The sequence below is a fragment of the Mesorhizobium sp. WSM4809 genome, assembly GCF_055811655.1.
Genome location: NZ_JBVVQW010000003.1, coordinates 532,880 through 640,792 on the forward strand (window position 1 = coordinate 532,880; position 107,913 = coordinate 640,792).

Genomic DNA, 107,913 nt, shown 5'->3' on the forward strand with positions numbered 1-107,913 from the left:
CGATTTCCGAGCCGGATGAGACGTTTACGCTCAACCTGAGCAACCCGGTCAATGTCACCATCGCCGATGGTCAGGGGCTTGGCACGATCCTCAACGACGATGCCGCTCTGCCAACGGCACCGAACTTGACGGCCACTGTTTTGGCAGGTGCGACTGTCACTGTGCCATTGACTCCCGGCGCGACCGGGGGGCCGTTCTCGGCGGCAACTATCGTGTCCAGTCTTCCCGTGGAGGGCGGTGTCTCAACCATCGTTGGCGCGCCCAATTACGCTCTGCAGTTTGACGCAACACCTGTGTTCGAAGGGGTCGTAGTCGTTAACTACACGCTAACGGGGCCGGGTGGCGTATCCGACCCCGCAACCGTGACGATTACCGTGCAGGCGCGGCCCGATCCATCGACCGATCCAGATGTGCGCGGATTGTTAACGGCGCAGGCGCAGGCTGCGCAGCAGTTCGCCCAGAGCCAGATGGACAACATCAACCGGCGCATGGCGGCTCTGCACGACGAGAGCTGCCGCCAGTTTCTTGCCAACACTGTTCAGCTTTCCGGTCCTGACGCTGATGGCGGCACCGAGAGACTGTCAACGCCGCAACTCAACGAACTTTGTGATGACGGCGCGCAGAAGCTCGGCCTGTCGATGTGGACGAGTGGCTCGGTCGATGTTGGCAGTACTGACCGTGCAGGCGAGGCTGGGCGTGACTCGATCGCTTACAATCTCACGGCAGGTGTCGACTACCGTTTCAGCCAGCGTTTCGTTGGCGGCATTTCTTTGGGCTACAGTACCGACAGCAGTGACATAGGTACAAACGGCACGACTAGCGACGGCGAAGCGATAAGCGCGGCTATCTACGGAAGTTTTATGGCAACACCGAGTTTCTTTGTCGATGCGTTGATCGGCTATGGCTCATTCGACTTCAACTCAAGGCGTTTTGATACGAGCTCAGGTGCGTTTGGGAGCGGCGACCGAGATGGTGACCAGTTTTACGCATCGCTTACCGCGGGGTATGACACGCAGCTGAGAGCGTGGAAGCTGACGCCGTTTGCTAGGTTGTCGGGCTCGTCGTCGATCTTGAACGGCTTTTCGGAAACAGGGGCCGGCGAATACTCGCTTGCGTATGGCAGGCAGCAGGTTGACAGCTTTGGTGGCTCGCTGGGCTTTGCGGCGTCTACCGATTTAGCACTTGAAGTCGGCACACTGACCCCGCGTCTAAGGCTTGAATATATGCACGAGTTTGAGGGCGACAGCTCCGTTGATATCCGTTACGCAGATCTTCCGGAAGGCTTGATTTATAATGTTCAAACACAAGCTTTTGCGCAGAACCAGGTCACGCTAGGGTTGGGTGCAGATCTTCACTTGAATAACGGCATGCGGTTGGGGCTGGACTACACCGGCAACTTCGGCTTCGAGGACAGCCGTAGGCACGGCGTGAGAGCCAGTGTCGGCGGGCAGTTCTAGCCGATAGTGTATTGAGGTTTGCGCGGACTTTCACAGGCTACACTTGCGCGGCCGAGTAGAATCTAATTGTCCCACGAGTTTCTACTACCACCCTGATAGTCGTTGCTTCTTAGACCGTGGCAATTAACACTATTGCCGCCCGGCTCACGCCGATCCAACGTGCGTGGATCGGGCGCCTTTTGCGCGCATCGCCGGACTGGTGCCGCATCGCGACCTCGGATTTTAGAGAGACCTCATTGCAAAGGCCGCCTCTGGGAGATCGAGCCTCAGTTCGGAATGACCGGAAAGAGGGCGCAAAGCAGTCATCGCCTGAGACGGTCGGAGCATTTTGTCGGGCCATCGGTCGCTGCCAACTCTACGCTGGGGTGCTCCCGGCGGCTCGGCAGTAACCAGCGTGGTGGCGCGCCGACAGTATCCGCCGTGTTCGCTCCGCCTTCGGAGGGCCCTGCTGGTTGATCCTGCCCGGAGCATCAGACTAAATGATCGCACTTCCCTCCGGCCTTTTTCTAGCCGGCAGCCGCGATGGTTCTACCTTGGTCAGAACCCGCTTTCAGTCTTGCGCGAAGTCGCGGCGCTATCTCGACCGGGACATTGGTCAACTGGCGAGCAATGCGCGTCGAGCCAGCGTTCGTGAAGATTGGAAAGTCCATCGTCTATCCCGTGGCCGACCTAAACCAATGGGCAAATCAGCAAACCGTTAAGTGTCGCGCGACAAATCGACTCAACGGGAAGGAACATGAGCAATCGTGAACCTCGCGAATAGAGTTCCCTACGCATCCCAGAAGGGCGACCCCACACCCTCACGAGCCGATATCGAAATGACGAAGGAGATCATCAAGGCGGGCAAGCGGCTGGGCATCGCGGTGCATGACCACATCATCGTCGGGCTGAAGGGATATGCCAGCATGAAGGGCCTGTTGCTGATCTGACGGGCCGGGGGCATGCCAAGACCGTCCGATCAAGCCCGGGCGATCGAATGAAGTGCAGGAAATTCGCTTGCACAATCTTTTACCAAAAAATTTGAAAATTGTTCAATCTTGGAAAGAGGGCCCAAGGTCCGCTCTATCTCTGGATTAAACTTCCAATCGAGAGGAGTGCTCTCTTGATTTTTAGAAGACAATTCCGGTGAGGCATCGCATTTTCGCTGCTACCGTTTTGAAACGCTTCAATTGGAACTCCGCCATTGCAACGCAAGCGCCCGACCATAGCGGATGTCGCACGAACCGCCGGTGTCTCCATCGGCACGGTGTCGAACTTCATCAATGGAACGGCAAGCCTGAAGGAAGGCACGCGCGACCGCATCGAGAAGGCGGTTGCCGCGCTGATGTATCGGCCGAGCTCCTTTGCGCGCTCACTGCCGGGCCGCGCACCACGCAGGCCAAAGAACCTAGATCACCTGCCAAGACTTCTGGTCGCAGGTAGGGTGAGTGTCGACTTCCTGTGCCGCGTCGACGTGCTGCCGCATCGCGACGACCGGATCACCGCCAGCCACATCGACAAGGCGCTGGGTGGCCCCGCGGCCAATCTCGCGGTTGCCGCCGCCGGCATCGGAGCACCCTACGCGCTGGACGTTGAACTGGCGACAGCAGTTGGCCAGGATCCAGAGAGCGATTGGGCGCTCGGCGCGCTTTCGAAACTGGGTGTCCACGCCTTGCCGATCCGCAACACGCCCAACAACCGCCTCTCCCAGGCGATCGTGATCATCGAGCGCAATGGCAGCCGGACGATCATCAGCGAACCGTTCGAGCTTGGCGAGGTCGACCTGACAGCCAATCTGGATATCCAGCCCGAGCAACGTCCGGCCTGCCTTCATATCGAAGGCTTCCACTACGAGACGATGACCGCGTCCATCGCTCGCTTTCATCAGGCGGGCTGGAAGGCGCGCCCTCGAACTCTCGGCCACCGCCATCATCCTGGTCCACAATCACCCGTCAGGCGACCCCACACCCTCACGAGCCGATATAGAAATGACGAAGGAGATCATCGAGGCGGGCAAGCGGCTGGGTATTGGCGTGCACGACCATGTCATCATCGGGCGCAAGGGCTATTCGAGCATGAAGGGCCTGCTGCTGATCTAGGAACGGCCCTTCTCGAAGGTCGCTGTAGCAAAAAGGCGGTATTTTTCCCGTCAAGATAGTCGGCTCTGGAATTTCGATCGCAAAAAGAGCTATGATGAACTTGGCATTCGCCGGGACAGCTTCGATCGCCCTTTGAATGCCGGGAGGACGGGACATGGCCGTAGCGCTTGTACTCGTTTTGATCGTTGTGGGCTCGGTGCTGTTTCACCTGCTGAGTCCATGGTGGTGGACGCCTATTGCCTCGAACTGGGGCTATATCGACAACACCATCAGCATCACCTTCTGGATCACCGGTGTCGTCTTCGCCGCCGTGGTTCTGTTCATGGCCTATTGCGTCTTCCGCTTCCGTCATCGGGAAGGGAATCGGGCTGCCTACGAACCGGAAAACAAGCGCCTCGAATCGTGGCTGACGATCGTCACCGCGGTCGGGGTTACGGCGTTGCTGGTTCCCGGCCTGTTCGTCTGGAGCCAGTTCGTCAACGTTCCCAGCGACGCAACCGTGGTCGAAGTCGTCGGCCAGCAGTGGCAGTGGAGTTTTCGTCTGCCTGGCAAGGACGGCAAGCTTGGCAGATCCGACACCCGCGAGGTCACCGCGGACAATCCGCTGGGCGTGATCGCCGGCGATCCCAACGGTCAGGACGATGTCGTGGTCGAAGCGGCTGATTTGCATTTGCCGGTCGGCAAGCCGGTCAAGATGCTGCTCCGCTCGATCGACGTGCTGCATGATTTCTACGTGCCGGAGTTCCGCGCCAAGATGGACATGATCCCGGGCTCGGTCACCTATTTCTGGTTCACGCCGACCAAGACAGGAACCTTCCAGGTGCTGTGCGCCGAGCTTTGCGGCCAAGGCCACCCTCTGATGAATGGCATCGTCATAGTCGACACCGAGCAGGACTATGTGGCCTGGCTCGACCAGCAGCAGACATTCGCGCAATTGTCGGCGCCCCAGCAGACGGGCTCGGCGCAACAGGCGCCGGGCAAGGCAACGGCATCAGCTTTAAAAGTTGCGGCAAAACTCGAAACTGTCGGGTCCCGCTGAAAAGGGCACGGAGGAACTCCTCCTATGGTCGATATCACGCCTGCAGATGCGGTCCCGGCCGCCGAAGTCCCGGAAATGGAACTCTACCATCCGCACAGCTGGTGGACGAAGTATATCTTCTCGCAGGACGCCAAGGTCATCGCCATCCAGTATTCGGCGACGGCGACGGCAATCGGCATGGTGGCGCTGGTGCTGTCCTGGCTGATGCGGCTGCAGCTCGGTTTCCCCGGCACGTTCGACTTCATCACCCCGGAAGCCTATTACCAGTTCATCACCATGCACGGGATGATCATGGTGGTCTACCTGCTCACGGCGCTCTTCCTGGGCGGCTTCGGCAACTACCTGATCCCGCTGATGGTCGGAGCTCGCGACATGGTTTTCCCCTATGTCAACATGCTGAGCTACTGGATCTATCTGCTTGCCGTGGTGGTTCTGGTGTCGAGCTTCTTTGCGCCCGGCGGACCGACGGGTGCCGGCTGGACGCTTTATCCGCCGCAAGCCATCATGACCGGTACGCCAGGCGGCCAGGACTGGGGTATCATCCTGATGCTTGTCTCACTGATCCTGTTCATCATCGGCTTCACCATGGGCGGCCTGAACTATGTCGTGACGGTGCTGCAGGCCCGCACGCGGGGCATGACGCTGATGCGCCTGCCATTGACGGTCTGGGGCATCTTCACCGCCACCGTCATGGCGCTGCTCGCCTTCCCGGCGCTGTTCGTCGCCTGCGTGATGATGTTGTTTGACCGTGCGCTCGGCACCTCCTTCTTCATGCCGGCGATCGTCGAGATGGGCGAACAACTGCAGCATGGCGGCGGCAGCCCGATCCTGTTCCAGCATCTGTTCTGGTTCTTCGGTCACCCCGAGGTCTACATCGTGGCACTGCCGGCCTTCGGCATCGTCTCCGACCTGATCAGCACCCATGCGCGCAAGAACATCTTCGGCTACCGGATGATGGTCTGGGCGATCGTCGGCATCGGCGCGCTGAGCTTCGTGGTCTGGGCTCACCACATGTATGTCAGCGGCATGCACCCCTATTTCGGCTTCTTCTTCGCCACCACGACATTGATCATCGCCGTGCCGACCGCCATCAAGGTCTACAATTGGGTGCTGACGCTGTGGCGCGGCGACATCCATCTCACCATACCGATGCTCTTTGCCCTGGCCTTCATCGTCACCTTCGTCAACGGCGGCTTGACCGGCCTGTTTCTTGGCAACGTCGTCGTCGACGTTCCATTGTCGGACACGATGTTCGTGGTTGCGCATTTCCATATGGTCATGGGCGTCGCTCCAATCCTCGTGATTTTCGGCGCAATCTACCACTGGTACCCCAAGGTAACCGGTCGGATGCTGAATGAGACGCTCGGCCAGTTCCACTTCTGGGTCACGTTCCTCGGCGCCTATCTGATCTTCTTCCCCATGCACTATCTTGGCCTAGTGGGCCTGCCACGGCGCTATGCCGAACTGACCGACATGACGATCATGACGGAATCGGCCCACCACCTGAACTCCTTCATCAGCATCATGGCGTTCATCGTCGGCTTTGCCCAGATCGTGTTCCTGTTCAACCTGATCTGGAGCATCCGTCACGGCCGTGAGGCCGGCGGCAATCCCTGGCGCGCCACGACGCTCGAATGGCAGACGTCCGAAACCCCGCCGGCCCACGGCAATTTCGGCAAGGATCTGCCGATCGTCTATCGCTGGGCCTATGACTACAGCGTGCCGGGCGCCAAGGAGGATTTCATTCCGCAGAACGTGCCAGGCTCCTTCGGCACCTACAAGGAGCCGGCATGAGCGTCATCCTGGTCTTCCTGCTGGTGGTCGTCGCCTTTGTCGGATGGTGGCTTTCCCATCAGCGGCTGATGTCGAAGCCATGGCTCGAGCAAGGCATGGCCGAGGATTTTGTCGCCCTCGACCGCTCGGCGCTGCCGACGGCTAAGATCGGCCTCGGTGTCTTCCTCGCCGTTGTAGGCTGCCTGTTCGCGCTGTTCACCAGCGCCTACTTCATGCGCATGGCGCTGTCGGACTGGCAGCCGCTGCCGCTGCCGCGCCTGCTCTGGCTCAACACCGGCGTGCTGGTGCTCAGCAGCGTCGCGCTGCAATGCGCCTCGGCCGCCGCGCGCAAGCGGCAGAGCGATATGGTCAGACTCGGCCTCGCCACAGCCGGGCTCACGGCGCTTGCCTTCCTGGTCGGGCAGTTGGTGGCATGGCGGCAGTTGGCCGAAGACGGCTATCTGCTGAGCTCCAATCCGGCCAACAGCTTCTTCTACCTAATCACCGGCATGCATGGCCTGCACATACTCGGCGGGCTGGTCGGTCTCGGCAGAACGACTGCCGGCGCCTGGAATGGAGCGCGGCCGGAACGGCTTCGCCTCGGCGTCGAGCTGTGCGCCATGTACTGGCATTTCCTGCTTTTCGTCTGGCTCGCCATATTCGCCCTGCTTGCCGGCTGGGGCGCTACGTTCATAGACATTTGCCGACAATTGCTGACCTAAGGGATCAAGCGGATGTCCGAGACGACAATGACGCATATCAGCCAAACGACGCCCCGGCCAGCGGGTTGGCAAGGCATTGCCGCCGACTGGTCCTCGGATCAGCGGGCGTTCAAGAACGTGTCCTGGGGGAAGGCCATGATGTGGATCTTCCTGCTCAGCGACACCTTCATCTTCGGCTGTTTCCTGCTCTCCTACATGACCGCGCGTATTTCGACGCGCGTGCCGTGGCCCAACCCGAGCGAGGTCTTTGCGCTGCACATAGGCGGCTCGAATGTTCCGCTAATCCTGATCGCCATCATGACCTTCGTGCTGATCTCGAGCAGCGGCACGATGGCCATGGCGGTCAATTTCGGCTATCGCCGCGACCGCCGGAAGACGGCAATTCTGATGCTTCTGACCGCGGCACTCGGCGCGACCTTTGTCGGCATGCAAGCCTTCGAATGGACCAAGCTGATCACTGAGGGGGTGCGGCCCTGGGGCAACCCCTGGGGCGCCGCACAATTCGGTTCGTCTTTCTTCATGATCACCGGTTTCCACGGCACCCATGTGACGATCGGGGTAATCTTCCTGCTCATCGTGGCGCGCAAGGTCTGGCGCGGAGACTACGACACCGGACGGCGCGGCTTCTTCACCAGCCGCAGGGGTCACTACGAGAGCGTCGAGATCATGGGGCTCTACTGGCACTTCGTCGACCTGGTCTGGGTGTTCATTTTCGCTTTCTTCTATCTTTGGTGAGAGGCAGATATGGCTGAAGCAACCGCAAACGGCCTCGGACAACACGGACTTGGCGCTGGTCACGCCCATGAAGCTCGGACGGCTGCCCCCCATGCCGAGGTCCATCAGGAACACCCGATCAAACTCTATCTGGTGGTCTGGGCATGGCTGTTCATCCTAAGCGCCTGTTCCTACATGGTCGATTATTTTGGCCTCCACGGCTATCTCAGATGGTCGCTGATCCTGATCTTCATGATGCTCAAGGCGGGCCTGATCGTCGCCTTCTTCATGCACATGGCTTGGGAGCGGCTGGCGCTGACCTATGCGATCATCCTGCCGCCGATACTGGTGCTTGTGTTCGTGGCAATGATGGTCTTCGAAGCGGATTACACGCTTTTCACCCGGTTGGTGTTTTTCGGAGACGGGCCCTGAATCAAGAGCTGGGTGAGATCCATCTGCCCCGACTTCAGTTGTGCGACGATGCTGCTTGCCGTTCGGTTGCCTTGAAACAACGGGCGGCTGGTCCATTTTCCAGATATCGGAAGCGACATCGGCAGAATGACTTCTCTCGTTCTACGCGCGTCGCGAAGTCTGGCAAGGGAGGCCAAGATGACGATCGCAAACAGATTAAGGGATTTCATCGACGGCAAGGGAATTTCCTACGACACCGTCGCCCATCATCGCACTTCAACAAGCCGGCAGTCGGCAATATCCGCGCATGTGCCCGGCAGCATCCTGGCGAAATCCGTGGTCGTTCACCACGAGCTTGGCTATACGCTGGCCGTCGTTCCGAGCACCCACAGGATCGAACTTGGCAGGTTGCAAGATGTCATGGACAAGCGTCTCGGACTCGCCTCCGAAGACGAGGTGGTTTCGCTCTTCGATGATTGCGACACCGGCGCCATTCCGCCGATCGGCGCTGCCTATGATGTACGCGGTGATTGTCAAAGAAAGCCTCGCCGATGCCGCCGACGTCTACTTCGAAGGCGGCGACCATAGAACGCTGGTGCATGTCAGTGGCGCGGATTTCCGTAACCTGATCATGTGCGCACACCAGGCTCGCTTCAGTCACCCGGCTTACTGACAGTTTCGATCAGAACCGCCCCCTCGCCTGTGCGGCGAGGAGACTTTGCTCAAACCGCCGGCCTTGCGGGCGGCTCCACGACCTTGCGGTAGACATGCCAGGTGGCGTGACCGAGGATCGGCAACACGACAGCCAGCCCGACGAACACCGGCAGCGAGCCGATAATCAGGGCGACGGCGACGATCAGGCCCCACACGGCCATGGTGATCGGGTTCGCCAGCACCACACGCACCGAGGTGTGGATGGCTTCGTAGGCGCCGACGTCCCGGTCGAGCAACAATGGGAAGGCGACGACCGTTGTGCACAACACCACCACAGCGAAGACCAAGCCTATGGCGTGCCCCAGGATAATCAGCGTCCAGCCACGTCCGGTGGCAAATATTTCATTGATGAAGCCGGATATCGATTCAGGCGGAGCCGGGCCGAAAAGGTATTGGTAGAACATCTGCGCGGTCAAAAGCCAGGTGATGAAGATTGCAAACAGCATGATGCCGACCGCGGCAATGGCCGGCAGCGCCGGAGAATTCCTGACCTCGAAAGCATGCCTCCAGGAGGAGTCCACGCCGGCTTCCCGTCTGCGGCTGATTTCATAGAGGCCTATCGCCGCGAATGGGCCAATCAAGGCGAAACCGGAGACCAGCGGAAACAGCAACGGCAACGCATTGGCGCCCGAAGTCCAGGCGGCGAGCACGACACCCACGAGCGGATAGATCAGACAGAGAAAAACGATATGTGACGGTTTGACCATGAAATCGTCGACGCCCCGCCTGAGCGCGTCGAAAAGGTCGGAAACACCGATTTTTCGAATTTTGGTATGTTCCAGCGTCTCGCTGGCGCCTGCTATCACATGAAAGCTAGCCATGACCATTCCTCCAGACCAGGTCCGGTAAGGTCGCGGCTTCGCGGTGCTGCCGTTTGCGTGGCCACGCAAAACCGCGACCTGCACCGCAATCAACATACTCTCTTGCCAGAGACTTGTCGCCCTTTGTCAGAAGGGTCCCGGCGGTTCGGCTAGCTCTGGTGGTCTTTTTTCGATATTCTCGGGTTCAAAGGTGAAGGTCATGGATGGAAGGACGCTTCTCATACTCGGCCTCGGCGTGGTCGCCCTGCTGATCCTGGGATTCTGTGCGATTCCTTCGTGATGTTCGAGCCGATTCTGGTCCGCAACGCCTTCAATTCGGCAGTACAGACTGGCTGCCTCATCCGACCAGTATTCCGTTAACAGCGGTCTTGCCGTCAACTCCAGTTGACGTGGACGCTCGCATCGCGATCGTATCGGCAAGCAGTATGGCAAAGATCGCGAAAAGATAGAAAATCGAGAAGGCAAACAGCGCCTTTGCAGGCTTCATCTCCTCTTCGGGAGCGATCAGGACCTTCCAGGCGTGCCAGATGAAACCCGCGCCCAATGCAGTCGAAACAATTCCATAGAACCCACTCGCGAATCCGAACGCCCAGGGCAGCACGCCGATTGGCGCCAGGAGCAGCGAATAGGCGAATATCTGTTTTCTGGTCGAGGCCAAGCCAACCACGTTCGGCATCATCGGGATACCCGCAGCGGCGTAGTCGCCGACCTTGAACAGCGCGAGTGCCCAGAAATGCGGCGGCGTCCACAGAAAGATGATCAGAAACAGGATGAAGCTTTCAACGCCGATCGCGCCAGTGGCGGCCGCCCAGCCGATGACAGGAGGAAGGGCACCCGCCGCGCCGCCGATGACGATGTTCTGCGGCGTCGAGCGCTTCAGCCACATCGTATAGATGACAATGTAGAAGAAGATGGTGAAGGCCAGCAGCGATGCGGCAAGCCAGCCCACCAGCACGCCGAGCGTGATGACCGAAAGTGCGGAAAGCACCAGGCCGAAGCCGAGGGCTTCACCCGGCGTGACGCGGCCTGACGGAACCGGCCGCTTTGATGTGCGCGACATCAGCGCGTCGATGTCGGCGTCGTACCACATGTTGAGAGCCCCGGCCGCTCCTGCTCCGATCGCAATCGCACCGATTGCAATCACGGCGATGACCGGATTCATCGCACCGGGCGCCGCCATCAGGCCAACGAACGCAGTGAATACAGCAAGCGCCATGACCCGCGGCTTTAAAAGCGCGAAGAAATCACCCGCAGTCGCTTCCGAGAGGCGGATGTCGGTATCCTTGAGGCGGTTTTCCCTAGTCGACATCTCTGATGGAAGCACCTGGGCCATGATCCGAACTAAAGGCGCGAGCGAAAACTGAAAACCGGTCTTTGCTTACGCTGCCCTGGTTCGGATAAGATCACAGTAAAACAAGAGGTTAAACGCAGGACGGAGGTGTCAGGTCACTTGGAGAACGTTTTCAGATAGGCAATGACGTTGGCCACGTCCGCATCGTTCTTGAGGCCGGCAAACGCCATCTTGGACCCTTTTACCATGGCCTTGGGATCGTGAAGATAGGTCGTCAGTGTTGATTCATCCCATTTGAGGCCGGATTTGCCGGCCGCAATCATGGCATCGGAATATTTGAAATCTGGATGCGTCCCCGCGGTGCGGCCGATGACGCCGTGCAGCGATGGACCGATCTTGTTCTTGTCCTCCTCCACGATGTGGCAGGCCTTGCATTTGGCGAAGACCTTCTCGCCAGCAGCAGCATCCTGAGCCTGCGATGGACCGGCGACGAAGGTTGCAACAGAGATGACGGCGAAAAACGCGACTAAGCGCATGACTTTCCTCCCTGATCGTCAAATGTGCCCGAGACGATCCGCGCGTGCCGATCACACCAGCAATAGGCCTTGCACGGCGGAACAGATTATCCGCTTCTCCCCCCAAATGGAATTACGGCACCTATATACCACAGAGTCTGGCCGGCGGGTAGAAGAGGTCGACCGTACAAGGTTTAGGTGGCCTACAGTGGCTCAAGGTACATCCGTGTTGCAGCTGCCGGCTACCTGATTGACCGCTTCTCCGAACCCGGCGAGGTCGAAATCGGCCTCGCCGCGCCCCGCCAGCAGCCCGAACCGCCACGAAAGCTGGAGCCGGTTCGCGGCGACAAGGCGCCTGATGCCGTCGGCTCCATCGCGCACCAGCATCCGGCCGCGCGGCCCGACCGACCAGCTTTCATCGAACTTGCTCTCCTGATCGACCGTGATCGACATGGTGATCTTGCGGCTGGCCGAAACAGCGTCGTTCAGTTGCAGCCATTCAGTCCAATGCGGCTCGCCGTTTGCCCGGCAGGCAATCGTCAGGATCGGGCTGTAGCTCAAGGCACCGCCGCCGGTGATCAGCTTGTTGGTGGCATAGAGCGAGGCCGTGACGAGGCCGTCTTCACTCGTGCCGAAGCGCCAGTTGTCAGACACCGTGCCGGCCTGGGCAATGCCGCAGGCCGAGACAAGGACCAGCGCGATTGCCGAAGCGTGTCCCAATTCGACGAACAGTCTCAACACGCCCTCCAACAACCAAGCGGCTTGCAATAGAAGCGCAGATAATGATCAAAGCTTGGTCGCCACAGGCCGCCGCTCGCGAAGCATGGCGGCTGTTGCAGTTTGGCAACGAAAAAGGCCGCCTCGAGGGCGGCCTTCCTGTTTCAGCGGAGCGCTGGTGTTATTCGGCGGCCTTCTTCTTCGGCGCGGCCTTCTTCTTGGGCTCTTCCGCGTCGTCGGCCTTCTTGGCGTCGGCCTTCTTGGCGGCGGCTTTCTTCGCCGGCTTCGCCTTGACGGAGGTCTCGTCCTCTTCGTCGTCGGCCATCAGCTCTTCCTTGCTGACCTTGACGTCGGTGACCGAAATCTGACCGAGCAGATGGTCGACCACTTTTTCCTCGAACATCGGCGCCCGCAGCGTGTTCAACGCTTCCGGGTTGTTGCGGTAGAACTCGAAGACTTCCTGCTGCTGGTTGCCCGGATAGCGGCGCACCTGCTCGAACAGGCCGCGCTGCAGCTCTTCGTCCGATACGGTCACGCCGGCCTTCTCGCCGATTTCAGCCAACACAAGGCCGAGGCGCACGCGGCGCTCGGCAAGCCGCAGATACTCGGCACGCGCCTCTTCTTCCGTCGTCTCTTCGTCGGCGAAGGTGCGTCCGGCTGCTTCCAGGTCACGATTGACCTGCGCCCAGATGTTGTTGAACTCGGCGTCGACGAGCTTCGACGGCGCCTCGAACGAATAAGCCGCGTCGAGCTGGTCGAGCAGCTGGCGCTTGACCTTCTGGCGCGTCATGGCGCCGAACTGGTTCTCGATCTGGCCGCGTACGACGTCGCGCAAGCGCTCCAGCGACTCCAGGCCGAGGTTCTTGGCGGTCTCGTCGTTGATTTCCAGCGCGCCGGGCTGGGACACTTCCTTGACGGTGACGTCGAAGGTCGCTTCCTTGCCGGCAAGATGCGCGGCCTGGTAGTTCTCCGGGAAAGTCACGGTGACCTGCTTTTCGTCACCGGCCTTGGCGCCGACCAGCTGATCCTCGAAGCCGGGGATGAATTCCTTCGAACCCAACACCAGCGGCTGATCGGTGCCCGCGCCGCCATTGAAGGCTTCGCCGTCGATCTTGCCGACATAGTCGATGGTGACGCGGTCGCCATTGGCGGCCTTGCCGGTCTTCGGCTCGTAGCTGCGCGCCGATTCGGCAACACGCTGGACCTGCTCGTCGATCTCGGCATCAGGCACGTCGAACACCTGGCGTGTCACCTTGATGTCGGAAAAGTCCTTGATCTCGATTGCCGGGATGATCTCGTAGTTGAGGCGGAATTCGAAGTCGGCGCCGCCGGCCAGGATCTTCTCGGCTTCCTTCTCGTCCTCGGTCATGATGACTTCGGGCTGCATGGCAGCCTTTTCACCACGCCCGGTAATGATCGAACGGGTCGAATCGTTGAGGATTTCGTTGACCACTTCGGCCATGAACGACTTGCCGTAGACCTTGCGCAGGTGTTGCACCGGCACCTTGCCCGGGCGGAAGCCGTTGATGCGGACCTTGTTGCGGGCATCCGAAAGCCGCGCCATCAGCTTGGCTTCCATGTCACCGGCCGGCACGGTGATCTTGATCTCTCGCTTGAGACCGGAGTTGAGCGTTTCGGTGACCTGCATCGTAAAACCTTTGTTTTCACCAATGAGACTGCCACGGCCTCTGCCGTTCACAGCCTGCCGGTATATTCTTGCCGGGAATGGCTTTTGGTACGGAACCTGGCGATTTGACCGAAAACCCGGCTCAAACTCTCCCAAACTGCGTTCCAAAATGTGAATAAGTTCTTGTTTTTCCTACTTCTTATCACATTCTGCAGAAGCGGATCGTCGCGTCCCGTCACATTTGACACGCCTTTTGTCACAGGCGAGGCCAATTTTCAACAGTCTTCGCATCCCGGCGAATAACCAGCATTTGGACCTGACCACATCTTGTCCCTGACCTCTACATCTTGTCTCCGACATTGACAGAATGATGGCCACATGGGATTGCCGGTCCATGCGGATGTGGCGGAACTGGTAGACGCCCTGGATTTAGGTTCCAGTGCCGAAAGGCGTGGGGGTTCGAGTCCCTTCATCCGCACCACCCTTCGCTCTTCGAGCTTCGGGTGGCGGGCCACCCGAATAGATGAAGGAGTGTCCTCCCGAAGCCTTGGCTAAGGAGGACCGGCGCCGTTCAGGCGGCGATCGGGTTGAGCTTCAGATGCTGGATCAGGATAATGGTCTTCGCGTCGATGATGCGGCCGTCGGCGATGCCGGCCAGTGCCTCGTCGAGCGGCATTTCCAGAACCTCGATGTCCTCGCCCTCTTCTTGCGCGCCGCCGCCGGCCGAGATGCGGTCGGCGGGTGAATAGCGGGCGATGAAGAACCAGAGACGTTCCGTGACGCTGCCGGGGCTCATATAGGGCGAAAACAGCCGCTCGACGTTCTGCAGCCGGTAGCCGAGTTCTTCCTCCGCCTCCTTGCGGATGCAGGTTTCGGGATCGTTTTCGTCCAACAGGCCGGCACAGGCCTCGATCAGCGGCTCGCGGTGGCCGGTGACGTAGGCGGGATAGCGGAACTGACGCACCAGAAGCACGGTCGAACGCAAGGGGTCGTAAGGCAGGATCACCGCGCCATCGCCGCGATCATAGGTCTGGCGGATTTGCGTCTCCCACTGACCGTCGCGCCGGCGGTAGTCGAGAACGGTCTTCTTCAGGACGGCCCAGTCGTCGGAGAGGATTTCCTCCGAACGGACGCGAATACGATCTTCCATCGTGGTCTCCATGCAAAAGCGCGTCGCGCTTTATGCACCTGTTTTATGCATGTCGCTCTCCCAAACCGGGCCACTTTTGGGCGCCATGCATTGCCGAGGCGTATCCGCGAACCGGCATTTCGGCAATCCCGTCAGTGATTGGTCCAGAACCCCTTTCACCGCCTCGTGTCTGGCGCAGGCGCCATCGGTCGCCTAAATAGCTGCGAACCCTCCCGGAGTTTCTCATGACAGCGTCGCTTTTCCAGTCGATCACCCTCGACGGCCTCACTTTCCCCAACCGTATCGCCGTCGCGCCGATGTGCCAGTATTCCGCCGACGACGGCTCGGCCAGTGACTGGCATCTCCATCACTGGATGAACCTCGCAATGTCCGGCGCCGGCATGGTCACAGTCGAGATGACCGATGTCGAGCGGCGCGGGCGTATCACCCATGGCTGCCTCGGCCTTTATTCCGAAAACAATGAGGCCGCAGCCCGCCGCGCACTGGACGCCGCCCGACGCGTCGCCGCACCCGGCACGAAATTCGGCTCCCAGCTCGCCCATGCCGGCCGCAAGGCTTCGAACCGCAAGCCGTGGGAAGGCGGCGGGCCACTGCAGCCAAACGAGGATCCCTGGCAGACCGTCTCCGCCTCGGCCATACCCTACGACACCGGTTGGAACGTGCCACACGCACTGGAGGACGAGGAGATCCTGCAACTGATCGAGCGCTTCGCCGAAGCCGCAAGGCGGGCCGAACGCGCCGGCTTCGATTTCATCGAACTGCACGCCGCGCATGGCTACCTGGTCTTCCAGTTCCTGTCGCCCTTGTCCAACCAGCGCACGGACCGCTGGGGCGGCTCGCTGGAAAACCGCATGCGTCTTGTCGTCGAGATCGCCAAGGCGGTGCGCAAGGCTACGCCAAAGCTGATGCTCGGCGCGCGGCTGTCGGTGATGGATTGGGTGGATGGCGGCTTCGACGTAGCGGACGCGATCGAAGTGGCCAAGGCGCTCAAGGACGAGGGCGTTGCCTATCTCTGCTGCTCGAGCGGCGGCAATTCGCCGTTGCAGAAATTGCCCACCGGCCCTGGCTATCAGGTGCATCTGGCGGAAGCGGTGCGCAAGGGTGCTGATATTCCGACCCGCGCCGTCGGCCTGATCGACGACCCCAGGCAAGCCGAAGCGATCCTCACCGAGGGCCGCGCCGACATGGTGGCGCTGGCGCGGGCCTTCCTGGCTGATCCGCGCTGGGGATGGCGTGCGGCGGCGACATTCAGCGAAACGATCCACCCGGCGCCGCAGCTTGCCCGTTCGGTGACCACGATGCAGCATTGGATGAAGGCGGTGGGCTGAACGGTCCGCGCTCCCGACACGCGCGCCCCTCCTGTCTCCAGACAGCTTGACGGTGCTTCGCTGCTATTCCGTCCGCAAGCAGTTGGCGTGGAGTGGGCGTGGCTGGGCTTGGGAGGAAACCTGTTCAGGGCATTCTTGCCGGTTGCAGCGCTGACCGCAGGTTAGAGCCTTCAAACAGCCTCTGAGACGTTTGGGCGCAGGCTGGCGGCCATGGTTGCAACCAAATTGGCTGCTTTGCGTTGCGGCCATGATGGACAACAAACCTTTTGAAGTGCCGGTCGTCCTCGAACTTGGCCACGTCGGCAAATATCGCCACATCCGCAGCGCCCAGGAGGCAGCGGAGTGCCTGATGACGGTGTGGCCGCTCAATCGCGGCCCGCGCCATCGTGATGCCCTCGACACTTGCCTCAAAGTGCTGGAAGGTTATCGTTCGACAGCAGATGCGCGCCGGGCGCTGATTGAAGCCGCCAAGGAATCGGAAGTGCTGGTGCCCGACGACAGACTGCCCGACGACCGGCTGCATTGAGCAGACGGACCTTTCAACCGGAGGTTTTCCATGGCGAAGCTGACTTACAAGATCGTCGAACATGACGGCGGCTGGGCCTACAAGGTCGGAGCGACCTTTTCCGAGACGTTTCCCACGCATCAGGACGCATTGCGTGCGGCCGAAATCGCCTCGGCCGAGCAGCAGGTCGCCGGAGCGACCGACGGCATCCAGTATGAGGACGCCGAAGGCAAATGGCACGACGAACTGGCCGACGGCCGCGACCGGCCGCAGACAGAAGTCTCAGAGTAATTTATGCGGCTGATGTCGAGCGGCCAGGCAGGACGCCAGCCGCAGCCGTCCAAAGAGAGGACGGGCTAGCGGCCAGCTACGGGCCTTTCGGACTAGCTCTTGAAGATGGCCTTCCAGAAAATCGGGTATCCGCTTTTCGGAAATCGCGTTCTGGCTATTTGCCGCAATACTGATCGTTGACGTTTTGCCCAGCGTTAGCGTCCGGGCCTGGCGTGTTGTGGGCACATGGGCCTATTGCGCCGGTGTTGCCTTGGGTGTTCAACCCGGAGCCGTCACGGATGCTTCCCGTGGTATAGGGGTCGACAGTTGTCTGGTCGTTGTTGCCGAACAGCCACCAATCACGATTGTTGGAATACCTGTCGTCCAGTGACTGCGCCATCGCCGATGTTGCGAGACCGATCGTCAGAACAGATGCTGCGAGAATTTTTGTAACCATTGAATCACTCCGTATCTTAGCCGCTTTGGTGGGACACTCACAAAACCCGGTAGTCAGCCGAATGGTTCCTTGAATTGTCGTGAGGCTCAGGTGAGGCCCTGACCAGCAAAGCCCGGCCGGCGATGCGCTCGATGAACGCGGCGGTTCGCTCCGGGACGACGAATTGCTGCATGTGCCCTATTCCCTCGAACGGTTCGAACCTAGATCCTTGACGTCATCGGCTCGCCTTGGCGGCGCGAAGATGACATTGCGGCCACCGTCGCGCCGCGCTATCTCAGACCACTCGCCTTCCCAGGCCACACGCCTTGCCGGAGCCTTCCATGCCTGAAATCGTGACCGCTGCCATGCTCGTCATTGGCGATGAGATTCTGTCCGGCCGAACCAAGGACAAGAACATCGGCCATCTCGCCGACATCATGACGGCGATCGGCATCGACCTGAAGGAAGTGCGTGTCGTCCCTGACGAGGAAGACGAGATCATCGCCGCGGTGAATGCCGTGCGCAGCCGTTACACCTATGTGTTCACCACCGGCGGCATCGGTCCGACGCATGACGACATCACGGCCGATTCCATATCCAAGGCTTTTGGCGTGCCTTGCGAATACGATGCCCGGGCCTATGAGATGCTGGAAGCAAGCTATGCCGCGCGTGGCATCGAATATACGCAGGCCCGCAAGCGCATGGCGCGGATGCCGCGCGGCGCCGATCTCATTGACAATCCGGTGTCGGTCGCACCTGGCTTCCGCATCGGCAACGTCCACGTCATGGCCGGCGTGCCATCGATTTTCCAGGCCATGCTCGACAATGTCGTGCCGACGCTGAAGGCCGGCACGAAGATGCTTTCGGCGACCGTGCCCTGCCCGTTCGGCGAAGGCCTCATCGGCGGGCCGTTGGGTGATATCCAGAAAGCGCATCCCGATACGATCATCGGCTCCTACCCGAAATATGGCGACGGCAAGTTCTGGACCGAGCTGGTCGTGCGTGCCCGCAACCAGGAGGCGCTGGACGCCGCCCGCGCCGACGTCGAGGCGATGGTCGCCGGCTTCGCCAGCAATCCCGGCTGATCTGGTCCAGACCGGAACAAAGCACGACGCTGCAACGTTTCCCCGGCACGAGTTCACCAGCTCGTAAATCGAGGGATTGTCATGCGATTCAAAACCATCGTCGCCATTCTGCAGAACGAGCAGGACGCCGAGCGCGTGCTCGACTGCGCCATTCCGCTCGCCACCCGGTTCCAGAGCCATCTGGTCGGCATCCACGCCGAAACGCTTCCCGTGCCCTACACCTCTGCCACAGGCTTTCCCGACACCGAATTCCTGCAGGTTTCGGCAGATATGAACCGGGAACGGGCCGAGAAATTAAAGGCGCTGTTTCTCAGACATATCGAGGATTCCGGTCTTTCCTTCGAGTGGCGAAGCCTGGAGAGCTTTTCGGGTGACAGCGCGCTGACCGGGATTTCGAGCGTGCGGGCCGCCGACCTGATCATAGCGGCGCAGCGCGAAACGGGCGGCGATTCCAGCGCGGACGTGGACACGCTGGTCTACGATGCCGGCCGGCCGGTGCTGGTGGTGCCGCACGAGGGTCCGCTGATCACCACCTTCAAACGCGTCTTGCTCGCCTGGAACGGCAGCAAGGAAGCGGCGCGCGCCGCCTTCGACGCGCTGCCCTTCATCATCGAAGCCGAGAAGACTGACATATTGGTTATCGACCCTCCTGAAACGCTCGACGACAGCCCGGAGGCCGCCGGCGCCGAAATCGCGTCGGCGCTGTCGCGCCACGGCGCCACCGTCAGCGTCTCGGTGCAGCAGTCGGGCGGCAATTCGGTCGATGACATCATCCAGACCAGAATCGCGGAAACCGGCGCCGATCTGCTGGTGCTCGGCGCCTACAGCCACTCATGGCTGCGTCAGCTTCTGTTCGGCGGCGTGACGCGCAGCGTGCTGCGCACTGCGTCGGTGGCAGCCTTCCTGTCGCGGTAGGTCCACAGCGATCGCTGGGCCTTGCCTTTGCCAAGGCCCCTTGCTCTTGCCAAGATGGGGGCTTTCCAGCTAATTCCGCGCGCATTCCCCTGTTTTCCTGCGCGCGATCCCCGCGTGCTGTGGAGTGCGCGACATGTCCCTTCCCGAAAAAGCCTTTCCGGTCTCCTGGGACCAATTCCATCGCGACGCCCGGGCGCTCGCCTGGCGGCTTGCCGGCGCCAACAAGGGACAATGGAAAGCGATCGTCTGCATTACGCGAGGCGGGCTGGTCCCCGCGGCGATCATCTCGCGTGAACTCGGCATCCGCGTCATCGAGACGGTCTGCGTCGCCTCCTATCACGACTATACCAGCCAGGGGCAGTTGCAGGTCCTCAAGGAGATCACCCCTGCCCTGCTCGCCGAAGACGGCGCCGGCGTGCTGATCATCGACGACCTGACCGACACCGGCAAGACGGCCGGCATCGTGCGCGCGATGATGCCCAAGGCGCATTTCGCCACCGTCTATGCCAAGCCGAAAGGCCGGCCGCTGGTCGATACTTTCGTCACCGAAGTCAGCCAGGACACCTGGATCTATTTCCCGTGGGACATGGGCTTCACCTACCAGAAGCCGATCGCCGACGACCACGCCGGCTGATTCGCAACTACCTGCCTGTTACAGACCAGCAGCTTGCACCCGCGCCTGATTGCTTTCGCAAACAGGTCCGGCAGGGCCGGATATTTAGCGAAATCGACGTCTATTGGCGGAAATCGGCCAGGCGAATGAAATTTTTTACTTTTATTGCCGACAATTAGCCGTAAGATTCGTGAGACGGCAAACGATTCCGGAGGCTGGGGCTAGCTTCTTCGATGTTGACGAGGCCAACGACACACAATCATCTGGCCGAAAGGGTCCGACGGCTCTTCGGCACGGCGCCGTGCCGTCTGCAGGTTGCCGCCCTGCCCTGGCGCGACACGGGCGACGGCGTCGAAATCATGCTGATCACCAGCCGCGATACTGGCCGCTGGGTTTTGCCCAAGGGCTGGCCAGAGGCCAGGGAGCCGCTCTGCGAGGCCGCGGCGCGCGAAGCCGGCGAGGAGGCCGGGCTGCGCGGCCGTGTCTCTCATCTTGAAGCCGGCCGTTACTTCTACGCCAAGGTCCTGGCTTCCGGCGAAGAAGTGCCGTGCGAGGTCCTGGTGTTTCCACTGCATGTCGACAAAGTCGCGGACCGCTGGAAGGAAAAACACTCACGCACCCGCAAATGGGTCCGTGCGAGCGAAGCGGTGCGCATGGTCAACGAACCCGACCTTTGCCAGATCATCGCCTATTTCTGCGCCGACCCGCACAGCTTCTCCTGACGGGCGGCCACACCGCTCTCTTTGCAAAACGGGACTGGCTTGCAAAGGCTAGACACGCGTTGCCGCGCTTCGACATGAATGCTTTGCTAAGGAATCAAGGGTAGGATTCGGCAGCTCTGGTATTTTTGATCGATGGCGAATCCCGCAAATCCAATTCCAAACGAGTCCGACGACCCACAGCGCGAGCATCGTCCGCGCGTGCTCAAGGGCGGGTCGATCATCACCGGAATTTCGAATTCGGAAGTCGGCTGCACGCTTCGCAATCAACACGAAGGCGGCGCCGAACTGAAGGTACCGCTGGAAGCCCGGGTCCCAGATCGATTCCTTCTCTATGTGCCGCTCGACGGCATTGCCTATCGGTGCGAGGTCCGCTGGCGTCGCAACGACCGTATCGGGGTGCAGTTCACCGGCACCGAGCCAAAGCCCCGGCTGCATTACGGCTGACGCCCGGGCAAGCTTGCGCGCGGAAAATCGTGATCCGCGCCTGCATTCTATCCCCGTTATCCACATATGTGACACACAAGATGTTGGGGTCACAAAAGCTACGCAAACGAATCCTTGACGGCGCAAAACGAGTCGCCTTTTATAGGCCATGCGCTCCTGTTGAGAGTGCGACCGGAAAGTTCTGAGCCCGGTCTTTTTTCCCGGATTATGTGCGTTTTTGCTCGCATTTCCGCCTGTTTACGAGGCCGGCGGAAGCGTTGGGATTGTGGGGCGGTTGGGGACGATAGGGACAATTGTCGGGCTTGAATAAATTGTCTGTTAATACTATATTTAGTGTTTGCAGGTAGGTTCGACGCTAGATAGTGTGAATTTCCCTCGATCGAGGGAATCGGAAAAAATCAGTTTTGAGGGACCCGTGGGTTCGTCGGCGCGTTGGACAGGTACTTCGCAAGGAGTTTGACCAGCAGGGCCGGCGGAGACCGCGAAATGGAGAGCCGGCCGTTTTCGAACGCCCGGCAGACGGCGGACATGCGCGTTTCGCATCGGGGGCAGAAATCCCTAGGGAAAAGCGCTATATATAGACAAAAGGGACCGGACCAATGCGCATCGAGCGTCGTTTCACCAAGCCAGGACAATCTGCCTATGCGGAAATCGAATTCCGCAAGGCGCTTTCGGAGATCAAGAATCCGGATGGTTCGGTGGTGTTCCGCTTGGACAATATCGACGTGCCGGCGCAGTTCTCCCAAGTTGCAGCCGATATCCTTGCGCAGAAATATTTCCGCAAGGCCGGTGTGCCGGCGCGCCTGAAGAAGATCGAAGAGAACGACGTCCCCTCCTTCCTGTGGCGCTCCGTAGCCGATGAGGCGGAACTGGCGAAGCTGCCGGAAGCCGAGCGCTACGGTTCCGAGATCGACGCCCGCCAGGTCTTCGACCGGCTTGCCGGCACCTGGACTTACTGGGGCTGGAAAGGCGGCTACTTCAAGGGGTCGGAGGAAGACGCGCGCGCTTTCCGCGACGAGCTTGCCTACATGCTGGCCACCCAGCGCGTCGCGCCGAACTCGCCGCAATGGTTCAACACCGGCCTGCACTGGGCCTATGGCATCGACGGCCCGAGCCAGGGCCACTTCTATGTCGACCCGTTCACCGGCAAGCTGACCAAGTCGAAATCCTCCTACGAGCATCCGCAGCCGCATGCCTGCTTCATCCAGGGCGTGCAGGACGATCTCGTCAACGAGGGCGGCATCATGGACCTGTGGGTGCGTGAAGCGCGCCTGTTCAAATACGGCTCCGGCACCGGCTCCAACTTCTCGCTGCTGCGCGGCGAAGGCGAAAAACTGTCCGGCGGCGGCCGCTCGTCGGGCCTGATGAGCTTCCTCAAGATCGGCGACCGCGCGGCGGGCGCCATCAAGTCGGGCGGCACGACGCGACGCGCCGCGAAGATGGTCATCGTCGACGCCGACCACCCCGATATCGAGGAATTCATCGACTGGAAGGTCAATGAAGAGCAGAAGGTCGCCTCGCTGGTGACTGGCTCGAAGATCGTCAAGAAGCATCTCGAAGCGATCATGAAGGCCTGCGTCAACTGCGAAGGCAATGGCGACGACTGCTTCGACCCGGCCATCAACACCGCGCTGAAGCGCGAGATCAAGGCGGCCAAGAAGTCCGCCGTGCCGGAGAACTACATCTACCGCGTCATCCAGTTCGCCAAGCAAGGCTATAGCTCGATGTCGTTCAAAACCTACGACACCGATTGGGATTCGGATGCCTACCTCACGGTTTCGGGCCAGAACTCCAACAATTCGGTGTCGCTGAAGGACAATTTCCTACGCGCCGTCGAGGACGATGCCGACTGGCACCTGACCGCCCGCAAGGACGGCAAGGTGCTGAAGACGCTGAAGGCCAGGGATCTCTGGGAAAAGATCGGTTACGCCGCCTGGGCGTCGGCCGATCCGGGCCTGCATTTCAACACGACGATGAACGACTGGCACACCTGCGCTTCGGCCGGTGCGATCCGGGCGTCCAACCCGTGCTCGGAATACATGTTCCTCGACGACACGGCCTGCAATCTCGCCTCGATCAATCTGCTGCCCTACCGCAACGCCGACGGCACGATCGACATCGCAGCCTACGAGCACACGGTGCGGCTGTGGACCATCGTGCTCGAAATCTCGGTGATGATGGCGCAGTTCCCGTCGAAGGAGATCGCCAAGCAGTCCTACGAATACCGCACGCTCGGCCTCGGCTATGCCAATATCGGCGGCCTGCTGATGACATCGGGCATTCCCTACGACTCCGATGAAGGCCGCGCCATCTGCGCCGCACTCACCGCGATCATGACCGGCATGGCCTATGCCACCTCGGCCGAGATGGCCGGCGAACTCGGCGCCTTCGCCGACTACGACCGCAATGCGCAGAACATGCTGCGCGTCATGCGCAACCATCGCCGTGCCGCCTATGGCGAGAAGCAGGGCTACGAGAAGCTCGCCGTCAACCCGGTGCCGCTGGTCGCTTCCGACCTGAAGCAGCAGGACCTTGCGACGCACGCCAAGGCCGCCTGGGACCGCGCCATCGAACTCGGCGAGGAGCATGGCTACCGCAATGCGCAGGCGACCGTCATCGCGCCGACCGGCACGATCGGCCTGGTCATGGATTGCGACACCACCGGCATCGAGCCCGACTTCGCCCTGGTGAAGTTCAAGAAACTCGCCGGCGGCGGCTATTTCAAGATCATCAACCGCGCCGTGCCGGAAGCGCTGCGCACGCTCGGCTATTCCGAAGCCCAGATCGCCGAGATGGAGGCCTATGCGGTCGGCCACGGCAACCTCAACCAGGCGCCGGCCATCAACCCCGGCGCGCTCAAGGCCAAGGGTTTCACCGACGAGAAGATCGCGGCGCTCAACGCAGCCTTGAAGTCGGCCTTCGACATCAAGTTCGTCTTCAACCAGTGGACGCTCGGCGCCGACTGGGTGAAGGAGACGTTCGGCTTCACCGACGAACAGCTCAACGATTTCTCGTTCGAGATCCTGCCGGCGCTCGGCTTCTCCCGGAAAGACATCGAGGCCGCCAACATCCATGTCTGCGGTGCGATGACGCTGGAAGGCGCGCCGTTCCTCAAGGCCGAACACCTCGCCGTGTTCGACTGCGCCAGCCCGTGCGGCAAGATCGGCAAGCGCTCGCTGTCGATCAACAGCCACATCCAGATGATGGCGGCAGCGCAGCCCTTCATCTCCGGCGCGATCTCCAAAACCATCAACATGCCCAACGATGCGACGGTGGAAGACGCCAAGGGCGCCTACATGCTGTCGTGGAAGCTGGCGCTGAAGGCCAACGCGCTCTACCGCGACGGCTCGAAGCTGTCGCAGCCGCTCAACTCCTCACTGCTCGCCGATGGCGAGGACGACGAGGATGAAGCCGTCGAGCAGTTGCTCGCCGCACCTGCGGCGGCACGTGCCGCACAGATCACCGAGCGGATCGTCGAACGCATCATCGAGCGCGTGTCGCGCGAGCAGGAAAAGCTGCCCGGCCGCCGCAAGGGTTACACGCAGAAGGCCAAGATCGGTGGCAACACCATCTTCCTGCGCACCGGCGAATATGACGATGGCCGTCTCGGCGAGATCTTCATCGACATGAACAAGGAAGGCGCGACCTTGCGTGGCCTTCTCAACAACTTCGCCATCGCCATTTCGCTCGGCCTGCAATATGGCGTACCGCTCGACGAATATGTGCACGCCTTCACCTTCACCAAGTTCGAGCCGGCCGGCATGGTGCAGGGCAACGATGCCATCAAGAGCGCGACGTCGATCCTCGACTATGTGTTCCGCGAGCTGGCGATTTCCTATCTCGGCCGCAACGATCTCGCTCATGTCGACCAGTCGGACTTTTCCAACACCGCACTTGGCCGTGGCATCAGCGAAGGCAAGACCGATGCGGTCTCCAAGGGCCTGACCCGTGGCGCCTCGCCGGTGAAGCTGGTGTCGCGCGTCAGCGGCAACGATCCGAAGGGCTTTGCAGCCCCCTCGGGCGCCCCTGCCCGCTCAGTGCCGACCGCCTTCTCCGGCTCCAACGTGCTGGCGCTGAAGCCGGCCAGCGACGAAACGGTCGCCTACAAGCGCGACTATGAGGAGCGGGCGAAGGAACTGGCCGAGGACATCGCCTTCGAGGAAGCAGCGGGCGTTGCTTCCGACGCCACGGCGGGATTATTCACCGACGCGGCGGCCGTTGAGGCGGCCGAAGCCAAGAAACTCGCCAACGACCGCCGCGCCAGGTCCCTGCTCCAGGGCTACACCGGCAATTCCTGCTCCGAGTGCCAGAATTTCACCATGGTGAGGAACGGGACCTGCGAGAAGTGCGATACGTGCGGCTCGACGAGCGGGTGTAGCTGAGGTCTAGTGCCACCTCGGCTTACAGTTCGCGAGATCATTCGCCTGCTGGAGGCCGACGGCTGGTATCTGGTTGCAACCAAGGGCAGCCATCGCCAATATAAGCATGAAGTCAAAGCCGGCCGCGTCACCGTGGCTGGCAAGCCGTCTGAAGAGGTTGCGCCAGGAACACTGAACAGCATCCTAAAGCAGTCAGGTTTGAAGGAGTGATGACATGCGTTACGCAGTGGTGATTGAAAAAGCAGGAAGTAATTTCTCTGCCTATGTGCCGGACCTACCCGGCTGCATCGCGACAGGTGCCACTGTGCCTGAAGTGGAAACCGAGATTCGCGACGCAATACGCTTTCACATCGAAGGTTTGCGAGCCGATGGCCTGAATGTGCCCAAGGGTGTCAGCCTCGCGGAATACATAGAGGCATAAAATTCCTGCAATCGGGATTCTCGGCATCTACCCCGCCGGCAACACCCGCAGCGTCTGCTCGTCAACGGCTCGTCCTGCCCCACGAATAGCAGCTTGCGCCCCGTACCCGCCGGCACCTCGAAATACTGGATCCGTCAGGCATTTCGCCCCAGTCGCCGCACGGTGGCTCCGGGATTTCATCGAGGCTTGCTACCGCTTTCAGCTTTTTCGCATAGGCGGCGTCGCGGCTAAATGTGTAGCGTCTGACGGCGGCAGGCGCGGCGCCCTCGGTGTAAGGCGTCGGATTCAATAACTTGTTTGCATCTGGCCATGCCTTCGGCCTGCCCAGATCAAAGCCTCTCAGCATGCCATCTCAGATGGTCGTCCATGAAACTGGAGATGAAAAGATACGAGTGATCGTATCCATCCTGCATCCGCAGCTTTAGCGGAATACCTGCTTTGGCGCAGGCCGCTTCAAGCAGCCAAGGCCTCAGCCCGTCGTCAAGAAATCCGTCCGACGTTCCCTGATCCACCAAAAATTCGGGGAAACGGTATCCGTCGTCGATGAGCGACGTCGCGTCGCAGGTTCGCCACGAAGGCTCATCCTTGCCCAGATACTTCTCAAAGGCCGGTTTCGACCAGCCGGCGGTGCTTGGCTGGGCGATCGGGGCGAACGCCGAGCAGCTCTTGAAACGCTGCGGATTCTTCAAGGCAATCGTCAGCGCGCCATGCCCGCCCATCGAATGGCCGGAGATAGCCTGGCGCGCCATATCGGCTGGAAATTCAGCCGCGATGAGAGCCGGCAACTCCTCGGTCACATAGGAATACATGCGATAGTTCTTCGCATAAGGTTCTTGCGTCGCATCGAGATAGAAGCCGGCGCCGGAGCCGAACTGCCAGTTGTCTTTTTCATCCGGAATGTCGGCCCCGCGCGGGCTGGTGTCGGGACAAACGACGATCAGGCCAAGCTCGGCGGCCATGCGCCTGTACTCGCCCTTGTCCATTACATTGGCGTGGGTGCACGTCAGGCCTGAGAGATACCACACAACGGGACAAGGCGCCTCCCGCGCCTGCGGAGGTATGAAAACGGCAAAAGTCATGTCGCAACGGCAACTCGTCGACAAATGGGAATAGACGCCCTGCACGCCGCCATGGGCCTTCGTTTGAGAGATGATTTTCATGTGTTCTCCACGTTGCGGGTCGGATGACGGTCGGCCCCACCACTGCCACCCAGCGGCAAGCACTTGCGTCCTGCCATCCTATGGTTCCTGTGTCGACGGATCTCAGCGCGGAAAAAGAACCTCGCCCATTCCGAGCACTGCGTTATCCCCGCCATATTTGCGCGGTGCGCTCCCCAGAAGCGGCCGTTTCAAAATGCCCTCGGCGATCAGATGACGATCGATGATGGCAGCGAAAACGCTCTCGGGCGCGCCACATTCGACGAAGCTCGGGGACGTGCGTGCCGGCGCGCGATCGAGAAGGATCGAACCGCGACGCATCAAATAGCCGGGCATCTCGCCGGTGCCACCGGCCACCACCAGGGTGCCGGCGATCATGCGGCTGCCGGCAAGGTCGCCGGAGCCTTTCAGCACCGCTATCAGGCCGCGCCGCATGCGGTCCGCCGCGAAGGCGCCCGCCTTGCCCCTGACGATCAACACACCGCCGTTCATGCCGGCCAGTTCCCCGACGAGCGGCGCACCGAGGTGGTCGCCGGCATTGCCTGTTATCTCAAGCCTGCCGCCGCGCATGCCGGAACCGGCGTATGGACCCGCATTGCCTTCGATCGTGAGCTTGCCACCGCGCATGGCGCGCCCGGCCTGGGCGCCCGCATTGCCAACGAGGCGAACCGACCCACCCCGCATGCCTTGCGCCACAAGGTCAAGGCGCGTGCTTCCGCCTTCGAACACGATGTTTGTCGGATCGCTGCCGGCGACGCGAAAAATGTCGCCCACCTTCGATCCGTGTTTCGACATGCCGATCTGGATTCTTTCGACGTCGCGCCTTTCGATCCCGGCCAGCCGCTCCGGCGTCAGCGGCGATAGGTCAAGGCGCTCCGGCGGCTCGGCAACCAGGGTGAAGGTCAGCGCCTTCATGGCAGCATATCCTTCAGCGAGTAGATGAATTTTCCGAGCTTGCCGCCGTAATTGCCGGCGCTGATCCGAACCGCGCCTCTTTTCGGGCCGAGTTCTATGACAGCCTTGATGCCTGCCTTCATCGCGGCGGCAACTGCATCATTGGTTTCACCATCGATGACGATTTCCAGGACGGCGTTGATGTCGGGACCGAGCTCACTCGCGACGACGCCGCGCAGCGTTGGCGCGTAGGCTTCGTTGGCCGAAGCGATCATGCCTTTGTATTTGCCACCTATCTTGGAACCCGAACGGGCAATGCCGCCCGGAAACGGCACGATGGCGCCAGGCACCATGCCGATCGCAGCGACCGCGGCCTCGGCAGCGGCCAAAGCGTTGGCGCTGTTTTGCGCCATGACAAAGAAATTGCCGCCACCGACAGCTTCCTTCGTCAGTCCGGTCGTTGCTTCGCACAGGAACTCGCCATCCATGACGGGAATACGCCAGAAATGCCTGTCGCCGATCTTCTTGGAGATTTGCCAGCCGTCGCCGAAATAACGCAGCGCCGAACCGAGCTTGAGCTCGGCGCTGCCTTGCAGCCCGGCAAAGCAGGCGGAACCCGGCGAGGTCAAAACGCACTGGCCGACACGATTGAGCAGTTGCTTCTGCAATTCGTCCGTCCCCATCGCGAAAATCATGACGCGACAGCCGGGCCGGCCATCCGGTGTGGCCGATGGCGGCAGGTCGAGATCGATTGCCGCTTCGCAGCCGCAACCGATCACCGAGGTGGCGAAACCGGTCATCGTGATCGCCGCCTGGCGAGCCCATTTCCGGCTCGGCGCGGTGATGACGATGGCGGTCGCGCGCATGCCGAAGGCTTCGGCGAAGGTATCGTCGATCGTTACCCCATTGACGCTCATGTTCGGCATGGCACCTCGCCGAATGGCTGTTCGCGCGCAATCGCGGAATCCGGAAAATTGAACCAGTCCAGCGACAGGCCGTAGCGCTGCTGGTGATAGTCCTCGAGCCGTCGCACCATTGCCTTGTCGACAGGCGGCTTGAGCCTCAATGCCTTGCCCCAGCGGTAATGGATGATTTCCCCGTCTTGCACGACGAGATCGCCATCCTTGAAAACATACGCCGCTTGTCCGAGCATTTTCGCGATACTGCGGTCCCTGCGATAGACAGCGATGTCGGCTGTTGCACCGGCGCCGAGATGGCCTCGATCCGTCAAGCCAAGCAGCTTGGCCGGCGCCGCGCGCGTCATGATGGCGATTTCCTCGAACGTGTATTCGCGGTCGATTGCGGCCAGGGTAGAGAGCGCCAGGGCGGATCGTGAAAGTCCAGCGGTCATTTCGGCGCGCGCTTCCCGGCTCATCAGCAGTTCGAACAGCGCCGGATAAGCCGTAAAAGGTGCACCGTTGGGATGATCGGTGGTGAAGAACACACGCCAGGGATCGTCGATCAGGAGAAAAAGCTCGAGCCCGATCGCCCACTGCATCGTGCCGTAGAAGTCCTTGCCATAGCTGTAGGGCACGATGCCGCCGCCATTGCCGTCACCATCATGAATGACGGTCTTTTTCGGGTGCGCGCTGCCACGCGCCGAAAACTGCCGCATGACGTCGGAGGAGACCGTGACCGTCTGGCCGAACATGACCTGGCCGATATCGATGGTGACTTCCGGCGTCGCGTTGACCAGTTCGGCAAGCCGTGCGGCGGCAGAGGAAAACCCACGTTTTCCTTCCGTGCCATAGCCATAGAACTGGAGGTGGGCGAGATGCAGCGGCAGCCCATCCGCCGCTGCGATCGTCGCAGCCGCCGTATTCGCCGATCCGGGGCTGCCCAGATTGTTGCAATGGACATGCAGGGGATGCGGCAGGCCAAGACTGTCGACGGCGGCCTGCAGCGTCTTGACGATCTTGCGCGAACTGACGCCATAGGAAGGCACGACATCGTCCAGCGAGAAGGTGCGGACGTTCTCCTTGAAGGCGGCCGCCGCACCGGCGTTGATCACCTTGACCCCAAGCGCTCGCGTCGAAGCGACCGTCCAGGCGACATAGTCCTCGATCATCGTGGAGGGGGCGTCATCGCGGATCATCGACAGAAGGAAATCGTCATTGCCGAGAATGGCAAGGGTTGCTTTGTCGATGATCGGGATGTCAGCCAGTTCGAGATGCGTGTGAAGCGCCGCTCCCGGCGACATCGCCGGCTCGACCACCGTCGTAAAGCCCATCTTTGCGTAGAGGCAGCCCGTCTGGAACGTCGACCAGCCGGCATTGGAGAGCGGCGTCGTTGCTGGCCTCAGCTGATGGGCGGCATGCTGTTCGGGCAAGAGCAGCCGCGCGGTGTTCACATTGCCGCCACCGATGTGGGAGTGGATGTCGATGGCGCCAGCCATCACGATGCAGCCGCTGGCTTCTATGGTCCGGTCGGCCGCCCCTCCCGCCGGCGCCGGGACGATCTTGTCGTCCTTGATCCAGAGGTCGCCTTTGCCGAGACGGCCGTTGACGGGATCGATGATGTCGCCGCCGGCGATTTTCGTCAGCATGGCAGTGGCTCGGCGAAAGCGTGGGTAGCGATCAGGCGGATGATCGTCGCGGCGGAGGGCAATTGCGAGGCCGCTTGCGCCTCGGTCGACCTGAGCGAGCCCGTGCGGCTGGAATAGACAACCGCATCGTGATCAAGCCCAGCCTCGCCGATGGCGATGGTGACTGCGGCACCGGCAACCGGCTCTTGCGTTTTCGTCAACGCAATCAGTGCCATGCGGCGCTTTTTTTCCTTCGGTTGGGCCGTTGCGGCGGAGATCCGCAGGTGCAGGTCGGCTTCGCCGGCAGCGATCATGCGCGCCACATCGCAGCGCCAGGGATCGAATTCCGGGAAGCCGCGCGCAAAGCCGGTGCGCAGCGGAAAACCTGTCATCCAGGCCGAGGCGAGCGTGCTACCCCAGCCGTTTTCGTTCGCCGGCAGATGAAGGCCGGATGCGCGCGAGTTGCGATTGAGATCGGCGATCAGTCCTTGCAGCATCTCCAATGCCAGGCCTTCGGCGGCGTGGCCTGAAAACAGGAACACGGGAAAACGCGCGGCCGCCAGAGCTTTGGCGAAATCATTGAAATTCGACACCGGTTGCGATGTACGCCGCCCTTTGTACTGTGCTCTCAGTGCCGCCAGCGTGGCGGCGAGGCTAGCTTGGCCACAGGAAAGTCGCGTTGCCTCGCGCCCGCCGTTCAGCGGCGGCACAGACATCCCGTTCGGGCCTACCACGAAGAACGCGCGCTGGTTCACGGTCGAGAGGTCGGGAACCGTCCCGGCGAGTTCGCCAACAAGACCATGATGGATCCGCGGGAGCTCGCCCACGATCACCACGACATCGGCACGCCGGCGCGTCTCTCCGGGGGCGACGGTCATTGCCCCCTTGTCCGTAAAAAGCGCAGTCTCCCGGGCAAGTGCCGCGCCATCGGCATGGTCGTATGCCGCGCCAGCCCTCTCAGCCAGCGCGATCGCCGCCCTCGTGCCGTCTATATCCGTATCAAAGCTGAAAACCGGGCACCGACTTGACGACAGTAGCGACGCGGCATGCGCAGCCGCGCGCTCAATCAGCGCTTCCCGGTTGCCGATCCAAGCAACCGCCATTCGCTAAACTACTTTCTGGTGCCGCCACGATCCTAGACGAAACTGGATTGGCCGTGAACCCCACCTCGCAGCGGATCAGCGAATGTTTTCATACGCTATCAACAAATTCCGACCCTGCTTAGTCATATTTGACGTAAGCGAAGCGTTGATCGGTCAGCGGAGTGCCCTCCAGCGCCCCGCCTTCCTTGGCCGGCTGCCACTGGACAACATCCTCAATCTTTTTCGCCAACTCGAAATCCTTGTCGGTAATGCCTTTCGCCGCGTGGTTCATCAGGCGCACCTCGACCCAGGCATAGGAGGCGGTGATATCGGGATGGTGCCACGCCGCCTCGGCGAGATGGCCAACCGTGTTGATGACCATCAGCGTCGATTTCCAGCTGTGGGTCTTGTATTTGCGCCGGATCCAGCCGTTTTCGTAGCGCCATTTTGGCAGCTCCTTCTCAAGCCGCTCGGCGATCTCGGCTTCCGAATAGACCTTTTCCTTGACTGTCTCGTTCATCTCGACCTCCGCGAATTGCTCGGTCTGTCTACACGCCGGAGCCGGCAAACACCTGGATGCATTCTCTTTGGCTTGCTCCATCGACGAAAACAGTTATCATGGTACCGGGCACCTAAACTTCCATGATGCATCCATGATGCACCCATCGGGGGGCAGATGTCGAATTCTGTTACCATACGAGTGCCCGCTCGCCTGCACCTTGGCTTCCTTGATCTTAATGGCGATGCCGGACGGCGGTTCGGCAGCGTCGGGCTTCCATTGAGCGAACCCGAAACCGTCGTCACCCTGTCGCGATCCGGCGAGACCATCGTCGAAGGCTCCGAGAGCACCCGCGCCAGCGAGCATCTGTCGACGCTCTGCAAGCATCTCGGCATTCGCGGCCAGCACCATCTGGTGGTCGAGCAGTCGATCCCCAGTCATGCGGGTCTGGGGTCCGGCACGCAGATCGCCCTTGCCGTCGCCTCGGCGTTGCGCACTCTCCATAATTTGCCTCTGGATATCGCCGGCGACGCGAGCCTGCTCGAGCGGGGCGGCCGGTCCGGCATCGGCATCGCAAGTTTCGAAGATGGCGGCGTCATAGTCGACGCCGGCAAGAACGACCGCGGCGGAACGCCTCCGGTCGTCGCGCGGCTGCCGTTTCCGGAAGAGTGGCGCGTCATCCTCATCCTCGACCATTCCGGGCATGGACTGCATGGCGCTGCCGAGGTCGAGGCGTTTCGTTCGCTGCCGCCATTCCCAATGGCAGGCAGTGGGGAGATCTGCCGGAGGGTGCTGATGGGCATTATGCCGGCTTTGGTCGAGCGGGACCTTCCGGCATTCGGCGCCGCCGTCACCGCGATACAGATGCTGATCGGCAGCCATTTCGCCCCGGCGCAGGGCGGCGTGTTCACCTCGAAGCGGGTCGAGATGGCGGCCCACCGTCTCAATGAAGCAGGCGCCGTCGGCATCGGCCAGAGCTCCTGGGGGCCGACAGGCTTTGCCTTCGCGCCATCACATGACGCCGCACTCAAGTTCGTCGACGCGGTTCGGAAGACGACAATTGAGGACGGCCTTGAGATCAAGATCGTCAAGGGCAGGAACTCCGGCGCGAAGATCAGCTCAACCAGGCTGAATCTCGTCGGCAGCTGACGCTCCCGTTTCAGGCAGAAAGGCAAGAAATGGCCCGCAAACACATCCTGCACATGCTGACACCGTTGAAGCAGATGAGCCCCTTCGACGTGAACATGGCGCTCGACGCAGGTTTCGACGCCGTCGTCCCCTATGTTGATGTAAGCCTCGCCGAAGTGACAGGCTTGGTCCAGGACGCGATCTTTTCGCGCCCCCCGGATGCGGGTGTCGACACCGGCATCTTCATCGCCGGGAAGGACGCCTCGTTGGCGCTCGACATGTTCGACGCCGCGAAGAAGGCGATGGTGCCGCCTTTCCAGGTTTCGGTGTTTGCCGATCCGGCCGGCTCGTTCACCACGGCCGCGGCGATGGTGGCCAAGGTCGAAAAGGCGCTGGAGAAGAAATTGCAGCGTGCGCTCAGGGATACGAGGGTAGCTGTTTTCGGTGCCACCGGCGTCGTCGGCTTCTGCACCGCCGTCATCGCGGCAGGGGAAGGTGCCCGGGTCACACTTGTCGGCCATGACGGCATCGAGAGGGTCAAGCAGATCGCGGCCGAGATCGAAAGCAGATTCAACATCATCGTCGATGCCGCTGACGGATCGAGCGACGCACGCAAGACAAAGCTGGTCGAGGCAAACGAAATTATCCTGGCTTGCGCCAAAGCTGGCGTCCAGGTGGTCTCCAAAGCCCAATTGCAAGGCAATGACCTGCTTATTGCGGCCGACGTCAATGCCGTTCCCCCGGCCGGTATCGAAGGATTGGCCGTCAATGCCAATGGTGATCCACTCGAAGCGGCAAAAGCTGTCGGCATTGGTCCGCTTGCCATTGGCAATGTCAAATATAAGGTCGAATTCGGTCTCTTCAAAAGAATGATCGAATCCGAAAAGACGATCACGCTCGATTTTCAGGAAGCGTTTTCCCTTGCACGCGAGATTGCCAAGTAACGCCGGATCTCTCTTGATCGCGGCAATTTCAGGCCGGGCGCTGGCCGCCGCCGCGCGCCGCGCCGGCTATCGTCCGCTGGTTGCCGATTTCTTTTGCGATACGGACACCGTCGCGCTCGCAGGACGCGCGACGATGCTGCCGGGCGACCTGCAGAGGGGCATCGACGGCGAGCGCATCGTCGACACGCTTCGGCGATTGGCTGGCGACGACCTGCCGGTCGCCATTATCCTGGGCTCAGGGTTTGAGCGGATGCCTGAGACCGTGGAGGAGATCGCGCGACACTTTCCGCTCGCAGGCAACGGCGGCGCCGCGATCCGCAGGATCAAGGATCCGCAGTTGCTGGCCGATGATTGCGCCGAACTTGGCATCCCGCATCCGCAATTGCGATGGGACCAGCCGCCTGATCCGGAGAACTGGGTGGTCAAGACCGCGGGCGGCGCCGGCGGCGGGCACGTCAGACGAGCAGCCGGAGAAAGCCCGACCGCCGGCCGCTACTTCCAGCGCTTCGTTTCCGGACGCAGCATCTCGGCCCTGTTCGTCGGCAACGGGCAAACCGCGCACGTCGTGGGCTTCAGCCAACAATGGACGTCCCCCTCCCCGACAGCGCCCTATCGCTACGGGGGCGCCGTGCGGTTGAGCCGCTTCGATCGCAGACAGGCGGCGGTGATCGGCGGTTGGCTCTCAAGTCTGACGCGGCGCGCCGGCCTGATTGGATTGTGCAGCGCCGATCTCATCCGCGGGCCGGACGGCTACAAGTTCATCGAGATCAATCCGAGGCCGGGCGCCACCCTCGACATTTTCGACGATGTCGACGCGCCATTGATCGAAGCGCATCTGCGCGCCGCGACGGGTCAGGTCTTCCGCTTGCCGCGCTTCGTCGATTCGATGGCGTCGATGGTGACTTACGCCGCGACGCCAATCACTCACTTTCCGTCGATCGCCTGGCCTGAATGGACAGCGGACCAGCAGTCGGCTGGCACCCGTCTGATTGCCGGCGACCCTGTCTGCACGGTCTTCGCGCGCGGGCCGAGCGCCCAATCGACCAAGCGACTCATCAAGGGACAAGCCAGTCAATTGCAACTCCAATGGGAAGGAGACCGGACATGAAAGACGGTTCGGCATTCCTGAACGACAATGCACAGCGCATCGTTGACGGCATGATCGGCGACGCCGAACGCCTGCGCATCGTCGTTTCCAGGGGGCCATTGGGCGAGCGCCTGATCGATGCCGGCGCCAAGACCGTAGGCAGCGTCGAAGCCGGGCTGCGCATGGCTGAGGCCGCGATGGGCGGTCTCGGCAGCGTTTCTGTGTTCATGGATCGCGCGTCACAGCAATGGCCGTTCACTGTCGAAGCGCGATCTTCGCAGCCGGTGCTAGCCTGCCTGGGCAGCCAATATGCGGGCTGGAACCTGTCTGGCCAGGACTATTTCGCGATGGGATCTGGGCCGGCGCGCGCCCTCGCCCGGGTCGAACCGCTGTTCGAAACACTTTCCTATCGCGACATCGCATCGTCCGCGGTGCTTATCCTTGAGACGGCCGAACCGCCTCCCCGCGCGATCGTTGAGAAAGTGGGCAAGGCAACTGGACTGGCGACGGAAAAGCTCACCTTCCTCTATGCGCCGACACAAAGTCTTGCCGGCAGCGTGCAGATCGTTGCGCGCGCGCTCGAGGTTGCCCTGCACAAGATCAACGATCTCAAATTCCCGCTGGAGAACGTTGTCGACGGCATCGGAACGGCTCCGATCCCCGCCCCCCATCCGGATTTCCTGACCGCCATGGGCCGAACCAACGATGCCATCATCTATGGCGGCAGCGTCCAACTCTTCGTGAAAGGATCGGCGAAAGAAGCTGGCAAACTCGCGGAAAAACTTCCCAGCAGCGCCTCACGGGACTATGGCCAACCCTTCGCCGAGATCTTCACGCGGTTCAAGGGCGATTTCTATGCCATCGACCCGCTGCTGTTCAGCCCGGCCGAAGTGATCGTGACAGCGATCGAAACCGGCGATACGTTTCGCGCCGGTCGGCGTGATCTGGAAATGCTCGAACGGAGTCTCGGCTAAGAGGATGGCGGTGCAAAGGGATTCGTCCGTCATTCGCCTGCCCGACGACTGCATTTCGTGCAGCCCTGCCGCGGACGCGGCCATGGGGGCGCGGAATCGCTCGCGCCTCCGTTCCCGTACCCGAGGCGCCACATGATCCCTCGCATCCTGATCGTCAGCGACAAGGTGGACACCGGCTCCAACGGCCTGGCGGCAGGGCTTGGTCGGCGGGGCGCCGCCGTTGCAGCCGTGCCGCTGGCAGCGATCGCATTCGACACCAGCAGCCCGAGCGGACTTTCGATCCCCGGCTTCGGCGGCACGCTGCCCGACGCCGTGCTCGTCCGTTCGATCGCCGCCGGATCGTTCGAAGCGATTACCCGGCGCCTCGGCATGCTGCACGCGTTAAGCAGACTGTCGGTTCCCGTGTGGAATTCCGCGCAGGCGATCGAGCGCTGCGTCGACAAGTCGATGACGACATTCCTCTTGAAAAATGCCGGCCTGCCTACGCCACGCACCTTTGCCGTGGAAGGCCTTGCCGTCGCCGAGGAGATCGCGGCGCAAGAACTTCCGCGGGGGCCGCTGGTGCTGAAACCCTTGTTCGGCGCGCAGGGCCGCGGGATAAAGCTGATCCGCACGCTCTCGGACCTGCCGGCTGCAGAAGAGGTGAACAGCGTCTACTACCTTCAGCAATATGTGTCGCGTGCCGGTCCGCCTTTCCGGGATTTTCGCGTCTTTGTCTGCGCCGGCGAGACCGTGGCGATGATGAGCCGCATCAGCGACCACTGGATCACGAACGTCAACCGGGGCGGCGTGCCGGAACAGATTTCCGATCATGGCAAGGCGGAACTGGCCTCGCTGGCTGTCGCTGCGTCAGCCGCGGTCGGCGCGGATTTTGCCGGCGTGGACATCGTGCGGGCTGACGACGGCAATCTGTTCATACTCGAAGTGAACAGCATGCCCGCCTGGTCGGGATTGCAATCGGTGGTCGCCGTGAATATCGCCGAGGCAATCGCCGATGCCTTGCTGAAACTCCTGGCCGACCGTGCCGAAGCGGCCGCCGCGCCGCGGCCCTACCGTTTTGCCGCGCCTGCGAATTCGTGAGGGCCGGTAGGATGGCGCTGTCGCGTGAACGCCTCCGGGCCAGCTACAAGGATGCCTGCAGGATGGAGATCGAAGCCCTCAAACCGGGCAACGTCCATCTGTTCGCCGACGGACACGGAATGTCCGCCGCCCAGTTCATGATGAGTGCGGAGGTTTCTTCCGGGCCGCTGACCGATCCTCGTCTGCCGGTCGGACAGCGCATGCTGGAGGCGGTGCGCGCTACACGACTGGCGGTCGCAACCAATACCAATCTCGGAATCATCCTTCTGGCAGGGCCACTGATATGCGCCGCCGAAATGGGCGGTGACAGACTGCAGGACAATCTCGACTCGCTGCTTCGGGCTTTGAGCGTGCAGGATACCAAGGCGGTATTCGAGACGATCGTCACGGCCGCGCCAGGCGGCCTGGGAGAAGCCGCCAACGATGTGCGGCAGGAGCCGAAGGTTCATTTGCTGGACGCGATGCGCGAGGCCGCCGACCGCGACATGATCGCCCGCCAGTACGGCAGCTGTTTCGGCGACGTGTTCGGGGTCGGGCTCGCCGCGATGGATGGAGCGTTGGCACGTGGAGAAACCGGCATGTGGCCGACGGTATTCGTCTACATGGCGTTTCTCGCCGGCTTCCCCGACAGCCATGTGATGCGCAAGCACGGCGTTGACGTCGCAAATCAAGCGCGGCAGGAAGCCGTTGCCGTCCAGGCGGCGCTCCATGCCGAGGGCGACGAGCCGTCGCGCATTCGCCTGCTCATGGAGTTCGACCGCCGGCTGAAGGCCGACAACATCAATCCCGGCACCTCGGCCGACCTCACCGTGGCTACTCTTTTAGTCCACACCCTCGCCCTCACCTTGCATAATCGCGGCGTTGGTGCTTGACTTCCAAAAGCGGAAGCTGTGCTTCCGCGGCTATCTAGCCAACCGGTCCGGGCAAATCCGGACGCTGCCAACAAGGATAGCTGTCCATCGAGCGCCTGCTCGGTTGCAGCGTCCGTGGACATCATAATTGTGTCTTGGAGGAAATTGGCATGGCAAAAATATCAAAGGTTATGGTCGGTGAATCGCTGGTGGGAGACGGCAACGAGGTCGCGCATGTCGACCTGCTCATCGGCCCGCGGGGGAGCGCGGTCGAAACGGCATTCTGCAACGCGCTTACCAACAACAAGGACGGCTTTACTTCGCTTTTGGCGGTGATCGCGCCCAATCTTCAATGCAAACCCAACACCGTGATGTTCAACAAGGTCACGATCAAGGGCGCCAAGCAGGCGGTCCAGATGTTCGGCCCGGCGCAGCACGCCGTGGCAAAGGCCGTGCAGGACAGCGTTGCGGACGGGACCATTCCGGCCAACGAAGCGGACGACGTGTTCATCTGCGTCGGGGTGTTCATCCATTGGGACGCGGCGGACGACGCCAAGATCCAGAAATACAATTACGAGGCGACAAAGGAAGCTATCCAGCGCGCCGTTGCAGGAACCCCGACCGCCGCCGACGCAACGGCCCAGCGCGACAAGGTCAAGCATCCGTTCGCAGCGTAGACAAGAGACAGCCCCGCACAGGAAAAACCCTCTTCTGAGACGGATGGTCTGTTGCGCCGGCTGAAAAAAGTTCTGGGCTTTTGAAACGTCACCTCCCGAAGGGCGCACGTCCTTCGGGAGTCGACGAGCAACGATGATCAGGCGCCGAGTGATGCGAGGCGGCCGGGTGTGAGCGTAGCGTTGTGCAATGAGGTTGCTACTAGCGCCGCGGCGACACCCATTGCGGACAAGGCGCCGATGTCGGTCTCATCTCGGACGCCGCCAGCCGCGATGACAGTGCGATTTCCGGCCTTGGCCTTGACCTCCTGCAACCGCCGGAAGTCAGGGCCGGCGGCGGCACCGACCTTGGCCAGCGTCATGACAATCACCTTTTGCGGCCAAAGCTCGGGCTCTTCGAGAAGAGAACGCGGTCCGCAAAAACTATCGCCGATGAAATCAAGGGACAGGATGAGATCGGGATGATCGCGAAAACGCCGCAGCAACATGTCGTCCCGCTGCGATTCAGAGCCAAGAACAGGAGACAGGGAGCGTTCGGCAAGAGCCGCCAAAAGTGTCTTTTCGTCGGCCACGCCGGCATCGACCCAAAGTTCCGGCGGCTCCGCCATCGTCCTCAACCGGGCGAGTGCGTCGCTGTTTGGCGTTCCGCCTTCGATAGCGTCCAGATCTGCGATGTAGAAGGTCGAAAAAGGATAAAGCCCACGCAGTCCTTCAGCGACCGCGACGACATCAGGACTTCGGCTGAGCGGCGTAACGATCGGCCTGTAGCGATCGCGTTTTCCCTGCTGGGCGCGAACCACCACGCCGTCCTTCAGGTCGAGAACCGGAATAATACGCAACGCTTTTCTCACCGACCAATTGCCCCCGTCATGAAAGCTTGAAGCGTGGAAAAAAGAAAGGGCATCATTGCCGGTTTCGACATTGGCGGCGCGCATCTGAAGGTGACCCGCGCACAAGACGGTCGCATCGTCGAGGCGGTAACGATCGCAACGCCGCTCTGGCAAGGCCTGCACAAGCTGGCTTCAGCCCTCGACGAAACGGCTCCGATCTACGGGGGTGCGGATCTCAACGCATTCACCATGACAGGCGAACTGTCGGACATCTTTCCGTCCCGCGATGTCGGCGTAGCGGCTCTGCTGGGTCAGATTTCCACCCATTTCCCCACAGACAAAAAGCTGGTCTATGCCGGACCATCCGGTTTCGTCGGGGTCGAGCAGGCAGCGCAGTTAGGCGCCGATGTGGCTTCCGCCAATTGGCACGCGACAGCCTTGTTGGTGGCAAAACTCGCCGGCGATGCCCTGTTCATCGACATGGGCTCCACCACCACCGATATCATTGCCATCAAGAACGGCGCCGTGGCCAATGACGGCTACACCGATGCCGGACGGCTTCTAACCGGCGAATTGGTCTATACCGGCTTTACCAGGACATTCCTGTTCGGCGTAGCCTCGTCGGCTCCCGTCCATGGCAGGCTAACGCCGCTGATGAATGAGTATTTCGCCTCGATCGCCGACGCGCATCGCATCCTGGGCGTGCTCGACGAGGACGACGACAGGCACCCTCCCGCCGACGGCAAGGAAAAGACCGTGGACGGCTCGATCGCGAGGCTGGCGCGCATGGTGGGGCGCGACGCCACTGACCTGACCCCGCCGGAATGGGGTGAAGTCGCGCGCTGGTTCAGCGAGCAGCAACTGCGCAAAGTGCACGATGCAGCGTCTCTGGTTGCCGGGACCTTGCCGCGGGATGTCCCGATCGTCGGGGCCGGAATCGGTCGCTGGCAGATCAGGCGACTGGCCGAACGCATGGAACGCAGCTACGTCGATTTCGCCGACATCATCCCCGCCGATGACACCGTTCGCGGGCAAGCGAGCAGCGCGGCCCCCGCGTCCGCGGTAGCGCTTTTGGCGGGATATCCGTTGTAAGCAGGGTGCGGCGCTCGGCCTAACCCCGCGCGTCCTCGCTCCGGGAATCTTTGGCGGTCAAGTGATCGCTGACACGCTGCATCAGCCAGCCCCAGGCTTCCTTTTCACCGTCGCCTGCCGTCTTTTCGATGGCGATCGAAAGGTAGGCGATTTCCGCCTCGATCTTGTCGCGCGGCAGCATGCCGAGCCGGCTGACCAGGATGGCCAGCTCAAGCACCGCCGCCTTGGCTCGATTGAGGCCGGTGAACGGCGCAAGCGCTTCCTCCCGCACCACGCGGCAGAAATGGCGGGGGCGCACGCCATTGTCATCGACCGCCTGGACTTGGAGACCCGAATACGCCAGCGACGCCTCGAGCCTCGGGACCGGAAACCCGTCAACCGGAACGGTTGGCCAGTGCTTGCGGCCTGTCAGGCAGCCGGCAAAGACACGCACGTCGTCGGTATAATTGGCGATGGCGAACGGCACTTCGGCGAGATTGTCGAGCGTGACCGACGGCCGGAAGGGCGCAATCACCCAGCCGTCATTCTCGGCGATAATGCCGATCGGCGCGATGTGGACGTTGCCTGCCTTGTTGACCGTCGTGATGATCGATTCGCGAATGTAGGGCATGGTCCTAGCGCTCCTTCCTTGCGCGGAGCGTCTGGCCCGGCTCGGCAAGACGGGTACGGTCGGTTTCAGGAGCCGGCGCGGCAACGCCCCATGCGAGCGGTTCGTCCTGCACATAACGCTTGCCGAGGCGCCACGCGATCTCCGCTTTCATCAGTTCCGCGCCGAGATAAAAAGCGTGTGCGCCATCGGCGTTGACGTCCAGCCCGGCAAAAAGTTCGAACGCATCCGTGGCAACCGCATGCCCTTTGCTATTGAAAACATGGATGCCGTCCTCCGCTACCGCGATCCGGAAGTTGGCGTCGCGCACCTGGGCCGCCAATGCCTCGATATCGTCGGTTGAGGCTGTGAAAGGCTTGCGATCGTGGACCTGCAACAGGCCTGGGTGATAGCCGCGCGGCAACGCGCCGTCCGTGCAAGCAGCCAACATGACGCGGCGGGCGATATCGTGCTCCTCGATCGTCCGCACCGTGTGTGGGCTGACATGCACCGCCAGCACGTTTCGGATCCGGAGTTCCGAGCAGAGTCCCGCTAGAACGGCCGTAACACCGGAACTGTCCGCGTCGGTCAATTCGGTGAGATTGCCGGTACCCATCAGCAATTCGGCGTCCGGCCAGCGGCGCCGCGCCTCGATGAAGCGCCCGAGTGAAACGGCGAAGCCGAAATGGATCGGGTCGAGCACGGGATCGGCAATGAAGGCAACGCCGGCCTTTTGAGCGGCTTCGATGGCCCGGCCGAGCGAATCCAGATCGCCGGGCGTGGACGGTATCAACACTGCCGTAGCCCTATGGTCGAAGATCAACGGCAGCGTGTTCTCATCGAGGCTGAGAAGATAGTCCGCGCCGGCGCGTGCCCCGATCGTCAGTTCGTCCACGCTGGCCGAATCGACGCTGACCATAAATCCCCGTGCCTTGAGCGCTCGCACAGCCTCCGGCAGCAATGGAAACGGCGTCTCCGGCAGGCAGCCCAGATCGATGACATCGGCGCCGGCCGCGGCCAACATCGAGGCCCTCGCCATCAGCGCCTCGACCGGCAGCATCGGCGCATCGACGATCTCGGCGAAGATGCGCATATCGTGGCGCGTCAGATCCGGCGGTTTGCCCGCCCGGCCAAGGAAGGCCGGCAGGTCAGCGATCTCGTCGGGGCCGCGCACAAAGGGCACGCCGAAATGCTCCGACAGGTGCTCGATGTTTCCCCGATAGCGTCCGGGCAGGATGACGCGGCCGACGTCTCCTGTCAGAGTGAGGCGACGCTTCACAATTTCCTCGCTCATCAGCGCGGCGACCTTGACGCCGACGTCGACGATTTCCCACGCGAATGCGGTTCTGCCCAGCCCGGCCAGCAGCCGTTCCAGCCGCGCCTTGGCCAGATGGCCGGTAAGAAAAACCAGCCGCTCAGCCATCGCTTGCGAGTTCGGCCCGGCGCCGTGTGAGCGAGGCTTCGAGATCAGCGAGCGATTCGACCACCTGGGTCCGCTCGAAACTCTTCAACTGCTTGGTATTTTCCAGGTCGATCCTGCGCGGATAGACCTTGACCAGCCCGTGCGGTGCCTGGGTCTCGAGTTCCGGCGCGGTGTCGCAAGCAAAGACGATGGCTGGCACACGGCACTTTCCGGCTTGGGCAAAGACATTGGTGGCGAGCGTGTCGGAAATGCCATGCACGCATTTGGCGACCGTGTTGGACGTGGCCGGCGCCACCACGACCGTGTGATAGACACCGTGGTAGAATTCGCCGACAGGGATCGCACTCGCGGTCTTGTCGTGCAGCACGCGCGTCGTCTCCGGGAAATCAAGTTTGAGCTTGTACATGCGCAACACTTCGTTGGCAGCCTTCGACACGAAGACATCGCAATGTTCGAGTTGGCGAACAAGTGCGAAGCTCTCCGTAAAGAAATGCCCGGAACCCGTCAAAACCCATGCCCAGCGCGGCACATGCAGCTTCACCATCGGCTATCCCGCCTTCTTTGCCGACGACCCTGTTGAAGCCACGATCCTGGTGCCGGGCAGCTTGCCCAACGCGAGCATCGCGCCGGCCTCGGCAGCATCCTTCGGACCGGCGAGATGGAAATCGACGCCGTCGGGCAGCATGGCGGCAAAGCCGGGGTCGACAATGCCTCGGGTCCTCAGGCTGTCAGCTGTATCGCTGTCGAAGAATGCACCGGTCTGCTTGATAAGCAACAGCGCGTTTGCGCCAAGCTTGCCTGCAAGCCAGGCGGCCAGAGAATCGGAGGTAATGTCCCACGAGGCCGGAACATCCAGCGCCGGCAGTGCCAGGGATGACGGCAGCCACACCGGAACCTTGCCCGCCTCCAACGCTCGCCCGATCTCGTCCAGCGACCGTGCCGGCGTCAGCCTTTCGTCCCGGTCGAGGATGACATGGCCGAACTGTTCCATGGCCAGGATCGCCATGGCATGAGCGGCGGTATCGGAAAAATCCATGCGTGTCTGCGTCTCGCGCACATGGTCGGCAAAGAGGCCGCCGCCGGGTACGATGACGATCGGCAGCCTGGAACCCGCCAGCGCTGCGATCCAGCTCTTCATCTCCGCCGCATGGGCCGTGCTGCCGCCAAGCTTGACGATGGCCCGTCGGAGCATTTCGGGGCGCTCCTGGCGCGGCCGGAAAACAACGCTCCGGTCTTTTCGGCCGGCAGTGCCGGAGGCAGCGCCGCGTCCCGCCGATTGGCGCTTGCGTTCGATCTCGACGCCGACGCCGCCAGGGCCGAGCTCGAGCTTTTCCACCCTTACCGTGACGCGCACGACACGCTGGTTCTCCAAGACGTGCGCTGCCACCTGCTCGGCCAAAGCCTCGCTGAGCTGGATATGGCCTCGGGCGACGATGGTGCGAATGCCGTCCATGATGATGTCGTAGGAGAACACATGGCGCATGTCCTCGGGATGGTCGGTAATTTGCAGCACGTCGGCGGTCACATCAAAGCGCACTTTTTGAGTATGGCCATGCTCGAAGCTGTAGGCACCGATCTGGACCGGCAGAACAAAATCCCGCACAAAAATCCTGTCCGTGCCCAGTGTCGGGTCGGTGTCCGGCGAATAGCCTCTCGCCGCCAACAGGCGATAGTCGATACTCGATTGACCGCCGGTCCCGGATTCCGCCGGGATCAACTCGCGAATCTGCGAGACCGCCTCGGCGCTGATCGAACTCGTGCGACCGGAATGGCCACACAGCGCCCCCCGAAAGCCGAGAAAATCGGGAGCAAAAGGCAAGACGCGCGGAATATCCGGAGCTTCCAGCGATCCACTCAGGCCGACAATCAGACCGAGCGATTTCGTGCGATCGACGAATCCCGGAATACGCTCCGGCGGCAGATGATCGAGCAGCCGGCCCTTCCCCTTTTGCGCGGTATCGACCATCACGCCATGGAAGCGATGCCTGGCGAATATCGGCAGAAGTTCGAAGTCCGGCGCCAGATCGGCAAACAGCACGGCAATCAGCTTCGTTCGTGCGGCGAGCGGTTCGAGCGCCTGTGCGCAGGCGGAGATATTTGCCGAAGGAAAAAATCCGATCTTCACATAGTCGACGCCGGTCGCCGCGATCTCTTCGGCCTTGATGCGGATCGTTTCGGGCTCCATCGGCAGGTCGCCGCAGACCGCGCTGACCGGAGCCCGACCAGCGATGAACGAAATCGTTCGGCGCATGGTTTCCGTGGACACCGCGCCCAGAGCTCCCGCCTTCGGGTCCTTCAGGTCGACGATGTCGACACCACCAGAAAGAGCGATCTCCGCCTCTTCGATGCCGGTGACGCTTGCCAGCATTCTGGTCATTTGAACAGTTTCTCCAGTTTGGAGGACAAGACGTTTTTATAGAGGCAGTCGATCCCCCTGCGCCACGTCTCGCCGGTGTTGCCATGCGAATCGACGCTGGCGACCTTCCGCACCGTTCTGGCAGGCGCGAAAAGTCTTCCGATAGGGTTTGATAAATTTTGCGGGTCGGCTAAGTTGATCATGGGCACCTTGACTTGGCGCGGGTCCGGCAACCGTCGAACCTTTGCGCAAGAATGGGTAATTACTATCGATGACGAGCGCGGTGCCAGGCACTCTCGCTGCCTTTTTGTGCTTTTTTTCCCTGACCGTCAACGTTTCCGACGCGACAGGCCAGGAAACGGTGGCGAAGCCGGAAAAAAAGACAACCGAAATCAAGATAGGCTATTTGCGGGCCTACGCACCGCAATTGACGCTTTCCATGCTCGACCTGCCGCCACGTGACGAAGGTGTCGCCGGCGCCGAGGTGGCGATCGGCGACAACAATACGACCGGAAAGTTCACCAACCAGAAATTCAGCCTCGACGTGACCGAGATCAAGCCCGACGGCGACGCGGTTCAGGCATTCGAAGGCATGATCGCCAAGGGCGACCACTATGTGGTCGCCGATCTTTCAGCCAAACAATTGCTGTCGATCGCCGACATCGCCCGCGACAAAGGCGTGCTGATCTTCAACGTCGGCGCCACCGACGACAGCCTTCGCGAGGAGGACTGCCGCATCAACGTTTTCCATATCGCGCCGACGCGCAGCATGCTGGCCGATGCGCTGGCGCAGTATCTCATGGTGAAGAAGTGGCCGAATTGGGTGCTGCTCTATGGATCGCATGAGCAGGATCGTCTCTACGCCGATGCGTTGCGCCGCGCGGCAACCCGCTTCGGCGGCCAGATCGTCGCCGAGAAGGAATTCAAGGATACCGGCACAGCCAGGCGCACCGACACCGGCGCAACGCAGATACAGCAGCAGATTTCCGTGTTCACGCAAGATCTCCCGGAGCATGACGTGGTGCTTGTCGCCGACGAAAGCGAGGTTTTCGGGACCTACGTGCCCTATCGCACCTGGACGCCGCGGCTGGTCGCCGGCACGGCCGGTCTGGTTGCATCGTCATGGCATCCCGCCAGCGAACAATGGGGCGGCATCCAGATGCAGAGCCGCTTCTTGAAGACGGCGAGCCGGCGGATGCTTTCAAAGGACATGTCGGCCTGGACAGCGGTGCGTGCCGTCGGCGAGGCCACCACGCGCACCAAGGGCGACGATGCGAAAAAGATCAGCGACTACATGCGCTCGGACGACTTTTCGGTTGCTGCTTTCAAGGGGCAGAAGCTGACCTTCCGCAAATGGAACCTCCAGCTTCGCCAGCCGATCTTGCTTGGCGATACCAAGTCCGTCGTCTCGACATCGCCACAAGAGGGCTATCTTCACCAAGTCTCCGAACTCGACACGCTCGGTGTCGATCAGCCGGAAACGAAATGCGCTCTCAAGTAGAGTCAATCGGGAGGAATTTGCGTGCAGAAACGAGCTTGCGCATTCGCCATTCTCGCGGCCGGCCTGACGGCCAGTCCGGCATCGGCCTATACGGCCTACGTTTCCAACGAGAAGGACAACACGATGACCGTCGTCGACACGGCGACGACGCAGGTGGTGAAGACAGTTGAAGTCGGCCAGAGACCGCGCGGCATCACCATCTCGCATGACGGCAAGTTCGTCTACCTATGCGCCAGCGATGACGATACGGTCCAGATCATCGATACCGCGACGCTTGAAGTCGTCGGTACGCTGCCATCCGGCCCCGATCCCGAATTGTTCGTGCTCTCGCCGGACGGCAAGACGCTTTATGTCGCCAATGAGGACGATAATCTCGTCACCGCCATCGACGTCGAAAGCAAGCAGGTCCTGGCCGAGATTCCGGTCGGTGTGGAACCGGAAGGCATGGGTGTCAGCCCCGATGGCAAGACCATGGTCAACACCTCGGAAACCACCAGCATGGCGCATTTCATCGACACCAGCACGCATGAGGTGACCGACAACGTGCTGGTCGACACGCGCCCGCGCTTCGCCGACTTCAAGCCCGACGGCTCCCAGGTCTGGGTCAGCGCCGAGGTCGGTGGCACTGTCAGCGTCATCGACAACGCCAAACGCGAAGTGGTGAAGAAGATCCAGTTCGCGATTCAGGGACTGCGGGCCGAAACCATCCAGCCGGTAGGCATCGCCATCACCGCCGATGGCAAGAAAGCCTATGTCGCGCTCGGCCCGGCGAACCATGTCGCGGTGATCAATACCGACACCTACGAGGTGGAGAAATACATTCTCGTCGGCCAGCGCGTCTGGCATCTGGCCTTCACGCCCGACCAGAAAACGCTGATCACCACGAATGGCAATTCCAACGATATCACCTTCATCGACACGGCCACCGACGAGCCGGTCCAATCGCTCACCGTGGGCCAGCAGCCCTGGGGTGTGGTCATTTCGCCCAAATAGCAGACATTGATCATCGGGAGGCTCAAGACATGAAACTTTTCCGCAGGTTTTTCTTCGCCGCCCTCGCCGGATTCGTCCTTGCTCCGACCGGAGCAAGCGCCGACGACGCAACACCAAAACCGTCGCGTGCCAGCAAGAACCTGCCGGAACTGATTATTGGTTCGGCCGATTCCACTTACGCCGTCAATCAGAAGGATTTCGAGCTGATCGCCGGCCAGGGCTATCGCTGGAAGATCACCTCCAAGGGCGGTTTCGAGTACAAGTTCGTCACCGACCTCTTCCGCAATGTCTGGATGGACCAGATCGTCATCAACGATTTGGAAGTGCATATGGACGGCGGACCAGCCTGGCTGGAATTCGACGACGCGGGGACGATCCAGGTGCAGTTCCATACCGTTCGCCCGGGCGAATATACCTGGTCGGTTCCCGACCTTGCCGACAAGGGACTGAAGGGCAAGATTACGATCAAGTGAGACAAAAGGCGATCAAGGCGCCAGATAGCCAACGCGTCCTGAAGGAGCGGCCCGGCATGCAGCATATGAGGAAAAGCGGTCCGGGAGAAGAGGTGGCGGCGCTCGATGTCGGTGCCGTCAGCCATTCCTATGGCCAGAAGCGGGCGCTCAACGACGTCTCCTTCTCGATCGCGCCGGCGACTTTCACCGTTCTGCTCGGCCTCAACGGGGCCGGCAAGACAACGCTGTTCTCACTGATAAGCCACCTCTACGACACGCGTCACGGATCGATCCGCATCTTCGGCCATGACATCCGCCGCGCATCCGGCGGAGCACTCAGACGCGTCGGCATCGTGTTCCAGGCACGCACGCTCGACCTCGACCTCAGCGTCTACCAGAACCTCTCATACCACGCCTCGCTGCATGGCATTGGCGGACGCGAAGCTCGCCAGCGCATTGCCGCGCTGCTTGAAACGGTCGACATGCAGGGCCGCCAGCATGACAAAGCACGCAGCCTCTCCGGCGGTCAGATGCGGCGCATCGAAATCGCCCGGGCGCTGTTGCACCGCCCTTCCCTGCTCCTGCTTGACGAGGCGACCGTAGGCCTCGACATTGAGTCTCGCGCGGGCATCCTCGCCACCATCCGCAAGCTCGTCCAAGCCGAGGGCATCGGCGTGCTCTGGGCCACGCATCTGATCGACGAAGTCGAAGACGCCGACCATGTCGTCATACTGCGGCGGGGTGATCTGGTCGCGAGCGGCAAGGTGTCGGATGTGATCCGTGCGAATGGTGGAAATTCGATTCGCGAAACCTTTTCGAAGCTCAGCCGCGTCGATGCGGCGGGCATGGCGGAGACGTCGCCATGAGCGCTCCTGCGATGCCTGGAAAGCTCGCCGGCATCATGCCGGTGAGGTCTGAGCCATTCGGCCTGCGCCACTATCTCATTTGCCTGAAAGGTGTCGTCCTGCGCGAGTGCCTGCGCTTCCTGCACCAGCGCGAACGCTTCATTTCCTCGCTGGTCCGGCCGCTCGTCTGGCTGTTCATCTTCGCCGCCGGCTTTCGCCAGGTGCTCGGCGTGTCGATCATCCCACCCTACAAGACGTATGTGCTCTACGAGGTCTATATCACGCCGGGCCTTTGCGGCATGATCCTGCTGTTTTCCGGCATGCAGTCTTCGCTGTCGATGGTCTACGACCGCGAGATGGGCAACATGCGCATCCTGCTGGTCAGCCCGTTTCCGCGCTGGTTCCTGCTGGTGTCGAAGATGCTCGCGGGCGTGGCCGTATCGATCGTGCAGGTCTACGCGTTCCTGATCGTTGCCTGGTTGTGGGGAGTCAAGGCGCCGCCACTCGGCTACCTCTATGTGCTGCCGGCACTGTTCCTGTCGGGCATGATGCTTTGCGCGCTCGGCATGCTCTTGTCTTCGCTGATCAAGCAGCTCGAAAACTTCGCCGGCATCATGAACTTCGTCATCTTTCCCGGCTATTTCGCGTCTCCGGCGCTCTATCCCTTGTGGCGCATCCAGGAGGCGAGCCCGCTGCTCTACAAGATCTGCCTCTGCAACCCGTTCACCTATGCCGTCGAACTGATCCGCTTTGCCTTTTACGGGCAGATCGAATGGCTGTCGCTGGGCATCGTGGCCGGCTGCACGCTGCTGTTTCTGGGCGGCGCCATCATCGCATACGACCCTTCGCGCGGTTTGGTGATCCGCAAGCAGGACATGGGAGGAAACGCCTGATGGCGCGAATGAGACTTGTTCACACTCTCGTTGTGGTCGCCACGCTTGCCTTCATGGGAGGCGCCGGCGCGGCAAACACCGATCCCGACTGGCCCTGCATACAGCGTAAGGTGCCACGGCTCTCGCTTGGCCAGATCTGGAATGGGCCGGAGCTTCCCGCGACCGCGAAAGATTGGGCGAAGGATGCCCGTGTGTCGGCGCTTGTCGAGGCGGTGGCAGCCCGGCGGACGCCGATTGCCGAAGCCCAGAAAGAGATCAAGGATTTCGCGACTTCCCTGCCGCCCGAACAGGTCGCACCAAAAATGACGATGCTGGTGCAGGGAATGTTCGACCATATGGACGCCGAGCGTTCGCACGTGATCTCCGGCATCTCCCGCTATGCGCACAAACAGCTCGAAATGGCGGCACAGTTGCGCAAGGAAGCATCCGAAGTCGACGCGCTGCGCGCCAAGGCCGATGCGGATCCGGACGAAGTCGAACGGCGAACCGACCAGCTGAATTTCGCGACGCGAATTTTCACCGAACGGGTCCAGTCGCTGACTTATGTCTGCGATGTGCCCACGATAATCGAGCAGCGGCTTTACCAGTTGTCGAAGACCGTCTCGGAAACGCTCGTCGTCAAGAAATAGACCTTGGCCGCCTGCCTCATGACCCCCTGCCAGGCAGCACACGCCAGCGCTGCACGAAATAACCGGGATGCGTCTCGATCCACCGAGCCACCAGCGGCTGCGCCTGCATGAAGGCAGTCCCGGGATTCATCGCCAGACCGTCTACCATTTGTTCGCGTTGTTCGCAGGTCCGCGGTACATCCGTCAGACAGACCATCATAACGAGTGTGTAAAGCATTACCCCTTTTCCCCATCGAATTCCCGAACCCTACCCGGGAGGTTTCCGAACAGTCTGCAGGGGTTGCACATACAGATCGCTTACGGGTGTGAAAGGACGTGGCCCCCGCTCTTTCGCACTGCAACATAACATATCGCTTATATAACACCAACGATCGCGGGCGTTCTCCACCGGACTTTCGTCCGTTGCGTTCGTAAAATGTCATCCCGCCTTGTCTGGATACAGCTTTCCGAAAAGGGGCAGGTACATCGCGCCCTTGCGCATCAGGAAATCGTTGAACGTGGCCATGGCCGGCGAGATTGCGTGATCGGTTCGCATCACCGAGAACCATTGCCGGCGGATCGGCATGCCGACAACGTCGAGGATGACAAGCCGGCCTGCTTCGGTTTCCGCAGCGATGGTGTGGGCAGAGATGAAGGCGATGCCCAGACCAGCCATCACCGCCTGCTTGATCGTTTCGTTCGAGGCCATCTCGACACCAAGGTCGTCGATGCGCCCAGGCACGTCGCTCAGGAATATTTCCAACGAGATGCGGGTTCCGGAGCCGGGCTCGCGAATAAGGAAATGCTCCTCCGCAATCCGCTCCTTGGAGATATCTCGCGCCGCGACCAACGGATGGTCGGGCGGCGCGATGATGACCAGCGGGTGATCGCCGAAGACCGAAGCACGCACCGGAACCTCTTTCGCCGGGCGCCCCATCAGCGCGATGTCGATGTCGTGGTTCCTGAGGTTGTCGATCGTCTGGGCGCGGTTGCCGATGGCAAGCCGCATGTCGATGTCGGGATGGTCCTTCATGAACGCAGCCATCAGCCGCGGCGCGAAATATTTGGCGGTGGAAACGACGCCGAGCCTCAAGCTGCCGGTGCGTACGCCCTTGATGGCATCCATCTTGTCTTCGAGCAAACCGAGATGCTCCTCGATAGCCTGCGCTGTCTCGACGAAAGCCCGACCTGCGGCAGTGGGACGCATGCCGTCCGACGTTCGGTCGAACAGAGCCAGCTGGAATTCTTCCTCCACTTGCCGCAACTGGATTGTCAGCGCTGGAGGAGACAGGCCTAACATCTTGGCCGCGCTGACAATTTTGCCGCACTTGATGATTGCCTGGACGGTCTTGAAATGCTTGAGCGTGAGGTTCCTCATGCCGCATACTAAATTATTTTTAGTGGTTAGGTAAAGTTATTGAATTTTACTTATCTCGCGACGTTTGTTTCCATTCCTCCAGTCCAGCCGCTCCGAGGAGATGCGGCCGGACCGGGAGGTTACGATGCCAGCGGCAACGCTCGACGCTTTTCTGAACTCCTATCTCGGCCAGCCTGACGAATTCCGCTCGGGAGTTGTGACGACCGTCCGTCAGTTGACACAGGCCGCCATCAAGGTCCGCAACACCATCAATCAAGGGGTGCTCGGCGCCGCCTTTGCCGAAACCCGTGGCGCCAATGCCGATGGCGACGTCCAGAAGGATCTCGACGTCTTCTCCGACGACATCTTCCTCGACGCCATGCGCCGCGCACCGGTCGCGCTTTACGCCTCCGAGGAACTGGAGCAGCCGGTCCTGCTCGACAGGCAAGCGCCACTCGCCATTGCGATCGATCCGCTCGACGGCTCGTCCAACATCGACACCAACGTGTCGATCGGAACGATCTTCTCGCTCCTGACCGCAACTGGCGCGCCGGACGCTGATCCGGCCGCCTCTTTCCTGCAGGCGGGCGTGAACCAGCTAGGCGCCGGTTTCTTCATCTATGGGCCGCAGCTGGCACTCGTCCTGTCGCTCGGCAGCGGCACACATGTCTTCGTCTTCTCGACAAGGCTCGGCACCTTCGTCCAGGCCTATGAAAGCCGGATCATTCCGCAACGCACTCAGGAGTTCGCCATCAACGCCGCCAACTACCGGCACTGGGACGAGGCCGTGCGGCTCTATGTCGACGACTGCCTGGAGGGCACCGAAGGACCGCGCGAGAAGGATTTCAACATGCGCTGGATCGCCTCTCTGGTTGCCGACTGTTACCGCATTTTGATGCGCGGCGGCGTCTTTCTCTACCCCGGCGATCGACGCAAGGGCTATGGTCAGGGACGGTTGCGCCTCGTCTACGAGGCCAACCCGATCGCCTATCTCATAGAACAGGCTGGTGGTGCCGCCACCGATGCGATCAACCGCATCCTGGAAATCGAACCCGAGAGCCTGCATCAGCGCGTGCCGATGATCTTCGGGTCGGCGCGGGAAGTCGCGCGCATCACCCGCTACCACACAGAGCCGAGCAACATCGGTGAGCGTGCGCCGCTGTTCAGCCGCCGCGGCCTGTTCAGAGCCTGAGCAGCACCATGTCAGCCAAGCACCCCATCATCACCATCACCGGGTCGTCGGGCGCCGGCACGACCTCGGTCAAGCGCATCTTCGATCTGATTTTCCGGCGCGAGAACATCGAGGCCGCTTTCATCGAAGGCGACGCCTTCCACCGCTACGATCGCGCGGCGATGAAGGCAAAGGTGGCCGAGGAGGAAAAGGCCGGCAACCCGAACTTCACCCATTTCAATGCCGCGGCCAACGAACTCGGAATTCTCGAAGAGGTGTTCGCGGAATATGGCCGCCGCGGAACGGGCAAGACCCGCACCTATATTCATGATGAGGAAGAGGAAAAGCAGCACGGCACGCCACCGGGAACCTTTACCGAATGGCGCGAATTCGCTCCCAGCGACCTGCTCTTCTACGAGGGGCTGCACGGCTGTGTCGTCACCGACACGATCAATTTGGCCAAGCATGCGGATCTCAAGATCGGCGTCGTGCCGGTCATCAATCTCGAATGGATCCAGAAGATCCATCGCGACCGTTCGACACGCGGCTATTCCACCGAGGCGGTGATGGACGTGATCCTGCGCCGGATGCCCGACTATGTCCGCAACATCGTCCCGCAATTCTCGCAGACCGCCATCAACTTCCAGCGCGTGCCGATCGTCGACACGTCCAACCCGTTCATCGCGCGCTGGATCCCGACGCCCGACGAATCGATGCTGGTTATCCGCTTCGCCAATCCGCGGGGCATCGATTTTCCGTATCTGCTGTCGATGATCCACGACTCGTTCATGTCGCGGCCAAATTCCATTGTGGTGCCAGGCAACAAGCTCGATCTTGCCATGCAGTTGATCCTGACGCCGCTCATCCTGCAATTGATTGAACGCAAGAGCCGTGTGTCGTGAGGAGGATGCAATGACCAGCCAAACAGCACTGAAGCCCGTCACCACAACCGCTCCCGTCTCGGAGCGCGACATGGCGAACGCCATTCGCGCGCTGGCGATGGACAGCGTTCAAAAGGCGAATTCGGGTCACCCTGGCATGCCGATGGGCATGGCCGACGTCGCAACGGTGCTGTTCAACCGCTTCATCAATATCGATCCGTCGAGGCCGGACTGGCCCGACCGTGACCGTTTCGTGCTTTCAGCCGGCCACGGCTCGATGCTGCAATACGCACTGCATCATCTGCTCGGCTATGAAGACATGCAGATCGAGGAATTGCAGCGATTTCGGCAGTTGGGCAGCCGCACCGCCGGACATCCGGAATACGGCCATGCGCTTGGCGTGGAGACCACCACCGGACCGCTCGGACAGGGCATTTCCACGGCGGTCGGCATGGCGCTGGCGGAACGTATGCTTGCCGCCCGCTACGGTGCCGATCTGGTCGATCATCATACCTATGTCATTGCGGGCGACGGCTGCCTTCAGGAGGGCATCAGTCACGAGGCGATAGACCTCGCTGGTCACCTGAAGCTTTCCCGCCTGATTGTTTTCTGGGACGACAATGCGATTTCCATTGACGGGCCGACCTCCCTCTCCACGTCGATGGACCAGCCGGCGCGCTTCAAGGCCGCCGGCTGGGATGTCCAAAGCGTCGCCGGCCACGACATGGAGGCAGTCGCCGCGGCAATCGAGGCGGCGCGGCGGTCGGATCGGCCATCGCTGATTGCCTGCCGCACAGTGATCGGCATGGGTGCCCCCAATCTCGGCGGTTCGGAAAAGACGCACGGCGCACCGCTGGGTGAAGCAGAGATCGCCGCGACACGCGAAAACATCGGCTGGGCCCACGCACCGTTCGATGTGCCAGATGATATCCTTTTCACCTGGCGCGAGATTGCCGGTCGCGGCGAAGCGATGCGGCGCGCCTGGGAGCAGCGGCTTGCCGCCTCGCCGCGGCGCGAGGCCTTCGAGAGCGCCGTCGCCGCCGAACTGCCCGACACGGTCTTCGAAGCGCTCGACGCCTTTCGTCGCGAACATGTCGAGAAGGCAACCAAGGTGGCGACGCGAAAAGCCTCCGAAATGGCGCTGGAGGCCATCAATGGCGCAACGGAGTTGACCGTCGGCGGCTCGGCCGATCTGACGCATTCGAATCTGACGATCACCAAGGACATGAACCGCATTGCACCGGGTGACTATGCCGGCCGCTATATTCACTACGGCATTCGTGAGCACGGCATGGCGGCCGCCATGAACGGCATCGCGCTGCATGGCGGTTTCGTGCCCTATGGCGGGACGTTCCTGTGCTTCGCCGATTATGCGCGCGGCGCGATGCGGCTCTCGGCGCTCATGGGCCAGCGCGTCATCTATGTGATGACACACGATTCCATCGGCCTCGGCGAGGACGGCCCGACGCACCAGCCGGTCGAGCACCTTGCGATGCTGCGTGCCACGCCTAATCTCAACGTCTTCCGCCCGGCGGATGTCATCGAAACGGCGGAGTGCTGGGAACTCGCGCTAAAGAGCAAGGATCGGCCGAGCGTCCTGGTGCTGTCGCGCCAGAACCTGCCGATGCTGCGTCGGTCGCACAGCGACGAGAACCGCTCCTGCCAGGGCGCTTACATCCTGCGGGAGCCGGCAAGGCACCGCGCCGTCACCCTGATCGCCACCGGCTCGGAGGTCGAGATCGCGGTTGCTGCCGCCGAAAGGCTGGAGACTGAGCATGGCGTCGCCGCCGCCGTCGTGTCGATGCCGTGCTGGGAGCTTTTCGAGGAGCAGGAAAGCGCCACCCGCAAGGCCGTCCTCGGCTCGGCGCCGCGCGTCGCGGTCGAAGCAGCAGCCCGGCTGGGCTGGGACCGCTGGATCGGCGAGACCGGTGCTTTCGTCGGCATGACCGGCTTCGGCGCCAGCGCCCCTGCCCCCGACCTCTACCGGCATTTCAACATAACGTCCGAAGCGGTTGCTGCAGCGGCACTGAAGCTCATCATCTAGGAGGATTCACAATGGCTCGCATCACCCTTCGCCAGCTTCTCGACCATGCCGCCGAGCACGGCTACGGCGTACCGGCATTCAACATCAACAACATGGAACAGGGCCTCGCCATCATGGAAGCGGCCAAGGCCTGCGACGCGCCTGTCATCATCCAGGCTTCGCGTGGCGCCCGATCCTATGCCAACGACATCATGCTGGCCAAGATGATGGAGGCGCTGACCGAAATCCACCCGACCATCCCGCTATGCATCCATCAAGACCACGGCAACAGCGAGGCCACCTGCCTTTCCGCGATCCGCCACGGCTTCACCTCGGTGATGATGGACGGATCCTTGATGGCGGACGCCAAGACGCCGGCCAGCTACGACTACAACGTCGCCATAACCGAACGCGTCGCACGCATGGCGCATTGGGTCGGCGCTTCCGTCGAAGGCGAACTGGGTGTGCTCGGCTCGCTGGAAACCGGTCAAAGCGAGGCAGAGGATGGCCACGGCGCCGAAGGCGCGCTTTCCCACGACCAGTTGTTGACCGATCCCGATCAGGCGGTCGACTTTGTGACCGCAACCCAGGTCGACGCGCTGGCGATCGCCTGCGGCACCTCGCACGGCGCCTACAAATTCACCCGCAAGCCGGACGGCGATATCCTGGCCATGCAGGTGATCGAGGCGATCCACGAAAAGCTGCCCAACACGCATCTGGTCATGCACGGCTCGTCCTCGGTGCCGCAGGAGCTGCAGGACATTATCAACAGATACGGCGGCGAGATGCCCCAGACCTTTGGCGTTCCGGTCGAGGAGATCGAGCGCGGCATCCGCTACGGCGTGCGCAAGGTCAACATCGACACCGATTGCCGCATGGCCATGGCCGGGCAGTTCCGCCGCGTCGCGACGGAAGACCCGCGCGAGTTCGATCCCCGTAAATTCCTGAAACCCGCCATGGACGCCTTGCGCGACCTTTGCCGGGACCGGTTCGAGCGTTTCGGCACGGCGTCCAACGCCTCGAAGATCAAGGTCATCGCCATGGACGAGATGGCGAAACGTTACGCCGCGGGAAAACTCGATCCCCATATCGCAATCGCGAAAGCCGCCTGAGCAACAAACAGGAGACCTGTCATGAACAAGATCGACATACTGCCAGCGGGGACGCTCAAGGAAGGCAAGGAACGCTACAAGTCAGGGGTCATCCCCTACAAGAAGATGGGTTACTGGGAGCCGGACTACAGGCCCAAGGAGACCGATCTGATCGCCATGTTCCGGATCACGCCGCAGCCGGGCGTCGACCACGAGGAGGCGGCCGCGGCCATCGCCGGCGAATCCTCCACCGCGACGTGGACCGTGGTGTGGACCGACCGACTGACGGCTTGCGAGCTCTATCGCGCCAAGGCGTTCAGATCCGAGCCGGTGCCGAACACCGGTCCCGGAACCAAGACCGAGCAACAGTACTTCGCCTACATCGCCTACGACCTCGACCTGTTCGAGCCGGGCTCGATCGCCAATTTGACCGCATCGATCATCGGCAATGTGTTCGGCTTCAAGGCAGTCAAGGCGCTGCGGCTGGAAGACATGCGTATCCCGGTGGCGTACCTCAAAACCTTCCAGGGGCCGGCGACAGGCATCGTGGTGGAGCGTGAGCGGCTCGACAAGTTCGGCCGGCCGCTGCTCGGCGCGACGACGAAGCCGAAGCTCGGCCTGTCGGGCCGCAATTACGGCCGCGTCGTTTACGAAGCGCTGAAGGGGGGCCTCGACTTCGTCAAGGACGACGAGAATATCAACTCGCAGCCCTTCATGCACTGGCGCGACCGCTTCCTCTACTGCATGGAGGCCGTGAACAAGGCGTCGGCTGCCACCGGCGAGGTCAAGGGCCATTATCTCAACGTCACCGCCGGCACGATGGAGGAGATGTACGAGCGCGCCGAATTCGCCAAGCAGCTTGGTTCCTGCATCGTCATGATCGACCTCGTCATCGGCTACACGGCGATCCAGTCGATGGCCAAGTGGGCACGCCGCAACGACATGATCCTGCACCTGCACCGTGCCGGCAACTCGACCTATTCGCGCCAGAAGAACCACGGCATGAATTTCCGCGTCATCTGCAAATGGATGCGCATGGCCGGCGTCGACCACATCCATGCCGGCACGGTGGTCGGCAAGCTGGAAGGCGACCCGCTCATGATCAAGGGATTTTATGACACGCTGCGCGAGGAGCGCACGCCGCAGAACCTCGAAACCGGGCTGTTCTTCGATCAGGAATGGGCCTCGCTCAACAAGGTGATGCCCGTCGCCTCGGGCGGCATCCATGCCGGCCAGATGCACCAGTTGATCCACTATCTCGGCGAGGACGTCATCCTGCAGTTCGGCGGCGGCACAATCGGCCATCCGGACGGCATCCAGGCAGGCGCGACGGCCAATCGCGTCGCCTTGGAAGCGATGATCCTGGCCCGCAACGAGGGGCGCGATTATTTGCGCGAAGGGACCAAGATCCTCGAACAGGCGGCCAGATGGTGCACGCCGCTGAAGGCTGCCCTGGAGACCTGGAAGGACGTCACCTTCAACTACGAATCGACCGACACGGCCGACTTCGTGCCAACAGCAACGCCCAGCTTCTAGACGAAAGGAACCATCGTCATGATGACCAATCCGGGAAACAAGGTCACACAGGGGCAGTTCTCGTTCCTGCCCGATCTGACCGACGAACAGATTTCGGCGCAGATCAAATACGCGCTGAAGAACCATTGGGCGGTCAGCGTCGAGTACACGGACGATCCGCATCCGCGAAATACCTATTGGGAAATGTACGGCAACCCGATGTTCGACTTGAAAGATCCGGCGGGCATACTGCTCGAGGTCAACGCTTGCCGGAAAGCCTGTCCGAACATGTATGTGCGGGTAACCGCCTTCGATTCGACCAAGGGCTGGGAAGCCCCGCGCATGTCGTTCATTGTCAACCGGCCGCCCAGCGAACCCGGCTTCCGGCTGCTGCGCCAGGAGCGCGACGGCCGCAGCCAGGGTTATTCGATCGTGCCTTATGCGACCGACAGGCCCGAGGGCGAGCGGAGCTAGCTGAACCATGCTGAACGCGATGACCAAGGACGCTGCCGCACAGGACGCGACGGTTGATCTGCAGGCCGAGTTCGAGGCGTCCAACATCGACGAGGTCATGGACAAGCTCGACCGTGAACTCGTTGGCCTGAAGCCGGTCAAGACCCGCATCCGCGAGATCGCCGCTCTCCTCCTGGTCGACCGGCTTCGCCGCAAGTTCGGGCTGACCTCGGGCGCCCCGACGCTGCACATGAACTTTACGGGAAATCCCGGCACCGGAAAGACCACCGTGGCGCTGAGGATGGCCGAAATCCTGCATCGTCTCGGCTATGTCCGCGAAGGCCACATGGTCGCCGTGACGCGCGACGATCTCGTCGGCCAGTATGTGGGCCACACCGCGCCCAAGACCCGCGAGGTGATCAAGCGTGCCATGGGCGGCGTGCTTTTCATCGACGAGGCCTACTATCTCTACAAGCCCGAGAACGAACGCGACTACGGCCAGGAATCGATCGAAATCCTGCTGCAGTGCATGGAGAACAACCGTGACGATCTGGTTGTGATCCTTGCCGGCTACAAGAACAAGATGGACCGCTTCTTCGACAGCAATCCCGGCATGCGTTCGCGCATCGCCCATCACCTCGATTTCCCCGACTATGGCGTCAGCGAACTGAAATCGATCGCCGAGATTATGCTCGCGGAGCAGAATTATCGCCTCAGCGAGGCGGCGTCCCGTGCGCTCGAAGAGTATCTTCCGATCCGTATGAGGCTGCCGCATTTCTCCAACGCGCGTTCGGTCCGCAATGGGCTCGACCGGGCACGGCTGCGGCAGGCCAACCGGCTTTTCGCATCGCGCAGCCAGGTGTTGACCAAAGCCGATCTTATCACCATCGAGGAATCCGACATTCGCGGCAGCCGCGTGTTCGCGGAAGGGAAACTCGAAGGCGAACCGGAGACGAAGATGCGCTGACGGGATGGAGCCGGCTGGCGCAGCGACCAACACCCGCAGACAGAATTGGAGACGACGACCATGGTCACCAGGACAATCATCGCACCCTCCGTGCTTTCCGCGGATTTCTCGCGGCTCGGCGACGAGGTCGAAGCTGTCGTGCGGGCGGGTGCCGACTGGATCCATCTCGACGTGATGGACGGCCATTTCGTGCCCAACATCACCTTCGGTCCGCCGGTGATCAAGGCGATCCGCGACCGAACGGACAAAATTTTCGACTGCCATCTGATGATCGCGCCGGCCGACCCCTATCTGGCCGCCTTCGCCGACGCCGGCTGCGACATCATCACGGTGCACGCCGAGGCCGGGCCGCATCTCGATCGTTCCCTGCAGGCGATCAAAAATCTCGGCAAGAAGGCCGGCGTATCGCTGAATCCTTCGACGCCGGAGAGCGCCATCGAATATGTGCTCGACAGGCTCGACCTGGTGCTTCTGATGACGGTCAATCCAGGCTTTGGCGGCCAGGCCTTCATTTCCGCGGTCATCGAGAAGATCAGGCGAATCAAGGCACTGGTTGGCCACCGCCCGATTGACATCGAAATCGATGGCGGCGTCACGGCCGAAACCGCCCCGCTGGTTGCCGCGGCCGGCGCCAATGTGCTGGTCGCCGGGTCGGCCGTGTTCAAGGGGGGCACCGAGGCAGCCTATCGCGCCAACATTGGAGCCATCCGACAGACGGCCGACGGTGCGATCCGGAAAGCCGCATAACCATTCCATCGGAGGCAAGCATGGCGGCCGTCCCCCCTGTGTGCGATTTCGGCTGGCGCGCCATCGATGCCGTTTTGCCTGGCGTCGACGGCAGGTCGCATTCGATCTTCAGCCAGGCCGGCCCGAACGGCCTGGTCGTGGCCTTCATCTGCAATCACTGCCCTTATGTGAAGGCGGTGATTTCACGTATCGTGTGCGATGCCAACGATCTTAAGGCCGAAGGTATCGGCTTTGTCGCGATCAACTCAAACGATGCCGACACCTACCCGGAGGATTCCTTCGACCAAATGAAGCTCTTCGCCACGACGAACGGCTTTAGCTTCCCTTACCTGCACGACCACCGCCAAACTGTGGCGCGCGATTACGCAGCCGTGTGCACTCCCGATTTCTTCGGGTTCAACAGCGAGTTGGGACTGCAATATCGCGGTCGGCTGGACGCCTCGCGACGAGAAGCCGGAGCGCCCGGGCTGAGACGCGACCTGTTCGAGGCGATGAAGCAGGTTGCCCGAACCGGCGACGGGCCGCTGGACCAGATCGCCTCGATCGGCTGCTCGATCAAGTGGAAGGATGCCGCATGAACGTCGGTGCAGGTAGGCCGCTTCGATCGCCGAAGGCGATCCTGTTCGATCTCGACGGCACGCTGGTCGACTCGGCACCGGACATAGCGGCCGCCGTCAACGAACTGCTGGCCAGTCGCGGTCTGCCGCCGCTGCGCCTGGATCAGGTCACGGCCATGATCGGCGGCGGCGTCAGGAAATTGATCGAGCGAGCCTTCGCGGCGTCGGGAGCGCCACTGCTCGGCAACGCTCTCGATGAGGCCAACCGCGTCATGGCGCCTATCTACCGCCGGCATCTGACCGGCCTGACAAGGCTGATGCCTGGAGTCAGGGAGGCTCTCACCCACTTTCATTTGGGCGGAGTAAGCATGGGGGTGGCAACCAACAAACCGCAGTTGGCGACCCGCGAAATCCTGCTTCATTTCGGATTGACGGAATATTTCGGCGCAATCGTTGGCGGAGACGCGGTGACATTCCTGAAACCGGCGCCCGATGCCCTGCTGCTGGCGTTGGCACAGCTTGGGGTCGACCCCGGTGACGCGCTGCTGGTCGGAGACAGTGGCGCCGACCTGGGTGCCGCACGCGCCGCCGGCATGCCCGTCATTCTGTTGCGCGGCGGCTACAGCCACATTCCGGTGGAAGAGCTTGGCGCCGACCTCGTTTGCGACAGCCTTTTCGATCTGCCTTCGGCCATGCAGAGGCTGCAAGCCGATGCGTGATCAAGGCGTCCGCCGGCCGAACGCAAATTCGAACGGCCGGCTGCGCTCTATTTCGAGAATTGCTTCAGATAGGCAATGACATTGGCGATGTCTTCGTCCTGCTTCAGGCCGACAAACGCCATCTTTGTTCCTTTGACCATGGCCTTGGGATCGTGAAGATAGGTCTTCAGCGTGGGTTCATCCCATTTGACGCCGGACTTGCCTGCCGCGACCATCGCCTGAGAATAGCTGAACCCCGGGTGCGTGCCGGCCGTTCGGCCGATGACGCCGTTCAACGACGGGCCGACCTTGTTCTTGTCCTGGTCGGCGGTATGGCAGACCTTGCATTTGGCGAAGACCTTCTCACCAGCCGCCGCATCCTGTGCCTGGGATTGGCTCGCGATGAAGGGCACAACGGACATGACTGCGAAAAATGCGATTGCGCGCATGGTATTTCCTCATTGATCGTCTGGGTGCCCTGGACGATTTGCGCATGCCGATCCTTTGATCCGTCGGTATGCGCCTTACGCGGTGGAGTGGAAATTCCGCTTCTCCCGTGAAGCCGCGCCGCGTGACTCGGAAGCTAATTGGCATGTTGTGAAAGTCAATCGTACAAAGGTTTAGGGGCCTGCGAGCTCAAGAGACCTTTCCATTCGTCTTTGTTGACGGCTATCGGGCGAGCGCGTAGCTTGACCTCAATCCGGTTTCTCCATTGGCACCTCGGGAAATCCGGCAAGTGGCGGTTTGTCCTGGCTCCTGGTTGGGCTGGACTCGCCGAGATGGGCGTTTGGGAACGCGCAAGAGGTGCTGAATGGACATGGTCGATCTCATATTGACGGTTTGCCTCAGCGCCAATCCGAGCAATTGCCGAGACGAACATCTCTATTTCGAGAGCCGCGGCACTCTGTTCCAATGCATGATCCTTGCCCCCAGCGAAATCGCGAAATGGTCTCAAGAACACCCGAACCTCAAGGTCATGCGCTGGAAATGCGCATTTCCGAGCAAGGAACGAGCCATCTGATTTGGCAGCGCGGAACCCTGGGGAGGAGGTGTCATGATGGTTTCACGGCGCATGACGCTGCGTCTGGCGGTTCTCGGGACAGCCGCTGTTCTTGCTACCAGGCCGGTCGTTGCGGCAGCCAGGATTCGCCTCGGTGTGCTGAAGTTTGGAACCGTGAGTTGGGAACTCGATACACTAAGGCAGCACAAATTCGATGCCGCCAACGGGATCGATCTGGAGATCATCGACTTCGCCGGCGAGGATGCAACCAACGTCGCGATGCTGGCTGGCGCGATCGACATGATCGTCTCCGACTGGCTGTGGGTCTCGCGCCAGCGCTCCGAAGGCGGCGACCTCACATTGACCCCCTATTCGACCGCCGTGGGGGCGATCATGGTGAAGGAGGATTCGCCGATCCGGACGATCGCCGATCTCAAGGACAAGAAAATCGGCGTCGCCGGCGGCCCGCTCGACAAGAGTTGGCTGCTTATACAAGCGCTGACCAGACGCGACCTCGGCGTCGACCTGTCGGCAGCCAGCGACATCGTCTTTGGCGCGCCGCCGCTGATTTCGGAAAAGGCGATACAGGGCGAACTCGATGCGGTGCTGAATTTCTGGCATTTTTGCGCGCGTCTCGAGGCCAATGGCTTCCGTCGATTGATCGGCGTGAATGACGCGGCAAAAGCGCTTGGGGCTCTGGGACCCGTGTCGGCGCTCGGTTACGTCTTCCATGACCAATGGGCGAGCGAAAACCCCGATGCCGTCAGGGGTTTCGTGAGGGCTTCCGCGCAAGCCAAGGACTTGCTGGCCAGATCCGATGACGAATGGCTGCGCCTGGCGCCGATCATTCGCGCGGAGGGCAAGGAACTGGAAAAACTGCGCGATCGCTACCGCCAGGGCATTCCCAGACGGTCGGTCGCCGAGGAAGCGGCCGACGCCGGCAGGCTATACCATGTGCTTGCGTCGGTCGGCGGCGCGAAGCTTGTCGGCAGCGCGCCGGAAATGGCGCCCGGCACGTTCTGGCAGGAACCCGAGAAATGACCGCAACCGACGGCACGCGTGATGCCCCGCCGAGCATGTCCGGCCGACGCAGTCTGGCGACGGCACTCATGCCCGCGCTGACCGTAGCGGTCTCCCTGCTCGGGCTTTGCCTGCTGTGGAACCTTGCGGCAAGTGTCTGGCCAAGCCGTGCCTTTCCAGGGCCTGGGCAGGTCTGGCAGGTGCTTCTCAGGGAGGCTGCGAGCGGCGAGCTTTTTTACCATCTCGGCGTGACCCTCGGCCGGGTCGCCGCGGCATATATCGTCGCAATGATCATCGGATCCGTCATCGGCGTTTTGCTCGGCAGCCATCGTCGCGTCGACCGTTTTTTCAATCCGTGGGTGATCCTGTTCCTCAACATCCCGGCGCTGGTGGTCATCGTCCTCGGCTACATCTGGTTCGGCCTCAACGAGGCGGCGGCGATCGGCGCGGTGGCGGTGAACAAGATCCCGAATGTCGTGGTGACGATGCGCGAAGGCGCCAGGGCGCTTGATCCAAGTTACGCCGAAATGGCCACCGTCTATCGCTTCGGCCGCCTTGATCGCATCCGCCATATCCTGCTGCCGCAATTGCAGCCCTATCTTGCCGCCGCGTCGCGATCCGGCATCTCCCTCATCTGGAAGATCGTCCTGGTCGTCGAACTGCTCGGCCGCTCGAACGGTGTCGGCTTCCAGATCCATCTCTATTTCCAGCTCTTCGACGTCGCCGCCATTCTTGCCTATACGCTGGCTTTCGTGGCGGTGATGCTTGTCATTGAACTCCTCCTGGTGCAGCCCGTTGAACGACATGCAACCCGTTGGCGCCGTCGTCCCGCTTAAGGTCGACATCGCCGAAAAGACTTTCAGGTCCGCGCGAGGCGTCTCGATCACGGCGCTTCAGGACCTTTCCTTCGAGGTCCGGCAAGGCGAATTCGCCTGCTTGCTGGGACCGTCGGGCTGCGGCAAAACCACGACGCTGCGTATCCTGCTTGGCTTGGACAAAGACTTTTCCGGCTCCTTCCAGTTGCCGCAAGGAGGTTCGAACCGCATCGCCGCCGTTTTCCAGGAACCGACCCTGCTGCCGTGGCGAACGGTGGAGCAGAATGTCAGGCTGGCGTTACCGAAAAGCTTGAGAGCGAAAAATCTCGACGGGCTGTTCGACACGCTCGGCCTCGCCGGCATGCGCTCGCTCTATCCTGCCGAACTGTCGCTCGGCCTTGCGCGCAGGGCAGCACTTGCCAGGGCTTTCGCCACCGAGCCGGCGGTGCTTTTCCTGGACGAACCCTTTGTCTCGCTCGACGAACAGACCGCCGAGCGGCTTCGGCATCTGCTTTTGACCGTGTGGTCGGCACGGCCAACGACCGCCTTGATGGTGACGCACAATCTACGCGAGGCACTGATGCTGTCGGACCGCATCATCGTGCTCGCGCCGCGGCCAACCCATGTGCTCGGCGTGTTCGACGTACGGTTGCCACGGCAACATCGTAATTCACAGGTGATGAGCGACCTTCTGCGGTCGTTCCATCATCGATTTCCGGACGTCACCTGATCGCCTGCAGGCGAAATGCATATCGGAGACCTTCATGTCGATCGATCGGCTAAGACGCAGGCTTGTGGGTGGCTTCGCCTGTACCGCCGCCAGCGCCGCCTTGCTGTCATGCTGCCTCGGACGAGCCGTTCTGGCGGCAGGCGGCAGTTCTCGGTTCTCGGTCAGGCAAATCGCCGACGGCGTCTTCGCCTTCCAGGGCGCGGATGAATTGATGACCGCCGCCAATGACGGTGCGATCTGCAATCTCGGCGCCGTCGTCGGTACCGATGCGGTTGCCGTCATCGACAGCGGTGGCAGCCTGATCGAGGCGCACGCCTTTCTCGCCGCGATCGGAAAGGTAACAGCAAAGCCGGTTCGCTTCCTGATCAACACCCACATGCACCCCGACCACATCTTCGGCAATGCGGCATTCCGGGAGATCGGCGCGACGATCGTCGGTCATCGCAATCTGCCGCGCGCCCTCGACGCGCGTGGCGCGTTCTATCTGCACAACTATCGCGAACAGCTTGGCGAGGCGCTTATGGAGGGGGTCGAGATCGTGTCGCCGACCATGCTGGTCGACGATCACCTGCAACTCGACCTCGGCGGGCGCATGATCGAACTGCGGGCATGGAAGGCGGCGCACACCGACAACGACCTGACCGTATTCGATACCGCGACCAGAACGCTCTTTGCCGGCGATCTCGTGTTCATGGGCTCCTTGCCGACGCTCGACGGATCACTGCTTGGATGGCTCCGCCAGATGGATGCGCTCGCCGTGATCGACGCCGCGCGCGTCGTTCCAGGTCATGGTCCTGTAACGGCCGACTGGCCACAGGCGCTGGCGGGGGAGCGACGCTATTTCGAGATTCTGGCGCGCGATATCCGCAAGGCGATCGCCGACGGAACGCCGCTGCGCGAAGCAGTCAAAACCGCTGGCGAAAGCGAACGGGATAATTGGCACCTGTTCGACTATTACAACGAGCGCAACGCAACGGCCGCATTTGCCGAACTCGAGTGGGAATAGACGATGCCGACATGCGTCCAGCACCTGTAAGGCACGGCGATTTGCCAAGGCGTCGCCAAAGGCTTATCCTCAACGCCAGCCTGGGCACCACCTCTCGGCATTGGTGGAGGCATCGAAATGCAAAATCACGCTTACTCGAGCCGGCAGCTCGCTTTGCCGCTCGCATCCGTTTTTGTCGCGATCATCTTGGCCATCGGCACGCTGCTCGGCTCCTCGGGAACCGCCAGCGCACAGCAAACAACCGCGTCCTCGGACAGAATCTGGCATGACTTGAAGGGCGACGTGTTCGGCGATCGGGCAATTCTGGTCGATACCGGCGTCGTCAGGATCGAAGCGCCGAAGCGGGCGCAGGATGCCGCCATCGTGCCCGTCGACATCCATCTCGATCCAGCCAAGGCGCCGGACGGCATCAAATCCGTTACCTTGATCATCGATGCCAACCCTGCACCGGTGGCGGCAACGTTCCAGCTCGGCAAGGATGCCGGCGTGACGCATCTGTCGACGCGCGTGCGCGTCAACGACTATTCCTATCTGCGTGCCATCGCTGAGACGCAGAGCGGCCAGCTCCATATGATGCAGACCTTCGTCAAGGCATCAGGCGGATGCTCCGCCCCTGCGGTCAAGAACCAGGACGAGGCCAACGCGACGATGGGTCAGATGAAGCTGCGCCAGTTCCCGCCCAAAGAGACGATGACCAAGACTGAGGAACTGCAGTTGATGATCCGGCATCCTAACAATTCGGGCCTGCAGCGGGATCCGCTGACCCAGTATTTCATACCGGCGCATTTTGTTCAGAAACTGTCGATCTCGCAAGCAGGCCGGCCGATCCTCTCCATGGAAGGTGGAATATCGATTTCGGAAGACCCCAATTTCCGGTTCGATTTCACCGTGCATGGCAACGGCGAAATCCAGGTGGAAGCGACCGACACGGATGGCAAAACATTCCGCAATCAGTGGCCCCTGGAGACAGCAGGTCTCTGAAGTATCCCTCTTGCGCCGTAATGCCGGATGCTTGCCAGCTCGATCCCCGAAGTGAAGCTCATTTCGGGAGGATCATGTCCAGGCAAAGGATGGAACTCCATCCGGCTTGCGGAGGGAGCAGGCTCTAAAAGCAGCGCACGTCGGCTTCCGACTGCGCGCGCTTCAATTCGGTACGGGCGGCCTTCGCCGGTGCGCTTTCGCGAAACAGCCCAGCGTTTTCGCCTGTGGTCAAAGACATACTCTTGAAAGTCTCGGCCCTCTCATAGTGGTCGTACGGAAGGATCGAGGCGATGACGTCGATCGAGCAGGAACAGCTTTCCAGCGCCTTACGTGTCTGGCCGTTCGTCTGCATGCAGCCGAGCACGTAATCGGCAATCGTTGCTGTCGGGTAATCTCCCGCGGCGCCCGCCGGGTTTGCGAAGGCCAGCGGCGCGGCCAGGAGCAGCGGCAAGGTCGAAAATCCAACATATCTGATCATGGGAAAACCTCCGGTTAGCCTGGGCGCGATGTGCCATGTCGGGATCACCGTGGCAGTTGGCAACGAGCCGCAGAGTCAGTCAAGCGCCCATGGCTTCCGTATACGACCAAAGGAGGAATGCGGTACTCATCGACCGTGGTTCCGCATGGCGGCCTGATGGCCCGCTCCACACCCCAACTCCAACGATCATCTCATGCTTGGCCCACTATCGATTCCCCATGCAGCACGTAGATGGCCAGGTCGGGACCTCGAAGTGAATACCGCTAAATAAAATCCTTGCTTAGGTGAAATGTAAAACTCAAAAAATAATCAAATTTTATGCGGCCAACCGTTACTTAGCTAGTAGAAATACTTTATCTAACAAATACCGTCCTAGTTATTTCCTTATATTGCACCGCATCATTTACGATATTGCGGTGCAAAAGACACCCAGGCTTTTTTGCTTGCCTAGCGTTTTGCGATGACATAGCCTCACCCTGTTTCCGGCTTCAAGGGCGTCACCGTCATTAGGGAGCGGCGACAGTCTTTCGTAGGCCAAGGTGAGGTGGGCAGTAACGGTGCCCTCTGCACATCTGGCTTAGGTCGTGACACGCTGCCGGAAATATTTCCCCCCCGTGAATCGCTTGGGCAAGCCCTTGTGGGCTCAGCAAATGATTCATCACTATGAACCTCGGGAGGAATTCGGATGCGTGTACTTACGAAAGCTACCTATATTCTAACCACTGCGGCGTTTCTGTCGCTCGGCGCGGCCTATACGGCGTCGGCTAACGAGGACCTTGCAAAGCTGGCTTCGGATTCGAAGAACTGGGCAATGCAGACGGGTGACTACGCCAACACCCGCTATTCCAAACTCAACCAGATTACTGCGGACAATGTGAAGAACCTGCAGGTCAAGTGGACCTTTTCCACCGGCGTGCTGCGAGGCCACGAGGGTGGACCGCTTATCATCGGCGATGTGATGTATGTCCACACGCCTTTCCCGAACAATGTCTTTGCGCTCGACCTCAAGAATGACGGGAAGATCCTCTGGAAATACGAACCCAAGCAGGATCCCAACGTCATTCCGATCATGTGTTGCGATACGGTCAATCGCGGTGTTGCCTATGGTGACGGCAAGATCATTCTCAATCAGGCCGACACCACGGTCGTCGCCCTCGACGCGAAGACCGGCAAGGTCGTCTGGTCGGTCAAGAACGGTGACCAGACCGATGGCGGCAAAGGCGAATCCGGTACGGCTGCCCCCGTCGTCGTCAAGGACAAGGTGCTCATCGGCGTCTCCGGCGCCGAATTCGGCGTTCGCGGCTGGCTGGCCGCCTACAATCTGAAAGATGGCAAACTCGCCTGGAAAGCCTATTCGGAAGGTCCGGACGCAGACACCCTGATCGATCCCGAAAAGACCACGCATCTCGGCAAGCCGGTGGGCAAGGACTCCGGCACGAACACCTGGGAAGGCGAGCAGTGGAAGACAGGCGGCGGCACGACATGGGGATGGTATTCCTATGATCCCAAGCTGAACCTGGTCTACTATGGCACCGGCAATCCCTCGACGTGGAACCCCGTACAACGCCCCGGCGACAATCGCTGGTCGATGACGATCATGGCCCGCGATGCGGACACGGGTGTTGCCAAATGGCTCTACCAGATGACCCCGCATGACGAATGGGACTATGACGGCATCAACGAGATGATCCTCGTCGATGGCATGGACGTCAACGGCGCCAAGCACGACGTGCTGGTGCATTTCGATCGCAATGGCTTTGCCTACACCATGGATCGCGCCAGCGGCGAACTTCTCGTCGCCAAAAAATACGATCCGGCTGTGAACTGGGCGACCGAAGTCAACATGGACCCAAAGAGCGATCAGTATGGCCGCCCGCAGGTCGTGGCGAAATATTCGACCCAGCAAAACGGCGAAGACACCAACTCGACCGGCATCTGCCCGGCCGCGCTTGGAACCAAAGACCAGCAGCCGGCCGCCTACTCGCCGAAGACTGGGCTGTTCTATGTCCCGACCAACCATGTCTGCATGGACTATGAGCCTTACAAGGTAAGCTACACCGCCGGTCAGCCCTATGTTGGCGCCACCGTGTCGATGTACCCGGCCCCTGGCGGCGACGGCAGCATGGGCAACTTCATTGCCTGGGATGCAGCCAAGGGTGAGATCGTCTGGTCGAAGCCCGAGATGTTCTCGGTGTGGTCTGGCGCGTTGGCCACGGATGGCGACGTCGTCTTCTACGGCACGCTCGAAGGCTACATCAAGGCGGTCGATAAGGACGGCAAGGAACTCTACAAGTTCAAGACCCCGTCCGGCATCATCGGCAACATCACGACCTACGAGCAGGGCGGCAAGCAGTACATCGCCGTTCTGTCGGGTGTTGGCGGTTGGGCAGGTATTGGCCTGGCAGGCGGCCTGCTTTCGCCTGATAACGCCGCTGCCTGGCATGGCGCCGTCGATCAGGGCCGTGCCCAAGGCGATGAGGCCGCCGTCGTTGGCACCGCTGGTCTTGGTGCCGTCGGTGGCTACGCGGCACTTGCCGACTACACGACGCTGGGCGGTCAGCTCACCGTCTTCGGTCTCCCGGATTGATGCGCTGGGAACCTTGAGAACGCCTCAGGTCTTGTGAGACCAAAGGCTTGAAGAACGAGAGCCCGGATCATCCGGAAGCCATGGCCGGGCTCTCGATTCGGTTACGCACCCAAAACACCGATCAATGCCGGTCGCGCCAGCAAAACCGTGTCCATTGGCAAATGAAGGAAGTTTGAATGTCCGTTCGCATTGTAATTTCGGCTTTGGTCCTGGCTCTGCTGCCTCTGGCAAGCTCAGGCGTCGCCCAGGCCGACGACAGCATGGAAAAAGCCAAGGCGGTGAAGGAAGAAGGCGGCAAGTATTTGGATGCGGATGGAAATCCGACCTACAAGATCGAAAACGGAACCGTCGATTGGTACACGTTCAGCGGCTACCGCCGGTATCACTCCGATTGCCATGTCTGCCACGGACAGGATGCAACAGGTTCGAGCTATGCGCCGGCTTTGGTCAACAGCCTGAAAAACATGGATTACGGCACGTTCCTCTCGATCGTCGCCGAGGGCCGCAAGAATGTCGGCGGCGGCAAGGAAAACGTCATGCCTGCCTTTGGCGACAACAAGAATGTCTATTGCTACATGGACGACCTCTACATCTACCTGCGCGCGCGCGCAGATGGCGCGGCGCCCCGCGGACGGCCGCCCAAGCACGAAGACAAGGCCCAGGCGGCGAAGGATGCCGAAGCATCCTGCATGGGTGGGTGACATGATTGGCCGCGATGCATTGAAGCTGCGCGTCGTTCTGCCGATCCTCGGCACGCTCGCCTTGCTGCCGTCGAATGCGCATGCGCAAAGCGCCGGCCTTGGTGCGGCGGGAGAACTGGTCGACCCCGACATCTTGCGCGTCTGCGCCGATCCCTCGAATATGCCCTTCACCGACAAGAGCGGCGAAGGATTCGAAAACAAGCTGGCAGAGCTGGTTGCCGCGAAAACCGGGCGCAAGTCCGTCTCCTACACCTGGTTTCCCACGATCACCGGCTTCGTGCGCAATACGTTGGGGGCCAACCGATGCGACATCATCATGGGCTATGCCCAGGGCGATGAGCTGGTGCAGAACACCAACGCCTACTATCGCTCCGCCTATGTGCTGGTGCATCCGAAAAGCAAAGATATGGAAGGCGTGGAAACGATCGAGGATTCCAGACTCACGGGCAAGACGATCGGCGTCGTTGAAAGCACGCCGCCAACCGCCAACATGGCCGCCAACAAGCTCCTGCGGACCGCCAAGATCTATCCGCTTGCGGTGGATACGCGCGTCACCCCATCCATGGGGGAGGTCATGATCAAGGACATGCTGGCACACAAGATCGATGCGGCGGTGCTGTGGGGACCGATGGCAGGTTACTATGCCAAGGAACTCGGAGCTGATGTGACGATCGTTCCACTGGTGAAGGAAAAAACCGGCTCGCGCATGTCTTACCGCATTACCATGGGCGTACGTCCGTCCGACCAGGAATGGAAGCGGACGCTCAACCGGGTGATCAGGGAAAACCAGGCGGAGATCACCAGGATCCTGCTGAGCTATAACGTGCCGCTGATCGACGAACACGACAACCTGATTACCCAATGAATGGAAGGGAGACTATTTTCTTGCTGGTCGCCGCGAGCCTTCTGGGTCTGACCGAGCCGACATGGGCTGGCGATGTCGCCGAACCCAGTGGTTTCCGGATGGACGACTATCGGGCGCCGGTGCCGCGGACGCTGCAAGGCGCGAGGGTGGTGACGACGGTGGAAGCGGAAGCGCTGTGGCGGGCGAAAAAGGCGATCTTCTTCGACGTGATGCCGGACACGCCCAAACCGACCAATTTGCCGGCAGGGACCATATGGAGGGACAAGGTCAGAAAGGACATCCCCGGCAGCATATGGCTGGCCAATGTGGGATACGGCGCTATTTCGCAGGAGACCGCCAGCTATTTTCGCCAAGGCCTCGAGGCCAAGGCCGGGACGGACAAGTCGCGCGCGATTCTGTTCTACTGCATGACGAATTGCTGGATGTCGTGGAATGCGGCGAAACGGGCCGTCGAGTGGGGCTACAGTTCGGTAATCTGGTATCCGCTAGGCGCTGATGGGTGGGAAGATGCAAACCTTCCACTGGAGGAGAAAAAACCCTACACAACGAACAATTAAAGTAAGGACTGCAATTATTCTCGATAGTTTGTTTTCAACTTTTCAAAACCTATTGTTTCATTTGTCCATTTTGAGACTTGATGGACGAGCCATTGCGTCGGTGCCCTGCAATGGTTGGCTAACGACAGGATCGGTCCCTTCGGGCTGGTATAAGAGGAGAAATGTCATGAAGAAGAACTGGAAAAAACCGACCATGTGTCAGGTTGCCGCTGGCTTCGAAATTTCACGGTATCTGCCTGCTGAAATTACTCCCAAGAAGTAGGCCGCAGAGGTGCGCGTCCTTGGCGACAGGGGCGCGCATCCCCTCGCCCCATGGATTTTCGTGAAAGATTTTGACGCACGCAAAGCGCGCGAAGCGTTTTTTGTGACTGCAAATTGCCTGCAGGTCAGAGAAGCCGGCGCGCGGGCATTTTCATGCATTTGAGGATCATCGGATCGGCGGCGGGCGGCGGCTTTCCGCAATGGAACTGCAACTACAGTCTGAGTCGTGCGGCTCGCACCGGCATGGCCGGCGTGCATTCACGAACCCAGTCAAGTGTCGCCGCCTCGGCGGACGGGTTCGGCTGGGTTCTTTTCAATGCCTCGCCCGACATTCGCCAGCAAATCGCTGCAACACCTGAACTGCAGCCTGCGGGCGATGCGCCGCTGCGCTCGACGCCTATTCGCGCGGTGGTGCTGACCAACGCCGATGTCGATCATATCGCCGGACTGCTCAGCCTGCGCGAGCGGCAGCCTTTCGCCATCTATGCAACGGCGCAGGTTCTGGCGACGCTGGAGGCGAATTCGATTTTCAACGTTCTCGATCCAGCGCTTGTGCCGCGGCGCATCCTGCCGCCGGCGAAAGAATTGGCCATTTGCGACGCAGAAGGCCGCGAGACCGGCGTAATGATCGAGCCCTTTCCAGTGCCCGGGAAGATAGCACTCTATCTGGAGGATAGAGACCATCCGGATGCCAATTTCAGCTCCGACGCAGGTAATACGATCGGAGTCCGAATTGCCGGCATCGGCAGCCGCGGCTCCGTCTTCTATATCCCAGGCTGCGCGCGCATCGATGCGGCCTTGCGCGCGCGTCTCGCCGATGCCGCCTGTCTTCTGTTCGACGGCACGGTCTATACCGACGACGAGATGATCGTTGCCGGCGTCGGTCAGAAAACCGGCGCGCGCATGGGGCATCTGGCAATCTCGGGAGAATCGGGTTCGATCGCCGGCTTGGCCGATGTGAAGGTCGGCCGTCGTGTCTTCGTCCACATCAACAACACCAACCCCATCCTTGACGAGAACTCCGCCGAGCACGCGGCGGTCAAGGCGGCAGGCTGGGAAATCGCAAGCGACGGTATTGAGGTGGAATTTTGAGCGACTTCCGCGATGCAGCCAAAGGCGGACTCTCCACGAACGCTCTCGAAGCCGTGCTGAGGCAGGTTGGCGCCGAGCGCTATCACAATCGCCATCCCTTTCACCACAGGATGACCAGCGGCGCATTGTCGAAGGCCGAGATGAAGGCCTGGGCGCTGAACCGCTATTGCTATCAGGCGGTCATCCCCCGCAAGGATGCCATGATCCTCGTGCATGCCGAGGATCCAGCGTTTCGCGCCGCGTGGCGCAAGCGGATCGAGGATCATGACGGCGAGGACGGCTGGAGCGGCGGCATCGCGCGCTGGCTGCATCTGGCAACTTCGCTCGGCCTGGACGCCGAGGCCGTGAAGAGCGAAAGGCTGGCACTGCCGGCGACGCGCTTCGCGGTGGGCGCTTACCTTTCCTTTTGCACAAACCGGACGTTGTTCGAGGCGGTCGCGTCCTCGCTGACCGAGATGTTCTCGCCACTCATCATCGGCGAGCGGGTGCCGGCAATGCTGGCCAAATACGACTACATCACCGAGGATACACTGGCCTATTTCAGGCAACGGCCCGAACAGGCCTCGCGTGACGCCGACTTCGCCCTCGCCTACGTGCTCAGCCATGCCGATACGGCGGAGCGCCAGCAGCAGGCAATCGATGCACTGGTGTTCAAATGCGATATACTCTGGGCCATGCTTGATGCGCTTCAACACGCCTATGGCGAGCAGGGAAACATACCGCCCGGCGCCTTCCAGCCCGAGGCAGCCCTATGATGGCGCTGCGCGAAAGAGCCGTGGTGTCGCTGCAGTCGATACCTTCGCTGCCGAAGCACGTGCGCATACAGTACGATTCCGTGCGGCAGGCATTCGCCGTGCTTTCACCCGAAAAGATATTCTGGCCGAACGATGTCAGTCTCGATATTTTGCGCCGCTGCGATGGACGGTCAACGGCAGGCGATATCATTGCTGGCCTTGCCGCGGATTATGAGGCCGAACAGGAGGCCGTGGCGACCGACGTCATCGCCTTCCTGCAGGAATGGTCGGACAAGCTGCTGGTGAGGCTATGAGCACGCCCCTCCTCCCTCCAATCGGCATGCTGGCGGAACTGACGCATCGCTGCCCGCTGCAATGCCCTTATTGCTCCAATCCGCTGGAACTGCTGAAGGCCAATCGCGAACTCGACACAGAGACCTGGCTCGCCCTGTTCTCGGAGGCCGCCGATCTGGGAGTGCTCCAGGTGCATCTGTCCGGTGGCGAGCCGACACTGCGCCGCGACCTCGAGCAATTGATCGCAGGGCTTGCGGGGCGCGGCGTCTACACCAATCTGATTACCGCGGGCGTTGGCATCGTCGAGGGCCGTATCGAGGCATTTGCCGAAGCCGGCCTCGACCATCTGCAACTGAGCTTTCAGGGCGCGCGGCCGGCGACCACCGATCGCATCGGCAACCACAAGGGCGCTCACGAAAAGAAGCTGGAAACGGCACGCCGCGCACGCGCTGCCGGTCTGCCTCTTACCATCAACGCACCGATCCATCGCCATAACATCGAGGAAGTGCCGGAATTCATCGATCTCGCCCTTTCGCTGGGCGCGGAGAGGCTCGAGATCGCCAATGTGCAGTATGCCGGCTGGGCGTTGACCAATCGCGACCAACTGATGCCCGAGCGTGAAGCGGTCGACAGGCAGGCGGAGATCGTTGCGGAGGCACAGGAGCGACTGGCCGGCATCATCAACATCGATTTTGTGACGCCGGACTATTTCGCGATCTATCCCAAGCCGTGCATGGGCGGCTGGGCGCGGGACGCCTTCATGGTGACGCCTGACGGCACCGTACTGCCCTGCCATGCCGCACAGACGATCCCGTCGCTCAGCTTCGAGCGTTTCGAACCACGCAGGCTGTCCTCGATCTGGGCCGATTCACCGGGGTTCAATGCCTTTCGCGGCACGGACTGGATGCAGGAACCCTGTCGCGGCTGTGAGCGGCGCGAGATCGACTGGGGCGGCTGCCGCTGCCAGGCGATGGCGATCGCCGGCGATGCCGCTGCAACGGACCCGGCTTGCGCGAAATCGCCGGTCCATGCTCGCATGGCAATGCTGATCGACGAAGCCAAGCGCATTGCCACAGCCCCTTCGAGAGAAGAACCATTCGTCTACCGGCGGATCGGCGCCATGACCGAATCCGCCTGACCTGGCGAGAAAGCGCGTCTCACCCCCTCCGCAAAACGCGAAGCGTCTGCTCGTCAAACAATGGCTCGTCCTGGCCGATGCGCACAAACAGCAGGCTGTGCCCCTCATCCGCCGGCACCTCGAAATACTGGACGCCGTCAGGCATTTCGCCCCAGACGCCGCAGGGCGGCTCCGGAATCTCGTTGGGATCGGCAAGTGCTTTCAGCTCTTTCGCATAGGCGGCGTCGGGGCTGAATGTGTAGCGTTTGACGCCGGCGGGTACTGTGCTCTCGGTGTAAGGCGTCAGCACGCAGCGGGCGCTGACAGTCTTGTCGGTTTTTTCCAGGAACAGGCGGCGCAATGCAGCCTCGGCAGTTTCACCTGATATGATGTCGAACAGTTCGACGAGAGGATCGGCCGCGCCGCCGTCGCTGTATTTGATGGCAAGCGCGTTGTCGGCGAATTCGAAATGGATCTGGCGGAAGCCGAAGTCGCAGCGTTGCGCCCAGGCGGCCAGCCCGATATTTTTGTCAGACAACCTTTCCCAGACGCATTTGTCGATCGGCGGGCGCGACGGTGCCGGTTCGTCTGCCATCGCGGACATTGTCGCGGATGCAAGCAGGGCGCTGGCCCAGATGATCGATCTCATGGCGCTATTCATCGCTGCATCCTGTTTAGGTAAAGGCATCCCATGAGGAGCCGTCTGGATTGGCATTGGGGAAGTCGGCTGGCACGCTCAAACCAGCCCGAGCAGAAAGGCCGCGCCACCGAGAAAGCCTGCCGAGCAGAGCCATAGCAGCCAAAGCCCCCGGACCCGGCATTCGAGCACCGCCGAGCCGGGGTTGGCGGGGTCATAGTGCACGTCGACCTTGCTGCCTTCGACATACTGCCGTGCCTGGCCGCCGACGAGGCCCGGCAGCGAGGCAGTCACGGTGGCGCCGAAGGCCACACGATCGGCGCTGTAGCGCTGGCCGGCGACGCCATAGGAGTAGACGATTCGGGATTTGAAGACGGTGCGCCAGCGGCCATAGCCTGAATGGTTTCGGAGCGCCTGCAGACCTGAAGTGTCGATGCAGCCAACCACGATCGGCCATTTTGCCGCCTGCTCGGCCAACGCTTTCTGGGCGAAACCCATGCTCAGGATGAACAAGCCCATAAAAAGCAGCAACGCCGCGGCACCGAGATTCTGCGGCTTGGGCAAATGCGGCCCGATCGCTTCCAGAACACCGCCGACGGAAAACACCAGCACAACCGCGCCGAACACTAGGCCGGCCGAGAGTTGGACCATGAACTTGAAGGCGCCGTCCGGCAGGGTGCGCTCGATCACCGCTTTGCTCGGATCGGCCGGATTGTAGAAGACAGTCACCTCCGCGCCGCGGGGAAACTGGGCAAGGGTTTCAGCGACTTCGAAATTCCCCAAATTCTCTTTCACGCTGTAGCGCGAGCTTTGAAATTTCTTGCCGCCGACCTTGTATTCGAAGGTTATCGCCGGAAAATTGCGCATTTCGGTGGTGTCAGTGCTGTCCGAACCAACGCCCGAGTTTCTGACCTCACGTGCCTCGACGCGCGACGAGATGATCTTTCCCGGCGTCGGCAGCCAGCGGCTGAGCGCTTTCACCTCTCGCCATTTCATGAAGGTGATGAACGACAGCGCGCCCGCGACCACGCACGCAAAGCCGACAAGCATGATCTTGAGTTCCAACTCGTCTCCCCCCAGGAGTGCAGGAACTCGCACATAGACAGCATGGCGGCGGCAATGTCTTGTATTTTCGCAAATCTGAAAAGGCTGAGCAGCGCAAACGGCAACAGCCCACGCCGCGTCATGCAGGCTTCACGGCCAGGAACGTGTTCCATTCTTCGCTATCGCGGCCGACGTTGAAATCGTCCCTGATGAGGACGAGCCCGGCGCCTTCGAGACGGGCCGCGAAGTCGTCCCTGCACCAGTAGACCGTATGATATTCGCCTGATGTCTCGCCGTCGCCATTGCGCATCGAGACGAGGAAGGCGCCGCCCGGGCGCAGCGACCCGGCTATCTTGGCAAGCACCTGGTCGGTCTCAACGCGAGGCACATGGATGAGGACGCACAGGGCCAGGACCGCGTCGTAGGGGCCGCCGAGATCATCGGTGATGAGATCGAGCAACTCGCCATGCTTGCCACGCGCGGCCTGCAGTTCCAGAAACCGCTTGGTCGCGTCGGTGCGCCGGACTTTGACACCCAAAGTCTCCAGAAAATCCGCGTCGTATCCGGCTCCGGACCCGACTTCCAGAATCCGGCCGCCTGTACCGGCGATTGCCACCAGGCGCTTGAGCGATGCCTGCTCCCTCTCGTTGGGAGCATGGCGCACGATGGCATCATATTGTTCCGCATAATCCTCGTAAGCGCTGATCGTTTGACGGCTCTGTGCCAGAGCCTCCGATGACACACCCATCTTTTCCTCCCATGCGTCCATGTCGGTCAAAGAGCCGGACACTTTCCTCAGCCAATGCTGCCGGCGGAAGCGTGTCCATCGAGCAGCCCGATGTCGCGTTGCCCAGACCGCGGACATCAGGCAGAGCGAAGTGCGCCGGGACTGACGACTGTCTCAGTTGGCGTCGGCTACCGTCTGCCGGCCGCCGGCCCAGGCGCGCCATTGCCGTTCGTCGCCATGGAAGACATTGAGGTCTATGCGGCCGGTGACGCCGTGCGACAGGCCGGAGCCGGAATACTGCCAGAACAGCCATTTGCGGCCGGGATAGACCTTTGACGGATGCTGGGCCACGGCACGCAGCCAGAACGGATAGTCGAGGAATTCGCCTCTGAGATTGTCGCGGTAGAAATCGGGCGCGGTGTAGATGATGGGCCGCTGGCCGTAATGCCGCTCCAGCTTGTCCATGAACACCTGCATCTTTTCCAGCACCTTTTCGCGCGACGGCCGCCGCTTGCAGCTGGACTCGCCGTTCCACTCGACGTCGATCACCGGCGGTAGCGCGCCTTCGACCCTGGGCACGTTGCGGATGAACCAGTCCGCCTGCTCGCCGGCCGTGCGGCACCAGTAGAAGAAATGATAGGCGCCGCGCTTCAAGCCGGCGGCGTCGGCGCTGCGCCAGTTTTTCATGAACATCGGATCGAGGTGGTCACCTCCGTCGGTCGCCTTGATGTAGGCGAAGTTGGCGCCCTGGGCCCGCAATTTGTCCCAGTTGACGTTGCCTTGCCAACGCGAGACGTCGACGCCGTGCACTGCAAGGCGGCGAGGCGAACCCTTGCCGAAATTGATCGGCTTGGCGTCGCGAAATCCGTAACGGGTGAGCGGCCCGGCCAGCATGGCCGGTGCCGCGCGGGTCAACAGCTTGGGCGGCGACACCAAGGCTGCCGGCTCGACCGGCAGCCCGCCGACATCAGGCACTTGGGGATCAGGCACGTCGGGCGCGGCAAACACCCCCGTCTCTTCCTCCTCCGCCAAGCCGAACGGGCGCGTTTTTTCCCCCGGACCGTTGTCAGACATGGGAGCCAATCCGGCCCTTGCCGCCCTGTTGCCCCTTGCCGCCGGAGCAGCGGCGATCGGTGCCGGCGGCCGGATCACGGAACTGGTGGTCTCGTTGGACGGTTTCTGCAAATCCAGCGCATCGACGCCGGCCGTTGACGAGCAGCCGGCAAGGCATAGCGATGCGACCAAAAAACTGACGACGCCCGGAATCCGCATCTGGACCTGTACTCAAAACACAACAGACCGAGGGCAAAACGACAGCCGACGGACAAACCAGATCAGTTATGAATGAGAAATTACCAATAAAGTTTGAATCAAGTTTTTTTCGCCCATACCGCGTGCGGGCAAGCGCGATGGAAACCGGCTAGGATTTTTTGAAAACGCCGATCATCGGCCCGAGATTCCAATAGTCGTCTTTGCGGCCGATGGCAGGCGCAAACAAGCTTGATATCGTGCCGTCGAGGAACAGCGCGTTGTCGCAGCCGAGCGCATCGCGGAACAGACGGGCGAAGGCATGGAAGGTCACCGAGCCATTCGAAATCGCAAAAACCGCGACGCCGTCCTTTCGCACCCCGACACCGTCGCGGGTTTTCCGTGAAGTGCCGTCAGCCTGGAATTTTGGATGCAGCTTGCCGTCGATCACCAGCATCGGCCCCGATTGCGTCGCATAGTCGACTGTCGGGCGCCTTTTCACGAAATCCCTGGTGGCACGGACTGCGGCCTTGCCGTTTCGCATGTAGAAAATGCCGTTCGGCTGCAGGGAAAAATTGCCGCTTCCCGATCCCGTTTTCACCGAGGCCATCTCCTGGCCACGCTCGACATAGAGGCCGACCGGCGCGAGGTTCGGGTGATACATACCGGCATTGATGCCGAACAGCATGGTGCGCCCTGCCGCCTGTTGCGTGGCATGCAGATTGTGCAGCGACTGAAACGGCTTGCCCGCCGCATCCTTCCAGAACAGCTCGAGCTGATATCGTTTTGGATCGACCTCGCAAACGAGATAGCTGGTCGCCTCGAAGGTGAAGTCCCGGCATGGCGGCAGTGAAGCGGTCCACTGGCCAAATCCCATGCCAAATGCCGCCACCGACGGCAGTGCGCCCTTGGCCAATGCCAGCAGCAACGGCAATGATTGCAGGAGGGTCAGGAAATCCATGCGCTTACCGGAATCGAAGTTCGTGGTCCGGTACGGATATAACCTGTTTCAAGCGAGACTGTGAAAGGCTCTGGACTTAGGCAAGCCATCCCATGGCGACGCTCAACAACAAGACGATGCCGAGCAGGCCGCGATAGATGACGAACGGCCAAGCCGAGAAACGCTCCAGCACGTGCATCAGCCCCCATATGGCGAAGAAGGCGGAGATCGACGCAACGACCAGCCCGACAGCAAGCACCGACCAGCCATGGGCGTCGAGATGGACCTTGTGCAGTTCCCAGAGTTCCTTGAGGCCGGCGAGCGCGATGGCAGGCAGCCCGAGCAGGAATGAGAAGCGCGCCGCCTCGGCCCGCTTGAAGCCGAGCCCCAATGCCGCCGTCAGGGTCGAGCCCGAGCGCGACACGCCGGGAACAAGCGCGCCGATCTGGGCAACACCGACGAGCAGCGCATCGGTCAGCGACGCGCCCCCCATGCTGCGCCGGTGACGAGCAAAGATCTCGGCCAGCGCCAGCAGGATCGCCATTGCGATGCAGGCCCAGCCGATCACCGTCAGGCTGCGTAGCGGCGAATTGCAGGCGTTGAGCACGCCAGACAGCGCCACGCCGGCGATGACGATCGGGATCGTCGCCAGCACGATCCAGAGCGCCAGCTTGAAATGCCGGTCGGCGAAATCGCGTCGCGCCAGAGCGTTGAAAGAACCAAACAGGATATTCCTGACATCACTCCAGAAATAGCTGACCACCGCGGCAAGAGCCGCGAGTTGCATGGCGGCGGAGAAGGCGGAGCCGGGATCCTGCCAGCCGAGCACGGCCGGCACGATGCGCATATGGGCGGTCGAGGAAATCGGCAACAGTTCGGTGATGCCTTGCACCACGCCGAGGAACGCCACCTTGGCGAACCCCAGGCCGACGAAGCCCGTATCCAGGCCTTGTGTGCAGATATCGGCCAAAATCGAATTCCGTGCATGAGAGATCGGAGTTGCGTGGACCGACCATCGGTCAATCCTGGGCAAGCCTTATCGTCATGGGCCGGATAATCAATTTACGGATTTGTAAGCTGGCGTGCCGAAGTGCACGCCGTTCGAAACCGGCCCACCTTGGAGCCGGCTTGAGATACACAGCGAAAATCGCAAAGCGACTACGGGCAGAGCCAGAGTTTCTGGCATGTCCTGGCGATCACATGCGCCGGCGGCACTTCGGGCTCATCGGTCGAAGGCCGGCGAGCCCGTTCGAGCAGCATGCGCACCTGTTCGGGGCGCACACGATCGCGCTCCATCACAAGCAGGACCATCGGATCGCTCAAAAGCTCGTCCAGGGTGCTGATGCTGTCGTTCATCCGTCGTCTCCTCGAATGCCGTACCCGCGACCCATAAATAGGGAGACAATGATGGCCCGCCAATGACGCTTTGCCGGCTATCTCGTGTCGATTTGGATTAAATTTTGGCCATGCTTGCGCTCTCCCCTGGCCCTTGGCGCTGCGCGTCGATCCACTCCTTCCACAACAAGGGGAGAAGGGAAAAATCAGCTTGGCGGAGGGGCGCCTTCGTATTTCGGCAGGCTGTCATCGAGCACCACCCAGGGCTGCTTCGAGCCCGTGAAAATATGCATTTGCGGCTTGAAAACCGTGGGATCGTCGAGCCATGCGAGTGGGGGTGAAGCCATGACGCCGAAAGCCGTCATGGCAGCCACGGAAAGCGGCTGCCCGCTAACAGCCGGCGGCCTTGGCGTTCACTCCGTTTCGCCGACGACCTCGTCCCAGGTTTTGACCTTGGTCTGGCCGTTGAGGAACGGCAGCGCGGCGGCCGTCAGTTCGGGGGCGAAGAAAGTGTCGTAGTGGGTGCGGTTGGGCAGGATCGCCAGGCGGTTTTGCGACAGGTTCTCGCGCATCCAGCCGGCATCCTTCAGCCCGCCGCCGAGCATCTGATAGAACTTGATCTCGTGTTCGGGCTTGTACATATCGCTGTCGCCATAGACCAGCATGACCGGCATCTTCAGCTTGGCGACGTCGGCCGCGTAGTCGCGGTTCTGACGCATGAAGCCGCCCAGCGCATCGAGGAGCTTCGGGAACTCCTCAGGATGCGGCGCCACGGCGACGTAGGATTTGTACATCGGCGTCTCCTTCATGAACTCAGCCGCGGCCGCGCTCACCTGTGCCTGCTGGGGACGCATCTCGTCATAGAAGCCGTCCGTGGCGTAGCCGGTCGATACCAGGACGAGGCGGCGCACCGCTTCGGGATTCTGGACGGCCATGCGGAAGGCGACGCCGCCGCCCAGCGAATAGCCCATGACATCGACCTGATCGTAACCGAGCGCCTTGACGATGGCGGCCATGTCGTCGCCCATCGCCTCCACGGTGAATGGGCGGTCGCCCAGCGCGGTGCGACCGTGACCCTGCAGGTCGACGCCGATGACGGTGCGGTTTTCGGCAAGTTTCGGCAGGATCGGCGCGAACATATCCGTGGTGCCGAGACCGCCATGCAGCAGAAGCAGCGGCTCGCCCTTACCATAGATGGCATAATAATAATTCAGGCCGTTGATCGGCAGCAGGCCGGACTTTTCCGGCTTCGGCAGTGCGTTCGTCTCAGTCGTCATGGCGGGTTTTGTCTCCTCCGCATTGGTGGTGCCTGGGCAGCCAACGAGCGCTGCAACCGAAGCAAGAATGGCGAAAAACAGGGTTTTGGACATATCGATCTCCTCTCGTCATGCCGGTATCAGAGCGTCATGCGGATCAAAGCGTTTTGGCGAGTTCTTCGAGCTGGTCGGCGCACTGTCCCCAACCCTCGTGGAAACCCATCTTCTCATGCTGTTCGCGGTCGGCGACGCTCCAGTGCCTGACCCGAGCGATGTAGCGGGTCTTGCCATTGCCCTCGTCCTCGAAGGTCAGCGCGACGGTCATGAACGGCTTTTCCGAAGGCTGCCAAGCCTCTGTGTAGGCGTCGGTGAGGACGATCTTCCTGCCGGGAACGACTTCGAGGAAGACTCCCGGGTTGGGGAATTCGTTGCCGTCCGGGCTAGCCATGACGACAAGGCTCGAGCCGCCGGTGCGCACATCCATCTCGGCGCGAGGCGTCGTCCACGGCTTTGGCGAGAACCAGCGCGTAATCAGTTTCGGGTCAGTCCAGCAGCGATAGACGTTTTCGCGCGGTGCATCGATGATGCGGGCGAGAACCAGTTCACGGTCGTTGGTGGGGGCGATGTCGAGCTTGATGGTCATGATGGCATCCTGCGTTTGATCTGGCTTCCGTCCCAAGGACGAGCCGATGAACCGCAAACCGACATCGCCCGCAAAGAAAATGTCGACACCGTCTCGATGGGCCGAGACGTCACCCACCTTCGTCATCAATGGGCGAAGCAGGAGCGCAGCGACGCAGCGCAGACCCGAGGATGACGAAGCGATAAAAACCTCTGCGCCGAGAAACCGGACGTGTCAGTGGCGTTTGGCTTGCACCAGATAAGCCTCGATCTCGGTCTCGCCGAGCCACCTTGCCGCCTCCAGCCGGTGCAGGCCTTCGACGAGGATGTGGCGCTTGCCGTCATGGCGGACCTGGATCGGCGTCTTCATGCCGTTTTCCAGGATGTCCTCGGCCAGATGGCGGACGGTCTCGGGATGCAGCGTCTTCTTGCGCGCCGTCGGCACGTAGATCTCGTCGACCTTGACCTTTTGCACTCTGAGCATTCCGACCCCCGTGGCGGAAACGCCGCCTCCCCTGAGATAGTCCGTTTGATGGAGGCGGCCAAGGGTGCGGCTAACGAATGCTGGCCCGATCGTTTCTATTTGACGCGTGACCGGCAGATCGCCGAAATGGCGGCCCTCGACCTTTTCAGGTGTTCATGACCCATCTGCCGACCGAATTCCCCGATTTCGGACTGACACCGGAGCAGCGCCGCCACGCGGTGCGTGGCCATTATTACGAATGGCCGGGGATGGATGGCGAGCGCGGCGAGATCTGGTGCTACAGCGACCGGTTTTCCTATCGCGCCGGAGAGACTGTGGCCTTGCATGTCAGCTCGACAGCTGCGACGTTCGGCATGACAATCATCCGGGATGGCGGCAGCGAAACCAAAGTGTTCGAGAAATCGGGCATCGCAGCACGCTGGCAGGAAAGTCCGGAACAATGTTCGGCTGAAGGCTGCGGCTGGGACGCTTCGCTCGAATTCCGTGTCGAGAACGACTGGCCGTCCGGAGCCTATCGGGTCACGCTGACCGCAGACGGGCGCGACGGCAAGCCGATCCAATACCACCATATTTTCATCGTCAGCCCGCAGCCGGGCCGTAAACCCGGCCGTGTGCTGCAGGTGGCGGCGACGGGCACCTGGCTGGCCTACAACACCTGGGGCGGCTCCAACCACTACCAGGGCATCACCGGGCCGGACCGCAACCAGTATTCGCCCATCGTGTCGACGCAACGCCCCTGGTGCCGCGGCTTCGTCGTGCTGCCGAAAGATGCGCCGCGTGTGCCGCTGGAAGTCGCCGTGCCGCCGAAGACGGTGCCGCGTTATCCGCATATGGAATGGGCGCTCGCCACCGGCCATTCGAAAAAGTACGCCTCGTCGGGCTGGGCGAGCTACGATAGCCACTTCTTCCGCTTTGCCGAGCGGGCCGGCTATCAAGTCGATCTCGCCAGCCAGCATGATCTCCATTTTTCGCCCGAAATTCTCGACGGCTACGACTGCGCCGTCTTCGTCGGCCATGATGAATACTGGACCTGGGAAATGCGCGACGCCGTCGACGCCTATGTCGAGCGCGGCGGCCATGCGGCGCGCTTTGCCGGCAATTTCATGTGGCAGACGCGGCTGGAAGACGAGGCCCGCCGGCAGGTCTGCTACAAATATCGCTCGCGTGCCGAAGACCCCGCCTATCTCCCAGGCGGCGACGTCACCCGCGCCACCAATTCCTGGGAAGCGCCGGAAATCGGCCGGCCGGGTTCGGCGACCTTCGGGCTCAACGCGACGCGCGGGGTCTATACCGGTTGGGGCGGCTGCGCGCCGCGCGGCGTGCGTGGTTTTCCGGTCTATAGGCCCGAGCATTGGGCCTTTGCCGGCACCGGCATCTACTATGGTGACCTGCTGGGCGCCGACAGCCATGTCTATGGCTATGAGGTCGACGGGCTCGACTTCGAGATACGCGGCGGCCTGCCCTACCCGACCGCTACCAGCGGCGCGCCAGACGGCTTGCAGGTTCTCGCCGTCGCCATGGCGAGCCAGGTCGAGGAAAGCGCCGATATCCCGATCGAGGACCAGTTTCTCACCGACGAAGACGGCCGCTTCACCGCCGAGACGCTGTTCGGCGAGGCGAGCGACGCCAATCTGGAAAAGGTCAAACGCGGCAACGGCATGATCGTCAATTTCCCGCGCGGCAAGGGCGAGGTGTTCCACGCCGGAACCTGCGAATGGGTCGCCGGCCTGCTAAGACAGGACCCGATGGTCGAACGCGTCACAAAAAATGTCCTCGATCGTTATCTCGGAAAGTCCTGACATGTCGAAAGTCCAGACCGCCACGCAAGCCACTGACGCCCGGCGAGACTCGCATCTGTTCTATCTGTCCAGCCTGCGCCGGCCGCTGATCGACCGTGCCGAGGGCATCTATATGTGGACGCAGGATGGCCGCCGCTTCATCGACGGCTCGAGCGGCCCGATGGTTGCCAATATCGGCCATTCAAACCGCAATGTGCTGGATGCCATGAAGCGGCAGATGGACCGCGCCACCTTTGCCTATCGGCTGCATTTCGAGAACGAGCCGGCCGAGGAGTTGGCACGCGAACTGGCCGGCAAGCTGCCGGAAGGCATGGACCGAATCTTCTTCGTCTCGGGCGGCTCGGAAGCGACCGAATCCTGCATCAAGCTGGCGCGGCAATGGGCCGTCGCCACCGGCCAGGTCAGCCGCTGGAAGGTGATCACCCGCTTCCCCTCCTATCATGGCGGCACGCTGGGTTCGCTCTCGGTCACCGGCGACGATGCGCTGGCCGAAACGTTCGAGCCGATGATGCGGGCGATGCCGACCGTGCCGGCGCCGAATGCCTGGCGCGACCGCGACAACCTCTCGATGGACCAGCGCGGCATCCGCTATGCCGACATGCTGGAGGAGAAGATTCTTGCGGAAGGTCCAGACAGCGTGGTCGCTTTCATCATGGAGCCGATCGGCGGTGCGGCGACCGCGGCACTGGTCGCGCCGGACAGCTATTACCCGCGCATCCGCGAGATCTGCGACCGCTACGGCATCCTGCTCATCCACGACGAGGTGATGAGCGGCGCCGGCCGCACCGGCAAATTCCTCGGCGGCGACCACTGGAACTGCAAGCCCGACATCGTCGCGCTGTCGAAGGGGCTGGGTTCGGGCTATGCGCCGCTTGGCGCGCTCGCCGCCCCGATGCGGCTGGTGCAGCCGCTGCTTGACTCCGGCGGCTTCCAGCACGGCCACACCTATGCCGGCAATCCGCTGGCCTGCGCCGCCGGGCTTGCCGTGCTCGGTGAAATGGACCGGCTTGGCCTGATCGCCAATGCGGCCGCCATGGGCGACGTGCTGATGGACGAGCTGAAGGGGCTGGCGAAGCGGTTTCCGTTCATCGCCAACGTGCGCGGCAAGGGCCTGCTCACCGGCGCCCAGATGGTTGCTGATCCAGAGACGCTGAGGCCGATCGACCAGACCAAGAAAGCCACGCAGCGGCTGCTCGACCTCGCCTATGAGCGCGGGCTGATCATCTATGGCCGCAGGGTCAAGGGCGGCGTCGACGGCGACAATTTCATGGTCGCGCCGCCGATGATCGTCACCAGCGAACAGGTCGGCGAGATCGTTTCCATCATCGGCGACTCGCTGGAGTCGCTGGCTGCCGAACTCGACCTGCCGGTCGAAGGCTGAGGCGACAAAGATGGCGCCTAGAAAAGTCATCATCACCTGCGCCGTCACCGGCTCGGTGCACACGCCGTCGATGTCGCCCTATCTGCCGGTGACGCCGGACCAGATTGCCACTGAGGCGATCGCCGCTGCGGAAGCCGGGGCCTCGATCCTGCATCTGCACGCCCGCGACCCGAGGGATGGCCGCCCGACCGCCGATCCGGACGTCTACATGCAGTTTTTGCCGCGCATCAAGCAGGCGACCGATGCGGTGATCAACATCACCACCGGTGGCTCATCGCTGATGACGCTCGATCAGCGGCTGGCAGCCCCTTTGCGGGCCGAACCCGAAATGTGCTCGCTCAATATGGGCTCGATGAATTTCGCGCTGTTCCCGATGCTCGACAGGCCGAGGGAATGGCAGCACGAATGGGAGCCGAAGCTGCTCGAAGCGACGCGCGACACCATCTTCAAGAACACGTTTGCCGATATGGAGGGCGTGCTGGAGAGGCTGGGCAAGGGCTGCGGCACGCGCTTCGAATTCGAATGCTACGATGTTGGCCATCTCTACTCGCTGGCGCATTTCCGCGACCGAGGGCTGGTGTCTGGCCCATTGTTCATCCAGTTCGTGCTGGGCATTCTGGGCGGCATCGGCGCCGATCCCGACAATCTCGTCCATATGAAGCGGATCGCCGACAAATTGTTCGGCGACAGCTACCAGTTCTCCGTGCTGGCCGCCGGCCGTCAGCAGATGCCGCTGATCTCGATCGCGGCGGCCATGGGCGGCAATGTCCGTGTCGGGCTGGAGGACAGTCTCTATGACGGCCGCCAGCTGGCGAAATCCAATGCCGATCAGGTGCGCCGCATCCGTGGCATTCTCGACGGGCTGTCGCTGGAGGTTGCAACGCCAACCGAAGCACGCGACATGCTGGCGCTCAAGGGCGGCGACCGGGTGGCGTTTTGAGAGACGACCGTGATCAATCCAACATCCAATGACGTCCTCTTACGCCCCGGCCGGATCGAAGACGTCGAAACCATCCACGCGGCGATCCTGAAGCTCGGCACGCATATCGGTGCGCCGGAGGAAATCATCTCCACACCCGACGATCTCAGAATGTACGGCTTTGGCGAAAAACCCGCCTTTTCGACCCTGATCGCCGAAGTCGGCGGGGAATTTGCCGGGCTTTGCCTGCATTTTCCGATCTTTTCAACCTGGATGGGGCGGCCTGGAGTCTATGTGCAGGACCTCTATGTCGAGGATCGTTTTCGCGGCCGCAAGATCGGCGAGCGGCTGCTGCGGCACGTTGCGGCGCAGTGCCGGAACGAAGGCGGCGTTTATCTCCGACTGTCGGTCGACACCGACAATGAAGGTGCCAAGACCTTCTATGAAAGGCTGGGCATCGCCTGGTCGAGCTATGAGCAGACCCAAAAAATCATCGGCGAGGCGTTCTTTGCCTTCGCCGATGCGCCCCAAAACGAGGATCCGGAATGAAAGCCTTCTATGCCGAGGAACAGAAGCGTCACGACCCCAAGGCCTTTCTGTCAAGCGGTGCGGCACAGCCCAATCCGGAAAAGCCGGAGCGCGTGGAGAGATTGTTAGCCGGCGCAAAATATGCTGGCTGCACGATCGAGCGGCCTCGGGATCATGGGCTCGGCCCGGTCGCGGCTGTGCATACGCCCGAATACCTTGATTTCCTCGAGCATATCTACACGCGCTGGCAGCGCATCGAGGGCGCTTCGGCCGAAGTGATCCCCAACATCCATCCGATCGCGCGCAACGGCTCCTACCGGCCTCGGCAGTCGGCCAGGCCGGCTACCACATGGCCGATACTGCTTGCCCGATCTCGGGCGAGACTTGGCAAAGCGCGCTGTGGAGCGCCTGGAGCGCGGTCGACGCGGCCGAGGCGGTGATGTCAGGCGCGCCGGCCGCCTATGCGCTATGCCGCCCGCCCGGCCACCACGCCTTTGCCGATGTCGCCGGCGGCTTCTGTTTCATCAACAACTCGGCCGTCGCGGCGCAGGTTCTGCGTAAGCAGGCCGCACGGGTGGCGATCCTCGATGTCGACCTGCATCACGGCAACGGCACGCAAGGCATCTTCTACGCACGGCCGGATGTGCTGACCGTCTCGCTGCATGCCGATCCGGTGCGCTTCTATCCGTTCTTCTGGGGTCATGCCGACGAGCGCGGCGAAGGCCCCGGCCTCGGCTACAATTTCAACCTGCCGCTGCCGCGCAAATCCGCCGACGCGGCGTTTCTCGAGGCGCTCGAGGTGGCGTTCCAGCGCATCCGGGCCTTTTCGCCGGACGCGCTGGTCGTTGCGCTCGGCCTCGACGCGTTCGAGGGCGATCCGTTCGGCGGACTTTCGGTGACGACGCCTGGCTTCTCGCGCATCGGCGAGGCTATCGCCAAGCTCGATCTGCCGACGGTCATCGTCCAGGAAGGCGGCTATCTCTGCGACGAACTCGGCGACAATCTGACTGCGTTCCTCACCGGCTTCGGCGGCAAGACGCGGTGAATGCTCAAGCCAGCGTCAGGAGCGCTGCTGCCTGAGCATGGCGATCACACGGTGTACGCTCTCCAGCGTCTCGTCGATTTCGGCTGCAGTGTTGTAGTGGGCGATGCCGATACGCACGACGCCATGCTCGGCTGGAATGCCGAGCTGGTGGACGATCTCCCAGGCGTAGTTATGGCCGGACCACAGGAAGATGTTTTCGGCATTCATCTGCCGCACGATCGTTTCGGGCACGATGCCATCGACGGTGAAGGAAACCGTCGGCACGCGCTCGCCGAGCCGCTTCGGATCGGTAATGCCCCGGATGGTCAGGCCCTCGATATCGGACAGGCCATCGATCAGCTGTTGCGCCAGCGGGTTTTCATAGGCGATCGAAACCGCAAACGCCTTGGCAATCTTCTGCCTTCTTGAACCGCCCTCGCCCGCCGCCGCGCCAAGGTCGGCAAAGTAATCGACCGCGGCCGTGAGGCCGGCCATCAGCTCGATCTGCGGCGTGCCGAGTTCGAACCGCTCCGGCAAGCCGTTGGACGAGCAGCGGCATTTGTAGGGCTGCAGGTCGTCGATGACGTCGCGCCGGCCCCACAATATGCCCATATGGGGGCCGAAGAATTTGTAGGCCGAACAGATCAGGAAATCGCAGCCGAGTTCCTGCACGTCGATCAGGCCATGCGGCGCGAACTGGACGGCGTCGACATAGACAAGGGCCCCGGCATTCCTGGCTATGGCGGTCAGCGCCTTCACCCGGTTGATCGAGCCGGTCAAATTGCTGGCGTAGTTCAACGCGACCAGCCGTGTCTTCTCGGAAAGCAGACCAGCCAGCGTCGCCTCTTCGACCTGCCAGCTCTTTTCGTCGAACGGCAGCCAGCGCACGACGAGCCCGAGATCCTCGGCCAGCTGCAGCCAGGGCGACACATTGCCCTCATGGTCCATGCGGGTGAGGATGATCTCGTCGCCGGGCTGCATCGTGCGGCCGAGCGTGCGCGACATGTGATAGGTCAGCGTCGTCATGTTGGCGCCGATGATGATTTCCTCAGGGCTCGCCGAGCCAAGGAAATCGGCCATGGCCTGGTGCGCTTCATCAACGACCTGCTGTGCGGCAAGCGTCGTTTCGAAATAGCCGCCAAGGTTGGCATTGGTGGTCAAAAGGCAGCGCGACACGGCGTCCGCGACCGCCTGTGGCACCTGCGTGCCGGCAGGGTTATCGAGATAGATGCGGCGGCGGCCCTTGTCGGTCAGGAAGAGAGCCGGAAATTTTTCACGCACTGCCTCGACTGGAAAATTCATTGCTGCCCGCTCCCATTGTGCTCATTCAGTATTCGGAGACTGACGACCTGTTCAAGGACAGGGATTGCCGACCCGCTGGTGGATCGCGTCCACCGCCTTCTGCATTTCTTCGGTCCAGGTGACGTCGACGGAAGACAGCGCCATGTCGAGCTGCGAAAGCGTCGTTGCGCCGACGATGTTGGAGGCTACGAACGGCCGGCTCGAGACATAGGCATTGGCAAACAGTGCCGGCTCCAGGCCAAAGGAGCGCGCCAGCTCATTGTACTCAAGTTGCGCTTCAGCGGCACCTGGCGTCTCGTAGCGCTGGCCGCGATTGAACAGCTGCGAGCGGGACCCCTGCGGTCGCGCGCCATGGTCGTATTTGCCGGTGAGATAGCCCTGGGCCAGCGGCGAATAGGGCAGCAACGACACTTGCTCGCGCTCACAGACCTCGGCGAGGTTTACCTCGAAAGTGCGGTTGACGAGATTGTAAGCGTTCTGGATCGACGCGACGCGCGGGCCGATGCCCTTGTCGGCTTCGGCAAGGAACCGCATCACGCCCCAGGAACTCTCGTTCGACAGCCCGAAATGGCGGATCTTTCCAGCCTTCACCAGTTCGTCGAAGACGCCAAGCGTCTCGGCGATCGGTGTTTCGTCGGCCGGTGCGCCGACGGAATCGGCGCGCGGCGACATGGCGCCGACGCGCGTCGGATTGGCACCCCAGGGGATATCCCGCTCCGGCCAGTGGATCTGATAGAGGTCGATATAGTCGGTGCCGAGCTTGGCCAGCGACTTGTCGATGGCGTCAAAGATATCGGCGCGCACCAGTTGCGACGGCCTGTCGCCGCGAAACCATGCGTTGGCCGTGCGGCCGACGACCTTCGAGGCCAGGATCACCTTGTCGCGGTTGCCCTTGGCCTTCATCCAGCTGCCGATGATCCTTTCGGTCCGTCCCTGCGTCTCCGCCTTGGGCGGGATCGGATAGAGCTCAGCGGTGTCGATGAAATTGACGCCACGCGAGAAAGCCAGGTCCATCTGGGCGTGGCCTTCGGCCTCGGTGTTCTGCTGGCCCCAGGTCATGGAGCCCAGGCAGATCTGGGTCACAAGAAGATCGGTCCGACCGAGACGGCGTTTGTGCATGAAATTCGGCTCCGGAGGAAGGCTGGCGCGACTGCGCGGAGGAAGCCGCATCTATAGGCAAAGCAGAGCCGCTCTCCAAGCCTCGCCAGACCGACTTTTGCGTGAACCAGCCGGGTTAGCGGCGAGCACCGGCTAGTGCACGGCGCTTGGCCTCGTCGATCAGCATGTTGGCCACTTGCATTCGGATCATGGCGCGCTGGCGCAAATGCGGGGCGACACGGTCGGGATGGTTGGCAAAGGCAAAGCGGCGGCGCATGCGGCTGAAGTCGGCGATTTGCTTGGGCTGATCGAGGCCAAGTTCGACGGCGATGGCTTCGGGATCGATCGGCGGCAGCTTTTCCTCGGGCTTTGGCTCTTCGCCGGCGAGAGCCAGCTTGGCATGATCGAGCAAGGCGGCGAATTCCGTCGCCAGATCCGCGCCCGCCTCGCGATATTCGGCAGCGGAAACCTTGATGCGGCCGGAATGGAGTTCATCGGCCACCGAAAGATAGTCAAACGGGATGGATGGACGAGCGCCGGCCTCTTCGCCCTCGCCATTCTTGTCGGGGGCGATGAAGAGGTCGTCGAGCAAGGAAGCGAAATCCCGCTTGGCGCCAGTAGCGATGTCAGCCTCCCCCTCGCCCGACCATTCGGGTATCAAAGCATAGAACCGGCTCGTTAAAAATGCATGGCACCGATCTTAACGAATTTAGCCTTCGCCTCGTCTACCGCTTCACCCACCGCAATCCCAAAAACAAAAGCCGGACTGCATTTTCACGCAGTCCGGAATTCGCCAGGAGTGGCGAGGAAAAACCGGCCATGTAGCCAGCATTCGAGGCTACGATACGCACCGGCCAAAAGTTTCGCCGGGTTGCAGAAAATGGCGAAAAAATTCGCCAAGACAAAAATTCGCCAAGACATGGCAGGTATGCAAATGCTGCACTGCACAATTGTCACGATTCACCTATATTGGCTGGCGTGGAGGACCAATTTGGGGCTTGAATCATGGGTTTCTTCACTGAAATGTTCGCCCGGCCGCGGCCGCAGGAGCATCTGAGATACCGCTCGGCGCTCGCGCTGCTTCATTCGATGAGCAATGCCGACCGTGCCGACATCGGTATCAAGCCGGCCGACTTCCCCCGCATCGCCCGCGAAATGTCCGTTCGCTAGGTACTTCCGGAGATGTCCCGGATCGATCCGGGACATCTCCAAAAAACTCAATTCCCTAGCGCGATCCCAGGAACGTCGCCTTGCCCAACGGCACGCCATTGTGGCGAAGAATGTCGTAGGCCGTGGTGAGGTGGAAATAGAAGTTGGGCATGGCCACATGCAGCAGATACTGCAGGCCGGGCATCGAACTTTCCCGTCCGCCAAGCTTCAGCTCGATGATCTTGTCGTCGGAGCCGTCGAACTCGGCAGCCGAAAAAGTCGCCAGAAGGTCGAGCGTCTTCGTGATGCGAGCCTGGACATCGGCAAAACTCGCCTCGTTGTCCTCATATTTCGGCACTTCGCGGCCGGCGAGCCGTGACGGCGCGCCCTTGGCATGATCGGTGGCGATCTGCACCTGCCTGGTCAAGGCGAACATGTCTGGCGCGAGCCGCGCCGTCAGAAACACCTGCGGGTCGATCTTGCGGTCAAGCGCATTCTGTTCGGCGGTCGCCAGCACATCGGAAAGCGCTTTCAGCCTGGCCGAAAACACCGGCACGGACGCCTCATACATCGATATCGTCACGTCAAATCTCCTGTCCGGCCGAACGCCGGCGGACGCGACGTAGCGCCTTCGCGCGCGATTCTTCAAGTCCGTCGAGCCTGCGTCACCACGTTGCCGCAATCGCCGTCGTAGAATCCTCTATCGAGCGGAGGTTCCCGATGAGACGCGCCCTTTTCGCAGCGACTGCCTTTCTCTCCCTGGCACCGATCGGCCAGACGGTATTGGCTGCCGACGATGCCCCCGAAGCACCCTATATCGACGATCGGTCGAGCGCCGACGCGGTTGTCCGTTCGCTGTACAGCGCCATCAGCCGGCACGAATTCGTCCGCGCATGGGGGTATTTCGGCGATACAAAGCCGGCAAAGGATTTCGATAGTTTCGTCAAGGGCTATGATGGGACGGACAAGGTCGAAGTCCAGACCGGGACGGTTTCCGACGAAGGCGCGGCTGGCAGCATTTTCTACAACGTCCCCGTCGCCATCCGCGCGACGGACAAGGCTGGCGGCGAAAAGGTCTTTGCCGGGTGCTATACGCTGCGCCAGGTGAATGCCCAGATCCAGGCGGGGCCGCCCTTCGATCCAATCCATATCGAAAAAGGCGCGCTAAAACCCTCCACCGCCGATTTCGAAGAGGCGCTGCCACCAAGCTGCGGCGACGGGCCGCCACCGCCAAAGAAAGACACCGCACTGGAGCAGGCCAAGAAGGCCTTTCTGGCAACCTATGGCGACCAGTGCGACAAGCAGTTCCTTGCCAATGAGCCGACCGTTTTTTCGATTAAATACAAGGACAAGGATGCGCAGCCCGGCGATCCCGACAAGGAGACGCGGCTGTTCCATTTTTCCTGCTCGGCCGCGGCCTACAATGAAAGCTCGATCTACTACATGACCGACGACGTGTCGGGCGTGCAGCAGTTGCAGTTCGCCGAGCCCAAGATGGACATCCGCTACGAGAACAATGACAGCAACGGCAAATTGCTGGGCATGAGTATCGTCGGTTTCCAGACGTCGGGCTGGGCAGTCAATTCCGCCTATGACGAGGCTGCCCACACGATCACCACGTTCAACAAGTGGCGCGGCATCGGCGATGCGTCCGACGCAGGGACGTATCTGTTCCGCAATGGCAATTTCTCGCTGGTCCAGTATGACGTCGATGCGTCCTATGACGGCGAGCAAAATCCCGAGACTGTCATCGACTACAACACGGCGCCCTGAGCGTCACACGAGCTTGCAGGCTGCGTCGATCAGGGCGCCTTCGACAGCATCCAGTTGAGCGTGCCGCGCCAGTCGGTCATGCGGATCGGAGTGCCATGGGTGCCGGTCTCGAAGCGGACGAAGCGGGTCGGATAGGTCTTCGATTTGGTCAGGATCGAGCGAAAGAACGCCTCCTGCTTTGCCACGGGGTAGACCACGTCATGGCTGCCCTGGCCGAAGAAGACCGGCACGCGGCGCTTGAAGGCCGGGCTGGTGAAAAAGCTCTCATCCCACAGCGAACCGAGCAGCAGCAGGCCGTTGATGCGGCCGCCCATGTCCTTGCGCGCGGCCAGCTTCCAGCACAGCGCGCCGCCCATAGAGCCGCAGGCGACGAAGATCTTCGCGCCTGGCGACTGTTCGGCATAATGACCGATCAGCGCCGCCACCTGCGCCGCTCCCGTATCGCCGAAATCGGGGAAATCAGGACTGAGATAGAGGCCGCCATTGCCGGCCATCAGGTTCTTGAGCCGGTTGAAATTGCCGCCGAATGTGAAGTCGTCGACACCCTGCTTGCGGCTGCCGCCCTGCCCGTGCAGATAAAGCACGATGATGCCGGCGCCCTCGGTCTTGCCGACGGCGACATGCCTGACATCGCCGGCATCGGTCTTCAGCAACAGATCCTGCTGCATCTTGCGGACGCTGGTGTCGGTGTATTGGGCGTTCACCCGCCGCTCCGGCACCTGGTCACGCTGGTTGATGTCGCGCATCTCGCGGTAGTCGATGACCGTGTAGGTGCCGTTGATGTCAGACGACAGCGTGGGCGGATAGGCGAAGAGATCGTCCTTGAAGGGTTTTAGGGACAGCGTCTGGCTTTGCGCGGCCGAAGACAGCAACGCGGTCGCGACTGCAAAGGCACAGAAAATTTGGCAGCGAATAGACATGCCCAAGGCATGCGTAATTCGCCTTGGGTTTGTCAATCCTGCAGCACGCCGCCGGCGCCTTCGAGTGCCTCGCGTGTGTCGACATCGACTGACGCCGCCGCGCCGATTTCGACATCGATGACATCGAGCCCTTCGGTCTCGACCAGATGGCGCGCGCCGGTGTCGCCTTCGAGATGGGCGATCGCCGGAAACAGCGAGCGCGGCAAAAGCACAGGGTTGCCGCGCTTGCCGTCATGCGAGGCGCGGACCACCGCATTGCCGCCGGCCTTGCGGAAAGCATCGATCAATCTGTCGAGATCATCGGACGTGATATCAGGCATGTCACCGAGAACGATCATCACGCAGGCGGAATCTTCCGGCAGATAGGCGATGCCGGCTTTCAGCGAGGTGGACAGGCCCTCGGCAAAATCGGGATTGTCAGCGAAGGTCACGTCGAGGCCCGCCAGCGCAGCGCGCACCCGCTCGCGCTGGTGGCCGGTGACGATGACAGTGCCGGACGCCTTCGAGCCGAGCGCCCGCTCGGCGGTGCGGCGCACAAGCGGCTTGCCGTCGAACAGCGCCAAAAGCTTGTTCGGCCCGCCCATGCGGCTTGAGCGGCCAGCGGCCAGCAGCACGATGCCGACCTTGAGCTGGCTTTTGGCCGGCAGCGGTTCGCGCGGCTGCGGCCGTGTCGGGATTTCCATCAACAGCCCGCCGACCCCCATGGCGGCAATATCCCTGGCCGTCACGTCGAGGCCAGCGATCAACCGGTCCAGCACCCAGTCGAAACCATTCTCCTTGGGGCTGCGGGCGCAGCCGGGCGCGCCGATGATGCGCTTGCCATCGAGCGTGCCGAGCACCAGCAGATTGCCGGGATCGACCGGCATGCCCGCGCGGATGACTGCACCACCCGCCTTCTCGATCGCCGCGGGAATGACATCGGCAAAATCGCTCATCGCCGAAGCGCCGAAGATCACCACCATGTCGTTGTCGCGCGCCAGCGAAGCCGTGGCCTCCGCCACCTGAGCGATCTCATGCGGCGTGCGGCGCTCCCCAGTCAGCCTGCCGCCCGTGCGCGCCAGCCGCGCTTCCGTGACGCGCAGCGTCTTGTCGAGGACGGAAGGCTTGATGCCGGGCAGAACCGTCTGGATGACGCCGACACGCACGGGCCGGTAGGCATTGACGGCAAAGATCTCGCCTGCGGCGCAGATTTTCGTCGCAGCGTCGACCAGCGCTGAACTGACCGCGAAGGGAATGATCTTCACGGTCGCGACCATCTGGCCTTTCTCGACCGGCGCATGCTGCGCCAGCGTGGCGATGGTGATGGCGGGATCAATGGCATTGATGGCATCGATGAAAGCGGCATCGACCGTGAAGATGCCCGGCGCCTTGGCATGGAGATTGACCCGCCCGGTCGCGGCAGGCCTGACTTCGATCCCGCGAAAGGTCATGCTCTCGGCGATCGTCTGCGCGGCGGCATCCTCGCCGAGGTCGTCGACGGCCAGCACGGCCGCAACGACCTCAGAAATGCCGGCAGCCCGCAGCAGCGCCACATCTTCAGCGCTCAGCCTGTGCGCCTTGCGGAAGCGGCGTTCGCCGGCGGTGGTCGAATGCGCCAGCACCGCGCCTTCCGCGGTCTCGATCGGGATCGGGCCGAATTTCACGCCGCCGCGCCCTTGGCATCAAGACCGCGCGAGCGGAAGGCGTGGATTGCCTGGGCCAACACCGCAACGGCGATCTCTCCCGGGCTGGCAGCACCGATGTCGAGCCCGATCGGCGCATGGATACGGGCGATCTGATCGGCGCTCGCGCCCAGCGCCAGCAGGCGTTCGACCCGCTTGGCATGCGTCTTCCTGCTGCCGAGCGCCCCGACATAGAAACAGTTGGCGTCGAGCGCGGCCTTCAGCGCGAAATCATCGACCTTCGGATCATGGGTGACGGCGGCAAGTGCGGTGTAGCTGTCGAGCGGCTGGCGCTTCAGCACATCCTCCGGCCATTCGGCATGGAGCGCCACGTCGGGAAAGCGGTCCGGCGTAGCGAAAGCGGTGCGCGGATCGATGATCTCCACGGGATAGCCGGCGATCTTCGCCATCGGCGCCAGCGCCTGGCTGATGTGTACGGCGCCGATCACCACGAGGCGTGGCTGCGGCAGATGCGCGTTGAGAAAGAAAGTCCTCCCTTCGGCCTCGACCGAACCGGAATTGCCTGTGCGAAACGCCCTGGCGATGGCAGCGCCGAGATCGCCGGCGACCTGATCGCCCTCGCGCACAATCCGGTCGCGGCCGTCACCGAGATCGGTGACCAGGATCGCCGCGCGGCGAGCGCGTCGTTCGGCGTTCAAAATTTTTAAGGCGTAGGGATCCATCCGAGATCAGCCCAGTCTTTCCACGTACACCTTGATGCGGCCGCCACAGGACAAGCCGACCTGCCATGCGGTTTCATCGGCAACACCGAACTCCAGCATCCTGGCCTTGCCGCTGTCGATGACGTCGATGGCCTCGCTGACCACAGCGCCTTCGACGCAGCCGCCGGAAACGGAGCCGTGGAAATTGCCGTCGGCATCAATGACCAGATGGCTGCCTACAGGTCGGGGCGCCGATCCCCAGGTCTCGACCACTGTCGCGATGGCCACGTCCTTGCCGTCCTTCATCCAGCCCTCCGCGATGATCAGCGGGTCGCGGGCCTCATCCAGATAAATGCTGTTTTCCATGACCGTTTCTCCAGAAGTCTGTTTTTCTCGGGATCTGTTTTCCGGGTGGGAAAGATATGGTTATGCGGCGTGCCTCGCGCCAGCTTCCAGCCGTCGGCGCGGATCGACGGATTGTGCCGACTTCTTGTCCAATGACGCGCAGAGATCGGCCAGCGCATCGAGATTGTGCACCGAGCGGAACTCGTCGACATGCGGCAGCATCGCCTTGACGCCACGGGCGCGCGCTTGGAAGCCGTCGAAGCGCAGCAATGGGTTCAGCCAGATCAGACGCCGGCAGGATTTGTGCAGGCGCTCCATTTCCTCCGACAGGCCGTCGACATCGTCGCGCTCCAACCCGTCGGTGATCAGAAGCACGACCGCCCCCTGCCCCAGCACGCGCCGCGACCATATCAGGTTGAACTCGGCAAGTGTGTCGCCGATGCGGGTGCCGCCCGACCAGTCCTTGACCGCCGCAGAACAGTCGGCAAGTGCTGCATCGGGATCGCGGTGGCGCATCTGCCGGGTCAGATTGGTCAGCCTTGTGCCAAAAACGAACGTGTGCACGCGCCGGCGTTTTTCCGTGAGCGCATGCAGGAAATGCAGGAAGATGCGCGTGTACTGGCTCATCGAGCCTGAAATGTCGGCCAGAACCACCAAAGGCGGATGAACTTCGCGGGCTGAGCGGAATTTCGGCAGAATCAGTTCGCCGCCGGTGCGCGCAGCCGAACGCATCATGGCGCGCGGATCGATGCGGCGGCCATGCGCATCGGCCTTGAAGCGCCGGGTCCGCACCATGTCGAAAGGCAACCGCAACTGCGCGATCGCCTTCTTGGCGTCGGCCATCTCGGCGGCGTTCATCTGGGCAAAATCCTTGGCCCGCAGCACCTCGTTGCCGGAAAAAGTGAAGCGGGCGTCGACCTCGATCTCGGGAATTTCCTGTGGCGGCTGGTTCTTCTGGTGGCCCTCGAACATCGCCTGGCTGACCCGGTTTTCAGCGGCGCGTCGCTTCTGCTTTTCCCTGGTGTCGGGTGCCACCGGCGAAAACATAGCCAGCATCTTCTCGATCAGTTCGCGCGACTTCCAGAACAGCCGGAAGGCTTCGTCGAAAGTGGCGTGATCCTCATGCCGCGACACCAGCACGGCGTGCAGCGTCCAGTAGAAATCGTCGCGCGAACCAATGCCGGCGGCGAGCACCGCCTCGATGGCGTCCTTGACCGAGGCCGGCCCGACCCGCATGCCGGCCTTGCGTAAGGTGCGGGCAAAATAGACGATGTTGTCGGCAATCCGCCCGTGCGGCATGGCCTCTTTCGGTTCGGGGCGCGGCATCGCCTACTCCGCCGCCGAAAGCTCGGCCTTCACCTCGTTGAGGATGCGCCGGCCTTCGCCCTGTTCGATGCGGGCAATGTCGTCCTGGTATTTCAACAGCACGCCGATCGTGTCGGAGACGGTTTCCGGATCGAGCGCCACCTTGTCGAGTTCGGTCAGCGCGCCGGCCCAGTCGATGGTTTCGGCGACGCCAGGCACCTTGAACAATTCGATCTGGCGCAGCTTCTGGATGAAGGAGACCACTTCGGCCGAAAGCCGCTGGTTGGCCTGCGGCACCTTACGGCGCACGATCTCGAGTTCGCGCTCGGCGTTGGGATAGTCGACCCAGTGATAGAGGCAGCGCCGCTTCAGCGCATCGTGGATTTCGCGGGTGCGATTGGTGGTGATGATGACGATCGGCGGTTCTTCCGCCTTTATGGTGCCGAGTTCGGGCACCGTCACCTGGAAGTCGGACAGGATTTCGAGCAGAAAGGCCTCGAAGGCCTCGTCGGTGCGGTCGAGCTCATCGATCAGGAAAACCGGGGCAGCGCCCGTCTTTCCGGTCAGCGCATCGAGCACCGGGCGGCGGATCAGGTATTTTTCGGAAAAGACGTTGCGCTCCATGGCGGAGCGCTCGACCTTGCCGGCCGCCTCCTCCATGCGGATCTCGATCATCTGCGCGGCGTAGTTCCACTCATAGACGGCGGACGAAACGTCGAGGCCTTCATAGCACTGCAGGCGGATCAGCCGGCGACCGAGCGCCTGTGCCAACACCTTGGCGATCTCGGTCTTGCCGACGCCGGCCTCGCCCTCGAGGAAAAGCGGCCGCTTCATACGCAACGACAGGAACAGCACGGTCGCCAGCGACCGGTCCGCCACATAGTCTGCACCGGTCAGGAGATCGAGCGTCTCGTCGATCGTCCGTGGCGCGGCGCGCGGTTTCAGCTCGGTCATTCTTTCTCCGTGAACGCCGCCGCTCCGCTGTCCAGAACGTGGTAGCCGCGGGCGTGGTAAATCAGCGGCCGCAAATTATCGCCCATACGCAGACCTGTCACCTTGCCAAAAAGCACACGATGGGTGGCCAGATCCTTGGTGTCGATCAATTCGCAGTCGAACACGGCAAGCGCGCCTTTCAGGGTCGGCGCGCCGGTGGAGATCACATCCCATTCGCCAAGCGCGAAACGTTCCTCGACCGGCAGGCCGGTGATGCCGGAAAAGCCGACCGACAGCGGCTCCTGGTGCGAGGCCAGCGTGTTCAGGGCAAACCTGCCGTTTTTCACGAACAACTCATTCTTGGCATTTTCGCGGTTGAGACAGACCAGGATGGTCGGCGGCGTGTCCGACACCGAACAGGCGGCGATTACCGTCGTGCCGCGCTTGCCGGCCGGCCCGTCGGTGGTGACCACATGGACGTGGCCGGCAAAGTGGCTCATCGCGTCGCGATAGGCCTGCGGCCCAATGTCGTTCTTCTTCAGCACCGGAATTTTTCCATGGTCAGGATCCTACCGACATATATGGCCAGACATAGCCCGCCACAAGCGAAGTGCCTGAGCCATATCCCGAAATTCGCGTGTTGCACCAAGGCCGTGCAGCCTTTAGGTCTTGGCGGCATAGTGCCGGGAGCATAGAGCCGGCACGGAGGGACCCATCGCTCGAATGCGACCCAGGACAAGAACAATAGCGGCGCTGTTCTGGCTGTTTCTGGCCAGTGCCGCGAATGCCCAGACGCTGCTCGTCGGCGTCGCGGCACCGCTATCGGGACCATCTGCCATTCTCGGCAAGCAGATCGAGGCCGGGACCGGCCTGGCGGCCGACGCGAACGGCATCGAACTGAAGACCGTGGATGACGCCTGCACCGCCGATGGTGGCGCTGTCGCGGCCAGGGAATTCGCCGCTGCCAAGGTCAATATCGTGGTCGGCTTTCTCTGCACCGAGGCGATCGAGGCGGCGATGCCGATCCTGAAGGACGCCGGCATTCCGGTCATCACCATTGGCGTACGGACCGAAAGCCTGACCGACCGCCGCGCCAAGACCGGCTGGCCGGTCTATCGCCTCGGGCCACGCGGCGACGATGAGCGCAACGCCATCGCGTCCGCCCTCACCCATCTATGGCAGAACGAGCTGTTCGCCATTATCGACGACGGCACCATCTACGGACGTGAGATCGTCGAGACGTTGCGGGCAGCGGCCGAACAGGCAGCGCTGAAACCGGTATTCGTCGACACGTTCCGGCCACAGCTCGACAACCAGATCGGCATCATCGGCCGGCTGAAGAAGGCTGGCGCGACGCATGTCTTTGCCGGTGGCGACGGCGACGACATCGCCATCATGGGCCGCGATGCCGCACAGCTTCAGGCGGGCATCGTCTTTGCCGGCGGCGAAAATCTCCGCACACCGCCGGGCGATGTACCCTATGCCGTGGGCACGCTGATGATCGCACTGCCTGAATGGGCCGATGTCGCCGATCCAAAAGTGCTGGCGGCATTTGACGCTAAGAAGATCGTGCCTGACGGCTATGCGCTGCCGGCCTTTGCGGCGGTCGAAATCGCCAAGGCAGCATCAGGCTTGTCCGAAAGCTCGGGCAAGCCGCTGACGGAGGCCCTGACCGGACAGGATTTCACCACGGCGATCGGGCCGATCCGCTTTGATGCAAAAGGCGACCTCAGCCAGAGTCCCTACCGCGTCTTCCGTTTCGACGGCACGCGCTTCGCGCCCTTGGAAAGCAACTGATGTTTCGCACCGGCCCACGCAACCTGATCACCGACGTTGCCGGCCTGCGCGTCGGCAATGCGTCCGACGCCAGCCTGAAGTCCGGCGTCACGACCGTGCTTTGCGACACGCCGACAGTGGCCGGCGTTCAGATCCTGGGCGGCGCGCCGGGCACCCGCGAGACAGAGCTGCTCGAACCGCACAATTCCGTCGATGTGGTGCACGCCGTCGTGCTTTCAGGCGGTTCGGCTTTCGGCCTCGACGCGGCGTCCGGCGTGCAGGCGGCATTGCGCGAACGCGGCATCGGCCTGGAGGTCGGTGGCTTTCGCGTGCCGATCGTGCCGTCGGCGATCCTGTTCGACCTGCGCAATGGCGGCGACAAGGATTGGGGCCGTTATCCGCCCTACCGCGAGCTTGGCTATGAAGCCGCGCAAACCGCCACCGCCGATTTCCAGCTTGGCACGATTGGGGCCGGCACCGGCGCGCTGACCTCGGGGCTAAAAGGCGGCCTCGGCTCCGCCTCGACGCTGCTGGATAGCGGCGTCACCGTCGGTGCGCTGGCCGCCGTCAACCCGACCGGTTCGGTGACAACAGGCCGAACCCGCCATTTCTGGGCGGCACCATTCGAAATCGGCGACGAATTCGGCGGGCTTGGTTACCCCTCGCCGATGCCGGCCGATGCGAAACGGATTCTTTTGAAACACCGCGACAAGCATGTTGGCAGGCAGATGGAGATCGGCGGCAACACCACCATCGCCGTCATTGCCACCGATGCGGTGCTCACAAAAGCTGCCGCCAAGCGCCTGGCGATATCGGCGCATGACGGGTTCGTGCGCGCGATATGGCCGACGCACACACCGGCCGATGGCGACCTTGTGTTCGCGCTGGCGACCGGCACGAGCGGTATCGAACTCTCCGCCGATGCGGCGATCGATCTCTACGCCGCAGCCGGCGCCACCATGGCGCGCGCCATCAGCCGCGGCGTCTATGCGGCAACGCCTGCCGAAAACGATCTGTTTCCGGTCTGGTCGTCACGCCTGAGGTGAAGCGATAATCAGACCCGATCGGACTTTTCTTCCTCGAACGTCACCGCGACATCGGAATTCGCCGACAGCCAGACCTTCTTGCCGTCGACTTCGGCAATCAGGCTCAGGGGAATATAGTGATGATGGCCCTTGTGAGCGCCCTCGCCGCTATCGGTCTTGGTCAGCTTGATGCGCTGGCCATCGACCTTGTCGACAGTGCCGACATGCACGCCGTCGGCGCCGACGACTTCCATATGCTCGCGAATTTTGCTGGTGTCGGTCATGGTGGTTCTCCATTGGGACTGCCGACCATAACAAATGACGGGCCGATTGGATGCATCGGCTTTCGCACCGCACGACGTTTTGATTTCGGCGTGCTAGGGGATTGAGACGATCACGGGGGTGAAGACCGATGCGAATGCTCTTTCTGTTTGCCGTTGGCCTGCTTGCACAGTTTGCCACCTCGATCGCGGCCCATGCCGGCGATGTCGCCGAACTTGAAATCCTCGGCTTCACCAAGGACGGCAGCGTCTTTGCTTTCGAGGAATATGGCGTGCAGGATGGATCGGGTTTTCCCTATGCCAACCGCTACTACATCGACACCGGCACCGACAGCTTTCTCAAAGGCACGCCGATCCGGGTCCGGCTTGAGAACGAGAATGCCAAACTGGATGCGGCGCGCCTTCAGGCCCTGCAAAAAGGCGAAGCCATTGTCAGTCAGGCCGAGTTGGACGCCAATCGCGGCATCACCGCCGGTTTCAACCCGGTGACCGAACTTTCGGCCGATCCGCACCGGATGGCAGTCAACCCGCGCCCGATCTTTTCGCCGGTCGACCCACCGCTCGAGTTTCGGCTCGACGAGCTCGGCATGAACAACACCGAGGGCTGCGAGAGCCAGGGCGAGATCAACGGCTTCCGGCTGCTGCGTATCGAGGCGCAGGATGGCGGCACGACCAAGCTGCTGCACGAGGACAAGTCGATACCGAGAAGCCGGGGTTGCCCGAACGGCTACCGCATCGGCGCTGTGCAGACCTTTTCGATGGACAGTCTCAGCGCCTATGCCGTGCTGATCGCGGTGCGCCAATACGGCTTTGAAGGCCCGGACTTTCGCTGGATCGCGGTGACCGGCCGCCTGTGACACCGCTTGTCCCACCCGCCCCGCGCGATCGTTCGCTGAACCGCCTTCGCCGCGCGATACCGACGCCGCGCACTGCGTTTTATGGCGCCTTGCTATGGGCCACGACGATGGGCGCCAGCGCGCTCGTCAGCCTGTCGTTGGACGACTGGGAGACGCCGGCGAAAATCCGCATTGTCACCGCGCTGTTTGCGGTGGGAGCTGCGCTGGCTTTTCCCATCGGCCTGTTCGCGGCGCGGCTGGTCTCGCAGGGAAGACGCTGGGAAGTCGCCTTTGCCGCGGCCTTCGTGTGCCTAGCCGCGGCGACGATCGGCCTGACCGCCGGGCTGTTTGCCCTGCAGTACCGCTCCTACTACGCCGAGTGGCATGCCCCTGCTTTCACCCACACCTGGGTCCTGCAGTTCATCTTCACGACGCTGATTGCGCTCTACCAGTTCGTGGTGCTGGGCATCCGGCTCTATTTTCCAGTTGGTTTCATCGCTCTGTTTGCCGCGGGCGTCTGGTTTGCGCGCCAGCAGCGTTGAGCATTTTGCTCGCCTCTGTTAGGACGCGGGCAAACTTCTCGATATGTCAGGACTGACCGATGATCCCTCGCTATTCCCGGCCGGAAATGGTCGCCATCTGGTCGCCAGAAACCCGGTTCCGCATCTGGTTCGAGATCGAAGCCTATGCCTGCGACGCGCTGGCCGAACTCGGCGTCATCCCCAGGGAAGCGGCAAAAACCATCTGGGAAAAGGGCGGGGCGGCAAAATTCGATGTCGAGGCGATCGACGAGATCGAGCGCGTCACCAAGCATGACGTCATCGCCTTCCTCACCCATCTCGCCGAATTCGTCGGCCCGGACGCCCGCTTCATCCACCAGGGGATGACCTCGTCCGATGTTCTCGACACCTGCTTTGCGGTGCAGCTTACCCGCGCCAGCGATATCCTGCTCGCCGATATCGATGGCCTGCTTGCTGCCCTCAAGCGCCGTGCCTTCGAGCACAAGGACACCGTCACCATCGGCCGCAGCCATGGCATCCATGCCGAGCCGACGACCTTTGGCGTCAAGCTGGCGCAGGCCTATGCCGAATTCTCGCGCTGCCGCGAGCGGTTGGTGCACGCGCGCGAAGACATCGCCACCTGCGCGATTTCGGGCGCGGTCGGCACCTTCGCCAACATCGACCCCTATGTCGAGGAACACGTCGCGGCGAAGCTCGGCCTGAAACCCGAGCCGGTGTCGACGCAAGTGATCCCGCGCGACCGCCATGCCATGTTCTTTGCCACGCTCGGCGTCATCGCGTCGTCGGTCGAGCGGCTGTCGATCGAAATCCGGCATTTGCAGCGCACCGAAGTGCTGGAGGCGGAAGAGTATTTTTCGCCGGGCCAGAAGGGCTCGTCGGCCATGCCGCACAAGCGCAACCCGGTGCTGACCGAAAACCTCACCGGCCTCGCCCGCATGGTGCGGTCGATGGCGCTACCGGCGATGGAGAATGTGGCGCTCTGGCACGAGCGCGACATCTCGCACTCCTCGGTCGAGCGCATGATCGGCCCGGATGCCACCGTGACGCTCGATTTCGCACTGTCACGGCTGACCGGCGTCATCGACAAGCTGCTCGTCTATCCCGACAACATGCTGAAGAACATGAACAAGTTCCGCGGCCTCGTGCATTCGCAGCGCGTCATGCTGGCGCTGACCCAAGCCGGCCTGTCGCGCGAAGACTCCTACCGGCTGGTGCAGCGCAACGCCATGAGAGTGTGGGAGCAAGGCGCTGATTTCCTTGAGGAACTTTTGGCCGACAAGGAAGTGACCGCAGCGCTGCCGGAAGCCGAAATCCGCGAGAAATTCGACCTGGGCTATCACACCAAGCATGTCGACACGATCTTCAAGCGGGTGTTTGGGGAAGCCTGAGCTTCCTTCTCCCCGTCACTATACGGGGAGAAGGTGCCGGCAGGCGGATGAGGGGCGGTGCCGACTTCGGCGACGATCGCACCTATTCACGCTTTGACAAATTCACGACTTTGGCGCTGCCCCTCATTGCCCTGCCGGGCATTTCTCCCCGTATAGTGACGGGGAGAAAGACGCTCTGTCCGAACCCGATAGATAGGTAACAGAATGGACTGATTAGATGGGTGACAGTTTTCTTGTCCGCCGGGAGGACCGGCGATGGTTTGGCGAGAGACTGGCATCATGGATGAGCGGCTTCGGTTTGTTGTGGAATGCCTTTCTGGCGAGGAGACGATGACGCAGCTGTGTACTGCCTTCGAGATCTCGCGCAAGACCGGGTACAAATGGCTTGGACGCTACCGGGAGTTCGGGCCGGAAGGCCTGCATGATCTGCCGCGGGCGCCGCTCGAGCACGGCCGGGCAACGGCAGCGGAGCTGGTGGAGCGGATCGTGGCGGAGAAGGAAGCGCATCCGCTGTGGGGGCCCAAGAAGATCATGGCCCGGCTGAAGCGTGCGGAGCCCTGCTGCGGTTGGCCTGCGGTCTCGACGGCCGGTGAGATCCTGAAGCGGCATGGACTTGTGGGGCGTAAGCGCAGGCGCTGGAAGGCGGCCGGCAACGGTCCATGGCCGGAGCCCGAGGG

The 107,913-nt window shown here is 61.7% G+C and carries 112 protein-coding genes, 1 tRNA gene and 6 pseudogenes; 74 read left to right on the forward strand and 45 right to left on the reverse strand.

Features of this window, described 5'->3' with window-relative positions; all coding sequences use genetic code 11:
* From AC0L24_RS10665 to AC0L24_RS10710, 10 genes and pseudogenes are all read left to right on the forward strand, one after another.
* Positions 1-1,457: autotransporter outer membrane beta-barrel domain-containing protein (locus AC0L24_RS10665; protein ID WP_473563698.1), on the forward strand; the 1,457-nt coding region annotated here is incomplete at its 5' end.
* A 785-nt stretch (positions 1,458-2,242) separates the two neighbouring features.
* Positions 2,243-2,386, forward strand: a pseudogene (locus AC0L24_RS10670) (JAB domain-containing protein); the annotation flags it as partial.
* A 254-nt stretch (positions 2,387-2,640) separates the two neighbouring features.
* Positions 2,641-3,219 (forward strand): annotated as a pseudogene (locus AC0L24_RS10675) (PfkB family carbohydrate kinase); the annotation flags it as partial.
* A gap of 103 nt (positions 3,220-3,322) precedes the next feature.
* Positions 3,323-3,535: pseudogene (locus AC0L24_RS10680) on the forward strand (JAB domain-containing protein); the annotation flags it as partial.
* A 154-nt stretch (positions 3,536-3,689) separates the two neighbouring features.
* Entirely contained in the window at positions 3,690-4,574 is an 885-nt protein-coding gene (locus tag AC0L24_RS10685; RefSeq protein ID WP_127321125.1) for a cytochrome c oxidase subunit II, read from the forward strand.
* Between the two features lie 24 nt (positions 4,575-4,598).
* The gene (gene ctaD / locus AC0L24_RS10690) at positions 4,599-6,368 is read left to right on the forward strand and encodes a cytochrome c oxidase subunit I (protein ID WP_127321124.1); all 1,770 of its coding nucleotides are present in this window, start codon (positions 4,599-4,601) and stop codon (positions 6,366-6,368) included.
* Positions 6,365-7,069 carry a cytochrome c oxidase subunit 3 gene (locus AC0L24_RS10695; RefSeq protein ID WP_127396523.1) on the forward strand — a complete coding sequence of 235 codons (705 nt, stop codon included), beginning with the start codon at positions 6,365-6,367 and terminating at the stop codon, positions 7,067-7,069. Before ctaD ends, AC0L24_RS10695 begins: the two co-directional genes overlap by 4 nt.
* Before the next feature lie 12 nt (positions 7,070-7,081).
* Positions 7,082-7,804, forward strand: a complete 723-nt coding sequence (locus tag AC0L24_RS10700; RefSeq protein ID WP_127379816.1) for a heme-copper oxidase subunit III family protein — start codon at positions 7,082-7,084, stop codon at positions 7,802-7,804.
* Between the two features lie 9 nt (positions 7,805-7,813).
* Positions 7,814-8,215 (forward strand): cytochrome C oxidase subunit IV family protein, encoded by a 402-nt coding sequence (locus AC0L24_RS10705; protein ID WP_127379815.1) that lies wholly within the window; start codon positions 7,814-7,816, stop codon positions 8,213-8,215.
* Between the two features lie 177 nt (positions 8,216-8,392).
* Positions 8,393-8,867, forward strand: a pseudogene (locus tag AC0L24_RS10710) (aminoacyl-tRNA deacylase).
* A gap of 49 nt (positions 8,868-8,916) precedes the next feature.
* On the opposite strand, the gene AC0L24_RS10715 reads toward AC0L24_RS10710, so the two are convergent.
* The 5 genes from AC0L24_RS10715 to tig all read right to left on the reverse strand — a co-directional run bounded on the left by AC0L24_RS10715 (position 8,917) and on the right by tig (position 13,900).
* Positions 8,917-9,729 (reverse strand): DUF2189 domain-containing protein, encoded by an 813-nt coding sequence (locus AC0L24_RS10715; RefSeq protein ID WP_127379813.1) that lies wholly within the window; start codon positions 9,727-9,729, stop codon positions 8,917-8,919.
* Between the two features lie 337 nt (positions 9,730-10,066).
* The gene (cyoE, locus tag AC0L24_RS10720; protein ID WP_127396522.1) at positions 10,067-11,038 is read right to left on the reverse strand and encodes a heme o synthase; all 972 of its coding nucleotides are present in this window, start codon (positions 11,036-11,038) and stop codon (positions 10,067-10,069) included.
* Positions 11,039-11,175: 137 nt separating this feature from the next.
* Positions 11,176-11,556 carry a c-type cytochrome gene (locus tag AC0L24_RS10725; protein WP_127323209.1) on the reverse strand — a complete coding sequence of 127 codons (381 nt, stop codon included), beginning with the start codon at positions 11,554-11,556 and terminating at the stop codon, positions 11,176-11,178.
* A gap of 192 nt (positions 11,557-11,748) precedes the next feature.
* Entirely contained in the window at positions 11,749-12,273 is a 525-nt protein-coding gene (locus AC0L24_RS10730; protein ID WP_127810582.1) for a hypothetical protein, read from the reverse strand.
* Between the two features lie 160 nt (positions 12,274-12,433).
* The gene (tig, locus tag AC0L24_RS10735; RefSeq protein WP_127270945.1) at positions 12,434-13,900 is read right to left on the reverse strand and encodes a trigger factor; all 1,467 of its coding nucleotides are present in this window, start codon (positions 13,898-13,900) and stop codon (positions 12,434-12,436) included.
* A 375-nt stretch (positions 13,901-14,275) separates the two neighbouring features.
* On the opposite strand from tig, the gene AC0L24_RS10740 reads away from it, so the two are divergent.
* Positions 14,276-14,360: transfer RNA gene (locus AC0L24_RS10740), tRNA-Leu, on the forward strand.
* A 90-nt stretch (positions 14,361-14,450) separates the two neighbouring features.
* Here AC0L24_RS10740 and AC0L24_RS10745 read toward each other — a convergent pair.
* Positions 14,451-15,029 carry an NUDIX domain-containing protein gene (locus AC0L24_RS10745; protein ID WP_127379810.1) on the reverse strand — a complete coding sequence of 193 codons (579 nt, stop codon included), beginning with the start codon at positions 15,027-15,029 and terminating at the stop codon, positions 14,451-14,453.
* 224 nt (positions 15,030-15,253) lie between these two features.
* On the opposite strand from AC0L24_RS10745, the gene AC0L24_RS10750 reads away from it, so the two are divergent.
* From AC0L24_RS10750 to AC0L24_RS10760, 3 genes are all read left to right on the forward strand, one after another.
* On the forward strand, positions 15,254-16,357 hold the full coding sequence (locus AC0L24_RS10750) for an NADH:flavin oxidoreductase/NADH oxidase (protein ID WP_127810583.1): 1,104 nt from the start codon (positions 15,254-15,256) through the stop codon (positions 16,355-16,357).
* A 247-nt stretch (positions 16,358-16,604) separates the two neighbouring features.
* Positions 16,605-16,883, forward strand: a complete 279-nt coding sequence (locus AC0L24_RS10755; RefSeq protein ID WP_127810584.1) for a DUF982 domain-containing protein — start codon at positions 16,605-16,607, stop codon at positions 16,881-16,883.
* Between the two features lie 30 nt (positions 16,884-16,913).
* A complete protein-coding gene (locus tag AC0L24_RS10760; protein WP_095090749.1) occupies positions 16,914-17,153 on the forward strand; it encodes a DUF2188 domain-containing protein in 240 nt (79 codons plus the stop codon).
* Positions 17,154-17,307: 154 nt separating this feature from the next.
* Here AC0L24_RS10760 and AC0L24_RS10765 read toward each other — a convergent pair whose 3' ends face one another.
* The gene (locus tag AC0L24_RS10765; RefSeq protein ID WP_127810585.1) at positions 17,308-17,589 is read right to left on the reverse strand and encodes a hypothetical protein; all 282 of its coding nucleotides are present in this window, start codon (positions 17,587-17,589) and stop codon (positions 17,308-17,310) included.
* 320 nt (positions 17,590-17,909) lie between these two features.
* Between AC0L24_RS10765 and AC0L24_RS10770 the strand changes: the two genes are divergently transcribed.
* The 8 genes from AC0L24_RS10770 to AC0L24_RS10805 all read left to right on the forward strand — a co-directional run bounded on the left by AC0L24_RS10770 (position 17,910) and on the right by AC0L24_RS10805 (position 26,147).
* Complete coding sequence (locus AC0L24_RS10770; protein ID WP_127810586.1) at positions 17,910-18,653, forward strand: competence/damage-inducible protein A; 744 nt, start codon at positions 17,910-17,912, stop codon at positions 18,651-18,653.
* An 81-nt stretch (positions 18,654-18,734) separates the two neighbouring features.
* A complete protein-coding gene (locus tag AC0L24_RS10775; protein ID WP_127810587.1) occupies positions 18,735-19,568 on the forward strand; it encodes a universal stress protein in 834 nt (277 codons plus the stop codon).
* Between the two features lie 133 nt (positions 19,569-19,701).
* The gene (gpt, locus tag AC0L24_RS10780; protein WP_057145797.1) at positions 19,702-20,202 is read left to right on the forward strand and encodes a xanthine phosphoribosyltransferase; all 501 of its coding nucleotides are present in this window, start codon (positions 19,702-19,704) and stop codon (positions 20,200-20,202) included.
* Positions 20,203-20,414: 212 nt separating this feature from the next.
* The gene (locus AC0L24_RS10785; protein WP_023810435.1) at positions 20,415-20,903 is read left to right on the forward strand and encodes an NUDIX hydrolase; all 489 of its coding nucleotides are present in this window, start codon (positions 20,415-20,417) and stop codon (positions 20,901-20,903) included.
* A gap of 132 nt (positions 20,904-21,035) precedes the next feature.
* On the forward strand, positions 21,036-21,347 hold the full coding sequence (locus AC0L24_RS10790) for a PilZ domain-containing protein (protein WP_127810588.1): 312 nt from the start codon (positions 21,036-21,038) through the stop codon (positions 21,345-21,347).
* Between the two features lie 599 nt (positions 21,348-21,946).
* Complete coding sequence (locus AC0L24_RS10795; RefSeq protein WP_128364211.1) at positions 21,947-25,729, forward strand: vitamin B12-dependent ribonucleotide reductase; 3,783 nt, start codon at positions 21,947-21,949, stop codon at positions 25,727-25,729.
* A 6-nt stretch (positions 25,730-25,735) separates the two neighbouring features.
* Complete coding sequence (locus tag AC0L24_RS10800; protein WP_013532021.1) at positions 25,736-25,936, forward strand: type II toxin-antitoxin system HicA family toxin; 201 nt, start codon at positions 25,736-25,738, stop codon at positions 25,934-25,936.
* A gap of 4 nt (positions 25,937-25,940) precedes the next feature.
* The gene (locus AC0L24_RS10805) at positions 25,941-26,147 is read left to right on the forward strand and encodes a type II toxin-antitoxin system HicB family antitoxin (RefSeq protein WP_127810590.1); all 207 of its coding nucleotides are present in this window, start codon (positions 25,941-25,943) and stop codon (positions 26,145-26,147) included.
* 329 nt (positions 26,148-26,476) lie between these two features.
* Here AC0L24_RS10805 and fghA read toward each other — a convergent pair whose 3' ends face one another.
* From fghA to AC0L24_RS10835, 6 genes are all read right to left on the reverse strand, one after another.
* Positions 26,477-27,307: an S-formylglutathione hydrolase gene (fghA, locus tag AC0L24_RS10810; RefSeq protein ID WP_127810591.1), complete on the reverse strand. Its 831-nt coding sequence runs from the start codon at positions 27,305-27,307 to the stop codon at positions 26,477-26,479.
* Between the two features lie 102 nt (positions 27,308-27,409).
* The gene (locus tag AC0L24_RS10815; protein WP_127810592.1) at positions 27,410-28,219 is read right to left on the reverse strand and encodes a formylmethanofuran dehydrogenase subunit C; all 810 of its coding nucleotides are present in this window, start codon (positions 28,217-28,219) and stop codon (positions 27,410-27,412) included.
* Positions 28,216-29,124, reverse strand: a complete 909-nt coding sequence (fhcD, locus tag AC0L24_RS10820; protein ID WP_127810593.1) for a formylmethanofuran--tetrahydromethanopterin N-formyltransferase — start codon at positions 29,122-29,124, stop codon at positions 28,216-28,218. Before fhcD ends, AC0L24_RS10815 begins: the two co-directional genes overlap by 4 nt.
* A complete protein-coding gene (locus AC0L24_RS10825; protein WP_127810594.1) occupies positions 29,112-30,743 on the reverse strand; it encodes a formylmethanofuran dehydrogenase subunit A in 1,632 nt (543 codons plus the stop codon). The genes fhcD and AC0L24_RS10825 overlap by 13 nt, the downstream gene beginning before the upstream one ends.
* Positions 30,737-31,600: a molybdopterin-binding domain-containing protein gene (locus AC0L24_RS10830; protein WP_245270310.1), complete on the reverse strand. Its 864-nt coding sequence runs from the start codon at positions 31,598-31,600 to the stop codon at positions 30,737-30,739. The genes AC0L24_RS10825 and AC0L24_RS10830 overlap by 7 nt, the downstream gene beginning before the upstream one ends.
* 343 nt (positions 31,601-31,943) lie before the next feature.
* Positions 31,944-32,324 carry a 4a-hydroxytetrahydrobiopterin dehydratase gene (locus AC0L24_RS10835; RefSeq protein WP_027036898.1) on the reverse strand — a complete coding sequence of 127 codons (381 nt, stop codon included), beginning with the start codon at positions 32,322-32,324 and terminating at the stop codon, positions 31,944-31,946.
* 156 nt (positions 32,325-32,480) lie between these two features.
* Between AC0L24_RS10835 and AC0L24_RS10840 the strand changes: the two genes are divergently transcribed.
* The 7 genes from AC0L24_RS10840 (at position 32,481) to fae (ending at position 39,044) form a co-directional block, all read left to right on the forward strand.
* Complete coding sequence (locus AC0L24_RS10840) at positions 32,481-33,452, forward strand: beta-ribofuranosylaminobenzene 5'-phosphate synthase family protein (RefSeq protein WP_127397427.1); 972 nt, start codon at positions 32,481-32,483, stop codon at positions 33,450-33,452.
* 29 nt (positions 33,453-33,481) lie between these two features.
* The gene (locus AC0L24_RS10845; protein WP_127397428.1) at positions 33,482-34,375 is read left to right on the forward strand and encodes an NAD(P)-dependent methylenetetrahydromethanopterin dehydrogenase; all 894 of its coding nucleotides are present in this window, start codon (positions 33,482-33,484) and stop codon (positions 34,373-34,375) included.
* Positions 34,376-34,388: 13 nt separating this feature from the next.
* On the forward strand, positions 34,389-35,483 hold the full coding sequence (locus tag AC0L24_RS10850; RefSeq protein WP_473563699.1) for an ATP-grasp domain-containing protein: 1,095 nt from the start codon (positions 34,389-34,391) through the stop codon (positions 35,481-35,483).
* Complete coding sequence (mch, locus tag AC0L24_RS10855; protein ID WP_127327523.1) at positions 35,480-36,436, forward strand: methenyltetrahydromethanopterin cyclohydrolase; 957 nt, start codon at positions 35,480-35,482, stop codon at positions 36,434-36,436. Before AC0L24_RS10850 ends, mch begins: the two co-directional genes overlap by 4 nt.
* A gap of 132 nt (positions 36,437-36,568) precedes the next feature.
* On the forward strand, positions 36,569-37,516 hold the full coding sequence (locus AC0L24_RS10860) for an ATP-grasp domain-containing protein (RefSeq protein ID WP_128363768.1): 948 nt from the start codon (positions 36,569-36,571) through the stop codon (positions 37,514-37,516).
* Between the two features lie 11 nt (positions 37,517-37,527).
* On the forward strand, positions 37,528-38,388 hold the full coding sequence (locus AC0L24_RS10865) for a triphosphoribosyl-dephospho-CoA synthase (RefSeq protein WP_127810597.1): 861 nt from the start codon (positions 37,528-37,530) through the stop codon (positions 38,386-38,388).
* Positions 38,389-38,537: 149 nt separating this feature from the next.
* A complete protein-coding gene (fae, locus tag AC0L24_RS10870; RefSeq protein ID WP_127810598.1) occupies positions 38,538-39,044 on the forward strand; it encodes a formaldehyde-activating enzyme in 507 nt (168 codons plus the stop codon).
* Between the two features lie 137 nt (positions 39,045-39,181).
* On the opposite strand, the gene AC0L24_RS10875 is transcribed toward fae, so the two are convergent.
* Positions 39,182-39,976 carry a HisA/HisF-related TIM barrel protein gene (locus AC0L24_RS10875; RefSeq protein ID WP_245481741.1) on the reverse strand — a complete coding sequence of 265 codons (795 nt, stop codon included), beginning with the start codon at positions 39,974-39,976 and terminating at the stop codon, positions 39,182-39,184.
* On the opposite strand from AC0L24_RS10875, the gene AC0L24_RS10880 reads away from it, so the two are divergent.
* Entirely contained in the window at positions 39,926-40,963 is a 1,038-nt protein-coding gene (locus tag AC0L24_RS10880; RefSeq protein WP_127810599.1) for a hydantoinase/oxoprolinase family protein, read from the forward strand. The two genes, AC0L24_RS10875 and AC0L24_RS10880, sit on opposite strands and share 51 nt — an antisense overlap.
* 19 nt (positions 40,964-40,982) lie before the next feature.
* Here the strand turns inward: AC0L24_RS10880 and AC0L24_RS10885 are convergent, their stop codons facing one another.
* From AC0L24_RS10885 to AC0L24_RS10900, 4 genes are read right to left on the reverse strand one after another with little or no spacing between them, the layout of a single operon-like run.
* Positions 40,983-41,573 carry a DUF447 domain-containing protein gene (locus tag AC0L24_RS10885; RefSeq protein WP_127810600.1) on the reverse strand — a complete coding sequence of 197 codons (591 nt, stop codon included), beginning with the start codon at positions 41,571-41,573 and terminating at the stop codon, positions 40,983-40,985.
* A gap of 4 nt (positions 41,574-41,577) precedes the next feature.
* Positions 41,578-42,972 (reverse strand): DUF6513 domain-containing protein, encoded by a 1,395-nt coding sequence (locus AC0L24_RS10890; RefSeq protein ID WP_127810601.1) that lies wholly within the window; start codon positions 42,970-42,972, stop codon positions 41,578-41,580.
* Positions 42,965-43,516, reverse strand: coding sequence for a flavoprotein (locus AC0L24_RS10895; protein ID WP_127268111.1), 552 nt, complete (start codon positions 43,514-43,516; stop codon positions 42,965-42,967). Before AC0L24_RS10895 ends, AC0L24_RS10890 begins: the two co-directional genes overlap by 8 nt.
* 3 nt (positions 43,517-43,519) lie before the next feature.
* Positions 43,520-45,349, reverse strand: coding sequence for a (5-formylfuran-3-yl)methyl phosphate synthase (locus AC0L24_RS10900; RefSeq protein ID WP_127810602.1), 1,830 nt, complete (start codon positions 45,347-45,349; stop codon positions 43,520-43,522).
* A gap of 250 nt (positions 45,350-45,599) precedes the next feature.
* Between AC0L24_RS10900 and AC0L24_RS10905 the strand changes: the two genes are divergently transcribed.
* From AC0L24_RS10905 to AC0L24_RS10930, 6 genes are read left to right on the forward strand one after another with little or no spacing between them, the layout of a single operon-like run.
* The gene (locus AC0L24_RS10905) at positions 45,600-46,829 is read left to right on the forward strand and encodes an ABC transporter substrate-binding protein (protein WP_127810603.1); all 1,230 of its coding nucleotides are present in this window, start codon (positions 45,600-45,602) and stop codon (positions 46,827-46,829) included.
* A gap of 21 nt (positions 46,830-46,850) precedes the next feature.
* The gene (locus AC0L24_RS10910; protein ID WP_473563700.1) at positions 46,851-47,822 is read left to right on the forward strand and encodes a YVTN family beta-propeller repeat protein; all 972 of its coding nucleotides are present in this window, start codon (positions 46,851-46,853) and stop codon (positions 47,820-47,822) included.
* Between the two features lie 29 nt (positions 47,823-47,851).
* On the forward strand, positions 47,852-48,295 hold the full coding sequence (locus AC0L24_RS10915; RefSeq protein ID WP_127269840.1) for a hypothetical protein: 444 nt from the start codon (positions 47,852-47,854) through the stop codon (positions 48,293-48,295).
* Positions 48,296-48,351: 56 nt separating this feature from the next.
* Positions 48,352-49,140, forward strand: a complete 789-nt coding sequence (locus tag AC0L24_RS10920) for an ATP-binding cassette domain-containing protein (RefSeq protein ID WP_127810604.1) — start codon at positions 48,352-48,354, stop codon at positions 49,138-49,140.
* Between the two features lie 35 nt (positions 49,141-49,175).
* Positions 49,176-50,012, forward strand: coding sequence for an ABC transporter permease (locus tag AC0L24_RS10925; RefSeq protein WP_164873992.1), 837 nt, complete (start codon positions 49,176-49,178; stop codon positions 50,010-50,012).
* Positions 50,012-50,641, forward strand: a complete 630-nt coding sequence (locus tag AC0L24_RS10930) for a hypothetical protein (protein WP_127810606.1) — start codon at positions 50,012-50,014, stop codon at positions 50,639-50,641. Before AC0L24_RS10925 ends, AC0L24_RS10930 begins: the two co-directional genes overlap by 1 nt.
* A 16-nt stretch (positions 50,642-50,657) precedes the next feature.
* Here AC0L24_RS10930 and AC0L24_RS10935 read toward each other — a convergent pair whose 3' ends face one another.
* Together AC0L24_RS10935 and AC0L24_RS10940 are read right to left on the reverse strand one after the other, a co-directional pair.
* Complete coding sequence (locus AC0L24_RS10935; RefSeq protein WP_023810407.1) at positions 50,658-50,858, reverse strand: hypothetical protein; 201 nt, start codon at positions 50,856-50,858, stop codon at positions 50,658-50,660.
* A 201-nt stretch (positions 50,859-51,059) separates the two neighbouring features.
* Entirely contained in the window at positions 51,060-51,998 is a 939-nt protein-coding gene (locus tag AC0L24_RS10940; RefSeq protein ID WP_127810607.1) for a LysR family transcriptional regulator, read from the reverse strand.
* 124 nt (positions 51,999-52,122) lie between these two features.
* On the opposite strand from AC0L24_RS10940, the gene AC0L24_RS10945 reads away from it, so the two are divergent.
* Genes AC0L24_RS10945 through gph form a run of 10 tightly spaced genes read left to right on the forward strand, consistent with a single transcriptional unit; the run spans position 52,123 to position 62,101 of the window.
* The gene (locus AC0L24_RS10945) at positions 52,123-53,169 is read left to right on the forward strand and encodes a class 1 fructose-bisphosphatase (RefSeq protein ID WP_127810608.1); all 1,047 of its coding nucleotides are present in this window, start codon (positions 52,123-52,125) and stop codon (positions 53,167-53,169) included.
* Positions 53,170-53,177: 8 nt separating this feature from the next.
* Positions 53,178-54,050 carry a phosphoribulokinase gene (locus AC0L24_RS10950; RefSeq protein ID WP_127395372.1) on the forward strand — a complete coding sequence of 291 codons (873 nt, stop codon included), beginning with the start codon at positions 53,178-53,180 and terminating at the stop codon, positions 54,048-54,050.
* Positions 54,051-54,060: 10 nt separating this feature from the next.
* Positions 54,061-56,073: a transketolase gene (gene tkt / locus AC0L24_RS10955; protein WP_127810609.1), complete on the forward strand. Its 2,013-nt coding sequence runs from the start codon at positions 54,061-54,063 to the stop codon at positions 56,071-56,073.
* Between the two features lie 11 nt (positions 56,074-56,084).
* Positions 56,085-57,164, forward strand: coding sequence for a class II fructose-bisphosphate aldolase (gene fba, locus AC0L24_RS10960; protein WP_127395374.1), 1,080 nt, complete (start codon positions 56,085-56,087; stop codon positions 57,162-57,164).
* Between the two features lie 21 nt (positions 57,165-57,185).
* A complete protein-coding gene (locus AC0L24_RS10965; RefSeq protein ID WP_013532056.1) occupies positions 57,186-58,679 on the forward strand; it encodes a ribulose-bisphosphate carboxylase large subunit in 1,494 nt (497 codons plus the stop codon).
* Between the two features lie 18 nt (positions 58,680-58,697).
* Positions 58,698-59,132 carry a ribulose bisphosphate carboxylase small subunit gene (locus AC0L24_RS10970; protein ID WP_013532057.1) on the forward strand — a complete coding sequence of 145 codons (435 nt, stop codon included), beginning with the start codon at positions 58,698-58,700 and terminating at the stop codon, positions 59,130-59,132.
* 7 nt (positions 59,133-59,139) lie between these two features.
* A complete protein-coding gene (cbbX, locus tag AC0L24_RS10975) occupies positions 59,140-60,078 on the forward strand; it encodes a CbbX protein (protein ID WP_127395376.1) in 939 nt (312 codons plus the stop codon).
* Positions 60,079-60,138: 60 nt separating this feature from the next.
* Positions 60,139-60,825 (forward strand): ribulose-phosphate 3-epimerase, encoded by a 687-nt coding sequence (gene rpe / locus AC0L24_RS10980; RefSeq protein WP_127395377.1) that lies wholly within the window; start codon positions 60,139-60,141, stop codon positions 60,823-60,825.
* Positions 60,826-60,845: 20 nt separating this feature from the next.
* Positions 60,846-61,403, forward strand: coding sequence for a thioredoxin family protein (locus AC0L24_RS10985; RefSeq protein WP_127395378.1), 558 nt, complete (start codon positions 60,846-60,848; stop codon positions 61,401-61,403).
* Positions 61,400-62,101, forward strand: a complete 702-nt coding sequence (gene gph / locus AC0L24_RS10990) for a phosphoglycolate phosphatase (RefSeq protein ID WP_127395379.1) — start codon at positions 61,400-61,402, stop codon at positions 62,099-62,101. The genes AC0L24_RS10985 and gph overlap by 4 nt, the downstream gene beginning before the upstream one ends.
* A gap of 47 nt (positions 62,102-62,148) precedes the next feature.
* Here the strand turns inward: gph and AC0L24_RS10995 are convergent, their stop codons facing one another.
* Positions 62,149-62,529, reverse strand: a complete 381-nt coding sequence (locus AC0L24_RS10995; protein WP_127395380.1) for a c-type cytochrome — start codon at positions 62,527-62,529, stop codon at positions 62,149-62,151.
* Between the two features lie 362 nt (positions 62,530-62,891).
* On the opposite strand from AC0L24_RS10995, the gene AC0L24_RS11000 reads away from it, so the two are divergent.
* The 6 genes from AC0L24_RS11000 (at position 62,892) to AC0L24_RS11025 (ending at position 67,632) form a co-directional block, all read left to right on the forward strand.
* Positions 62,892-63,101: a hypothetical protein gene (locus AC0L24_RS11000; protein WP_127269602.1), complete on the forward strand. Its 210-nt coding sequence runs from the start codon at positions 62,892-62,894 to the stop codon at positions 63,099-63,101.
* 33 nt (positions 63,102-63,134) lie between these two features.
* Positions 63,135-64,121 carry an ABC transporter substrate-binding protein gene (locus AC0L24_RS11005; RefSeq protein ID WP_292630193.1) on the forward strand — a complete coding sequence of 329 codons (987 nt, stop codon included), beginning with the start codon at positions 63,135-63,137 and terminating at the stop codon, positions 64,119-64,121.
* Positions 64,118-64,936, forward strand: coding sequence for an ABC transporter permease (locus tag AC0L24_RS11010; protein ID WP_473563701.1), 819 nt, complete (start codon positions 64,118-64,120; stop codon positions 64,934-64,936). Before AC0L24_RS11005 ends, AC0L24_RS11010 begins: the two co-directional genes overlap by 4 nt.
* Positions 64,905-65,645 (forward strand): ABC transporter ATP-binding protein, encoded by a 741-nt coding sequence (locus tag AC0L24_RS11015; RefSeq protein WP_032900692.1) that lies wholly within the window; start codon positions 64,905-64,907, stop codon positions 65,643-65,645. Before AC0L24_RS11010 ends, AC0L24_RS11015 begins: the two co-directional genes overlap by 32 nt.
* A gap of 34 nt (positions 65,646-65,679) precedes the next feature.
* Positions 65,680-66,651 carry a quinoprotein relay system zinc metallohydrolase 2 gene (locus tag AC0L24_RS11020; protein WP_473563702.1) on the forward strand — a complete coding sequence of 324 codons (972 nt, stop codon included), beginning with the start codon at positions 65,680-65,682 and terminating at the stop codon, positions 66,649-66,651.
* A 117-nt stretch (positions 66,652-66,768) separates the two neighbouring features.
* A complete protein-coding gene (locus AC0L24_RS11025) occupies positions 66,769-67,632 on the forward strand; it encodes a quinoprotein dehydrogenase-associated SoxYZ-like carrier (protein WP_128288650.1) in 864 nt (287 codons plus the stop codon).
* A 124-nt stretch (positions 67,633-67,756) separates the two neighbouring features.
* Here AC0L24_RS11025 and AC0L24_RS11030 read toward each other — a convergent pair whose 3' ends face one another.
* Positions 67,757-68,110 (reverse strand): hypothetical protein, encoded by a 354-nt coding sequence (locus AC0L24_RS11030; RefSeq protein ID WP_127269861.1) that lies wholly within the window; start codon positions 68,108-68,110, stop codon positions 67,757-67,759.
* A gap of 811 nt (positions 68,111-68,921) precedes the next feature.
* On the opposite strand from AC0L24_RS11030, the gene AC0L24_RS11035 reads away from it, so the two are divergent.
* The 8 genes from AC0L24_RS11035 (at position 68,922) to pqqE (ending at position 76,339) form a co-directional block, all read left to right on the forward strand.
* Positions 68,922-70,697, forward strand: a complete 1,776-nt coding sequence (locus tag AC0L24_RS11035; protein ID WP_473563715.1) for a methanol/ethanol family PQQ-dependent dehydrogenase — start codon at positions 68,922-68,924, stop codon at positions 70,695-70,697.
* A gap of 176 nt (positions 70,698-70,873) precedes the next feature.
* Entirely contained in the window at positions 70,874-71,398 is a 525-nt protein-coding gene (locus AC0L24_RS11040; RefSeq protein WP_127327544.1) for a c-type cytochrome, methanol metabolism-related, read from the forward strand.
* Between the two features lies 1 nt (position 71,399).
* Positions 71,400-72,263 carry a quinoprotein dehydrogenase-associated putative ABC transporter substrate-binding protein gene (locus tag AC0L24_RS11045; protein ID WP_164873994.1) on the forward strand — a complete coding sequence of 288 codons (864 nt, stop codon included), beginning with the start codon at positions 71,400-71,402 and terminating at the stop codon, positions 72,261-72,263.
* Positions 72,260-72,820, forward strand: coding sequence for a PQQ-dependent catabolism-associated CXXCW motif protein (locus tag AC0L24_RS11050; RefSeq protein WP_127267403.1), 561 nt, complete (start codon positions 72,260-72,262; stop codon positions 72,818-72,820). The genes AC0L24_RS11045 and AC0L24_RS11050 overlap by 4 nt, the downstream gene beginning before the upstream one ends.
* Before the next feature lie 414 nt (positions 72,821-73,234).
* Complete coding sequence (pqqB, locus tag AC0L24_RS11055) at positions 73,235-74,173, forward strand: pyrroloquinoline quinone biosynthesis protein PqqB (RefSeq protein ID WP_127810617.1); 939 nt, start codon at positions 73,235-73,237, stop codon at positions 74,171-74,173.
* Positions 74,170-74,928, forward strand: a complete 759-nt coding sequence (pqqC, locus tag AC0L24_RS11060; protein WP_127810618.1) for a pyrroloquinoline-quinone synthase PqqC — start codon at positions 74,170-74,172, stop codon at positions 74,926-74,928. Before pqqB ends, pqqC begins: the two co-directional genes overlap by 4 nt.
* Positions 74,928-75,221 carry a pyrroloquinoline quinone biosynthesis peptide chaperone PqqD gene (gene pqqD, locus AC0L24_RS11065; protein ID WP_292141135.1) on the forward strand — a complete coding sequence of 98 codons (294 nt, stop codon included), beginning with the start codon at positions 74,928-74,930 and terminating at the stop codon, positions 75,219-75,221. The genes pqqC and pqqD overlap by 1 nt, the downstream gene beginning before the upstream one ends.
* Positions 75,218-76,339, forward strand: a complete 1,122-nt coding sequence (pqqE, locus tag AC0L24_RS11070) for a pyrroloquinoline quinone biosynthesis protein PqqE (RefSeq protein ID WP_127810620.1) — start codon at positions 75,218-75,220, stop codon at positions 76,337-76,339. Before pqqD ends, pqqE begins: the two co-directional genes overlap by 4 nt.
* A 19-nt stretch (positions 76,340-76,358) precedes the next feature.
* On the opposite strand, the gene AC0L24_RS11075 is transcribed toward pqqE, so the two are convergent.
* The 4 genes from AC0L24_RS11075 to AC0L24_RS11090 form a co-directional block, all read right to left on the reverse strand.
* A complete protein-coding gene (locus AC0L24_RS11075; protein WP_127810621.1) occupies positions 76,359-76,979 on the reverse strand; it encodes a hypothetical protein in 621 nt (206 codons plus the stop codon).
* A gap of 75 nt (positions 76,980-77,054) precedes the next feature.
* Positions 77,055-78,020, reverse strand: coding sequence for a DUF3592 domain-containing protein (locus AC0L24_RS11080; protein WP_245481743.1), 966 nt, complete (start codon positions 78,018-78,020; stop codon positions 77,055-77,057).
* A 118-nt stretch (positions 78,021-78,138) separates the two neighbouring features.
* Positions 78,139-78,747, reverse strand: a complete 609-nt coding sequence (locus AC0L24_RS11085; protein ID WP_127810622.1) for a class I SAM-dependent DNA methyltransferase — start codon at positions 78,745-78,747, stop codon at positions 78,139-78,141.
* Between the two features lie 153 nt (positions 78,748-78,900).
* Entirely contained in the window at positions 78,901-79,911 is a 1,011-nt protein-coding gene (locus tag AC0L24_RS11090; RefSeq protein ID WP_372337994.1) for a glycoside hydrolase family 25 protein, read from the reverse strand.
* On the opposite strand from AC0L24_RS11090, the gene AC0L24_RS11095 reads away from it, so the two are divergent.
* Positions 79,799-80,074 carry a hypothetical protein gene (locus AC0L24_RS11095; protein WP_245481745.1) on the forward strand — a complete coding sequence of 92 codons (276 nt, stop codon included), beginning with the start codon at positions 79,799-79,801 and terminating at the stop codon, positions 80,072-80,074. The two genes, AC0L24_RS11090 and AC0L24_RS11095, sit on opposite strands and share 113 nt — an antisense overlap.
* Before the next feature lie 72 nt (positions 80,075-80,146).
* Here AC0L24_RS11095 and AC0L24_RS11100 read toward each other — a convergent pair whose 3' ends face one another.
* The 7 genes and pseudogenes from AC0L24_RS11100 to AC0L24_RS11130 form a co-directional block, all read right to left on the reverse strand.
* A complete protein-coding gene (locus AC0L24_RS11100) occupies positions 80,147-80,935 on the reverse strand; it encodes a phosphodiester glycosidase family protein (protein WP_127327552.1) in 789 nt (262 codons plus the stop codon).
* 76 nt (positions 80,936-81,011) lie between these two features.
* Complete coding sequence (locus tag AC0L24_RS11105) at positions 81,012-81,884, reverse strand: undecaprenyl-diphosphate phosphatase (RefSeq protein ID WP_127269867.1); 873 nt, start codon at positions 81,882-81,884, stop codon at positions 81,012-81,014.
* Positions 81,885-82,072: 188 nt separating this feature from the next.
* Complete coding sequence (locus AC0L24_RS11110; protein WP_013532087.1) at positions 82,073-82,270, reverse strand: hypothetical protein; 198 nt, start codon at positions 82,268-82,270, stop codon at positions 82,073-82,075.
* 185 nt (positions 82,271-82,455) lie between these two features.
* A pseudogene (locus AC0L24_RS11115) lies at positions 82,456-82,572 on the reverse strand (GFA family protein); the annotation flags it as partial.
* A gap of 90 nt (positions 82,573-82,662) precedes the next feature.
* Positions 82,663-83,619 (reverse strand): alpha/beta fold hydrolase, encoded by a 957-nt coding sequence (locus tag AC0L24_RS11120; RefSeq protein WP_127810624.1) that lies wholly within the window; start codon positions 83,617-83,619, stop codon positions 82,663-82,665.
* 43 nt (positions 83,620-83,662) lie between these two features.
* Positions 83,663-84,148: an SRPBCC family protein gene (locus AC0L24_RS11125; protein ID WP_127269871.1), complete on the reverse strand. Its 486-nt coding sequence runs from the start codon at positions 84,146-84,148 to the stop codon at positions 83,663-83,665.
* A gap of 213 nt (positions 84,149-84,361) precedes the next feature.
* Positions 84,362-84,610: a ParB N-terminal domain-containing protein gene (locus AC0L24_RS11130; protein ID WP_127269873.1), complete on the reverse strand. Its 249-nt coding sequence runs from the start codon at positions 84,608-84,610 to the stop codon at positions 84,362-84,364.
* A gap of 155 nt (positions 84,611-84,765) precedes the next feature.
* Between AC0L24_RS11130 and AC0L24_RS11135 the strand changes: the two genes are divergently transcribed.
* From AC0L24_RS11135 to AC0L24_RS11155, 5 genes and pseudogenes are all read left to right on the forward strand, one after another.
* Positions 84,766-86,409, forward strand: a complete 1,644-nt coding sequence (locus AC0L24_RS11135; protein WP_127810625.1) for a N,N-dimethylformamidase beta subunit family domain-containing protein — start codon at positions 84,766-84,768, stop codon at positions 86,407-86,409.
* Position 86,410: 1 nt separating this feature from the next.
* Positions 86,411-87,790 (forward strand): aminotransferase family protein, encoded by a 1,380-nt coding sequence (locus AC0L24_RS11140; protein ID WP_473563703.1) that lies wholly within the window; start codon positions 86,411-86,413, stop codon positions 87,788-87,790.
* 10 nt (positions 87,791-87,800) lie between these two features.
* Positions 87,801-88,730, forward strand: coding sequence for a 3,5-dioxohexanoate:acetyl-CoA acetone transferase (gene kce / locus AC0L24_RS11145; protein ID WP_127810627.1), 930 nt, complete (start codon positions 87,801-87,803; stop codon positions 88,728-88,730).
* A gap of 12 nt (positions 88,731-88,742) precedes the next feature.
* A complete protein-coding gene (locus AC0L24_RS11150) occupies positions 88,743-89,258 on the forward strand; it encodes a GNAT family N-acetyltransferase (protein WP_128288662.1) in 516 nt (171 codons plus the stop codon).
* Positions 89,255-90,282: pseudogene (locus AC0L24_RS11155) on the forward strand (histone deacetylase family protein). Before AC0L24_RS11150 ends, AC0L24_RS11155 begins: the two are co-directional and overlap by 4 nt.
* Before the next feature lie 15 nt (positions 90,283-90,297).
* On the opposite strand, the gene AC0L24_RS11160 reads toward AC0L24_RS11155, so the two are convergent.
* From AC0L24_RS11160 to AC0L24_RS11170, 3 genes are all read right to left on the reverse strand, one after another.
* A complete protein-coding gene (locus tag AC0L24_RS11160) occupies positions 90,298-91,563 on the reverse strand; it encodes a cysteine desulfurase-like protein (RefSeq protein ID WP_127810629.1) in 1,266 nt (421 codons plus the stop codon).
* A 51-nt stretch (positions 91,564-91,614) separates the two neighbouring features.
* Entirely contained in the window at positions 91,615-92,682 is a 1,068-nt protein-coding gene (locus AC0L24_RS11165; RefSeq protein ID WP_473563704.1) for an aldo/keto reductase, read from the reverse strand.
* A gap of 115 nt (positions 92,683-92,797) precedes the next feature.
* Positions 92,798-93,253 (reverse strand): hypothetical protein, encoded by a 456-nt coding sequence (locus AC0L24_RS11170; protein WP_127321613.1) that lies wholly within the window; start codon positions 93,251-93,253, stop codon positions 92,798-92,800.
* A gap of 413 nt (positions 93,254-93,666) precedes the next feature.
* Here AC0L24_RS11170 and AC0L24_RS11175 point away from each other — a divergent pair, with 413 nt between their 5' ends.
* Entirely contained in the window at positions 93,667-93,831 is a 165-nt protein-coding gene (locus AC0L24_RS11175) for a hypothetical protein (protein ID WP_023706483.1), read from the forward strand.
* 55 nt (positions 93,832-93,886) lie between these two features.
* Here the strand turns inward: AC0L24_RS11175 and AC0L24_RS11180 are convergent, their stop codons facing one another.
* On the reverse strand, positions 93,887-94,393 hold the full coding sequence (locus tag AC0L24_RS11180; RefSeq protein ID WP_127396334.1) for a DUF1993 domain-containing protein: 507 nt from the start codon (positions 94,391-94,393) through the stop codon (positions 93,887-93,889).
* 137 nt (positions 94,394-94,530) lie between these two features.
* Here AC0L24_RS11180 and AC0L24_RS11185 point away from each other — a divergent pair, with 137 nt between their 5' ends.
* The gene (locus tag AC0L24_RS11185) at positions 94,531-95,583 is read left to right on the forward strand and encodes a DUF1176 domain-containing protein (RefSeq protein WP_473563705.1); all 1,053 of its coding nucleotides are present in this window, start codon (positions 94,531-94,533) and stop codon (positions 95,581-95,583) included.
* Positions 95,584-95,612: 29 nt separating this feature from the next.
* Here the strand turns inward: AC0L24_RS11185 and AC0L24_RS11190 are convergent, their stop codons facing one another.
* Genes AC0L24_RS11190 through AC0L24_RS11220 form a run of 7 tightly spaced genes read right to left on the reverse strand, consistent with a single transcriptional unit; the run spans position 95,613 to position 101,954 of the window.
* Entirely contained in the window at positions 95,613-96,503 is an 891-nt protein-coding gene (locus AC0L24_RS11190; RefSeq protein WP_128288658.1) for an alpha/beta hydrolase, read from the reverse strand.
* Between the two features lie 32 nt (positions 96,504-96,535).
* On the reverse strand, positions 96,536-98,146 hold the full coding sequence (locus AC0L24_RS11195) for an NTP transferase domain-containing protein (protein ID WP_473563706.1): 1,611 nt from the start codon (positions 98,144-98,146) through the stop codon (positions 96,536-96,538).
* Entirely contained in the window at positions 98,143-98,847 is a 705-nt protein-coding gene (locus tag AC0L24_RS11200; protein ID WP_128288659.1) for an XdhC family protein, read from the reverse strand. Before AC0L24_RS11200 ends, AC0L24_RS11195 begins: the two co-directional genes overlap by 4 nt.
* A gap of 6 nt (positions 98,848-98,853) precedes the next feature.
* Positions 98,854-99,192: an XdhC family protein gene (locus tag AC0L24_RS11205; protein ID WP_013532112.1), complete on the reverse strand. Its 339-nt coding sequence runs from the start codon at positions 99,190-99,192 to the stop codon at positions 98,854-98,856.
* Between the two features lie 60 nt (positions 99,193-99,252).
* Complete coding sequence (locus tag AC0L24_RS11210; RefSeq protein ID WP_473563707.1) at positions 99,253-100,497, reverse strand: vWA domain-containing protein; 1,245 nt, start codon at positions 100,495-100,497, stop codon at positions 99,253-99,255.
* Between the two features lie 3 nt (positions 100,498-100,500).
* Positions 100,501-101,430, reverse strand: a complete 930-nt coding sequence (locus tag AC0L24_RS11215; protein WP_023810354.1) for an AAA family ATPase — start codon at positions 101,428-101,430, stop codon at positions 100,501-100,503.
* The gene (locus AC0L24_RS11220) at positions 101,427-101,954 is read right to left on the reverse strand and encodes a flavin reductase (RefSeq protein WP_095791541.1); all 528 of its coding nucleotides are present in this window, start codon (positions 101,952-101,954) and stop codon (positions 101,427-101,429) included. Before AC0L24_RS11220 ends, AC0L24_RS11215 begins: the two co-directional genes overlap by 4 nt.
* A 178-nt stretch (positions 101,955-102,132) precedes the next feature.
* Between AC0L24_RS11220 and AC0L24_RS11225 the strand changes: the two genes are divergently transcribed.
* Together AC0L24_RS11225 and AC0L24_RS11230 are read left to right on the forward strand one after the other, a co-directional pair.
* A complete protein-coding gene (locus AC0L24_RS11225) occupies positions 102,133-103,206 on the forward strand; it encodes a branched-chain amino acid ABC transporter substrate-binding protein (protein WP_473563708.1) in 1,074 nt (357 codons plus the stop codon).
* On the forward strand, positions 103,206-104,231 hold the full coding sequence (locus AC0L24_RS11230; protein ID WP_473563709.1) for a P1 family peptidase: 1,026 nt from the start codon (positions 103,206-103,208) through the stop codon (positions 104,229-104,231). Before AC0L24_RS11225 ends, AC0L24_RS11230 begins: the two co-directional genes overlap by 1 nt.
* 8 nt (positions 104,232-104,239) lie before the next feature.
* On the opposite strand, the gene AC0L24_RS11235 is transcribed toward AC0L24_RS11230, so the two are convergent.
* Positions 104,240-104,494, reverse strand: coding sequence for a DUF2171 domain-containing protein (locus AC0L24_RS11235; RefSeq protein ID WP_127810636.1), 255 nt, complete (start codon positions 104,492-104,494; stop codon positions 104,240-104,242).
* A 128-nt stretch (positions 104,495-104,622) separates the two neighbouring features.
* Between AC0L24_RS11235 and AC0L24_RS11240 the strand changes: the two genes are divergently transcribed.
* From AC0L24_RS11240 to AC0L24_RS11255, 4 genes are all read left to right on the forward strand, one after another.
* Positions 104,623-105,348, forward strand: coding sequence for a DUF2259 domain-containing protein (locus tag AC0L24_RS11240; protein ID WP_127810637.1), 726 nt, complete (start codon positions 104,623-104,625; stop codon positions 105,346-105,348).
* 107 nt (positions 105,349-105,455) lie between these two features.
* Positions 105,456-105,869 carry a hypothetical protein gene (locus AC0L24_RS11245; protein ID WP_127810638.1) on the forward strand — a complete coding sequence of 138 codons (414 nt, stop codon included), beginning with the start codon at positions 105,456-105,458 and terminating at the stop codon, positions 105,867-105,869.
* 59 nt (positions 105,870-105,928) lie between these two features.
* Positions 105,929-107,236 (forward strand): adenylosuccinate lyase, encoded by a 1,308-nt coding sequence (purB, locus tag AC0L24_RS11250; protein ID WP_292137962.1) that lies wholly within the window; start codon positions 105,929-105,931, stop codon positions 107,234-107,236.
* Positions 107,237-107,491: 255 nt separating this feature from the next.
* A partial coding sequence (locus tag AC0L24_RS11255; RefSeq protein WP_473563710.1) for a helix-turn-helix domain-containing protein occupies positions 107,492-107,913 on the forward strand: 422 nt, incomplete at its 3' end.

What these genes read in the sequence shown, in the direction of transcription:
- AC0L24_RS11110 (WP_013532087.1), bottom strand. Translation starts at nt 82,270, where the DNA reads ATGAACGACAGCATCAGCACCCTGGACGAGCTTTTGAGCGATCCGATG.
- AC0L24_RS11130 (WP_127269873.1), bottom strand. Translation starts at nt 84,610, where the DNA reads ATGCTCAGAGTGCAAAAGGTCAAGGTCGACGAGATCTACGTGCCGACG.
- AC0L24_RS10685 (WP_127321125.1), top strand. Translation starts at nt 3,690, where the DNA reads ATGGCCGTAGCGCTTGTACTCGTTTTGATCGTTGTGGGCTCGGTGCTG.
- AC0L24_RS11040 (WP_127327544.1), top strand. Translation starts at nt 70,874, where the DNA reads ATGTCCGTTCGCATTGTAATTTCGGCTTTGGTCCTGGCTCTGCTGCCT.
- AC0L24_RS11010 (WP_473563701.1), top strand. Translation starts at nt 64,118, where the DNA reads ATGACCGCAACCGACGGCACGCGTGATGCCCCGCCGAGCATGTCCGGC.
- AC0L24_RS10925 (WP_164873992.1), top strand. Translation starts at nt 49,176, where the DNA reads ATGCCGGTGAGGTCTGAGCCATTCGGCCTGCGCCACTATCTCATTTGC.
- mch (WP_127327523.1), top strand. Translation starts at nt 35,480, where the DNA reads ATGAAAGACGGTTCGGCATTCCTGAACGACAATGCACAGCGCATCGTT.
- AC0L24_RS10725 (WP_127323209.1), bottom strand. Translation starts at nt 11,556, where the DNA reads ATGCGCTTAGTCGCGTTTTTCGCCGTCATCTCTGTTGCAACCTTCGTC.
- AC0L24_RS11135 (WP_127810625.1), top strand. Translation starts at nt 84,766, where the DNA reads ATGACCCATCTGCCGACCGAATTCCCCGATTTCGGACTGACACCGGAG.
- AC0L24_RS10875 (WP_245481741.1), bottom strand. Translation starts at nt 39,976, where the DNA reads ATGCGCGCCGCCAATGTCGAAACCGGCAATGATGCCCTTTCTTTTTTC.
- AC0L24_RS10970 (WP_013532057.1), top strand. Translation starts at nt 58,698, where the DNA reads ATGATGACCAATCCGGGAAACAAGGTCACACAGGGGCAGTTCTCGTTC.
- cbbX (WP_127395376.1), top strand. Translation starts at nt 59,140, where the DNA reads ATGCTGAACGCGATGACCAAGGACGCTGCCGCACAGGACGCGACGGTT.
- AC0L24_RS11035 (WP_473563715.1), top strand. Translation starts at nt 68,922, where the DNA reads ATGCAGACGGGTGACTACGCCAACACCCGCTATTCCAAACTCAACCAG.
- AC0L24_RS11230 (WP_473563709.1), top strand. Translation starts at nt 103,206, where the DNA reads ATGTTTCGCACCGGCCCACGCAACCTGATCACCGACGTTGCCGGCCTG.
- AC0L24_RS11165 (WP_473563704.1), bottom strand. Translation starts at nt 92,682, where the DNA reads ATGCACAAACGCCGTCTCGGTCGGACCGATCTTCTTGTGACCCAGATC.
- AC0L24_RS10865 (WP_127810597.1), top strand. Translation starts at nt 37,528, where the DNA reads ATGGCGCTGTCGCGTGAACGCCTCCGGGCCAGCTACAAGGATGCCTGC.
- AC0L24_RS10945 (WP_127810608.1), top strand. Translation starts at nt 52,123, where the DNA reads ATGCCAGCGGCAACGCTCGACGCTTTTCTGAACTCCTATCTCGGCCAG.
- AC0L24_RS11015 (WP_032900692.1), top strand. Translation starts at nt 64,905, where the DNA reads ATGCAACCCGTTGGCGCCGTCGTCCCGCTTAAGGTCGACATCGCCGAA.
- AC0L24_RS11210 (WP_473563707.1), bottom strand. Translation starts at nt 100,497, where the DNA reads ATGCCGCGCCCCGAACCGAAAGAGGCCATGCCGCACGGGCGGATTGCC.
- AC0L24_RS11185 (WP_473563705.1), top strand. Translation starts at nt 94,531, where the DNA reads ATGAGACGCGCCCTTTTCGCAGCGACTGCCTTTCTCTCCCTGGCACCG.
- AC0L24_RS10775 (WP_127810587.1), top strand. Translation starts at nt 18,735, where the DNA reads ATGCGATTCAAAACCATCGTCGCCATTCTGCAGAACGAGCAGGACGCC.
- AC0L24_RS10755 (WP_127810584.1), top strand. Translation starts at nt 16,605, where the DNA reads ATGATGGACAACAAACCTTTTGAAGTGCCGGTCGTCCTCGAACTTGGC.
- AC0L24_RS11120 (WP_127810624.1), bottom strand. Translation starts at nt 83,619, where the DNA reads ATGTCCAAAACCCTGTTTTTCGCCATTCTTGCTTCGGTTGCAGCGCTC.
- AC0L24_RS11075 (WP_127810621.1), bottom strand. Translation starts at nt 76,979, where the DNA reads ATGAATAGCGCCATGAGATCGATCATCTGGGCCAGCGCCCTGCTTGCA.
- purB (WP_292137962.1), top strand. Translation starts at nt 105,929, where the DNA reads ATGATCCCTCGCTATTCCCGGCCGGAAATGGTCGCCATCTGGTCGCCA.
- AC0L24_RS10935 (WP_023810407.1), bottom strand. Translation starts at nt 50,858, where the DNA reads ATGCTTTACACACTCGTTATGATGGTCTGTCTGACGGATGTACCGCGG.
- pqqB (WP_127810617.1), top strand. Translation starts at nt 73,235, where the DNA reads ATGCATTTGAGGATCATCGGATCGGCGGCGGGCGGCGGCTTTCCGCAA.
- AC0L24_RS10940 (WP_127810607.1), bottom strand. Translation starts at nt 51,998, where the DNA reads ATGAGGAACCTCACGCTCAAGCATTTCAAGACCGTCCAGGCAATCATC.
- AC0L24_RS10890 (WP_127810601.1), bottom strand. Translation starts at nt 42,972, where the DNA reads ATGGCTGAGCGGCTGGTTTTTCTTACCGGCCATCTGGCCAAGGCGCGG.
- gpt (WP_057145797.1), top strand. Translation starts at nt 19,702, where the DNA reads ATGTCCCTTCCCGAAAAAGCCTTTCCGGTCTCCTGGGACCAATTCCAT.
- AC0L24_RS10770 (WP_127810586.1), top strand. Translation starts at nt 17,910, where the DNA reads ATGCCTGAAATCGTGACCGCTGCCATGCTCGTCATTGGCGATGAGATT.
- AC0L24_RS11200 (WP_128288659.1), bottom strand. Translation starts at nt 98,847, where the DNA reads ATGGATCCCTACGCCTTAAAAATTTTGAACGCCGAACGACGCGCTCGC.
- AC0L24_RS10795 (WP_128364211.1), top strand. Translation starts at nt 21,947, where the DNA reads ATGCGCATCGAGCGTCGTTTCACCAAGCCAGGACAATCTGCCTATGCG.
- AC0L24_RS11190 (WP_128288658.1), bottom strand. Translation starts at nt 96,503, where the DNA reads ATGTCTATTCGCTGCCAAATTTTCTGTGCCTTTGCAGTCGCGACCGCG.
- AC0L24_RS10895 (WP_127268111.1), bottom strand. Translation starts at nt 43,516, where the DNA reads ATGGTGAAGCTGCATGTGCCGCGCTGGGCATGGGTTTTGACGGGTTCC.
- AC0L24_RS11215 (WP_023810354.1), bottom strand. Translation starts at nt 101,430, where the DNA reads ATGACCGAGCTGAAACCGCGCGCCGCGCCACGGACGATCGACGAGACG.
- kce (WP_127810627.1), top strand. Translation starts at nt 87,801, where the DNA reads ATGGCGCCTAGAAAAGTCATCATCACCTGCGCCGTCACCGGCTCGGTG.
- AC0L24_RS10920 (WP_127810604.1), top strand. Translation starts at nt 48,352, where the DNA reads ATGCAGCATATGAGGAAAAGCGGTCCGGGAGAAGAGGTGGCGGCGCTC.
- fba (WP_127395374.1), top strand. Translation starts at nt 56,085, where the DNA reads ATGGCTCGCATCACCCTTCGCCAGCTTCTCGACCATGCCGCCGAGCAC.
- fghA (WP_127810591.1), bottom strand. Translation starts at nt 27,307, where the DNA reads ATGAAAATCATCTCTCAAACGAAGGCCCATGGCGGCGTGCAGGGCGTC.
- AC0L24_RS10930 (WP_127810606.1), top strand. Translation starts at nt 50,012, where the DNA reads ATGGCGCGAATGAGACTTGTTCACACTCTCGTTGTGGTCGCCACGCTT.
- AC0L24_RS11125 (WP_127269871.1), bottom strand. Translation starts at nt 84,148, where the DNA reads ATGACCATCAAGCTCGACATCGCCCCCACCAACGACCGTGAACTGGTT.
- AC0L24_RS11140 (WP_473563703.1), top strand. Translation starts at nt 86,411, where the DNA reads ATGTCGAAAGTCCAGACCGCCACGCAAGCCACTGACGCCCGGCGAGAC.
- AC0L24_RS11175 (WP_023706483.1), top strand. Translation starts at nt 93,667, where the DNA reads ATGGGTTTCTTCACTGAAATGTTCGCCCGGCCGCGGCCGCAGGAGCAT.
- AC0L24_RS10840 (WP_127397427.1), top strand. Translation starts at nt 32,481, where the DNA reads ATGTCGAATTCTGTTACCATACGAGTGCCCGCTCGCCTGCACCTTGGC.
- cyoE (WP_127396522.1), bottom strand. Translation starts at nt 11,038, where the DNA reads ATGTCGACTAGGGAAAACCGCCTCAAGGATACCGACATCCGCCTCTCG.
- AC0L24_RS10995 (WP_127395380.1), bottom strand. Translation starts at nt 62,529, where the DNA reads ATGCGCGCAATCGCATTTTTCGCAGTCATGTCCGTTGTGCCCTTCATC.
- gph (WP_127395379.1), top strand. Translation starts at nt 61,400, where the DNA reads ATGAACGTCGGTGCAGGTAGGCCGCTTCGATCGCCGAAGGCGATCCTG.
- AC0L24_RS10805 (WP_127810590.1), top strand. Translation starts at nt 25,941, where the DNA reads ATGCGTTACGCAGTGGTGATTGAAAAAGCAGGAAGTAATTTCTCTGCC.
- fhcD (WP_127810593.1), bottom strand. Translation starts at nt 29,124, where the DNA reads ATGCCGAACATGAGCGTCAATGGGGTAACGATCGACGATACCTTCGCC.
- AC0L24_RS11240 (WP_127810637.1), top strand. Translation starts at nt 104,623, where the DNA reads ATGCGAATGCTCTTTCTGTTTGCCGTTGGCCTGCTTGCACAGTTTGCC.
- ctaD (WP_127321124.1), top strand. Translation starts at nt 4,599, where the DNA reads ATGGTCGATATCACGCCTGCAGATGCGGTCCCGGCCGCCGAAGTCCCG.
- AC0L24_RS10835 (WP_027036898.1), bottom strand. Translation starts at nt 32,324, where the DNA reads ATGAACGAGACAGTCAAGGAAAAGGTCTATTCGGAAGCCGAGATCGCC.
- AC0L24_RS10900 (WP_127810602.1), bottom strand. Translation starts at nt 45,349, where the DNA reads ATGACCAGAATGCTGGCAAGCGTCACCGGCATCGAAGAGGCGGAGATC.
- AC0L24_RS11235 (WP_127810636.1), bottom strand. Translation starts at nt 104,494, where the DNA reads ATGACCGACACCAGCAAAATTCGCGAGCATATGGAAGTCGTCGGCGCC.
- AC0L24_RS10815 (WP_127810592.1), bottom strand. Translation starts at nt 28,219, where the DNA reads ATGAAGGCGCTGACCTTCACCCTGGTTGCCGAGCCGCCGGAGCGCCTT.
- AC0L24_RS10845 (WP_127397428.1), top strand. Translation starts at nt 33,482, where the DNA reads ATGGCCCGCAAACACATCCTGCACATGCTGACACCGTTGAAGCAGATG.
- AC0L24_RS11000 (WP_127269602.1), top strand. Translation starts at nt 62,892, where the DNA reads ATGGACATGGTCGATCTCATATTGACGGTTTGCCTCAGCGCCAATCCG.
- AC0L24_RS10860 (WP_128363768.1), top strand. Translation starts at nt 36,569, where the DNA reads ATGATCCCTCGCATCCTGATCGTCAGCGACAAGGTGGACACCGGCTCC.
- AC0L24_RS11030 (WP_127269861.1), bottom strand. Translation starts at nt 68,110, where the DNA reads ATGATCAGATATGTTGGATTTTCGACCTTGCCGCTGCTCCTGGCCGCG.
- fae (WP_127810598.1), top strand. Translation starts at nt 38,538, where the DNA reads ATGGCAAAAATATCAAAGGTTATGGTCGGTGAATCGCTGGTGGGAGAC.
- AC0L24_RS10985 (WP_127395378.1), top strand. Translation starts at nt 60,846, where the DNA reads ATGGCGGCCGTCCCCCCTGTGTGCGATTTCGGCTGGCGCGCCATCGAT.
- AC0L24_RS11225 (WP_473563708.1), top strand. Translation starts at nt 102,133, where the DNA reads ATGCGACCCAGGACAAGAACAATAGCGGCGCTGTTCTGGCTGTTTCTG.
- AC0L24_RS10905 (WP_127810603.1), top strand. Translation starts at nt 45,600, where the DNA reads ATGACGAGCGCGGTGCCAGGCACTCTCGCTGCCTTTTTGTGCTTTTTT.
- pqqE (WP_127810620.1), top strand. Translation starts at nt 75,218, where the DNA reads ATGAGCACGCCCCTCCTCCCTCCAATCGGCATGCTGGCGGAACTGACG.
- pqqD (WP_292141135.1), top strand. Translation starts at nt 74,928, where the DNA reads ATGGCGCTGCGCGAAAGAGCCGTGGTGTCGCTGCAGTCGATACCTTCG.
- AC0L24_RS10830 (WP_245270310.1), bottom strand. Translation starts at nt 31,600, where the DNA reads ATGACCGTCGCCCCCGGAGAGACGCGCCGGCGTGCCGATGTCGTGGTG.
- AC0L24_RS10885 (WP_127810600.1), bottom strand. Translation starts at nt 41,573, where the DNA reads ATGCCCTACATTCGCGAATCGATCATCACGACGGTCAACAAGGCAGGC.
- AC0L24_RS10760 (WP_095090749.1), top strand. Translation starts at nt 16,914, where the DNA reads ATGGCGAAGCTGACTTACAAGATCGTCGAACATGACGGCGGCTGGGCC.
- AC0L24_RS11045 (WP_164873994.1), top strand. Translation starts at nt 71,400, where the DNA reads ATGATTGGCCGCGATGCATTGAAGCTGCGCGTCGTTCTGCCGATCCTC.
- AC0L24_RS10715 (WP_127379813.1), bottom strand. Translation starts at nt 9,729, where the DNA reads ATGGCTAGCTTTCATGTGATAGCAGGCGCCAGCGAGACGCTGGAACAT.
- AC0L24_RS10695 (WP_127396523.1), top strand. Translation starts at nt 6,365, where the DNA reads ATGAGCGTCATCCTGGTCTTCCTGCTGGTGGTCGTCGCCTTTGTCGGA.
- AC0L24_RS10745 (WP_127379810.1), bottom strand. Translation starts at nt 15,029, where the DNA reads ATGGAAGATCGTATTCGCGTCCGTTCGGAGGAAATCCTCTCCGACGAC.
- AC0L24_RS10700 (WP_127379816.1), top strand. Translation starts at nt 7,082, where the DNA reads ATGTCCGAGACGACAATGACGCATATCAGCCAAACGACGCCCCGGCCA.
- AC0L24_RS10915 (WP_127269840.1), top strand. Translation starts at nt 47,852, where the DNA reads ATGAAACTTTTCCGCAGGTTTTTCTTCGCCGCCCTCGCCGGATTCGTC.
- tig (WP_127270945.1), bottom strand. Translation starts at nt 13,900, where the DNA reads ATGCAGGTCACCGAAACGCTCAACTCCGGTCTCAAGCGAGAGATCAAG.
- tkt (WP_127810609.1), top strand. Translation starts at nt 54,061, where the DNA reads ATGACCAGCCAAACAGCACTGAAGCCCGTCACCACAACCGCTCCCGTC.
- AC0L24_RS11095 (WP_245481745.1), top strand. Translation starts at nt 79,799, where the DNA reads ATGGGAGCCAATCCGGCCCTTGCCGCCCTGTTGCCCCTTGCCGCCGGA.
- AC0L24_RS10750 (WP_127810583.1), top strand. Translation starts at nt 15,254, where the DNA reads ATGACAGCGTCGCTTTTCCAGTCGATCACCCTCGACGGCCTCACTTTC.
- AC0L24_RS11160 (WP_127810629.1), bottom strand. Translation starts at nt 91,563, where the DNA reads ATGAATTTTCCAGTCGAGGCAGTGCGTGAAAAATTTCCGGCTCTCTTC.
- AC0L24_RS11085 (WP_127810622.1), bottom strand. Translation starts at nt 78,747, where the DNA reads ATGGGTGTGTCATCGGAGGCTCTGGCACAGAGCCGTCAAACGATCAGC.
- AC0L24_RS10765 (WP_127810585.1), bottom strand. Translation starts at nt 17,589, where the DNA reads ATGGTTACAAAAATTCTCGCAGCATCTGTTCTGACGATCGGTCTCGCA.
- AC0L24_RS11205 (WP_013532112.1), bottom strand. Translation starts at nt 99,192, where the DNA reads ATGGAAAACAGCATTTATCTGGATGAGGCCCGCGACCCGCTGATCATC.
- AC0L24_RS10705 (WP_127379815.1), top strand. Translation starts at nt 7,814, where the DNA reads ATGGCTGAAGCAACCGCAAACGGCCTCGGACAACACGGACTTGGCGCT.
- rpe (WP_127395377.1), top strand. Translation starts at nt 60,139, where the DNA reads ATGGTCACCAGGACAATCATCGCACCCTCCGTGCTTTCCGCGGATTTC.
- AC0L24_RS11245 (WP_127810638.1), top strand. Translation starts at nt 105,456, where the DNA reads ATGGGCGCCAGCGCGCTCGTCAGCCTGTCGTTGGACGACTGGGAGACG.
- AC0L24_RS10965 (WP_013532056.1), top strand. Translation starts at nt 57,186, where the DNA reads ATGAACAAGATCGACATACTGCCAGCGGGGACGCTCAAGGAAGGCAAG.
- AC0L24_RS11100 (WP_127327552.1), bottom strand. Translation starts at nt 80,935, where the DNA reads ATGGATTTCCTGACCCTCCTGCAATCATTGCCGTTGCTGCTGGCATTG.
- AC0L24_RS11025 (WP_128288650.1), top strand. Translation starts at nt 66,769, where the DNA reads ATGCAAAATCACGCTTACTCGAGCCGGCAGCTCGCTTTGCCGCTCGCA.
- AC0L24_RS11020 (WP_473563702.1), top strand. Translation starts at nt 65,680, where the DNA reads ATGTCGATCGATCGGCTAAGACGCAGGCTTGTGGGTGGCTTCGCCTGT.
- AC0L24_RS10785 (WP_023810435.1), top strand. Translation starts at nt 20,415, where the DNA reads ATGTTGACGAGGCCAACGACACACAATCATCTGGCCGAAAGGGTCCGA.
- AC0L24_RS10950 (WP_127395372.1), top strand. Translation starts at nt 53,178, where the DNA reads ATGTCAGCCAAGCACCCCATCATCACCATCACCGGGTCGTCGGGCGCC.
- AC0L24_RS11005 (WP_292630193.1), top strand. Translation starts at nt 63,135, where the DNA reads ATGATGGTTTCACGGCGCATGACGCTGCGTCTGGCGGTTCTCGGGACA.
- AC0L24_RS11050 (WP_127267403.1), top strand. Translation starts at nt 72,260, where the DNA reads ATGAATGGAAGGGAGACTATTTTCTTGCTGGTCGCCGCGAGCCTTCTG.
- AC0L24_RS10825 (WP_127810594.1), bottom strand. Translation starts at nt 30,743, where the DNA reads ATGCTGACGAAAATCGCCGGCGGCGACATCATCGATCCCGTCAACGGC.
- AC0L24_RS10790 (WP_127810588.1), top strand. Translation starts at nt 21,036, where the DNA reads ATGGCGAATCCCGCAAATCCAATTCCAAACGAGTCCGACGACCCACAG.